Below are 112,827 nucleotides of genomic sequence, written 5' to 3' on the forward strand. Positions count from 1 at the left end.
CGGCGTATGGCGAGAGCGGCAAAATTGTATTACGTTTAAAGAACATCGCCTGAAGAGGTCGTTTGCCATGAACAACTTACGTTATTTCGATTTCGGCTCCTCTCGTTCTTTCCTGCTTTTAATTGCCCGCATTGCTATTGTGGTCCTGTTTATTATTTTCGGTTATCCCAAGCTGACGGGGTTTAGCGGCACCGTTCAGTATATGACGTCGCTCGGCGCCCCCATGCCCATGCTGGCCGCCATTGTTGCGGTGGTGATGGAAGTCCCCGCCGCGATTCTGATTGTGCTGGGCTTTTTCACCCGCCCCCTCGCGGTGATCTTTGTCTTCTATACGCTGGGAACGGCGGTGATTGGTCACCACTACTGGGATATGACGGGCGATGCGGTTCTGCCAAATATGATTAACTTCTACAAAAATGTAAGTATCGCTGGCGGCTTTATTTTGCTGGCGATTACCGGGCCGGGGGCCATCTCCCTCGACCGACGTTAGCCCATAAAAAAAGGCCGTATGAGCGGCCTTTTTCAGTTCTGCGACGCAGAGAATTATGCGTACACCGGGAAGCGTGCGCAGATGTCCAGAACTTTACCTTTAACGCGCTCGATAACCGCGTCGTCATTGATGTTGTCCAGAACGTCACACATCCAGCCCGCCAGCTCTTTCACTTCCGCTTCTTTAAAGCCACGGCGAGTTACGGCCGGAGAACCGATACGGATACCGGAAGTCACGAACGGGCTCTTCGGATCGTTTGGCACGCTGTTTTTGTTGACGGTAATGTTGGCGCGACCGAGGGCTGCGTCAGCTTCTTTACCGGTCAGGTTCTTATCAACCAGGTCCAGCAGGAACAGGTGGTTTTCAGTCCCGCCAGAGACCACTTTGTAGCCACGGTTCAGGAACACTTCCACCATCGCTTTGGCGTTTTTAGCAACCTGCTGCTGATAAACCTTGAACTCTGGCTCCATCGCTTCTTTCAGCGCGACGGCTTTCGCGGCAATAACGTGCATCAGCGGGCCGCCCTGGGCGCTTGGGAACACGGCGGAGTTCAGCTTTTTGTACAGCTCTTCGTCACCGCCTTTCGCCAGGATCAGACCACCGCGTGGACCCGCCAGGGTTTTGTGGGTAGTGGTGGTCACAACGTGCGCATGTGGAACCGGGTTCGGGTAAACGCCTGCCGCAATCAGACCGGCAACGTGCGCCATGTCGACGAACAGGTACGCACCGATGCTGTCAGCGATTTCACGCATTTTTGCCCAGTCAACGATGCCGGAGTAAGCAGAGAAGCCACCGATGATCATCTTCGGCTTGTGCTCTTTGGCCTGCTTCGCCATGTCTTCATAGTCAATTTTACCGGACTCATCAATACCGTAAGGGATGATGTTGTACAGTTTGCCAGAGAAGTTAACCGGGGAGCCGTGAGTCAGGTGGCCGCCCTGCGCCAGGTTCATACCCAGAACAGTATCGCCCGGCTGCAACAGCGCGGTGTAAACAGCGAAGTTAGCCTGAGAGCCAGAGTGCGGCTGGACGTTCGCGTAGTCAGCGCCAAAGAGTTCTTTCGCACGGTCAATCGCCAGCTGCTCAACGATATCAACGTATTCGCAACCGCCGTAGTAGCGCTTGCCCGGATAACCTTCAGCATATTTGTTGGTCAGCTGAGAACCCTGCGCCTGCATTACGCGCGGGCTGGTGTAGTTTTCGGAGGCGATCAGTTCGATGTGCTCTTCCTGACGTACTTTTTCCTGCTCCATAGCCTGCCACAGTTCGGCATCATAATCGGCAATGTTCATTTCACGCTTTAACATCCGCATCTCCTGACTCAGCTAACAAGTAAATTTTTGGCCTGAAAAGGCAGTCCTGTTGGACGACGGGCAACAGTATAACTGAATAGTTCTGCGATAACAGGTCTTGACAAACGATTTTACGCAAACGTTTACCTCCACGCCACGCAAGGGTTTGAGCAATAAAGCTCTCGCCATTTTCAACGGATTTCTTTTCAGCTTTGTGATGCATATTTTTCACGATGCAAAGAACCATTTACATTGCAGGGGTATTTTTATAAGATGCATATAAAATACATCATTAAAGTAACATCAGAAGGAAGCTGCTATGCTCGACGCCCAAACCATCGCTACCGTGAAAGCCACAATCCCCCTGCTGGTTGAAACGGGTCCTAAACTGACCGCCCATTTCTACGATCGCATGTTCGCGCATAACCCGGAGCTCAAAGAGATTTTCAACATGAGCAACCAGCGTAACGGCGATCAGCGCGAAGCGCTGTTTAACGCTATTGCCGCCTATGCCAGCAACATCGAAAACCTGGCGGCTCTGCTGCCTGCGGTGGAAAAAATCGCCCAGAAGCACACCAGCTTCCAGATCAAACCTGAGCAGTACAACATCGTCGGCAGTCATCTGCTGGCAACCCTGGACGAAATGTTCAGCCCGGGACAGGAAGTACTGGATGCCTGGGGTAAGGCCTATGGCGTACTGGCAAACGTATTCATCAACCGTGAAGCGCAGATCTACAGCGAAAACGCCAGCAAGAATGGCGGCTGGGAAGGCACGCGCGCCTTCCGCATCGTTGAGAAAACCCCGCGCAGCGCACTGATCACCAGCTTTGAGTTTGAGCCAGTGGACGGTCAGCCGGTTGCCGATTACCAGCCGGGCCAGTATCTGGGCGTCTGGCTGAAGCCTGAAGGCTTCCCGCACCAGGAGATTCGCCAGTACTCCCTGACCCGCAAGCCAGACGGCAAAGGCTATCGCATTGCGGTTAAACGTGAGGAAGGCGGTCAGGTATCCAACTGGCTGCATAACGAAGCCAGCGTGGGCGACGTGGTCCATCTGGCGGCACCGGCGGGCGATTTCTTTATGGCCGTTGATACGAATACCCCGGTGACGCTGATCTCCGCAGGCGTGGGTCAGACGCCTATGCTGGCGATGCTGGATACGCTGGCGAAAGCAAACCACAGCGCGCAGGTTAACTGGTTCCACGCGGCGGAGAACGGTGATGTGCACGCCTTTGCGGATGAAGTCAAAGCGCTCGGAGCGACCCTGCCGCGTTTCACCGCGCATACCTGGTATCGCCTGCCGACGGAGGCAGACCGCGCAGCGGCTCGTTTCGACAGCGAAGGCCTGATGAATTTAGGGCAGCATGAAGGGGCGTTCAGCGCACCGGGGATGCAGTTCTACGTTTGTGGGCCAGTAGCGTTTATGCAGTATGCCGCGAAGCAGCTGGTAGACCTGGGCGTGAATAAAGACAACATTCATTACGAATGTTTCGGCCCGCATAAAGTGCTGTAATCGCCCGGCGGCGCTGCGCTTGCACGGGCCTACGAAGGGTTTTTTAGGCCGGGTACGCGCAGCGCCACCCGGCAAGAATGTTAAATCGCCGCGTCGTCTTCTTCGCCGGTACGGATACGGATCACGCGCGCCACGTCAAAGACGAAGATTTTCCCGTCGCCAATTTTACCGGTCTGCGCCGTGCGGATGATGGTATCCACACAGGTATCGACGATATCATCGCTCACCACGATCTCGATTTTCACTTTCGGCAGAAAGTCCACCATGTACTCTGCGCCACGGTATAGCTCGGTGTGGCCCTTCTGACGACCAAAACCTTTCACTTCAGTTACGGTCATCCCGGTGATGCCTACTTCTGCCAGCGCTTCACGTACATCATCCAGTTTGAAAGGTTTAATAATCGCATCAATCTTTTTCATGGTGGGTCCTTAAACTCTTGCCAGTAAGCAGCCTCGTAATCGGTTGCTCACAGTATCATATTCAGGCGAATTTTGCGGTATTACTCTTTAAAATCGTTCGCTTCCAGCTCGTGACGTGAGAGCAATTTATAAAACTCGGTACGGTTACGCCCGGCCATGCGCGCCGCGTGGGTCACGTTGCCTTTGGTGATTTGCAGCAGCTTACGCAGATAGTTCAGCTCGAACTGGTTTCGCGCTTCCGCAAACGTCGGTAAGGCCGTGTTTTCCCCCTCGAGCGCCTGCTCCACCAGCGCATCGCTGATCACCGGTGATGAAGTCAGCGCCACGCACTGCTCAATCACGTTCACCAGCTGGCGTACGTTGCCCGGCCAGCTTGCGGTCATCAGGCGTTTCATCGCATCGGTGGAGAACGCGCGCACGAATGGTTTGTGGCGGTCAGCGGCCTGGCGCAAAAGGTGATTTGCCAGCAGCGGGATATCTTCCGCACGCTCGGCCAGCGCCGGGATTTTCAGGTTGACGACATTCAGTCGATAGTAAAGATCTTCACGGAACTCGTTGCGCGCCATCACCTTGGGTAAATCGCGATGGGTAGCGGAAATAATACGCACGTTGATATCGATATCGCGGTTGCTGCCAAGCGGACGCACTTTTCGCTCCTGCAACACGCGCAGCAGTTTGACCTGCAACGGCGCGGGCATATCGCCAATTTCATCAAGAAACAGCGTGCCCCCCTCAGCCGCCTGGAACAGCCCTTCACGGCTGCTCACCGCGCCGGTAAAGGCGCCGCGGGCATGGCCGAAGAGCTCAGACTCAAGCAGCTGTTCCGGCAGCGCGCCACAGTTGATGGCAATAAAGGCATTTTTACTGCGCGGGCTGGCGTTGTGGATAGCCTGGGCCAGGATCTCTTTCCCGGTCCCGCTCTGGCCGTTGATCAGCACGCTAACGTCGGATTGCGCCACCATCCGCGCCTGTTCCAGCAGGCGCAGCATCACAGGGCTACGCGTCACGATGGATTCACGCCAGGCGTCGTCGCCGGATGGCGCCGCATGCTCAAGGGCGCTGTCGATTGCTTTATAGAGGGCGTCTTTATCCACTGGTTTGGTGAGGAAGCTGAATACCCCCTGCTGCGTCGCGGCCACCGCATCAGGAATAGAGCCGTGAGCGGTGAGGATAATCACCGGCATCCCGGGCTGCTGCTTCTGGATCTCCGTGAACAGTTGCAGGCCATCCATTTCATCCATGCGCAAATCACTGATCACCAGATCGATTTTCTCGCGGCTGAGCACTTTCAGCCCCTCCTGCCCGCTTTCAGCGGTGACCACGCTGTAGCCTTCGCTGACCAGACGCATTCCCAGCAGCTTTAACAGCCCGGGATCGTCATCCACCAGTAACAGATGGGCAGGTTTACGGCTTGTCATGGCTTCACATCCTCTTGTTTCGGCGTCTCACTGTCTGGCGTCGTGGCAGAGTTGCCTTTCGACCCATCGGGCAGATAGCTGCCTGCCGGCTTACGCGTCGAGAGCTGTCTTTCGATATCGGTCAGATTTTCGAGCTTGCGGGTGGTGGTTTCCAGCTGCTCGCGCAGCGACTCCTGCTGCTGGCGAAGCGCATCAAGCTCGCTGTCGCTCGACTGCTGCAATTTGCTGTAGCGGAAACGCTCTTCAGACAGTTGTAATTGCAGGGTTTGTCCATCCCGCCAGAGCTGATAGACCGGGCGCACCTGCGGGGGAATATTGATCACGTAAGTATCCAGCCGCGTCACGTTGGCGCGGCGTTCGACAGGCGTGATTCTGGCATCCGCCATCACGATCCCACGTTTAAACGCGTCCTGCCAGGTATCGTCCACCAGCATCGCCGCCTGGGCACGGGCCTCGGCGGGCGCCAGCCGCTGGGCGCAGTCTATTCCGCGCAGCCAGAACAGCGGATTGGATTCAACATCACGCCCCGACAGGTTCCAGATATCATCGCAACGTGTTGAAAGGAAATCGGCCAGCTGTTTTTGCGGCCATTTATCTTCCTGTTTGTGGCTAATTGCACTTTTCGGCGCATGGGTTACACAGCCGGCCAGCAGTAAGCAGGGCAGGCTCAGGCGCACATTTTTGCTGGAAAACACCGCGCGCAGTGCGCGGTAAAAGACGTGTGACATACTCACCAGGTTGTTATTCATTTCATTGATTTTTCCGGCTCAAGAGGCAGTTCGATACGAAAACAGACATCGGCGCGTTCATCACTGACGATGTTAAGCTCACCCTGCATGCGTCGTATGCAGTCGCGGGCAATACTCAGCCCCAGACCACTTCCTTTTACCGCACCTTTTCGCTGATGACTCCCCTGGAAGAAGGGCTCAAAGATCATCGTTTTTTCATCATCCGGAATCGGGCTTCCCGTATTCGCTACGTCAATAAATACCCGCGAACCGTTGTTATTGCTTCTGATATAAATGGTACCGGATTCAGTACCATAGTGCACCGCATTGGAATAAAGATTATCCAGTACGCTCATTAACAGCATCGGCTCTGCCAGGCAGGAAGGCGCATTGAGATCCACCTGGGTATGCATCATTTTAGCTCTTGCTGGCAGGCTATGGGCGGAGATCACCATGTCCACCAACGGTTCAATCTCAACGCTTTCAAGCACCACAGCACCATCCGCCAGCTTGCGGTTATAGTCCAGCAGTTGTTCAATAAGTTTTTGTAAATTGCGGCTACTGGCATCCAGAATCGCCACGATCTCTTTTTGCTCAGGGGTTAACGGCCCCGCTACTTCGTCTGCCAGCAGCTCCGTGCCTTCACGCATACTGGCCAGCGGTGTTTTGAGTTCGTGTGAGATATGGCGCAGGAACTGATGACGCTGCGATTCCAGCCACGCCAGGCGTTCAGAAAGCCAGATGATACGCTGACCGACCGAGCGCAGCTCGCGCGGGCCTTTAAAAACAACCGTATCCCCGAGAGATTTGCCCTCCCCCAGGCGGTTAATCATCCGCTGGATCCCCTTTACGGGGCCGATAATCATGCGGGTAAAGAGCAGTACCAGCCCAAGGCTGACGAGGAACAGCACCAGCGCCTGCCAGCCGAAGAACTGGCCGCGCTCGGCAATCTCCTGCTGGAGTTGCTGGCCACGGGAAAAGATAACCGTACGGGTGGACTGCACCATCTCAGTATTGGCGTTCGCGAAGGCTTCAAGTCGGGCGGCGGCGGCGGCATCAGGACCGCTGTTTTTGCACTGGAGCTGCGCCAGATCGTTCAGATCCTGACGCAGCGCCTGATAGAGTTTGTCATCCGGCAAGACCCCGGCATGGGCATCCAGCATTTCGCTGTAGCGTTTACGCTGGTTCTGATAGACCCTCTCCAGCGTGCGGTCGTCCAGCACGCAATACTGGCGATAGCTACGCTCCATCTCCAGCGCGGCGTTGGTCATTGCCTCGCTACGGCGGGCATCAATAAGCGTGGTGCGGTTAGTCAGGGCCGCCTGGGCACTTAACGCATTCAGACTTTGCCATGCCTGCCACGCCAGAACCAGTAAAGGTAGCAGGATCAGCAGGAAGGCCATCATAACGAGCTGTCGCAGGGAGCGAGGGAAAGCGGGCCAGCGTTTCAACACATTACTCTCATCATCCGGGTTTGAGGAGAGCGTAACTGAGTCTGCCCTTCAGATACAACAAAGCCGGGTAAAAACCCGGCTTTGTCATGGAATAAGGCGGTGCCTAACTCGACGTTTCGCCCTGGCCTGATAAAGCATTGCAATAATCAGTAGTTGGACGGCAGGCACCTTTTTGTGCGTCATTCGAAGTTTATGTAGCACGTCCCGAAGGGGCTGACATAAGAAGGTGAATGAGCCACTGGTTACTATTATGCAACGTGCGTGCCAGATTGCAAAAATTGATACTATCCTTATGATTAATAATAGTTTTATTATTAAAATGCATTGATTGTCAGGTGAATGATTTCCAGGCTAAGTGTCGCTATTAAGCAACACCTTAATGGGAACCCGTCCTGACATATATAAATCAATAAGTTAAGTGTCTCTTATTGGAGACACTTAACCCAGAGGATTGTCGCGATTTTGCGACAGGTACTAAAAAGCCCGGTGGCGCTCGCGCTTACCGGGCCTACAGTCATGGCGTTGAAACTTAACCCAGTTGTTTACGCGCGTTGCGGAAAATGCGCATCCACGGGCTGTCCTCGCCCCAGTTTTCCGGGTGCCAGGAGTTGCTAACGGTACGGAAGACACGTTCCGGGTGCGGCATCATGATCGTCACCCGACCGCTTTCGCTGGTGACGGCGGTAATGCCATTTGCCGAACCGTTCGGGTTAGCCGGATAGGTTTCGGTGACCTTGCCGAAGTTATCAACAAAGCGCAGCGCTACCAGTCCTTTGCTTTCAAGCTGAGCCAGGTGCGCCGCATCACGCACTTCAACCTGACCTTCACCGTGCGAAACCGCGATTGGCATCTGTGAACCGACCATTCCCTGCAACAGCAGAGACGGGCTTTGGGTCACTTCTACCAGGCTGAAGCGCGCTTCGAAGCGGTCAGACTGGTTACGCACAAAGCGCGGCCAGGCTTCGCTGCCCGGGATCAGCTCGCGCAGGTTAGACATCATCTGACAGCCGTTACACACGCCCAGCGCCAGCGTCTGCGGACGGTGGAAGAAGGTTTCGAACTCGTCACGCACGCGGCTGTTGAACAGAATAGACTTCGCCCAGCCTTCGCCCGCGCCCAGCACGTCACCGTAGGAGAACCCCCCGCAGGCGACCAGCGCCTGGAAATCATCGAGCCCGGTACGCCCGGCCAGCAGGTCGCTCATGTGGACGTCGATGGCGTCAAAGCCCGCCCGGTGGAAGGCCGCCGCCATCTCAACGTGGGAGTTAACACCCTGCTCGCGCAGCACGGCTACTTTCGGACGCGCACCGGTCGCAATGTACGGCGCGGCAATGTCTTCGTTAATGTCGAAGCTGAGCTTCACGTTCAGGCCAGGATCGTTGTCGTTCGCCTTCGCGTTGTGTTCCTGATCGGCGCATTCCGGATTGTCACGCAGGCGCTGCATCTGCCAGGTGGTTTCCGCCCACCACATACGCAGCGTGGTGCGGCTTTCGCTGAACACCGCGTGGCCGTCGGCTTCAATCACGAAGCGGTCGCCCTGCACCGCTTTACCGAGATAGTGTACGCAGTCTGCCAGACCGTGCTGCGCCAGAATCGCTTCCACCGCGTCGCGATCTGCGGCGCGTACCTGAATGACCGCGCCAAGCTCTTCGTTAAACAGCGCCGCCAGGCGGTCTTCGCCAAGCGTGGCAATGTTTGCTTCAACGCCGCAGTGACCGGTGAAGGCCATCTCTGCCAGCGTCACCAGCAGGCCACCATCGGAACGGTCGTGGTAGGCCAGCAGCTTACGCTGCGCCACCAGCGCCTGAATTGCGTCGTAGAAGCCTTTCAGCTGGGCGACGTCGCGCACGTCGGCTGGCTTATCGCCGAGCTGGCGGTAAACCTGCGCCAGCGCGGTGGCGCCCAGTGCGTTATGGCCTTTGCCGAGGTCAATCAACAGCAGGGCGTTATCTTCAGTGGAAAGCTGCGGCGTAACGGTATGACGCACGTCTTCCACGCGCGCAAACGCGGTGATCACCAGCGACAGCGGAGAGGTCATCTCGCGCTGCTCGTTACCTTCCTGCCAGCGGGTTTTCATCGACATGGAGTCTTTACCCACCGGAATGGTCAGGCCGAGCGCAGGACACAGCTCTTCACCCACCGCTTTCACCGCTTCGTACAGGCCGGCATCTTCGCCCGGGTGACCGGCAGCGGCCATCCAGTTCGCGGAAAGTTTGATGCGTTTGATATCGCCAATCTGCGTCGCGGCGATGTTGGTCAGCGCTTCACCGACCGCCAGACGGGCAGAAGCGGCGAAGTCCAGCAGCGCCACTGGCGTGCGTTCGCCCAGCGCCATCGCTTCGCCGTAGTAGCTGTCGAGGCTCGCGGTGGTCACGGCGCAGTTAGCGACCGGGATCTGCCACGGGCCGACCATCTGATCGCGCGACACCATACCGGTCACGGTACGGTCGCCGATGGTCACCAGGAAGGTTTTCTCTGCCACGGCAGGCAGGTGCAGCACGCGGTTAACCGCTTCTGCCACGGTGATGCCCTGGCGATCCAGCGCTTTGCCCGCCGCTTTGCGAGTCTGCACGTCGCGGGTCATCTTCGGCGTTTTGCCGAGCAGCACGTCCAGCGGCAGATCGATCGGCTGGTTGTCAAAGTGGGTGTCGCTTAAGGAAAGGTGCTGCTCTTCGGTCGCTTCACCGATGACCGCATACGGCGCGCGCTCGCGGCGGCACAGCTCGTCAAACAGCGGCAGCTGATCGGCGGCAACCGCCAGCACGTAGCGCTCCTGGGATTCGTTACACCAGATTTCCAGCGGGCTCATGCCCGGCTCATCGCTCAGGATATCGCGCAGGTTGAAGCGTCCGCCGCGACCGCCGTCGCTCACCAGCTCAGGCATAGCGTTAGAGAGTCCGCCCGCGCCCACGTCGTGGATGAACAGAATCGGGTTGGCGTCGCCGAGCTGCCAGCAGCGGTCGATCACTTCCTGACAACGGCGCTCCATTTCCGGGTTGTCGCGCTGCACGGACGCGAAGTCGAGATCCGCATCAGACTGGCCGGAAGCCATAGACGAGGCTGCCCCGCCGCCCAGACCGATGTTCATTGCCGGGCCGCCGAGCACGATCAGCTTCGCGCCGACGACGATCTCGCCTTTCTGCACGTGATCGGCGCGAATGTTGCCAATCCCGCCCGCCAGCATGATCGGTTTGTGGTAGCCGCGCAGCTCTTCGCCGTTGTGGCTGTCCACTTTCTCTTCGTAGGTACGGAAGTAACCGTTCAGCGCCGGACGACCAAATTCGTTGTTGAACGCCGCGCCGCCCAGCGGGCCTTCGGTCATGATATCCAGCGCGGTGACAATGCGCTCTGGCTTGCCGAAATCTTCTTCCCACGGCTGTTCAAAACCCGGGATACGCAGGTTGGAAACGGAGAAACCGACCAGACCCGCTTTGGGTTTCGCGCCGCGACCGGTCGCACCTTCGTCACGGATCTCACCGCCGGAGCCGGTCGCTGCACCCGGCCACGGAGAAATCGCCGTCGGGTGGTTGTGGGTTTCCACTTTCATCAGGATATGCGCAGGCTCCTGATGGAAGTCATAGCGCCCTGCTTCGCGGTCGGCGAAGAAGCGGCCCACCTCGGAACCTTCCATCACCGCGGCGTTGTCTTTATAGGCAGACAGCACGTGGTCAGGGGTTTGCTCCATGGTGTTTTTGATCATTTTGAACAGCGACTTCGGCTGCTGTTCGCCGTCGATAATCCAGTCGGCGTTGAAAATCTTGTGGCGGCAGTGCTCGGAGTTGGCCTGCGCGAACATATACAGTTCGATGTCGTTCGGGTTGCGATTCAGCTTAACGAATGCATCCTGAAGGTAGTCGATTTCATCTTCTGCGAGCGCCAGACCAAGACGCAGGTTTGCGTCGATCAGCGCCTGACGCCCCTGCCCCAGCAGATCCACGCTCTGTACCGGCGCAGGCTGATGGTGGGAGAACAGTTTCTGCGCATCATCCAGAGAATCAAACACGCTCTCCATCATGCGGTCGTGCAGCTCTGCGGCAACCACCTGCCACTGCGCGTCGCTCAGGGTTGACGCTTCCACATAGTACGCCACACCGCGCTCCAGACGGTTAATCTGGCTCAGGCCGCAGTTGTGAGCGATGTCGGTGGCTTTGGAAGACCAGGGGGAGATGGTGCCAGGGCGTGGCGTGGCGAGGATTAATTTGCCGGTCGGCGTATGGCTGCTCAGGCTTGGGCCATATTTAAGCAGGCGTTCCAGCTGTACGCGCTCCTCTGCATTCAGGGGGGCGTTCAGGTCAGCAAAATGGACATACTCAGCGTAAATATTGCTTACCGGAAGGTCGGCCGCCTGAAAACGTGCCAGCAGTTTGTTAATACGGAAGGCAGACAGTGCAGGCGAACCACGCAGAATTTCCATCATAAGTCTCTCGTCTTCGAAGCGCCGGGGCGCTTACAGTGTGCGCAAGGGGGGAAAACGGGCGTCATTATAGAGAATCCTGAGCGCCGACGAAACCGTTTGCGTCGAAATAAAATCATCCTTTATGTTTAACAATAGATGTGACCTGTCTCTCTAATTGGTTGCCAACTGGCGCTACTTTGCGCAAAATGCCGCTCAATCAATGGCAAACTCTATTCTTAACATGACTACAGCACACTGAGGCAACCGGCGTCGCAGAGAATTAACTAATTGAAAAAATTAAAGATTAATTATCTGCTCATCGGCATTGTTACGTTGCTGCTGGCAGTGGCCCTCTGGCCGTCTATCCCCTGGTTCGGCAAGGCCGAAAACCGTATCGCCGCCATTCAGGAGCGGGGGGAGTTGCGCGTCAGTACCCTCTCCTCCCCGCTTATTTACGACGATATCAACGGTAAAACTATCGGTCTTGATTACGAACTGGCACAGCTGTTTGCGGACTATCTGGGCGTGAAGCTGAAAGTTACCGTGCGGCAGAACATCAACCAGCTGTTTGATGATTTGGACCATGACCGTGCCGATATTCTCGCCGCAGGTCTGGTGTACAACAGCGAACGCAGCAAAAACTATCAGCCGGGCCCGACCTATTACTCCGTGTCGCAGCAGGTGGTTTATCGTGTGGGTAGCCTGCGCCCGCGCTCACTGGCCGACATCACCGACCAGCAATTGACCATTGCGCCAGGCCATGTGGTGATTGACGATCTGCGGGCGTTGAAAGAGAAAAAATACCCGAACCTCAGCTGGACGGTCGATCCTAAACTCGGCACGACCGAATTACTGGAGCAGGTAAAAGATAAAAAGCTGGCCTATACCATTGCTGATTCGGTGGCGATCAGCCTTTTCCAGCGCGTTCATCCTGAAATTGCCGTGGCGCTGGATGTGACCGACGAACAGCCGGTGACCTGGTTTACCCAGCTGGACGACGATCAAACCGTCTCTGCGGCTATGCTCGATTTCTTTAATTCCATCAATGAAGACGGCACCCTGGCGCGCCTGGAAGAGAAATATCTCGGTCACGGAGACGATTTTGATTACGTTGACACCCGCACCTTCCTGCGCGCGGTGGACAGCGTGCTGCCGGATCTGCAACCGCTGTTTGAGAAGTACGCCCAGGAGATTGACTGGAAGCTGCTGGCGGCGATTTCCTACCAGGAATCGCACTGGGATGCTCAGGCCACCTCCCCCACGGGCGTGCGCGGGTTGATGATGCTGACCAAAAATACCGCCCAGAGCCTCGGCATCAGCGACCGGACCGATGCGGAACAGAGCATCAGCGGCGGCGCGCAGTATTTACAGGATATGATGGCGAAAGTGCCGGAGACGGTCCCGGAAGGGGAGCGTATCTGGTTTGCGCTGGCCGCCTATAACATGGGTTATGCGCACATGCTCGACGCGCGGGCGCTGACGGCGAAAACCAAAGGTAACCCGGACAGCTGGTCAGATGTAAAACAGCGCCTGCCGCTGCTTAGCCAGAAACAGTGGTACCAGAAGCTGACGTACGGCTATGCGCGCGGGCATGAAGCGTATGCCTACGTGGAAAATATTCGTAAGTACCAGATAAGCCTGGTGGGATATCTGCTGGAGAAAGAAAAAGAGGCGGCCGAGGCGCAACAGCTGGCTGAAAGCTATCCGGTGGTCGCACCGGACGAGCTTAATCATCCTGCGGTTTCAATTCTGCCTTTTGTTGCTTTTTCTGCTGCCGACGCATTCGAAAAAAGTCACTTAACAGACCCGAACATTCTGGTGCAAGTACCCCGCCGATAGTTTTCACCTGGTGGTTCATCCCCGGATGCCCAAGTACGTCCATCAGTGAACCAGCAGCGCCCGTCTTTTCATCCCGCGCGCCAAACACCAGCGTACCGATTCGGCTGTGCACCATCGCCCCGGAGCACATTACGCACGGCTCAAGGGTGACATACAGGGTGGTATCAAGCAGACGATAGTTTTGCAGCACCAGTCCGCCCTGACGCAGCGCCATAATTTCAGCATGCGCGGTAGGATCGTGACGGCCAATCGGACGGTTCCACCCTTCCCCAATCACCTGGTTGTTATGAACCAGCACCGCGCCCACGGGCACTTCGCCCTCGTCCCAGGCGCGTTGAGCCAGCGCCAGCGCGTGACGCATCCAGTATTCATGATTGTGTTCAGGGTTGGACAAGGGTTGATACTCCAGTCGAAAAGCGGGCGGCATTATACACAGCCCTTATAGATAAGACTATTCGAGTTGCTGAAGTTCACCGAGGGGAGTAACGCGCCAGCGATGCTGGCAAAAATAGAGCAGCGGGTTGTCCTGCTTGCTGTCGCTGTAGCCGCTGTACAGACGCAGCGGCGTACCGATACGTTTCTCCAGCTGTACCACTTTTTCATGTCCGAGGCAGCGCATAGTCAGCACCCAGCCGCCGTAGCCGCGCGCGATCTGTGTCGCAATAAGATTCACGCGCGGCAGCCAGGGCGTATCAAAATAGACCTTCTCCACCAGCGTCTGCGGGGAGCCGGTAATCAGCCAGATATCAGCATCGTTGGCGTCGAGATAGCTGGTCAGGCGCGCCTGTACCACGGGAAACGCGGCGACGTGCCCGCGAAACCAGTGCGCAAAATCCTGTTCGAGCTGCTTAAGGCGCGCTTCGCTATGACCAAACGTGCATCCCCAGAGCAGCAGGCTCATCGGCCAGCGCGCTGCTCGGCCTTTCACCAGCAGCGCGATGCCAATAACGGGTAACAGGGGTAATACCAGCAACGCGTTAAGGGGCTGGCGCCGCAGCAGGTAGCGCATAAAGGTGCCGAACATATCCTGCTGATGCAGCGTTCCATCCAGATCAAAAAAGACAACGCGACGCTCGTGACTGGCCAAACCTTACTCCTCTGGGTCGTTGAATCCTAACAGCCAGGTAAACAGGAACCCGGCGATCACCGCTACCAGATAGCCTAACAGATAGAGCATGACTTTTCCGGTCACGATGGTTAATGCCAGCGGTAAACCGGAGATCCCGAAGGTAATGACGGTCGCCACTTTCCAGTAGCTGATTAACGCCCCGCCCACCGCGCCACCGAGACAGGCGGCCAGGAACGGCTTACCCAGCGGCAAGGTCACGCCGAAAATCAGCGGCTCGCCGATACCGAGTAACCCGACCGGCAGCGCCCCTTTTATGACCTTTTTCAGACGCGCGTTGCGGGTTTTCATCAGCACCGCGATGGCCGCGCCGACCTGCCCAACACCCGCCATCGACAGGATCGGCAGCAGTGCGTTATAGCCGTGCGCCTGTACCAGTTCGACGTGGATCGGCACCAGCCCCTGATGCAGACCGGTCAGGACTAACGGCAGGAAGGTCCCGGACAGCACGGCCCCCACCAGCAGCCCGCCGCGATCGATCGCCAGAGACGCGCCGTGAGCGATGGCTTCAGAGATCACGCCGCCTAACGGTTGCAGCGCCACAATCGCCACGCTCCCGGTAATCAATGTGGTCAGCAGCGGGTTGAGGATCAGTTCAATCGAGCCGGGCAGCACCGCGCGCAGCTTTTTCTCGATCCAGCACATCAGAATGACCACCAGCAGCACGGCAATCACCCCACCGCGGCCAGGCTGAAGCGCCTCGCCAAACAGCGTAATCTGCGCCAGCTGCGGGCTGGAGAGGATACCCGCCATTACGCCGCCCATCGCCAGCGAGCCGCCGAACACTTTGGCCGTGTTCACCCCCACCAGAATGTTCATGATGGCAAACACCGCGCTGCCGAAAATCGCCAGAATACCCAGCAGGTTCGGATACTGGGTGGCAAAATTCCCGACAATATCCGGACGCTTGAGGATATTGATAATCCCGGTGATCAGCCCCGACGCGATAAACGCCGGGATCAGAGGAATAAAGACGTTTGCCAGCTGGCGCAGCGCATCGCTCATGGGGGCTTTGTATTTGGCTTTCGCCTGCGCTTTGGTGCGTTCCGCGTCGTCAAAGGTGGGAGCCGTTTCACCGCCCGTCATCAGGGCGCGCATGGCATCAACCACCTGCGCCGCTTTGCCCGGACCGACAATCAGCTGGTGCTGTTGCCCCTGTTTAACGTACCCGCTCACGCCGGGGAGCTGCTTCAGGCGCGTTAAATCAAGCTTTTCGTCGTTGTGCACCTCGACGCGTACACGCGTCATGCAGTTTTCCAGACGCTGAATATTTTTTTCCCCACCGATCCCAAGCAGGATGTCGCTGGCGAGCGCTGCTGTTTTGTCCATACACGCCTCTTATTGGTGTTCTAATGCCGCCCGTAAAAACCCGTGATGGGCTTCGAGCCTGGCTCTGGCCGCGGCTGCATCCAGCCCGGTTAATATCATCAGAATGGCGGGTTTAACGTCGTAATCGGTCTGTTTGAGTACCGCTTCCGCCTCTTCCCGACCTGCCCCTGTCGCCTCCATCACCATGCGGCAGGCTCTGTCCACCAGCTTGACGTTGGTGGCCTGCATATCCACCATCAGGTTTTGGTAGACCTTGCCAAATTTCACCATCGCGCCGGTGGAGATCATATTGAGCACCAGCTTCTGCGCGGTTCCCGATTTCAGGCGCGTGGAGCCGGTGAGCGCTTCCGGCCCGACGACCGGAGAGATGGCAATGGCGGCCACCTGTGCAATCGGCGAACCCGGGTTACAGGAGATGGCCACCGTGGTACATCCCGTCTGTCTGGCGTATTCCAGCCCACCAATGACGTACGGCGTACGACCAGAAGCCGCCAGCCCGACGACCAGATCCTGCGCGGTCAGGTTCAGCGCCCTGAGATCGTCTTCCCCAAGCTGTTTATTGTCTTCTGCCCCTTCCACCGCTTTCAGCAGCGCGCCGGGGCCACCGGCAATCAGGCCAACGACCAGACCGTGCGGAACGCCAAAGGTCGGCGGACATTCTGAGGCATCCAGCACACCGAGGCGCCCACTGGTACCCGCCCCCATGTAAATAATGCGTCCTCCTGCTTTCAGAGCGTCGGCAGCGGCGTCTACGGCTTTCGCCACCTCGGGCAATGTCTCTTTGACTGCCAGCGCGACGAGGGTATCCTGTTGATTAAAGCGGTTTACCAGCTCCAGCGTGGACAGTGCATCAAGATCCATGGTTTGCGGGTTACGCGTTTCAGAAACAAGAGAGCCTAGATTCATGTTATTTACCTCTGGAATTTTTAATTCATAATAAACGCACTATAATGGAATATAAAATTCATTCAGGCGAGCAAAATTCGTATTTGCGCGGGTAATCACATTTTCGCCAGGAGACCGTATGAACTGTTTAATTCGTATTCGCCAGCGCTACGCAGGGTTTGCCCAGAGTGACAAAAAGCTGGCGGATTATTTGCTTTCCCAGCCCGATCGCGCGCGACACCTCAGCTCCCAGCAGCTGGCAGGCGAAGCCGGGGTGAGCCAGTCGAGTGTGGTGAAATTTGCCCAAAAGATAGGCTATAAAGGCTTTCCGGCGCTAAAACTGGCGATCAGTGAAGCACTGGTAAGCAACCCTAATCCGCAGTCAATGCCGGTGCATAACCAGATCCGCGGCGACGATCCGATGCGTCTGGTCGGCGAAAAGCTGATCAAAGAGAACGTGGCGGCAATGCATGCCTCGCTGGATGTGAACACGGAAGAGAAGCTGCTGGAAAGCGTAGCCATGCTTCGCGACGCGCGGCGTATTGTGTTGACCGGGATCGGCGCCTCCGGACTGGTTGCGCGTAACTTTGGCTGGAAGCTGACAAAAATCGGCTATAACGCCATCGTTGAACAGGATATGCACGCGCTGCTGGCGACCGTGCAGGCCATGGATCCTGACGATTTACTGCTGGCCATCTCCTATTCCGGCGAGCGTCGTGAAATTAATATGGCTACCGACGAAGCCCTGCGCGTAGGAGGAAAAATTCTGGCGATTACTGGCTTCAGCCCGAATGCGCTCCAGCAACGGGCCACCCGCTGTCTGTATACCATTGCCGAGGAACAGGCCACTCGCAGTGCGGCGATTTCGTCGACGAGTGCGCAGATGATGCTGACGGACCTGCTGTTTATGGCGCTGGTTCAGCAGGATCTGGAGCGTGCGCCAGAGCGTATTCGTCACAGCGAAGAGCTGGTAAAAAAACTGGTCTGAACAACGAATGAGCGTATAATGCCCGCCCTGTTTGTGATGTTTCTGAGAATTTCCTGATGGCGCTGTTAATCACCAAAAAATGCATCAACTGCGATATGTGCGAACCCGAATGCCCGAACGAGGCGATTTCGATGGGCGACAGCATTTATGAGATTAACAGCGACCGCTGCACCGAATGCATCGGCCACTATGAGACGCCGACCTGCCAGAAGGTGTGCCCCATTCCCAATACGATCTTAAAAGATCCGGCACACGTCGAGAACGAAGAACAGCTGTGGGATAAGTTTGTCCTGATGCACCATGCGGACAAAATTTAACTTTCGATAATCACCGTCGCACAGGCGTAGTGGCGTTCATCGGCAAGCGTTACGTGCATGTGCGCCACGCCCAGCTTTTCCGCCAGCTTAAGCGCCTCGCCCCATAAACGCAGACGTGGCTTACCCAGCTCATCGTTAAACACTTCAAACTGGTTAAACGCCAGGCCGTTACGAATGCCCGTGCCGAACGCTTTCGCCGCCGCCTCTTTTACCGCGAAACGCTTTGCCAGAAAGCGCACCGGCTGTTGATGCGTCTCCCAGATAGCCCATTCGTTATCGCTCAGCACGCGTCTTGCGAGGCGATCGCCGCTCCGGGCGATCACCGCTTCAATGCGGGCTATTTCAACGATGTCGGTGCCTAAGCCCAGAATAGCCATTACTGACGCGCTTCCAGCATCAGGCGCTTCATCTCGGAAACCGCTTCTTTCAGACCGCTCATCACCGCGCGGCCAATGATGGCGTGGCCGATGTTCAGCTCGTGCATTTCCGGCAGGGCAGCGATGGCTTTTACGTTGTGATAGGTCAGGCCGTGACCGGCGTTAACCTTCAGTCCCAGGCTCGCGGCGTAGGTTGCCGCTTTGGCGATTCGCTCCAGCTCTTTCGCCTGCGCTGCATCGTTTTCGGCATCGGCATAGCAGCCGGTGTGAATTTCAATATACGGCGCACCCACGTCGGCAGCGGCTTTAATTTGGGTGAAATCGGCGTCGATAAACAGAGAAACCAGGATACCGGCATCCGCCAGGCGTTTGCAGGCATCGCGCATTTTGTCGAGCTGCCCGGCCACATCCAGACCGCCTTCGGTGGTCACTTCCTGACGCTTTTCCGGCACCAGGCAGCAGAAATGCGGTTTGGTCTCGCAGGCAATCGCCAGCATCTCTTCGGTGACCGCCATCTCCAGATTCATGCGGGTGTCCAGCGTCTGACGCAGGATGCGCACGTCCCGGTCGGTGATGTGGCGACGATCTTCACGCAGGTGAACGGTAATGCCGTCGGCGCCAGCCTGCTCAGCGATAAACGCCGCCTGAACCGGATCGGGATACGCGGTACCGCGTGCATTACGTAACGTGGCGATGTGATCGATATTGATGCCTAACAGTAATTCAGCCATGACAATCCTCGGTATTTTTGTTCATTTACCTTCTCCCTCTCCCTCCGGGAGAGGGCTGGGGTGAGGGGTAAAACATTAGCGTTTCGGCATAAACTGCCTGAATAATTCGCGGCTTTTTAAAGGTTTGCCCCCAAGATACGGCTTGAGCGCAATTCGGGTAAAGCGTTTTGCCGCACGCAGAGTGTCGGCGTCCGGGAACTCGCGTTCATACAGTGCTCTGAGCTGGCGCCCGGTAAAGGTGCTGTTATCGACGACGACACTGGCAATAAAGCCCTTTTCCTCACGATAGCGATAGGTCATGGTGTCTTCTACCTCGTCTCCGCTTCCCGCACAGTGCAGAAAATCAACGCCGTAACCAAGGTGTCCGAGCAGCGCCAGTTCGAAACGACGCAGCACAGGCTCAGGGGTGCCGGTTGCGCCAGCAAGTGCCTGAATACAGTGCAGGTAATCAAAGAAAAGTTCAGAGAAGCGGGTCTCATGTTCAAGAACCCGTGAGATGAGTTCGTTAACATACAAACCGCTGTAGAGCGTGATACCAGAAAGAGGAAGCGCCAGGGAGACGGCTTCAGCACTGCGCAGGGTTTTGACTTCCCCTCGCCCGCCAAAGCGGACCAGCAGCGGGGTGAAAGGCTGCAAGGCACCTTTCAGATTAGAACGTCTGGAACGTGCGCCTTTGGCAACAAGGCGCACGCGACCGGACTCTTCCGTGAAGACGTCCAGCATCAGGCTGGTTTCGCTCCAGGGACGACTATGCAGGACAAAGGCGCGCTGCCATCCATCCATATGCTCGTCGTCTTAGGTTACTGATCTTCGCCGTAACCGAGGCTGCGCAGCGCACGCTCATCATCGGCCCAGCCAGATTTCACTTTCACCCACAGTTCCAGGTGAACCGGTGCTTCAAACATGTCCTGCATGTCTTTACGGGCTTCGATTCCGATAGTTTTGATCTTGGCGCCTTTATTGCCGATCACCATCTTCTTCTGCCCTTCACGCTCAACGAGGATCAGACCGTTAATATCGTAGCCGCCACGCTCGTTGCTCTGGAAACGCTCGATCTCCACCGTCACAGAGTACGGCAGTTCAGCGCCCAGGAAACGCATCAGCTTCTCACGGATGATTTCAGACGCCATAAAACGCTGAGAGCGATCGGTGATGTAGTCTTCCGGGAAGTGATGAGTCGCTTCCGGCAGATGCTTGCGCACGATACCCGCGATGGTATCAACGTTCAGACCCGTTTCCGCAGACAGCGGGACGATGTCCAGGAAGTTCATCTGGCTGCCCAGCCATTGCAGGTGCGGCAGCAGATCGGCTTTTTCCTGCACGTTGTCCACTTTATTGACTGCGAGGATCACCGGCGTTTTGCCGTCGCGCAGCTTGTTCAGGACCATTTCGTCGTCCGGCGTCCAGCGGGTGCCTTCCACAACGAAAATCACCAGCTCTACGTCGCCAATGGAGCTGCTCGCCGCCTTGTTCATCAGACGGTTGATGGCGCGCTTCTCTTCCATGTGCAGGCCCGGTGTATCGACGTAGATCGCCTGATACGCGCCTTCAGTATGGATACCGACGATGCGGTGACGCGTGGTCTGCGCCTTACGCGAGGTGATAGAAATCTTCTGCCCAAGCAGATTATTCAGCAGGGTGGATTTGCCAACGTTCGGACGTCCGACGATGGCAATAAATCCGCAATAGGTTTTGTCGATGCTCATTCCAGCTCCAGCATTTTTAACGCCTGTTCGGCGGCAGCCTGTTCAGCCTTACGACGGCTTGAACCCGTGCCGACCACCGGTTCACTCAGGCCACTGACCTGGCAATGGATGGTAAATTCCTGATCGTGGGCTTCGCCACGCACCTGCACCACCAGATAGGATGGCAGCGGCAGATGACGACCCTGCAAATATTCTTGCAGACGCGTTTTAGGATCTTTTTGTTTATCGCCCGGGCTGATTTCGTCCAGGCGGGTCTGATACCAGTTAAGGATCAGCTTTTCTACGGTCTGGATATCGCTGTCCAGGAACACGCCACCGATCAATGCCTCGACCGTATCGGCAAGGATGGATTCACGACGGAAACCACCACTTTTCAGCTCACCTGGCCCCAGACGCAGGCATTCACCCAGCTCAAACTCGCGTGCGATTTCAGCGAGGGTATTGCCGCGCACCAGCGTGGCGCGCATGCGGCTCATATCACCTTCGTCCACACGCGGAAAACGATGATAAAGCGCATTTGCAATCACAAAACTTAAAATAGAGTCGCCTAAAAACTCGAGACGCTCATTATGTTTGCTGCTGGCACTGCGATGGGTTAATGCCTGTTGCAACAACTCCTGATGATGAAAAGTGTAGCCCAGCTTCCGTTGAAGCCGATTAATTACGATGGGGTTCATGCGATACCAATAAATGAATGCGTCAAAAATGCAGCACACGAAACCGACCTGAGAAAACCAACGCGGTTTCGTGTGCCGTGGCACCCTTGCAGGGCCAACCTTAAACTTCGGGGGAATATTCTATACACAACGACAGGGGATGTCGTTAGTTCAAAGAGATTTATCGCTGAAATAATTCACGTAGCGGCGAATAAAAGCCGCTACGTGTTATTTTTGGCGAAAATTAATGAATTCCGCCAATACGATTCAGGCGAACGCCGGTCGGCCACTCGCCTTCCTGCTTCTCAAAACTCATCCAGATAGCGGTTGCTTTACCGACCAGATTCGCTTCCGGCACAAAGCCCCAGTAACGGCTGTCCGCAGAGTTATCGCGGTTGTCACCCATCATGAAGTAGTGTCCCGGCGGCACAATCCAGGTCGCCAGTTGTTGGCCTGGCTGCTGGTAGTACATTGCCAGCTGATCCTGTGCGATGGGCACGGTCAGAATGCGGTGAGTAACATCGCCCAGCGTCTCTTTGCGTTCAACCAGACGAATGCCATTCTCTTTGGTTTCACCTTTTGGCACCTGGAAGAATCCGCTGGTCGCTTCACCGCCGTTACGGCGGGCGAAGGTCTGCACAAAATCAGCTGGCTCAACGTTGGAGTAAGTGACTGGCAGCGCATTTTCACATGCGGTGCCAGAGCTACAGCCTGGCTGAATGGTCACCTCTTTTGCCACCGGATCGTAGGTCACTTTATCGCCCGGCAGACCTACCGCGCGTTTAATATAATCCAGCCGCGGATCTTCCGGATATTTAAACACCACGATGTCGCCACGTTTCGGATGACCCGTTTCGATCAGCGTTTTCTGATAGATCGGATCTTTGATGCCATAGGCAAACTTCTCAACCAGAATGAAATCACCGATCAGCAGCGTTGGCATCATCGATCCTGACGGGATCTGGAACGGTTCATAGATAAATGAACGCACCACCAGCACAATCGCCAGCACCGGGAATACCGATGCCCCTGTTTCCAGCCAGCCCGGTTTTGGGCCGACTTTTTTCAGGGTTTTCGCGTCCAGCGCATCGCCCGTGGCTGCCTGCGCGGCAGCCTGACGTTCACGGCGTTTTGGGGCGAAGATAAACTTATCGAGGCACCACAACAGACCTGTCACCAGGGTAGCGATGACCAGGATCAGGGCAAACATGTTCGCCATGCCAACTCCTTAAGGTTATTTACCGTTACCGTCTTTACCAACATGAAGGATGGCAAGGAATGCTTCCTGCGGCAGCTCAACGTTACCGACCTGCTTCATACGCTTCTTACCTTCTTTCTGCTTCTGCAACAGCTTTTTCTTACGGCTGACGTCGCCGCCGTAGCACTTAGCCAGAACGTTTTTACGCAGCTGCTTCACGGTTGAACGGGCAATGATGTGGTTACCAATGGCCGCCTGAATCGCAATGTCAAACTGCTGACGCGGGATCAGATCTTTCATCTTCTCAACCAGCTCACGACCACGGTACGGTGCGTTATCGTTGTGGGTGATCAGCGCCAGCGCATCCACACGCTCGCCGTTGATCAGCACGTCCACACGAACCATGTTCGAGGCCTGGAAGCGTTTGAAGTTGTAGTCCAGCGACGCATAGCCACGGGAGGTAGACTTCAGACGGTCGAAGAAGTCGAGCACCACTTCTGCCATCGGAATTTCATAGGTCAGCGCCACCTGGTTACCGTGGTAAACCATGTTGGTCTGCACGCCACGCTTCTCAATACACAGGGTGATCACGTTACCGAGGAACTCCTGCGGCAGCAGCATGTGACACTCTGCGATAGGCTCGCGCAGTTCCTGAATATTATTCAGCGGTGGGAGCTTGGACGGGCTGTCGACGTAGATCACCTCTTTCGAGGTGGTTTCTACTTCGTAGACAACCGTCGGGGCGGTGGTGATCAGATCCAGATCGTATTCACGCTCCAGACGTTCCTGAATGATCTCCATGTGCAGCAGACCGAGGAAGCCACAGCGGAAGCCAAAGCCCAGCGCCGTTGAGCTTTCTGGCTCGTAGAACAGGGAGGCATCGTTGAGGCTCAGCTTTCCGAGCGCATCGCGGAAGTTTTCGTAATCGTCAGAGCTGACCGGGAACAGACCCGCATAAACCTGCGGTTTCACCTTTTTGAAGCCTGGCAGCGCTTTATCTGCCGGGTTACGTGCGCCGGTCAGGGTATCGCCTACTGGCGCGCCGAGGATGTCTTTAATTGCACAGACCAGCCAACCCACTTCGCCGCATTTCAGTTCGGTACGGTCAACCTGTTTGGGCGTGAAGATGCCCAGACGGTCAGCGTTGTAGACCTGGCCGGTGCTCATGACCTTGATTTTGTCGCCTTTACGCATGGTGCCGTTTTTAATACGCACCAGCGAGACAACGCCGAGGTAGTTATCAAACCAGGAGTCGATGATCAGCGCCTGTAGCGGCGCATCAGGGTCGCCTTCCGGCGGCGGAATATCACGCACCAGACGTTCCAGTACGTCCGGAACACCGACACCGGTTTTCGCCGAGCAGCGCACTGCATCGGTCGCATCAATACCGACGATGTCTTCAATCTCTTCCGCTACGCGCTCAGGATCGGCGGCTGGCAGGTCGATTTTATTCAGAACCGGCACCACTTCAAGATCCATTTCCATGGCGGTGTAGCAGTTTGCCAGCGTCTGGGCCTCTACGCCCTGCCCGGCATCCACCACCAGCAGCGCGCCTTCGCAGGCCGCCAGCGAGCGTGACACTTCATAAGAGAAGTCAACGTGCCCTGGGGTGTCGATAAAGTTCAGCTGATAGGTTTCACCATCGGAAGCTTTATAGTCGAGCGTCACGCTCTGCGCTTTGATGGTAATACCGCGTTCGCGTTCCAGGTCCATGGAGTCCAGAACCTGGGCTGCCATTTCACGATCAGACAGGCCACCGCAAATCTGGATAATACGGTCAGACAGCGTCGACTTACCGTGGTCAATGTGAGCAATGATGGAGAAATTTCTTATGTTCTTCATATATATGGATTTATTTACTCGCTATGCGGATTAAATCTTCTTGATGGACACAGCGGTGGACACTCCACAGTAACTACCCCATCAACGACTGGCATGCATATTACACTGTAGCGCCCAAATCGTCAGCATACGATCTCCTGTTCATTGAGTGATAACGAGTGCCTACAGTTAAGCAATGTAAATTAAATTGTTGGGCAGTCATCATCACCCAGCGCGCGGTTGATGAAGAACGTCACTCTGCCAAGCACCTCCCCCTTCCAGAGCAGCACCTTCGCTCGCTTCGCCATCATCTGTCATGAGTGACAGCCCCATCAGATTGGCAAACTGTGTGTGGCAGTCGCACAGAATCAACAACACATCACTTGGCGTCTTCTTCATTACAGGTTCGATTACCGCAAAGCCTTTATCAGTTTCGAAGCTCGCTCTGCAACTCTTACTATCGCCCCATCACCGGCCATTCGCCGCCCGTTTTGCATAAGACGGGCGGCAGTTTACTTTACTCGTTCTATTAAGGATATTGCGTGTTTTACTCAGCTTTTTTTATCTTCTTTTTCTGCCTCGTAAATTGCTCCTATACTTCAATTTTCACTCATTGTTCCGTACACAGCCAATAGAGCAGTCAAGTAATTCTATTTTGTAAACAAGCTTGGTAACCTGAGTCTGTCGCTGACCCAGTAAGTTTTAAGCCTATTTTCAAGAATCACTGAGGGGAGGTACTAGTTGAGATACCGAGTAGTTTATAAATTACGTTTTGAGTTAGCTTTTAGCTTTCACAACCGAAAACTCGCAAATCCATTTCAACACACTTATATACTTCCGCTTGTAAAGTATTGGACCAGACGTTGACATTCTCAATAACAATCAAGAGATTCTTGCTTCAACGGAAGTTGAATTAACCTTCCTCCACAAGCATAAACGACATGCCCTGCCGCTTAAAATTCATCACATAGTACAACATCATCACGGAAAAAACCGTTACAAGAGTTTACTTTCTCGGCGAATAATTTCACCACCCAGCCACTCTTGTTTGTATATCAACTGCCTGACAAATTCGTATCTCATACTCAGAGTCTTATCGTTCTTGGCAGATACAGAATCCATCAAGTTCACAACCTCAACAACTGCGTGATTTTTACAAATTGCCGTGGTTGCTTTATGGATATTATCAAGTCTTATCCTTGCTGCCTTTGATCTTACTCTATCAATTTTACCTTTGGTTTTTAGCCAATTTTTGCTGTATTTCTTTCTTCTCGCCAGTGTTTTATTGAGACGGATTAACTTTTTCCTTTCTTCCGCTTGGTAAGTGTTATCACCGCCAACCCCAGATGACAGATGAACGCTATTCACATTATTAAGTACAATTGTAGTTTTGATATCAGAGGGGTGTATTGGATCAGGAACTGTTTGATCTGTATTAAAACTGATATACCATTTCCCCTGATTAAGGGAAATAGTTGCATTTTTTAAATCACCAATGATTTCACGGCTCTTGCGATACTTTACCCAGCCGACTTTAGGGAGAGATACCAGTTTTTTTTCTTGATCTACTCTAACCCTTTGGCATGGTATACGGAAAGAATCATGCCGACCTTTCTTTTTAAACTTTGGATATTGTGATTTGCCGGTGAAAAAGTTTCTGAATGCTCTGTCTAAATCTCTTAACGATTGCTGTAAACACTGAGATGGAGCTTCTTTCAACCAAGAAAGGCTCTCTTCATTCTTCCATTGCACTAATTCAGAAGCCAGCTGATTGTAGCCTATGAATTTTTTACCCGAACGGTAACTCTCGTTAAGAAGAGCAAGGCCTTTGTTGTAAACAAAACGACAGGAACCAGCAAAGGCCAAAAAGTCAGATAACTGACCTTTGTTTGGTTCAAGCAAAAATTTGAATGCCTGTTTTTTAATCACAACTGGACCTGTATAAACGGAGCGGAACTGGTGAAATGCTAAATCATCGTGCGAGCTTTGATTAAAGGATTTGACTACTTTTAACGACCTTATTCAGCCAATAAAAAAGCCCCACATATATGGGGCTTTGACACTTAATATGAAATTAGCCTTGCAGCAGAGACAGAACCTGCTGAGGAACCTGGTTAGCTTTGGACAGCACGGAGTTACCAGCCTGCTGAATGATCTGCGCTTTGGACATATTCGACACTTCAGTCGCATAGTCGGCATCCTGAATACGGGACTGCGCTTCAGACAGGTTAGTGGTGGTGTTATTAAGGTTAGTTACTGCTGAGTTTAACTGATTCTGAACAGCACCTAAAGATGAACGGAACTTATCTACCATAGCGATTGCATCATCAAGCGCAGCCAATGGTTTGGCATTATCTGCAACGGTTTTGACTGTATTGGTTGGATCAGAAAGGTCCTTACCTCTCAGCTCAGACGCCTTATAAGTTTTACCGTCAGAGGTAACCAGTTCAGTTTTACCATCGGATCCACCAAGAGTGATAGCTGCGCCAGTTACAGTTGCACCTGAAGCATCGGTGTAGTTAATAGTTTTAGCATCTGCAACAGCTGCTGGATTGGTACCATCATAGTCTGTCGCATAGATTTCACCTTTTGCGTTTTGCAGACCGTAACCAGCGCTAGTTACGTTCCCTTTTGCATCTGTGGAGGAAAGTTTTACTAATTTCAGATCCGTGGTATCAACACCTGCGGTAGCAAGAGTCGCTTTTGCAGCAGTAACATCAGCAGCAGGGCCAGGGGTTGTAACAGTAGTCGCTGTCTGAACTTTTGCCGTACCGTCATTGGCCCCGAGATCTTTTGAGCCAACAGGTGTAGGTGTTTTAGCGCCCAGCGAAGCGGTACCATCTGGATTGACATTAATCTTATAGCTAGTGTTTTCGCTCGTAGTGTCAGAGTCAGTTACACTTGCATAGTAAGATCCATCAGTCTCATCAAGGAAAATATTGCCAAGAGTTGCACCAGTATCTAATGAAGTAAGAGCTACGGTACTGATAGCAGTAGCACTGTCAGCATAAGTTTTAGTAGAGGTTGCAGCGCCGGTGACAGCCGTTGTGGAAATTGTAGCTTTTGATGAAACATCAAAACCAGTCAACCCTAATGTTGCCGAGTCGATTTTCTTCAAATCAATGGTGATAGTTTGGCCATCATTCGCACCAACTTGGATATTCATTTTGCCATCTTTAGCCAGCACATTAACGCCGTTAAACTGTGTCTGGTTAGATACGCGGTCAATTTCTGACAGACGGGATTTGATTTCGTCTTGAATTGAAGACAGATCAGAAGCAGAGTTCGTGCCGGTAGATGCCTGTACAGTCAATTCTCGTACACGCTGCAAATTGTTGTTAATTTCTGACAGCGCGCCTTCTGTAGTCTGTGCTACAGAAATACCATCGTTAGCATTACGAGCAGCCTGAGTCAGACCTTTGATGTTAGAGGTGAAGCGGTTAGCAATAGCTTGGCCCGCTGCATCATCTTTTGCGCTGTTAATGCGTAGACCAGATGACAAACGCTCGATAGAAGAAGAAAGAGCTGACTGGTTCTTGTTGATGTTGTTCTGAGTGATCAGCGAGAGGCTGTTGGTATTGATGACTTGTGCCATGATAGTAATTCCTATTTGACTGAACTTAAATTAAGTTTACGGCTTCCACCATTTGGCTCCTGCGCCGCTATGTTCACTATCGGCAAAGTATTCTGGACCTTTAGAAGAAAAAGTGAAAACCGTCCCCATCTGCTTTCAGGCCCCAAGCGAAACAGAACTGTATGCTTGTGATAAGTTCGTCTTAACGCCCTTCAACCCACCATAATAAAGCCATATAATTCAATAAGTTGTGCATCGTAAATAAACTATCTCGTTTGACAAACTGGCTCCCTCTTATAAACCTCTAATCTCGGTAATGGTGCCAACTTACTGATTTAGTGTATGATGGTGTTTTTGAGGTGCTCCAGTGGCTTCTGTTTCTATCAGCTGTCCCTCCTGTTCAGCTACTGAAGGCGTGGTGCGTAACGGTAAAAGTACTGCCGGACATCAGCGCTATCTCTGCTCTCACTGCCGTAAAACATGGCAGCTACAGTTCACTTACACCGCTTCTCAACCCGGTACGCATCAGAAAATCATTGATATGGCCATGAATGGCGTCGGATGTCGCGCCAGTGCACGCATTATGGGCGTTGGCCTCAACACGATTTTACGTCACTTAAAAAACTCAGACCGCAGTCGGTAACCTCACGCATACAACCGGGCAGTGACGTCATTGTTTGCGCGGAAATGGACGAACAGTGGGGTTATGTCGGCGCTAAATCACGCCAGCGCTGGTTGTTTTACGCGTATGACAGGATACGGAGGACGGTTGTGGCGCACGTATTCGGTGAACGCACGTTGTCCACGCTGGAGCGTCTTCTGGGCCTGCTGTCGGCCTTTGAGGTCGTGGTATGGATGACGGATGGCTGGCCGCTTTATGAATCACGCCTGAAGGGAGAACTGCACGTTATCAGCAAGCGATATACGCAGCGCATTGAGCGGCATAACCTGAATCTGAGGCAACATCTGGCAAGGCTGGGCAGGAAGTCACTGTCGTTCTCAAAATCGGTGGAGCTGCATGACAAAGTCATCGGGCATTATCTGAACATAAAACACTATCAGTAAGTTGGAGTCATTACCCTAATCTCTTCATTTCTCAGCACTCAACAAGCGAGCATAACCCGATGCTCCGATGGTAAGACCTATCCAAGGCGCAAATGCTTAGCTATCTCATCGGATGGCACCTTGTTTTATCTGTCTTTTTTAGTAGGTGTATGTAAGATGGTTTTACATTACAGTCATTCTCTGTCTAATACATGATCAGGAGATTTGTTCAGTGAATGTTTCTGCCCGTTTTGTTATACTATTAAATCTTGCATGCGCTGCTTTATTATTTACTCTACTCAATGCCAGGTTTGATTTATTCTGATCAGGATCTCATTTTACTTACTCGAAATCCCTCCTAAGATTCATGCATGTACATATCTTACATCCAATCGAGTAGTAAATCGAAAATCATCAGGGAGAATAATGACTTGATAAAGGACGTGATCATTGACCATCGTCCTAACTTTCCATAAACAGGTGGGTATTTAGTGTATGAACCCTCGTCCAACTAGTTCCTTCCGATTACCCTTAAAGCACTTTTCATGGTGATGTTTTTCCTTGTTACATATTTGGATGCTTGTTTTAAGGCATTATTCATTGCTATTACAGTCACAGGCCTAGCTAACCCTTTAACTCGATTTGATCTACTCTGGAAAACATAAATATCAGAAGGATTGCAATCCTTTCTGTACGCAATTAACTTAGAAAGCAATAAATTTAATCTAATTGTTCGTGGCTCAAATTTTGGAGTTCCAGCCAAGTGCAGCATGTCATCTTCGATATCGGAATATCTAATAGTAATCACCCTGCTGCCTTCAGCACGGAGAGAAAACAATGTTAACCATAAGTCTGCCCATGTTGATGAGATTTTAGACAATTCAAAGTGAATAGCCCTAAACTCTTCAGGTGTAATAGAATCTGTTTTTGCCATGAATACCCCCAATGCTCAACCCAACCGCTTACCAAAATTTCAACAACTTTATTACATTATTTCAATACTTTATTACGAAAATTGGATTAAATGTTCAATATTTTTTTCCTCTACCCCTACCGCGCCGGAAATTTTTTATACAAGGTGCACACCGCAACGTCGTAAATAATCGCCACCTGCTTTCTGTCCATTCCGTTTGCGATCAGCCTGCCAGCCTGCGCCCATTGCTCAGGGGTTAACTTCGGCCTTCTGCCGCCTATGCGCCCTTTCTCCCGGGCTGCCGCCAGTCCTGCCCGGGTGCGTTCCACGATTAACTCCCTCTCCATCTCGGCCAGGGCTGACATGAAGTGGAATATGAAACGCCCCATTGGGCTGGAAGTGTCGATGCTGTCCGTAAGGCTTTTGAAGTGGATGCCGCGCTGCCGGAGTTCGTCGACCAGCATAAATCCGTAATTCGCACTATCTCCTCCTGAGGCCGCATTAGAACCGTTCCGATGGCGAACAGAAATATAGCTCCGCCATACATTATCATCAGTTATTCGGGCAGAACCTATTGTGGAAGGGTTGGTTGAAATATCATTAAACCAGCCAGTAGAAGATAAGGTTCCATCGATGTTGACACCAATTGCGGCCCCCCTGTTGCTACCCGTAGCTGGTTTGCATCGAAGGTGGCAAGCTGCCACATCTGCGCGAGGACTTCATCGGCACCGCCAAGCGTGCGCGCAATGGAGGCTTTCTGCTGTTGTGCAATAGCCTGGGCAACTGAAGTTTTCTGAAGGAGTTGATAACCAATTTGTTCAGCGGATTTTTTGCTGTAACCCGCCCTGATAGCTGCTTGTGTGGCGTTACCATCCTTTAGGTATTCCGCAACAAATAAGCGTTGCTGAGCAGTAAGTCCATCATCATCCATCAGCTCATTTGCGCTTTGTTCTTTCTGCGCAATGCGCACTTTTTTCTGCGCAGATTTTTGCGCAGTTTGCGCAGAAGTTTTTTTGATATATCGACGGGCGGTAGCGTAGTTCAGTCCCTGCGCTTCACACCATTCCTTTGGTGATACGCCGGTTGCGGCATGTTCGGACAGGAACCGTTGCTGAAGTGACCTGCTCCCCGTTGATTAGTACACCCCGATGTTAGTAATGTCTTCATAAGCCACATGAGGACATCCCCATGAAGAAGCGTTTTTCCGACGAACAGATCATCAGTATTCTCCGCGAAGCCGAAGCTGGGGTACCCGCCCGTGAACTCTGCCGCAAGCATGCCATTTCCGATGCCACGTTTTACATCTGGCGTAAGAAGTATGGCGGTATGGAGGTGCCTGAAGTTAAGCGCCTGAAGTCGCTTGAGGAAGAGAACGCCAGACTCAAGAAGCTGCTTGCCGAAGCCATGCTGGATAAAGAGGCGCTTCAGGTGGCTCTTGGGCGAAAGTACTGACGACAGACCAGAAGCGGGAAGCCGTGATGTTGATGTGTGATGCGACCGGTCTGTCGCAACGTCGTGCCTGCAGGCTTACAGGTTTATCCCTGTCGACCTGCCGCTATGAGGCTCACCGTCCGGCTGCTGATGCGCATTTATCAGGGCGCATCACTGAGCTGGCACTGGAGCGCAGGCGTTTTGGCTACCGTCGTATTTGGCAGTTGCTGCGCCGTGAAGGGCTTCATGTTAATCATAAGCGCGTGTACCGGCTTTATCACCTCAGTGGCCTGGGCGTAAAACGCAGAAGACGTCGTAAAGGGCTGGCAACAGAACGTCTGCCGCTGCTCCGTCCGGCGGCGCCCAATCTGACCTGGTCGATGGATTTCGTCATGGACGCACTTTCCACCGGTCGCAGGATCAAGTGTCTTACCTGCGTCGATGATTTCACAAAGGAATGCCTGACGGTCACTGTTGCCTTTGGGATTTCAGGCGTTCAGGTCACGCGTATTCTGGACAGCATTGCACTGTTTCGAGGCTATCCGGCGACGATAAGAACTGACCAGGGGCCGGAGTTCACTTGCCGTGCACTGGATCAATGGGCCTTTGAGCATGGTGTTGAGTTGCGCTTAATCCAGCCGGGCAAGCCAACGCAGAACGGATTTATTGAGAGCTTTAACGGACGATTTCGCGATGAATGTTTGAATGAGCACTGGTTCAGCGATATCGTTCATGCCAGGAAAATTATTAATGACTGGCGGCAGGATTATAACGAATGCCGCCCGCACTCCACGCTGAATTATCAGACACCGTCTGAATTTGCAGCGGGCTGGAGAAAGGGTCATTCTGAGAATGAAGATTCCGACGTTACTAACTGAGTGTTGTATCTAATCGTGGGGGCAGGTCAGAAGCTCTCCCCAGTCCGGTTTTGCCATTATTCACTCCAATAAAAAAAGCCACCAGCGAGTGCCAGTGGCTTGAATGTGGTAATCAGAAATGGGTTCGAACCGTTGGGACAAACAATATTAAGCGCTCACCCGCTGGATTAAAGTAGCATCACGCTTCGTCTGGCCGATATGAACTCCTGTATCACTCTACTGACGTATAGAACCAAGCATGACCCATCCTACTGCTACGCGCCAGTCTCGCTGCTTTCAACCAATCAGAGCATCATAAGCCTCGATAATTTCTTTCCTGCTCACGTATCTGTCGGCTGCCACCAATATGGCTCCACTTTCGCCTTTCAGAAAAGTTGAAAAAAAAATCACCACATCCAAACACCTCACCTCATTATTAGCATACAGATAAAGAATCTTGCTCCGATAACTTCGAATTTTCAGCAACTTAGCAGGATCATCATCAGCAAAAATCAATAACTGTGCCATAAAATCTCCTTCTACACATAATTCCTTACAAGAGAAGATTGTTAGTCCCATGAACATTCAATCACATTGACGAATCTTTTGCCTGTGATATACGTTACCTTTAATAGCCCAAAAGTCTTTTTTAACTCATACACCTGAATTCAATTCTGAAAGAAGTGAAAATGGCAGCAAACAAATCACCAGGAGTTTAAGTTTATTTAATTAGTTATAGTGCAGAATGCTTAACCCTGTATATAGAGTTCGCTTCTTCGCACTTTTCTTTCAAGTATATGAACCGGGTGGATACTTCACTGTTTGAGCAGTTCGTCACAATGCAGTAACCCTCTACCCACGCCTTTTCATCCTTTTCGGCAAACAAACTTTCGAAAATGGCAACCCAAGTGCTGTTAGGCATGCGTTCCAGTTCAAAATACTTCATTGTCCCTCCCTCACGAAGGGTTCTGTACTCATCCAATCCTAAGATTTTCATACTGCATCTCACGGTCTTTTTAATGTTATGATTTCTAGCATCATATCCAGGCTTTTCCTACCCCAAAATCCATGGGACTCTGCATTTTATCATCATTAGCAACCAGCAGATGAGCTTTGTAATAGATGAAGAATGCGCATAAGAAAGCCATAGCTATTCATGTGACATGCCTGTCCTCAGTATTGGATTTAGGTTACCTTCTGGATAAAAACTTACCCATCAACATTAAAAATACAACGATTCCAACAGGCACTCCAACAATAGGTGTAGCGAACGCGCTTACTCCCACGGCGGCAACCATACCTCCCAAAGTACTAAACATGATGGGTATGATTAACATAATGATAGCCTGGGGTATTCCTGCCTTCCAGAGGAGTAACACCATAATGACAACAAAGAACACCATGAGAAAAGGCATTGTTTGCCCCCTTAATTAAACACACTCTCTATATAACGACCATTTGGAAAATTTATTTAGTTATCTTTCAATTAAGGCCTACTTGCAGTTCGCCTGCCACGCTTTGTTATGCGCCAGGATGTCGCGCTTCGTCTGCCTGTCCAGTACATCCCAGTCGTGCGCTGTGCAGTAGATGGGTTTAACCCAGTCGCAAGACGTATCGGCTACCTCAACCCTTACGGGTCCAGTTGTCCCGCAGCTCGCGATCAACATCGTCGTCAGACATATGGTTAACAGTCTGCTGTACATTGCTGGCCTCTTTCGTTGCTTCTACCCGGCGTTCGGCTGCTGCGACCGTTGCCGCTGCGTTATCTTCGGTGCGCTGCTGGTCGGCTTTCACTTCAGCTTTGCTGGTGCCGCGAATATGGCCCAGGCCAAAAGCGCCGGCGATAGCGGAAATAACCAATGCGACCAGCCCAATTATCGTTTCGATCCCCACATTCACCTCACACCAGAACGAATTTCGCCAGGTTAAATAGTGCGCGGCGTTTATCCAACCCGTTTCTGCCCCCATTGATAAGAAGCGTCACGCGTTCCACGTCGCCGGAATGAAGAAGGCAACCGCGGGAGGCATAGAACCATGCAGCAGAGCGCGCGGCGTATTCATCCTGTTCAAGCAGCTCCGGATGGGTAACAAGGTCCAGTTTCAACGCGTGACCACAACTGCGATAGTTACTCAGGCCGGTAACCTGTTTCAGCCCGCGACCGCGGTATTTCCATCCATCACCGGCAGCCTGATTGCCCAGGTGTTCTTTTCCCCACTCACCGCCGTAAACCAGATTAGCGATCGCTTTCTGATTAGCCGAGTGCTCTGCCGTTCTGCCTAGTGCGGCGGCCTGCTGTGGAGTGATGCGGCGGCTGCCGAACGTCGGCACTAAGTTTTCTGCCGCATAATTAAGATTTTCCACCACACGGGTAAATCTGGAGCTTTCATGCCCCATCTGGGCAATAAACATGGCCTGGTCAAGCGGTGCGGTGATGCCGTATTCCTTCATGGCGGCGTCGATATGCGGAAACCAGCGCGCAGCTAATCCGGCGCTGATACCAGCCGCCTTCTGAAATTGTGATTGGTTCATTAGTGCCTCAGATGATCAACCAGACGTGCAACGTTGCCTTTGACGGCCACCAGCACGGAAAGGAATATGATATTGGCCGCAATGGTGGCCCATGATGAATGCGGGTAGATCCCACACAGGTACGCCAGCGGTACAGCGCTGTAAGTGACGGTAATCAGCCAGGCTAAACGCGAAATCCATGGCCGATGCCGCGAATCACCACGGCGGTAAAACATCAGAGTAATTACAACTCCGGCGCAGAGCAGCGCGTTGATAGTTGCTGTTGGGTCATTTAGTACCACCTGAACCTCCCCGGCGCGTTATCAGCGCCACCAGCGAGCCGATGTCCTGCTTGTTCAGGAACGTAAGGATTTGAACGGCTAATGCAGAAGCTATTACGGCACCAATAGCATCCAGAGGCTTCTCGGTGTACCCCGTCCAGGATGTGAGTTTTGACCCCAACAACCCCGAACAAAGAATGCCGACGATATACGACACGAAGAAGTAGGCCAGGCGACGTAACACACTCAGGTCAGCTGCTGTCGCTATGTAGAATACTGCGCCTGCAAATGCTCCAAAAACAACACCGTAATCAGTTCCGGTCAATAGACCGTAAACACTTGCTCCAGTCAAAGCTAAACCGGCCAGCCCTGTGCCGGAAAATGGATCGGACATAGGTCTCCCCTCATATAGCTGTGTATCCTCTCAGTAATGAGGGGAATAAAAAAAGCCCGCACGGGAGCGGGCAACGAATGCAGATATTTATTTTTTTCAATTTCAGAACGAAGATTATCGGCAGTCTTGGGAAATACTTTAGACAATAAAAACCCGGCGCGGTGGCCGCGTTGATGATCACTTGTTTACTTTTTCCAATGCAGATTCGTAAGCGTCTTTCTCATCAAATAGAGTCGTTACCGCTAAAACCTTACCAATCTGCTGCTTGAGCGCCTTGACGCCAACCTCAGATAGGAACTGGTGGATCTTGTCTCCGGGTTTTCCGAATTCATCTTTGCTACTTTTAGCAAGGTCAAGAATCTTACCTTCGCTTTTGGCCAAGGGCTTGTAAATTTGCTCAATAGTCAATTTTTTGAATAAGAATGGACGCCCTCGTCCTGGCTTGTTTAATTGATAAATTTTGTACCAAGCCTCATAAAGTTCGTTGGGAAACTCTTTCTCATACTGCCTAGCTTCTTCCCTAACAAATGCTTTGAAGAGATCAATTACTTGCTGTACTTCAGGTTTGAATCCAGCTACAGCGTAAGCAACGTTAGTAATACCAACCTTTGCCGCCGAGTTAACTAAGTCTTGAGCTTGCATAGCTGCATTTAGTCTAGATGCTGGAAGATCGCCACTATCTTTAGCTGCCGTAAGGGCTTTGCAAATATCAATTACTACTGAAATATCATATCCATGTCCGCCAGTAAAAGAACCGAGTACTGCGCCATCGTTCTCCCATTGAAAAATATAAGGATTTTCCATTTTCTCAAGCAAAACTGCGTCTACGTAATCTTGCATATATTGAGCGTTAAGAACTCGGTCGATATCTTTTACTCGCTCCCCTAGACCAATGAGTTTTGCCAGCCCGGTTTTAGTTACCACAGCCGTTTTAGATTCATTGTCTAAAACATAACACTCAGTATCAATGCCAAACTCTTCCATAAAGCTTCCCTTGTGGGTTGCTTTCAACGGCTTGTCTTTCCATCTTGCTGCCGCTGCTTTTTTGGCAATGTCAGAACGCTGCTCTTTAGTAAGAGACTTCGCCCTAGCAATCCCGCCCTTAGCTTTACCCTTTGGATCTTTCTTATCGTCTGACATATGCAAGCATTTTTCACTATTTTATGCTTGCATAGTCAAGAGCATATAAAAGGCCGCTGGATGGTAGCCTTCAGTAAACTAATGTTGTTGTGCTTAATTGTACGCCATCGAGGATTCGAACCCCGAACCACGGAGATAGAAGCTCCGTGCTCTTTCCAGTTGAGCTAATGGCGGAAAAAAAAGACCAGCATTGGGTTGCTGGTCATGGGTCATGCAGTTGTCTCTGCGAAGCGGGTGTATCCCCCACCCAGTGTTATCAGTATCGAGAGCATTATCAAATGCCATAAAAACTATAGCACTGATGAAAAAATACACTCTGTCAAAGGCCATCAGAAATGACCTTTTGCTCATAACGGGAAGCCAGCTCTCCCGAATGCTTAGTGTCACGCCTAAGCAGGGCATGAAAGCAGGCTTTCCGTTGTGTTTAAAACGAAAAAACCCCGCGGTATTAACCGCAGGGCTTTAAGGATTTCTTGCTGGTCGGAACGAATGAACGGATTCCCAGCGTTAGAGTTGATGCTAGCCGAAAATTCCGCAGACCTCAACACCTTTTTTCTCTGACAATTGAGCTTTATAGAAAATCAGCCTACATCGTAACTGACTTTAAGGCGCTGTCTGCATAACCTTCTTGCCTGTGGCATTCTTCCACCAGCAATTCAAACAGCGGTTGCAGCTGACCGTAAGCGGTGGTTTTTTTTACATCCCATACGGTGCGGACGCCCTCCAGCACATTGGAAAATTTTAGCCGGGCGTAACCTCTCCCCGTGCAACGGTCACACACCTTCATGACCGGCACGCCCTGTTCCTCTGTCTTTTTCTTATCCAGCACCCTCCCTTTCCCGTGGCAGCGACACGCATTGCTGATAACGCCTTTGCCGTTACACGCTTTGCACAGAACGCGCGCGCTCTCCCGAACTGATTTCCACTCCTCCCAGTATGAGGGGTAAACACCCTTTGTAACTTTTGCCCATTTTGGCGGCTTGCCGTCAGGGTATTGGATTTTGTTGGTGAATACCTCGACTTCGGTAAAACCGCTACCATCGCAGCAGTCACATCTGCGAACGCTTGCCGCACTACGGGCGTAATCCTGGTATGCAAAAGCACACATAATTTCGAGAACGCGCTGCCGGACTTTTTCATCGAGTTCTGTAACTGATTTAAAGCGTCGGCATAGGTCCAACGATGCTCCATAAAGCGCCTCCATTGCCCGGTCAGGGCTGCTGATACCAATTTTTGCAAGGTATAAATCGAATCCAAACCCACACTTGGCGTTAACCATTCCAAGCGCGGTCATAACATCAGTTCCGGTAAGATTGTCGGTGGCAGTCGCCCTCGAGGAGTCACTGAACATCGGTGATTTTGGCGCGAAATATTTAGCTATTGATTCGAGGTTCATTATGCGGCTCCTGCTGAATGATAGATTCGAACAAAATTACGAAGGATGCGGTAGTCCACCAGCACTGATCCCCGGTACTCGCTGTTTAATTGATTTGGTCATATCCAGCCCTCAGTGAATGAAAAATGAGATTACAGCATGAAAATATTATTTTCAATCATGTATGAAAAAAATCTTTGCAATGCACTATGAAAGGCTACCTTGTAGAATGAATGCCATGAAAAAAGCACCTCATGAAGCGTTCGCCTACCGACTTCAGCTCATCAAAGATGAATTCGGCTGGAACATGTCTGATATAGCCAGGAGAGCCATGGTTACTCCCCAGGCAGTTCAGCAATGGGCTAAAGGTGAGTCAGCGCCTCGAGGTGTAAGGTTGAAACGCCTTGCAGCTGCCACAGGTAAACCAGAGCACTGGTTTTTTATGCCGCCTGATGCAGGTGATGATGACCTGAGCATGCATAAACCTCCACGGCAACTGGATGAAAAAGAAATCGCTTTGCTCTCATTATTCAACCAGATGCCTGAAGCTGAAAAGCTTCGCCTCATCGTTCACGCAAAAGCTACTCTTAAAGAGTTAGATCTCCTCAAGGATGACGTTACCAACATCATCCAAAGCTTTCAGAAGTAAAAATCACATCTTTTTTTTCATTGCATCCAATAGTTTGGATGCATTGACACACCCTTAATTGAAAATTTATATTTCATTCCGCTTGCTAGATGTAAATAATATTTGTATTGTTATCTCCATCGATAACAAGCGCATCGTTGTCAGGTAATAAACGTTCCGCTGGCCGGCGACAAGGCAAAGAGGATGAGATGATTGATTTTGCACGCAAACCAGCACAGCAGCAGGCCGTTCGCCTCAACTGGATTACAGTCAGAATCCGCCAGCTTTGTTACTTACTGGCTCAAAAGGGTACTCCGTAATGAACACTTTATTTGCACTGGTTCTGACTGTTATCTCCCTCAACGGTGAATCGCAGGATGTAGTAATCGATGTATATGACAACCAGCAACAGTGCCAGGCAGCTGCTATCGAGCAAAACGTGAATGGTGAGTGCTGGCCTGTAGAGGGAATTATTCGTAACGGCGAGATCCCGGCAAGCCTGTAAGGAGCGGAAATGAAGAAAGAATGCGGATACTGCCGCAAGCCTTTTGAAGCGGGGAAAGAAGTTAAACGCACCTTGCTTTATTTTTGTGGCAATAATCTTGCCCGTAAAGAAAAAGAGTATTGCTCAAAACAGTGTGCTGAAAAAGACCAGATGGCACACGAAGCGTAATTAGCAGCCCTGTAATTTGAAAAAAATTCGCCATTTATTTGGCGTGGATTCTTACACCCTGAATAAACCAAAAGGAACATTCTATGGAAATCGTAAAAGTCGAATTAAATCTGAAAGCAATTAACAAAAGCATCGCTTTATTCAACTGCGACAAGAAAGTATCTGGCCTGATTCATACCACTGAAAACGGCGAAACCACCATCGTACTTGATGGGGGTTATGTTCTTGACTCGTTCGACTGTCCGCACTGCGCTATCGAGGCTATCAGCCTGCTGGCCGTGAAAATTAAAGATGGTGAAAAGAGCGGGCACGGCAGCTATCGCCAGCACAAGCGCAACTTCATGGAGCGTGCATTCATCACTGTCCATTAAAAAGCCCACCGAAGTGGGCCTGCCTGTCCGGTCTCACCGACCAAAGCGAACCGGACATCCCCAGGTAAATACGAGGTGTCTTTCAGGCACCTCCAGTCTACACGATAAGAGGATTATGTGTCATGACTAACACGAACCCTGTATTTCTTGTTCGAAGAGCAAAAAAACAATCTGGTCAGCCTGATGCAGTTTTATGGTGCAGCGAGGACTTTGAAACCGCTAATGCCACCCTGGATTATTTACTGCTTAAGTCCGGTCGCAAATTTAAAGACTATTACAAAGCGGTCGCAACTAATTTCCCTGTTGTAAACGAACTTCCACCGGAAGGCGAAATCAGTTTTACCTTCTGTGATTATTATCAGCTCGATAAAGGCAAAATGAACTGGGAGCAGATCCCTGGGGTTTCTCTGCCCGAGCATCCTGCAACACAAAAAGCGGAAATGGCCGAAGCCACGGTCGTTAATGGCGTTGACACGTCTACTGGTGAAATCGTCGACGAACAGGCTTTTAACGAGGCTGATGCAGTTCCTCCGACCAATTCTGATCTGAAGATTGACGAAGGCGACGACGAAAACACGCGCTACCCGATCGTGCAAATGTCGTTCCGCAAGCAGCTGTTGTCGCAGCTTACGTCGGATGAACTTCGCTATCACCTCACGCAGGCGGAGTATCAGGAAATAAGCACGCTGGAAATGGACACTGATAACGGATACGTCCAGAACCTGCTGCTGGCAGCCGCAAGCGTAGAAAAGATCCAGACTCTGGATATGCCATTTCTGTGGAAATACACCAGAGCCGTCAGAGACGTTTTTGATATGGAGAAACGTCACGAACTCTCTCTGATTTTGAAGTTTACGCAAGTATGGGCAGAAACATCACACCTCGATCGTGGAATTTTGACAAAAGAATGGGCCAAAGGTAACCGCATCAGCGCCGTGCAGCGTACTGACTCCGGTACTAATGCCGACGGGGGCTATAAAACGGACCGCGGCGAAGGGGCGCACCATACGCTTGATTCTCTTGATCTTGAAATTGCCTGCGCCCTGCTACCCATGGATTTCAACCCACACGAAATACCAGGCAGCGTGCTGCGCCGCGCGAAGGAGATCGTCGCTAAAAAAGAGGAACCGTGGAAATCGTGGAGCAACATCCTGCGTAATCAACCGGGGGTGCTGGCAGTGAACCGCACAGCAATCTTCAATCTCGTGCGTATCGCTCCTGAGAACATCCACAAGACCCCTGCTACTCATCTGGAATTTGTTAATCGAACAATGACCACAAATTTCAACTCCACGACCGAGTTAATGCCGCTGCCTTCTGCCGCCCCAGTTATTTCACGTGAAGACGTGGACAAGCAGCTGGCAGCCGAACGTGGAGAATTTGTCGAGGGTATTAGCGACCCAACAGATCCGAAATGGGAAATAACCCACCGTATGACCACCACTACTCACGAAGAGAATTTACAACGGATTCGTGAAGAAGGTGCGCGCCGCGCTGAGGAAATGAAAGAGCAGCCGGAAATCACAAGTATGGGCAACGGCATGTTTTCCATTGAAGGCCTGCTCAACCAGAGCGCCTCAAATGAAGCAGAAAAAACGGAAGTGGAGACCACCAGCAATGTGCAGGTTCAAGAGAATAACAGTAATGAAGAACTGACTTGTGATGCGCTGTCACCGGGCAAAGTCGTATTGCAGCCAGGTGAAAGCAGTGCTGACACTGGTGAGGAACCAGCTACCGTAGAGCCGTCTGCCGCTGAGATTCTGGCCACCAGCGCGCCGAGTCTCGCCAGCCAGGACAGGGATGATGCAACCCAAATTCCTGATTCAGTAGACCAGAACGAACCAGAATCGGCACAAAACGAACCAGAAGTGCATCAGGAAGAACCAGCTGTTGAATATCCTGCTTATTTCGAGCCAGGCCGCTATGAAGGTCTTCCGAACGAGGTTTATCACGCCGCTAACGGCATCAGCTCTACCCAGGTAAAAGATGCGCGCGTGTCGCTGATGTACTTCAATGCGCGCCACGTTGAAAAAACCATCGTCAAAGAGCGCTCCGCAGTTCTGGACATGGGCAACTTAGTGCATGCGCTGGCGTTGCAGCCTGAACAGCTGGATGCAGAGTTCAGCATTGAACCGGTTAACCCATGGGTCTATGTGATCAAGTTTAAGCGTATCGAAGGAGATGGCCATGCGACTGATTAACCGAGGTAACCAGCAATCCCCGTTAGCGCGTCAGGCATGCGACATCGCGCTGGCAGCCCACCAGCAAAGATACGGCGACTATGGGCGCAGCAAGATGAAAGAGACGTATACGGTGAAGGTTGAAGGCGTGAAGGTCTGGGTGGAGGTGGTGAACCGCAAGGCGAGCTATGTGGCCACGGCAATGACAGGCATGCGCCGCTTGCGTGCCCTTCCCGGCCAGGCGTCCTGATAAAGAATTATCAAACGGCCCCGGTTGGGGCCCTTGGAGAACGAAGATGAGCAAAGCAACGAATAAATTTGAGCTGATGAGCACTAAAGACATCTGCGGGCAGCTGTGTATTTCCTCACGTACGCTCGAACGCTACAGGAAAAGAGCCCCAAACGAGAACCCTTTCCCTGAGCCAGATTGCGCTTACATGGGTGGACCCAATAAATGGCTCAGAACCAAAGTCACCGCCTGGCAGATTAAAGAGATGTCACGATCAACCCGTAAGCCGATGTCTCACCTGAACCTAACCCGTGATGATAAAGGCCGTCTCACCCGACCTGACGCGGCGTGAACTCCAGAATGTCGGGCTCGACGATGCTCATAAGTCGGGCCCACCACTTACCATATGCCACTCTCATTTCCTCAACATAGGTGTGCTTGTCGTACACTGACCACACACCAGGCAGTTTGTGGCCAAGCATTATTTCGGCGATATGCGGCTCGGTTAGCTCTGAGAAATTCGTTCGCGCAGTCCTGCGCAGATCATGAATAGTAAAGTGTGGGACCTGCTCGTTATAGGCCTTGAGCATGAACTTAACCAGGTTACTGCTGATGCTCATATGGAAGCCTTCACTCATCGGCTTGTCTTCATATTTTGAAAAAACAAAGCGTCCTGGCGCCAGCTCAATGGCCCGTTTTATCAGCGGGAGCATTTCCGGGATGATAGGTCGAATTATCGGTTTCTTTGTCTTCCGCCCTGTCTTGTGGTTTTCCCATGGAACAGTCCAGATCCCTTCTTCAAAATCAAAGTGTGCGACTTCAGCCTGCCGGAGTTCGCCAACCCTGCACGCCCATATCAGAGACAATTTATAGAGGATCTTGTTTCGCTCAATGAGGCGGGAATCCTCAATGGCTCGCCAGACAATCGCCAGTTCTTTACGGTCCAGGGTTCGCTCACCCATTTGTTTCTGGATGCCGAAATCACGCCCAGACATTTCTGACAGCGGGTTAACTTCCAGCAGTTGCCGTTTCACTGCCCAGGAATAACACTGTCGGCCGTTGCTGATCACGCGCCGGGTGATCTCGCTGTAACCCTGGGCCAATCTGTCCAGGACAGTGAGCCAGTTGTGTAGCGTGAGCTGATGCGCAGGGTATTTCCCGAGCTTGGGGAAAACGTGCAGTTCAAACGAGCGGAGGACCTGCCCGGCTGATTCTTTCTGAATGCAGACCATTGAGTGCCATTCACGGAACAGCTCTTCGAAGGTGTACTGGCTGTTAATCTTGGCTTTATCGAGGCTTTGCCTGATCCGAGGGTTTTCGCCACGGGCAAGAATAGCTGCCCACTTTGCGACTTCATCGCGCGCGGCTTTTAATCCGAACTCCGGATAGCTGCCGATCGTCATCTTGTCCTGTTTGCCCAGGAAGCGGAATCGGTAGAAAAAAGTAACGGCCCCCTTTTTGGAGATGCGTACCCACAGACCATCACGGTCTGCCTTTTCTTCAACTTTGTCTCGTTCGCGCCCAAGGCACGACTTTAGATAACTATCTGAAATAGCCATGATTTGTCCCTGCGTGTGTCCATCAGAACGGGAGGTTATGTGTCCATCATAGAATATGGACGCACTGGTGGACACAAAAACCATGACTTATGATGTCGTAGGTTGACTGTACATGCAAACAGTATAATTTTTGGAAAGGCTGATTTGATGGGGATCTTGAGGCGTTTTTGTCGGAGGTTTGCGGAGGCTGGCGGGGTATCAATTATCGATGTGAGCAATGATCGAAAAGTTACGTATGTTCTTCATATAGTTAAATAATTATGCCTTACGAATTCCTGGAGGCCGCTGTTCTTAGCCTGACGTTTTTCAGTGCGAAAACGCAGCATTCTACACTACATCCTCGTCAGCTGGAAATGCACTTAGAGCCAGGTATAGCGCGAAGAGACGGCGTTTTCTTTATTGCGATGTAAATAATAATAAAGCCCGGCAGATTACCGGGCCTCAGAAGAGAGCGTCTCAACACGAAGTTGGTCGGGTGCCAGTGCAACGCTGAGGATAACGGGCTGCCACGCTTCCCGGGCGGCAAGCCTTGGGGAAACGCCTTTAGCAAGCCAGAACCCGCCCACGCCGCCCAAAGCGGCCCCGCACATGGCGGCCAAATCTGTGCCGAACAGCATCTGGAAAACCCCGCCCATCACGAACAGACCTGCCAGCGGAGAAAGGTAAACCAGCATGGCGGAAGTGAGCAGGCTACCTTCAGCGATGCCCAGCTCCACTTTTTGCCCTGCCACCAGCGGCTGATCGCTCGGCACAGCAATAGTGTGCGACGTTTGCGGCCCCAGCTTATTCAACACGCGGCTGCCGCAACCGGCTCGCGAAGCGCAGCTGCTGCATGATGCTTTAACGTCACAGCTGACAAGCGCTACGCCATCCTGCCAGGATACGACCGTGGCCCACTCTTTAATCATTGCGCAGCCCTGAATTTAATGCTGTCTGAAATACGTTTTGCCGTTGGCGGCGGTAATTCACCGACAATGGTAATTTCCGCATTATCGCGCACCGTCGTGCTGACCGTCCGGCGACCGGTACGGAGCATCTGTTCGGAACTGTTCGCCGTAGCGCGATTGATATTCACCGAGAAGCTAAACAGCCCATCGGAATAGAGTCGCGACTCAACCGGTGTTTCGATGGTTGGGAGCTGGCGACGGCTGCTGGAAACTTCGCTGAACCCTTGCGGGATCCAGGATGGTACCCAGTTAAAATTGACAGAATCGCCGGCAGGCACGGAAAGCAAAGGAGGCAGGCTGGCTTTGGCCAGATTCTGCATGCTGTTGCCAACCTGACTGTTCACATCGAAGGAGATCACGCGGAACTGCTCCAGCGTCTCACCGTCGCGATCGAGCAGATCAACGCGCATCGGCAGCTTCGTCTCTGCGTCAATCCAGACGATATAGCTGTAACGTGTCCCATCCCGCGCGACAACGCGGATCACTTCGCACAGCCTGTCGGCAATACGCGTTCGCCCCACCGAGATAAAATCATAGTAGGGGGCGAGACGTTTAAAATCGGTGTAAATGAGCGACGGCAGGGAGTCAACGATGTAGTCACCATTGAGCGTAAACGGCTCAAGGCCAGGCTCGAAATAGCTGATTTCGTTCCCACGCTGGACCACTTCCCGACGCGGGCCATCCATCTGTAAAAGCTGGGCGAGCGGCTGGTTATCAAGGCGGGCGTGGCGATAGCGTAACGATTCGACACCCTGCTTATTGATGCTGATAAATGCCAACTCGTAATTGAGTGACTGGCTGGCCAGATTCATTTGCTGCAACAACGCCCCGGATGAAACATCAGCCGAGGCGTTAGCAGAGAAGAACAGGCTACCCGCCATCAAAGACATGGCGAACCAAAGTTGCTTCATTACTGCGATTGCGTTCCTAAAGTTTGGTTTCCTGGCACCTGCACAGCAGCCTGCTGGGTTTGGGCCTGCTCAAACTGAAGCTGCTCGGAGTGCAGACGGCGCTGCAACTCGTAATCCTGCAACATCGCATTAATGCGACGGCGCTGCTCCTGTACCTGCTGTTGCTGTCCGCCGCTTGCGGAGGCATCTGCCGGTACGCCCAGGCTAACCGGGCTGGCTTTACCCATCATCGGCAGCGTATTGAACACTGGCGCTTCAGGCTGCTGATTGGCTTCAGACTGAGTATTATAGTGCTGGACCCCAACGATAACTGCAAGCGATACGCACGCAGCGACCCCCATTTGGGTGAGCTGGCTGGCCCATGGACGCACCTTGTGCCAGAACGGCATTTTCTGCCATTGGTGAGGTGCAGGCTGCGCTTCAGGAATCAGCGGCGTGGTCTGATGAACAGGTTCGTTCTCAATGGCCGCCATAACGCGTGCTGAGATATCGAAATGGAGAACCTCGCTGGTATCACCGCGCAGAGAGTCGCGGATAAGATGATAGCTCTCCCAGGTCTGTTGCATTTCGGGAGAATGAGACAACTCATCGAGCAGCTCATTATCCAGCGTTTCACCATCCATTAAAGCGGAAAGTTTTTCTTTCTGCATGCCTAATACCTTTTCCAGTATCCCGCTATCGTCAACGCCTGATAAGCGGTTGAACTTTATTATCAATGGCTTCTCGCGCACGGAAAATTCGTGAACGAACCGTGCCGACCGGACAATCCATGATGGCGGCTATCTCTTCATAGCTTAGGCCATCCAGCTCCCGTAACGTAATTGCCATGCGTAAATCTTCCGGGAGCGACTCGATCGTGCGAAAAACGATTTGTCTCAGTTCTTCTGACAACATTAAGTTCTCAGGGTTCGAAATTTCTTTCAGCGCGCCGCCACTTTCGAAGTTTTCTGCGTCGATAGCGTCAACGTCACTTGAAGGCGGACGACGGCCCTGAGCAACCAAATAATTCTTAGCCGTATTGACTGCAATACGATACAGCCAGGTATAAAAAGCACTATCCCCCCGGAATGAATCCAGCGCGCGATAGGCCTTAATAAAAGACTCTTGCACCACATCAGGAACATCGCCTGACGGTACATAGCGGGAAACCAGACTCGCTACCTTATGCTGGTAGCGCACCACCAGTAGGTTAAAAGCTTTCTGATCTCCCTTCTGGACCCGTTCAACCAGGACCTGGTCCGTTAACTGCTCGCTCATCCGAGGTAATGTCTCCCCAAACCAAATTCCACGCGTTATCGAAACGCCACTCTAACAACATTGCACTTTGAGCAAGCACCGAATTAGAGTGTCTGTTCTTCAATAAGTTCCGTAACGCCTTTGTTTTTGTTCATCGCGCCGCAGACCGTTCATTTTCTCTCATTATAAGTCTGTTCACGATACGCACCCGCTTTCTGACAAGAATCATCAACTTTATCGTCAGAAGAGTAACGCAACACAGGCTTTATTTCACCACAAAATCTGAAGCTAACGATCTGCTTCGCAAAATATTTCCGGCCATTTAGCGCAAATTTAACTTCTGGCCTTCCGTTTAGTCATTGCAACACACAACAAAAAAAACGTGCGATATCTCGCATCACAATGCTATTCTCCCCACACCATGTTTAGTAAATTAAACAAACATCATGAACACGACGCCTGAACTTCATTGTGATGTACTGATCATCGGCAGCGGTGCTGCCGGCCTATCCCTCGCACTGCGCCTGGCGGAACATCAGAACGTAATCGTGCTGAGTAAAGGGCCGATGAGCGAAGGTTCCACCTTCTATGCACAAGGCGGTATTGCCGCCGTGTTTGATGAAACGGATAGTATAGCCTCGCACGTAGAAGACACCCTGATTGCCGGCGCCGGGATCGTGGATGAGCATGCGGCAGAGTTTGTCGCCAGCAATGCCCGCCACTGCGTGCAATGGCTTATCGATCAGGGCGTGCTGTTTGATACGCATGTTCAGCCTAATGGTGAAGAGAGCTATCACCTGACCCGTGAAGGCGGGCACAGCCACCGCCGTATTCTGCACGCTGCTGATGCAACCGGAAAAGCGGTTGAAACCACGCTGGTCAGCAAAGCCCTCAGCCATCCTAATATTCGGGTGCTGGAGCGCAGCAATGCCGTCGACCTGATTATTTCCGATAAGATTGGCCTGCCCGGCACGCGCCGTGTTGTCGGCGCATGGGTGTGGAATCGGAATAAAGAGAAGGTGGAAACCTGCCAGGCAAAAGCCGTTGTGCTGGCGACTGGCGGCGCCTCCAAGGTTTACCAGTACACGACAAACCCGGATATCGCCTCCGGAGACGGTATCGCCATGGCCTGGCGCGCAGGCTGCCGCGTGGCGAATATGGAGTTTAATCAGTTCCATCCTACCGCCCTTTTCCACCCGCAGGCACGTAACTTCCTGTTAACTGAAGCGTTGCGCGGCGAAGGCGCGTATCTGAAGCGTCCGGACGGTTCCCGGTTTATGCCGGACTTCGACCCCCGAGGTGAACTTGCCCCGCGGGATATCGTGGCCCGCGCCATTGACCACGAGATGAAGCGGCTTGGCGTCGACTGTATGTATCTGGACATTAGCCATAAACCGGAAGACTTTATTCGCCAGCACTTCCCGATGATTTATGAAAAGCTGCTGAGTCTGGGTATTGATTTAACCCGCGATCCGGTGCCGATTGTACCTGCCGCACACTATACCTGTGGCGGGGTGATGGTTGACGATCATGGTCGTACCGACGTGGATGGTTTGTATGCGATCGGCGAGGTCAGCTACACCGGCCTGCATGGTGCGAATCGCATGGCCTCAAACTCGCTGCTGGAGTGTCTGGTGTACGGGTGGTCGGCTGCGGAAGATATTACCAAACGCATGCCCTATGCACGTCCGACAACACACTTGCCGGCATGGGATGAAAGTCGGGTAGAAAACCCGGACGAACTGGTGGTTATCCAGCATAACTGGCACGAGCTGCGGCTTTTCATGTGGGATTATGTCGGGATTGTACGCACAACGAAGCGTCTGGAACGCGCGTTACGCCGCATCATGATGTTGCAGCAGGAAATTGATGAATATTACGCCAACTTCCGCGTTTCTAATAATCTGCTGGAGCTGCGCAACCTTGTGCAGGTTGCCGAGCTGATTGTGCGCTGTGCGATGATGCGCAAAGAGAGCCGTGGCCTGCATTATACGCTGGACTATCCCGAACCGCTTGAAATGTCCGGCCCGTCGGTGTTGACGCCGCAGGTTCACATAAACAGATAAAAGGCCTGGGACAGGGCAGTGTAATCTTCGGAATAACGCTGGTCTGGCCCACGAATGACCATCCTGTCGATAAAGCATTCCCCCTCTTTCGGCGAGAGCGCCAGCAGCACGCGGTGCGGTAAGCGTCCTTCCGTATCCGAAATATCGGTACGAAGACGCAGATTCCAGCCGATCCCCCGTGCGATCTCAATGAAGGTATTACCCGTGCTTTCAGGCAAGACCACGCAGAAAAATCCCTCTTCCGAGATGAGCTCCGCCGCACTGGTCAGTAGCGCCTTGTGATCGAGCGAGCCGGTGTAACGTGCCTGCTCGCGTTCCGGCGTTCCACATTCCACGCCTGGCGTGAAATAGGGCGGATTGCTGACAATCAAATCGTAACGCGCGGTTTGCTCCGGCGCCCAGGTCAGGACATCGGCGCATTCTACCCTGATGCGATCTGCCCACGGAGAGTCGGCAGCGTTTTCACTTGCCTGCCGAGCCGCCTGAGGATCAAGCTCAACGGCGTCGATCGTGACGTGTTCTTCCGTTCGCTGCGCGAGCATCAGCGCCTGAAGTCCGCTGCCCGTACCAATATCCAGAATGCGTTTTACACCTGCGACAGGCGCCCATGCACCCAGTAAAATACCGTCTGTGCCGACTTTCATCGCACAACGATCGTGCGCCACAAAAAACTGTTTAAACGTAAAACCATCGCGGCGCAACTGCGCTTTGAGTTGAGACATGTCAGGGCAACCTTCTGAGTGAAACTGGAGTAGCATAGGGGAAAGCGAAGTGGTCGAAAAGCGATATCCATACAAACAGATGAAGATTACAGCCGTAACGTCTATAATCAGCGCCCCACACAGAGGTAGAACATGACTGTAACGACTTTTTCCGAACTTGAACTCGATGAAAGCCTGCTCAATGCCCTTGAGAGCAAAGGCTTTACACGCCCGACCGCCATTCAGGCCGCGGCCATTCCGCCTGCGCTTGAGGGCCGCGATGTGCTCGGTTCTGCGCCAACCGGCACGGGGAAGACAGCAGCCTACTTGCTGCCTGTGTTGCAGCATTTGCTCGACTTTCCGCGTAAAAAATCAGGCCCGCCGCGCATTTTGATCCTGACCCCGACCCGTGAACTGGCGATGCAGGTTGCCGAACACGCGCGTGAGCTGGCGGCGAACACCCATCTGGATATCGCGACCATCACCGGCGGCGTAGCGTATATGAACCACGCCGAAGTGTTCAGCGAAAACCAGGATATCGTTGTCGCGACGACGGGCCGTCTGCTGCAATACATAAAAGAAGAGAACTTCGACTGCCGCGCGGTGGAAACGCTGATTCTCGATGAAGCTGACCGCATGCTGGACATGGGCTTTGCCCAGGATATCGAACACATCGCGGGTGAAACGCGCTGGCGTAATCAGACAATGCTGTTCTCGGCAACCCTTGAAGGGGATGCCATTAAAGATTTCGCCGAACGTCTGCTGGAAGATCCGGTGGAAGTGTCCGCTACGCCATCGACCCGTGAGCGTAAGAAGATCCACCAGTGGTACTACCGCGCAGATAACCTTGAGCATAAGGTTGAGTTGTTGAAACACCTGCTGAAGCAGGAAGAGGCAACCCGTACCATCGTCTTCGTACGCAAACGTGAGCGCGTGCATGAGCTGGCAGAAATGCTGCGCAACGCCGGCATTAACAACTGCTATCTCGAAGGTGAAATGGCGCAGGTTAAGCGAACCGAAGGGATTAAGCGCCTGACCGATGGCCGCGTGAATGTGCTGGTTGCCACCGATGTTGCCGCGCGTGGGATCGACATCCCGGACGTGAGCCACGTAATCAACTTTGATATGCCGCGCAGCGGTGATACTTACCTGCACCGTATTGGTCGTACCGGCCGTGCGGGCCGCAAAGGTATTGCTATCTCTCTGGTAGAAGCGCACGACCATTTGCTGCTACAGAAAATTGGCCGCTACGTTGAGGAGCCGCTGAAAGCTCGCGTGATTGACGGGCTTCGTCCGACCACACGTGCGCCGAGTGAAAAAATGACGGGTAAACCGTCCAAGAAAGCGCTCGCGAAACGTGCTGAGAGAAAAGAGAAAGAAAAAGAGAAGCCGCGCGTTAAACAGCGCCACCGCGATACCAAAAATATTGGTAAGCGCCGTAAGCCAAGTTCTGCTGCGCCAGAGACAAAAACGGAAGAGTAAAAAAAGCCGGGATATTCCCGGCTTTTTTATTCCACCCCCGAAGCTGAAACCTTACAGGCTTTCAGTAAAGGTACGCGCGATAACGTCGCGCTGCTGTTCCGGGGTCAGAGAGTTGAAACGCACCGCATAGCCAGACACACGGATGGTCAGCTGCGGGTATTTTTCCGGGTGCTCAACGGCATCCATCAGCGTTTCGCGACGCAGGACGTTAACGTTCAGGTGCTGACCGCCTTCCACGCGTACTTCTGGTTGCACTTGCATTGGAATTTCACGGTATTCAATTTCGCCCAGTTTGCTCACCGGAACGATTTCGTCTTCCGCAAAACCTGCTTTCGCTACTACACAGCGCGCTTCGTTTTTCTCGCTGTCCAGCAGCCAGAAAGAGTTCAGCAGATCGTCATTTGCAGCTTTAGTAATCTGGATACCTGTAATCATGTGTTGCCTCCCTTAGGCTACATTAACTGATGCTGGCCTTTTGCGGCCAATTGGTAAAACCATTGTTTGTTGTGTGTATATATAACATTCAGACCCGGGTGATTTATTGATTTAAATCAACAAAACCACCAACCACACAAAGAGTGTGGTCTGTATTTTTTGTTTTAGATCAATTTTAAAGATTTACCAATTCAACTTATCTGCCTGGTTTTCAACATAAATTGAGACACTTAGCCTGCTTTTCCGCGGGTAATTTTGCTCATTGGGGTTTAGCAGGTAAGCTAGACACAGAATGAGATTCGCAGGAGAGCGAGATGACAACACCTTTAACCTGGCATGACGTGCTGGCAGAAGAGAAGCAGCAGCCCTATTTTATTAACACCCTCAGTACCGTTGCGGCTGAACGGCAGGCCGGCCAGACAATTTATCCGCCGCAGAAAGATGTGTTTAACGCCTTCCGCTACACCGAACTGAGTGATGTAAAGGTGGTTATCCTGGGGCAGGATCCGTACCACGGCCCCGGGCAGGCTCACGGACTGGCATTTTCCGTGCGTCCGGGCGTGGCCATCCCCCCTTCTCTGCTGAATATGTATAAAGAGCTGGAAGGAACGATTCCTGGTTTCACCCGCCCTAATCACGGTTATCTGGAAAGCTGGGCGCGCCAGGGCGTGCTGTTGCTGAATACCGTATTAACCGTCCGGGCGGGTCAGGCACACTCCCACGCCAGTCTGGGATGGGAAACCTTTACCGATAAGGTTATCAGCCTGATCAATGAGCATCGTGAAGGCGTCGTGTTTTTACTCTGGGGTTCGCATGCCCAAAAGAAAGGGGCGATTATCGATCGTCAGCGTCACCACGTGCTGAAGGCACCGCACCCGTCGCCGCTGTCTGCGCATCGCGGTTTCTTTGGCAGTAATCATTTTGTTCTGACGAATGAGTGGCTGGAAAAGCGTGGCGAAAAGCCGATTGACTGGATGCCTGTGTTACCCGCAGAGAGCGAGTAGGGTTTGAATGTGCCGGGTCAGGCCCGGCACATAAAAGGCTTATGCCTTGTTCTGACGCCACCATTCCGCCAGCAGCACGCCGGTCGCAACGGATACGTTCAGGCTTTCAACGTTGCCTGTGCCGTCGATAGAGACGCTCAGGTCAGCGCTGGAGAGTGCCGCATCAGACAGACCATCACGCTCCTGACCTAACACCAGCACCATTTTGCGCGGCAGCGTCGCTTTAAACAGCGGCGTAGCGGCACGGCTTGAGGTGGTGACAATGGTGTAGCCCGCTTTACGGAATTGCTCCAGGGCTTCCAGCACGCTGTCGCCGGTGATCGGCTGAACATGCTCTGCACCGCCTTCCGCGGTACGAATCGCCGCACCGGATTCCAGCAGCGCGGCATCCTGCAACAGAACGCCTTTCACGCCAAAGTGCGCGCAGCTACGCATCATAGCGCCCAGGTTATGCGGGTTACCCACATCTTCCAGCGCCAGCACGCAGTCATCGGCATCCGCCTGGCTGACCCACTGCTGCACGGTAGTGCCGTTACGTTTTTTGATCAGGAAGCAGACGCCGCCGTGGTGTTCAGTCCCGGACGCTTTTGTCAGCTCGGCATCGTCAACCACGTGATAGGCTTTGCGGTTCGCCGCCATCCAGCGCAGCGCTTCTTTGAAACGCGGGGTCACGCTCTGAATAAACCATGCACGAACGATACACTCCGGGCGGCTCTGGAACAGGGCCTGACAGGCGTTCTCACCGTAGACACGGGTCTCTTCCGCACGCTGACGACGCAGCACTTCCGGATCGATAAAGCTTTTTCCGCTGATACCGCCGTGATCGGCTTTTTCGGTCGCCTCTTCACCGGGCGCGCGAGAAACGGTACGCCATGGCGATCCACCGTCACGGACAACATCATCGCGTTTGCGATCGTCACGCTTACGGTCATCACGTTTGCGGTCATCGCCGCGGTTATTTCTGTCATCGCGGGCGGGGCGACGGCCACCGTCTGCACGAGAAGACGCCGGACGCCCGCCACCTTTTCCGGTACGCGGATTTTGGGTGCGTTTATCAGAGTCATCATCACTGCGGACATACATCACTTTGACCTTGCCGCTTTTGTTTTTCATTTCGTCGTTCATGCTTTTCTCCACCAGCGCTGCGCGAAGCGCGCAGATTACCCGATGTGCAAGCTCATAGCCATAATTTCGTACAAAAGCCTGTGACTATTGTTCCCATTGAATAAAACGCATTGTCGTTTCATACAAGCTCACTGATAATATGTAACATATCAGAAACATTATCGGCGTTCTGCCGTTGTTCCACGGCTCTATCAGAGGTTAGTTATGAATACCGTATGTGCCAACTGTCAGGCTGTAAACCGCATTCCGGACGACCGGGTGGATGACGGTGCGAAATGCGGGCGTTGTGGCCACGAATTATTTGATGGCGATGTCATTAACGCGACGGGTGCTACGCTGGACAAACTCCTCAAGGACGATCTGCCTGTTGTGGTCGATTTCTGGGCACCGTGGTGCGGCCCCTGCCGTAACTTTGCGCCCATCTTCGAAGACGTGGCTGAAGAGCGCAGCGGGAAAATGCGTTTTGTCAAAGTGAATACCGAAGCGGAACGTGAACTCAGCGCCCGTTTTCGCATTCGCAGCATTCCAACCATTATGATTTTCAAAAATGGTGAAGTGATCGATATGCTCAATGGTGCAGTACCGAAAGCGCCTTTCGACAGCTGGTTAAACGAATCCCTGTAACATTCGCGGGGCATAGCTTGTGCCCCGTTCGCTCCTCTGCGAAAATGAGGTTTTTCCTGCCTTTTCGCCCATGACTGATAACGCTGTACTTCAATTACGCGCCGAGCGCCTTGCGCGCGCCACCCGCCCTTTTCTGGCCCGAGGCAATCGTATTCGCCGCTGCCAGCGCTGCCTTTTACCGCTGAAAGTGTGTCTGTGCGAAACGCTTGCACCGAGCGAGGCGAAAAGCCGCTTTTGTCTGGTCATGTTCGATACCGAACCGATGAAGCCCAGCAACACGGGGCGTTTGATCGCCGATATTCTGCCCAACACCGCAGCGTTTCAGTGGTCGCGCACTGAGCCACCTCAGGCTCTGCTCGACCTGGTGGCAAGCCCGGACTATCAGCCTATGGTCGTTTTCCCGGCATCATATGCAGGCGAACAACGTCAGGTGCTTACGGCGCCACCATCCGGTAAGCCGCCGCTGTTTATTATGCTCGACGGCACCTGGACCGAAGCGAGAAAGATGTTTCGCAAAAGCCCTTACCTTGATGCGCTGCCGGTGATTTCCGTCGATCTGTCGCGCGTTTCGGCCTATCGCTTGCGTGAAGCGCATGCCGACGGTCAATATTGCACCGCTGAAGTCGCTATTGCGCTACTGGATCTGGCGGGCGATACCCAGGCGGCCGGCGCGCTGGGCTCCCACTTCTCCTGCTTCCGTGAACGTTATCTTGCGGGAAAAACCGTTCATAAGGGTAGCGTCACAGCAACAGAGACAGAAAGCGTTTAAAATCATCAGGTCGCTTGCATTCACGGGAGGCCTGCATGAGCCAGAGAGGGTTAGAAGCGCTACTCCGTCCGAAATCCATTGCCGTTATTGGCGCCTCGATGAAACCGGACCGCGCAGGGTATCTGATGATGCGTAACCTGTTGGCTGGCGGGTTTAACGGCCCGGTCATGCCCGTTACGCCCGCTTATAAAGCGGTACAGGGAGTACTGGCGTGGCCGGATGTGCAGAGCCTGCCTTTCGTTCCCGACCTCGCCGTGCTCTGTACACATGCGAAACGAAACCTCGAACTGCTTGAGTCGCTCGGTCAGAAAGGCTGTAAAACCTGCATTATTCTTTCCTCGCCTCCTGAACAGCAGCCCGAACTGCTGGCCTGCGCCAGCCGCTACCAGATGCGCATTCTTGGTCCAAACAGCCTCGGCCTACTTGCGCCCTGGCAAGGGCTGAATGCCAGTTTTTCCCCGGTTCCGATCCGTAAAGGCAAACTGGCCTTTATTTCGCAGTCGGCTGCGGTATCCAATACCATCCTCGACTGGGCGCAGCAGCGTGAGATGGGCTTTTCCTACTTCATCGCTTTGGGCGACAGCCTGGACATTGACGTCGATGAGCTGCTGGATTTCCTGACGCGTGACAGCAAAACCAGCGCTATCCTGCTCTACCTTGAACACCTGAGCGACGCCCGTCGTTTTGTGTCGGCGTCGCGTAGCGCATCGCGTAATAAACCGATACTGGTCATCAAAAGCGGGCGCAGCCCCGCGGCTCAGCGCCTGCTACATTCCCGTTCCGGGATGGATCCCGCATGGGATGCAGCGATCCAGCGCGCCGGTTTACTGCGGGTACAGGATACGCACGAGCTTTTTTCCGCCGTCGAAACGTTAAGCCACATGCGCCCCCTGCGCGGTGAAAAACTGATGATTGTCAGCAACGGTGCCGCTCCCGCCGCCCTGGCGCTGGACGAGCTCTGGCTACGCAACGGCAAGCTGGCCACGCTGGGTGAAGAGACGCTACAGCGCCTGCGGGACGCGTTACCGGGAAGCGTTGTTCCCGATAATCCCCTCGATTTGCGCGATGATGCCAGCAGCGATCGTTACATTAAGGCGATCACGATTTTGCTCGATAGCCAGGACTTTGATGCGCTGATGATTATCCATTCGCCCAGCGCGGTTGCGCCAGGCAGCGAAAGTGCGCGTGCGCTGATTGAGGCAGTCCGAAACCATCCCCGCGGCAAATACGTTACCCTGCTGACCAACTGGTGCGGCGAGTTCTCCTCCCAGGAGGCACGGCGTCTGTTTAGTGAAGCCGGGTTGCCAACCTACCGTACCCCGGAGGGCACCATTACCGCGTTTATGCATATGGTTGAATACCGCCGCAACCAGAAGCAGCTGCGTGAAACGCCTGCCCTGCCGGGCAATCTCACCGCAAATTCGGTGGATGTGCACAGGCTTTTGCAGCAGGCCATCGAAGAGGGCGCCACTTCTCTTGATACACATGAGGTACAACCCATTCTTGGCAGCTATGGGATGCAAACCCTGCCCACCTGGATTGCCGGCGACAGCGCTGAGGCGGTACATATCGCTGAGCAGATTGGTTATCCGGTCGCGCTGAAGCTGCGCTCTCCCGATATTCCGCACAAATCGGATGTGCAGGGCGTCATGCTGTATCTGCGCACCGCGACAGAAGTACAACAGGCCGCGGATGCCATTATCGATCGCGTAAAAATGACGTGGCCACAGGCCCGGATCCACGGCCTGCTGGTGCAGAGCATGGCCAACCGTGCAGGTGCGCAGGAGCTACGCGTGGTTGTCGAACACGATCCGGTTTTTGGTCCGCTCATTATGCTGGGTGAAGGCGGCGTTGAGTGGCGGCCAGAAGAACAGGCGGTTGTCGCGCTTCCTCCTCTAAACATGAACCTGGCGCGTTATTTGATTATTCAGGCCATCAAAAGCAAAAAAATCCGCGGGAGAAGCGCTCTGCGGCCGCTTGATATCGCCGGGTTAAGCCAGTTTCTGGTGAAGGTCTCCAACCTCATTGTTGACTGTGCGGAGATCCAGCGCCTGGATATCCACCCCCTTCTTGCCTCCGGAAATGAATTTACCGCGCTGGACGTGACGCTGGATATTGCGCCCTTTATCGGTGATCGGGAAAGCCGTCTCGCCATTCGTCCTTATCCTCTTCATCTGGAAGAGTGGGTGGAGATGAAAAATGGGGAACGGGCGCTGTTTCGCCCTATCCTGCCGGAAGACGAGCCGCTGCTGCGGGCGTTCATCTCGCAGGTGACGAAGGAAGATTTGTACTATCGCTATTTCAGCGAAATCAATGAATTTACCCACGATGATTTAGCCAATATGACCCAGATCGACTACGATCGAGAAATGGCGATTGTGGCGGTCCGCCGTTCCGGAGCGGGAGAGGAGATCCTCGGCGTGACGCGTGCCATTTCCGACCCGGATAACGTGGATGCCGAGTTTGCCGTACTGGTGCGTTCCGATCTTAAGGGTTTGGGGTTGGGCAGACGGCTGCTCGAAAAACTCATTGGTTATACGCGCGATCACGGATTGTCACGCCTGAATGGCATTACTATGCCAAACAATCGGGGTATGGTGACCCTGGCGCGGAAGCTCGGTTTTGACGTTGATATCCAGCTGGATGAAGGCATTGTCTCTCTGTCCCTCAGCCTGATTTCGACGGATAAACAAGAGTAAGCTGCTGGAAATGTTACCCACTTTTCGCGGCACTGGGGTATCATTGTCCGCTTATGTTGTTTGCCTGGTACAGACAACCCTTCAATGAACAGAGAAGAAACGCACTGTGATGTTGTCAAAATTTAAGCGTAATAAACATCAACAACACCTTGCTCAACTACCGAAGATTTCTCAGTCAGTTGATGATGTAGAGTTCTTTTATGCTCCCGCTCATTTCCGGGAGACGCTTCTTGAAAAGATTGCCAGCGCTACGCGACGTATTTGTATTGTGGCGCTCTATCTTGAACAAGATGAAGGTGGGCGTGCGATCCTTAACGCGCTCTATGAAGCGAAACGTCAGCGTCCGGAACTGGATGTTCGCGTGCTGGTTGACTGGCACCGTGCTCAGCGCGGCCGTATTGGAGCGGCTGCCTCGAATACCAATGCTGACTGGTATTGCCGCACGGCCCAGGAAAATCCGGGTATTGATATCCCGGTGTATGGCGTACCGGTGAATACCCGTGAAGCGCTTGGCGTTCTTCATTTTAAAGGATTTATCATTGATGACAGCGTCCTTTATAGCGGTGCCAGCCTGAATGATGTGTATCTCCATCAGCTCGATAAATACCGCTACGATCGCTACCATCTGATCCGCAATCCGCAGATGGCCGACATCATGTTCAACTGGGTTGATAAAAACCTGGTTCATGGCCGGGGTGTGCACCGTCTTGACGATCCTCATCGTCCGAAAAGCCCGGAAATCAAAAACGACGTTCGCTCCTTCCGCCAGGAACTGCGCGATGCGGTTTATCGTTTTCAGGGGGATGCCAGTAATGAAGAACTGTCCGTTACGCCTCTGGTAGGCCTGGGAAAATCCAGCCTGCTGAACAAGACCATCTTCCATTTGATGCCGTGCGCGGAGCATAAGCTCACCATCTGTACCCCGTACTTCAACCTTCCCGCCGTTCTGGTGCGTAATATCATTCAGCTGCTGCGTGATGGTAAAAAGGTGGAAATTATTGTCGGGGATAAAACGGCAAATGACTTTTTCATTCCGGAAGATCAACCTTTCAAGATCATCGGCGCACTGCCTTATCTCTATGAGATTAACCTGCGCCGCTTCCTGAGCCGTTTACAGTACTATGTGAACACAGACCAGCTGGTTGTGCGTCTCTGGAAAGATGAAGACAACAGCTATCACCTCAAAGGAATGTGGGTGGATGATGAGTGGATGCTGCTGACCGGTAATAATCTCAACCCACGCGCCTGGCGTCTGGATCTGGAAAACGCAATCCTTATTCACGATCCTCAGCATGCGTTAGCCGCGAAACGCGATCGTGAGCTGGAGCTTATACGCACGCATACCACAGTGGTTCGTCATTATCGCGATCTGCAAAGCATCGCTGATTATCCGGTGAAAGTTCGCAAGCTGATTCGCCGTCTACGTCGGATCCGTATCGACCGCCTCATCAGCCGCATTCTGTAATACACGAGCCCTGTCATCGACGGGGCTTTTTTATGGAGTCTGTTAATGCGTACGCCTTTCCTGATAATCCCTCTTTTCCTGACCGGTTGCAGCCATATGGCTAATGATAACTGGTCGGGTCAGGATAAAGCTCAACACTTTCTGGCGTCTGCAATGTTGTCCGCTGCGGGTAATGAATATGCGCTGCACCAGGGTTATAGCCGGGATCGAAGTGCCACAATGGGGCTGATGTTCTCCATCAGCCTGGGGGCATCAAAAGAACTTTGGGATAGCCGCCCCTCGGGAAGCGGCTGGAGCTGGAAAGATTTTGCCTGGGACGTAGCCGGGGCAACAACCGGCTACGCCGTCTGGCAGATGGCGCATTATTAAAGGCGGATCCCTTTTCCTTTACGATGCAGCATCAGGGAGACAATAAACGCCAGCGCCCCCATGATGGTGACATACCAGAAAAAGGTCGATTCACTGCCCCATGACTTAAGGGATAGCGCGACATACTCTGCCGAACCGCCGAACAGGGCGTTAGCGACCGCATAAGAGAGGCCTACGCCCAGCGCCCTCACCTGTGCGGGAAACATTTCCGCTTTCAAAATGCCACTGATTGCCGTGTAAAAACTAATAATAATAAGCGCCACCATAATCAAAGCGAAAGCGGCATAGGGAGAGGTTGTATGCTGTAGCGCCGTCAAAAGCGGAACAGTCCCCAGGGTGAGCATGCCACCAAAGATCAGCATGGAGGTGCGGCGACCTATTTTGTCCGACAGCGCGCCAACAATCGGCTGTATGAGCATAAAGACCAGTAACGCCACCGTCATGACGACGCTCGCAACGTTAGCATGCATGCCCGTGGTGTTGACCAGATATTTTTGCATATAGGTGGTGAAGGTATAGAAGCTTAGCGAGCCTGCGGCGGTAAAGCCTAATACCATCAAAAACGCTTTGCGGTTTCGCCACAGCCCTTTCATCGAACCGGCTTCTTTCAGCGCCCTGACCTCCTGCTGGGAGGTTTCATCAAGCTGACGGCGTAACCACAGCGCCACAACCGCCAGGGCAGCCCCCAGGGCAAACGGGATGCGCCAGCCCCAGGCGCGTAAATCTTCATCGCTAAGGATTTGTTGAAGGATCACCACAACCAGTAACGCCAGCAGCTGACCGCCAATGAGGGTTACATACTGGAATGATGCATAGAAACCTTTGCGCCCTTCAACAGCTACTTCGCTCATGTATGTCGCGCTGGTGCCGTATTCGCCACCCACTGACAGCCCCTGGAACAGGCGTGCCAGCAGCAACAACGCCGGTGCCCATGTTCCGATAGTGTCATATCCGGGCAGGCAGGCAATCACCAGCGAGCCGACGCACATCATGCATACGGAGATGAGCATGGATGTCTTGCGCCCTTTCCTGTCCGCGATCCTGCCGAACAGCCATCCGCCAATGGGACGCATCAGGAACCCGGCGGCAAAAACGCCTGCGGTTTGCAGAAGCTGCGTTGTAGTGTTCCCTGACGGGAAGAAGATATGTGCAAAGTAGAGTGAACAAAATGAATAGACGTAAAAATCAAACCACTCTACAAGGTTCCCCGATGAAGCTCCAACGATTGCCCAAACCCGACGGCGAGTATCCTTGCCTGCTAAACTTGTGTTATCCGTATCTGCACTGGCTACGGTTTCTGTCATTTTAAAATCCCCTGTCTCACATTGCGGGCCATTGCCCACAAACAGTAAAACCGGATTTAAAACGAATCGTTAGGTAAATAAAATGTTTCCAATATGTTTCATTGGATTTTGTGAACTCGATCAGGTATCGAATTATTAGCGGACGTAGTAATTATCCCCACGCTTGCTGGTGAGCCTTTTTTCGCTGCAAATAATCTTCATCAGCACGAATTTTATCCCACCACGTTTTGAACACCGCAGCGGCTTCTGCTTTTACTGGATCGTGATCGAGGGGTTTGACCTGGCGCTTCTCATCATACTTTTTACCGCCTTTATGATTGGCGTATCGCCGGGCACGGGTGTATCCCATCTGTATGAATTTACGCGCCATATCCATGCCGACAAAATCGTTTTTCCTGCGGTATTCTTCAAAAAGGGCGTAGATCTCTTCTGCCGAACGCGCTGCGACTTCAGCATTTTTATAACGCCAGTGCGGCAGGATTTCGCTTTTATAAGGCTCGACCATCAATACGCCCTGCTCACCCCGGCCCACCTGATACCGTTCGGGATGTTCGCGAAAATTAATATTGGCAAAATCTTGTTGATAATCAAAGGGACGAGTCAAAGCGGCACCATTGTTAAAATTGTTTTAACAATTGTAGGCCGGATAAGGGGAAGCCGCCATCCGGCATGTTTTCCACGTACAAAGCAAAAAACCCCGCACCTTACGGTACGGGGTTCTTCTTGATTGATGCCTGGCAGTTCCCTACTCTCACATGGGGAGACCCCACACTACCATCGGCGCTACGGCGTTTCACTTCTAAGTTCGGCATGGGGTCAGGTGGGACCACCGCGCTAAAGCCGCCAGGCAAATTCTGTTTAATCTGTATCAGGCTGAAAATCGTGTCTGTCTCTTCGCCAAAACAGCTTCGGCGTTGTAAGGTTAAGCCTCACGGTTCATTAGTATCGGTTAGCTCAACGCATCGCTGCGCTTACACACCCGACCTATCAACGTCATCGTCTTTAACGTTCCTTCAGGAGACTTAAAGTCTCAGGGAGAACTCATCTCGGGGCAAGTTTCGTGCTTAGATGCTTTCAGCACTTATCTCTTCCGCATTTAGCTACCGGGCAGTGCCATTGGCATGACAACCCGAACACCAGTGATGCGTCCACTCCGGTCCTCTCGTACTAGGAGCAGCCCCCCTCAATTCTCCAGCGCCCACGGCAGATAGGGACCGAACTGTCTCACGACGTTCTAAACCCAGCTCGCGTACCACTTTAAATGGCGAACAGCCATACCCTTGGGACCTACTTCAGCCCCAGGATGTGATGAGCCGACATCGAGGTGCCAAACACCGCCGTCGATATGAACTCTTGGGCGGTATCAGCCTGTTATCCCCGGAGTACCTTTTATCCGTTGAGCGATGGCCCTTCCATTCAGAACCACCGGATCACTATGACCTGCTTTCGCACCTGCTCGCGCCGTCACGCTCGCAGTCAAGCTGGCTTATGCCATTGCACTAACCTCCTGATGTCCGACCAGGATTAGCCAACCTTCGTGCTCCTCCGTTACTCTTTGGGAGGAGACCGCCCCAGTCAAACTACCCACCAGACACTGTCCGCAACCCGGGTAACGGGTCTACGTTAGAACACCAGCCATTAAAGGGTGGTATTTCAAGGTTGGCTCCACGCAGACTGGCGTCCACGCTTCAAAGCCTCCCACCTATCCTACACATCAAGGACCAGTGTTCAGTGTCAAGCTATAGTAAAGGTTCACGGGGTCTTTCCGTCTTGCCGCGGGTACACTGCATCTTCACAGCGAGTTCAATTTCACTGAGTCTCGGGTGGAGACAGCCTGGCCATCATTACGCCATTCGTGCAGGTCGGAACTTACCCGACAAGGAATTTCGCTACCTTAGGACCGTTATAGTTACGGCCGCCGTTTACCGGGGCTTCGATCAAGAGCTTCGCGTTGCCGCTAACCCCATCAATTAACCTTCCGGCACCGGGCAGGCGTCACACCGTATACGTCCACTTTCGTGTTTGCACAGTGCTGTGTTTTTAATAAACAGTTGCAGCCAGCTGGTATCTTCGACTGATTTCAGCTCCGCCCGCAGGGGCTTCACCTACACATCAGCGTGCCTTCTCCCGAAGTTACGGCACCATTTTGCCTAGTTCCTTCACCCGAGTTCTCTCAAGCGCCTTGGTATTCTCTACCTGACCACCTGTGTCGGTTTGGGGTACGATTTCGTGTTACCTGATGCTTAGAGGCTTTTCCTGGAAGCAGGGCATTTATCACTTCAGCACCGTAGTGCCTCGTCATCACACCTCAGCGTTAATAAGGTACCGGATTTACCTGGAACCTCCGCCTACATGCTTAAACCGGGACAACCGTCGCCCGGCTGACATAGCCTTCTCCGTCCCCCCTTCGCAGTAACACCAAGTACAGGAATATTAACCTGTTTCCCATCGACTACGCCTTTCGGCCTCGCCTTAGGGGTCGACTCACCCTGCCCCGATTAACGTTGGACAGGAACCCTTGGTCTTCCGGCGAGCGGGCTTTTCACCCGCTTTATCGTTACTTATGTCAGCATTCGCACTTCTGATACCTCCAGCATGCCTCACAGCACACCTTCAACGGCTTACAGAACGCTCCCCTACCCAACAACGCATAAGCGTCGCTGCCGCAGCTTCGGTGCATGGTTTAGCCCCGTTACATCTTCCGCGCAGGCCGACTCGACCAGTGAGCTATTACGCTTTCTTTAAATGATGGCTGCTTCTAAGCCAACATCCTGGCTGTCTGTGCCTTCCCACATCGTTTCCCACTTAACCATGACTTTGGGACCTTAGCTGGCGGTCTGGGTTGTTTCCCTCTTCACGACGGACGTTAGCACCCGCCGTGTGTCTCCCGTGATAACATTCTTCGGTATTCGTAGTTTGCATCGGGTTGGTAAGCCGGGATGGCCCCCTAGCCGAAACAGTGCTCTACCCCCGAAGATGAGTTCACGAGGCGCTACCTAAATAGCTTTCGGGGAGAACCAGCTATCTCCCGGTTTGATTGGCCTTTCACCCCCAGCCACAGGTCATCCGCTAATTTTTCAACATTAGTCGGTTCGGTCCTCCAGTTAGTGTTACCCAACCTTCAACCTGCCCATGGCTAGATCACCGGGTTTCGGGTCTATACCCTGCAACTTAACGCCCAGTTAAGACTCGGTTTCCCTTCGGCTCCCCTATACGGTTAACCTTGCTACAGAATATAAGTCGCTGACCCATTATACAAAAGGTACGCAGTCACCCCATAAAGAGGCTCCCACTGCTTGTACGTACACGGTTTCAGGTTCTTTTTCACTCCCCTCGCCGGGGTTCTTTTCGCCTTTCCCTCACGGTACTGGTTCACTATCGGTCAGTCAGGAGTATTTAGCCTTGGAGGATGGTCCCCCCATATTCAGACAGGATACCACGTGTCCCGCCCTACTCTTCGAGTTCACAGCATGTGTGCTTTCGTGTACGGGACTATCACCCTGTACCGTCGGACTTTCCAGACCGTTCCACTAACACACAAGCTGATTCAGACTCCGGGCTGCTCCCCGTTCGCTCGCCGCTACTGGGGGAATCTCGGTTGATTTCTTTTCCTCGGGGTACTTAGATGTTTCAGTTCCCCCGGTTCGCCTCGTTAACCTATGTATTCAGTTAACGATAGTGCAACGGATTGCACTGGGTTTCCCCATTCGGACATCGCCGGGTCAAGGGTTCATATCACCTCGCCGGCGCTTTTCGCAGATTAGCACGTCCTTCATCGCCTCTGACTGCCAGGGCATCCACCGTGTACGCTTAGTCGCTTAACCTCACAACCCGAAGATGTTTCTTTCGATTCACCATCGACTTGCGAAAATTTGAGAGACTCGAACACACATGAGCTGTGTGTCGTTTCAATTTTCAGCTTGATCCAGATTTTTAAAGAGCAAATATCTCAAACATGACTCGCAAGTCAGTTTTGAGATATTAAGGCAGGTGACTTTCACTCACGAACCAGCAAGTGGCGTCCCCTAGGGGATTCGAACCCCTGTTACCGCCGTGAAAGGGCGGTGTCCTGGGCCTCTAGACGAAGGGGACGTACAGTCTCAATCGCAAGACGCCTTGCTATTTACTTTTCATCAGACAATCTGTGTGAGCACTGCAAAGGCAGGTTCTTTAAGGTAAGGAGGTGATCCAACCGCAGGTTCCCCTACGGTTACCTTGTTACGACTTCACCCCAGTCATGAATCACAAAGTGGTAAGCGCCCTCCCGAAGGTTAAGCTACCTACTTCTTTTGCAACCCACTCCCATGGTGTGACGGGCGGTGTGTACAAGGCCCGGGAACGTATTCACCGTGGCATTCTGATCCACGATTACTAGCGATTCCGACTTCATGGAGTCGAGTTGCAGACTCCAATCCGGACTACGACGCACTTTATGAGGTCCGCTTGCTCTCGCGAGGTCGCTTCTCTTTGTATGCGCCATTGTAGCACGTGTGTAGCCCTACTCGTAAGGGCCATGATGACTTGACGTCATCCCCACCTTCCTCCAGTTTATCACTGGCAGTCTCCTTTGAGTTCCCGGCCTAACCGCTGGCAACAAAGGATAAGGGTTGCGCTCGTTGCGGGACTTAACCCAACATTTCACAACACGAGCTGACGACAGCCATGCAGCACCTGTCTCAGAGTTCCCGAAGGCACCAAAGCATCTCTGCTAAGTTCTCTGGATGTCAAGAGTAGGTAAGGTTCTTCGCGTTGCATCGAATTAAACCACATGCTCCACCGCTTGTGCGGGCCCCCGTCAATTCATTTGAGTTTTAACCTTGCGGCCGTACTCCCCAGGCGGTCGACTTAACGCGTTAGCTCCGGAAGCCACGCCTCAAGGGCACAACCTCCAAGTCGACATCGTTTACGGCGTGGACTACCAGGGTATCTAATCCTGTTTGCTCCCCACGCTTTCGCACCTGAGCGTCAGTCTTTGTCCAGGGGGCCGCCTTCGCCACCGGTATTCCTCCAGATCTCTACGCATTTCACCGCTACACCTGGAATTCTACCCCCCTCTACAAGACTCTAGCCTGCCAGTTTCGAATGCAGTTCCCAGGTTGAGCCCGGGGATTTCACATCCGACTTGACAGACCGCCTGCGTGCGCTTTACGCCCAGTAATTCCGATTAACGCTTGCACCCTCCGTATTACCGCGGCTGCTGGCACGGAGTTAGCCGGTGCTTCTTCTGCGGGTAACGTCAATTGCTGAGGTTATTAACCTCAACACCTTCCTCCCCGCTGAAAGTACTTTACAACCCGAAGGCCTTCTTCATACACGCGGCATGGCTGCATCAGGCTTGCGCCCATTGTGCAATATTCCCCACTGCTGCCTCCCGTAGGAGTCTGGACCGTGTCTCAGTTCCAGTGTGGCTGGTCATCCTCTCAGACCAGCTAGGGATCGTCGCCTAGGTGAGCCGTTACCCCACCTACTAGCTAATCCCATCTGGGCACATCCGATGGCAAGAGGCCCGAAGGTCCCCCTCTTTGGTCTTGCGACGTTATGCGGTATTAGCTACCGTTTCCAGTAGTTATCCCCCTCCATCAGGCAGTTTCCCAGACATTACTCACCCGTCCGCCACTCGTCAGCGAAGCAGCAAGCTGCTTCCTGTTACCGTTCGACTTGCATGTGTTAGGCCTGCCGCCAGCGTTCAATCTGAGCCATGATCAAACTCTTCAATTTAAAAGTTTGATGCTCAATGAATTAAACTTCGTAATGAATTACGTGTTCACTCGTTGAGACTTGGTATTCATTTAGTGTCCGAAGACATTAAGAATCCATGTCACTTTGAGTGCCCACACAGATTGTCTGATAAATTGTTAAAGAGCAGTGCCGCTTCGTTTTCGCTGCGGCGCGGGGTGTGCATATTACGCTTTCCCGCCTCAGAGTCAAGCGTTTGTTTTGCTTTTCTCTGCTGACCCGGCGGCTTGCGTGCCGTTGTTCCGTGTCAGTGGAGGCGCATTATAGGGAGTAATTCCGAACCTGCAAGGATAAAGTGAAAATTATTTACTGACCGCTCATTTTCCAGGCAAATCACATCCCAGACCTCAATTTTCGCCTGGTTTTTAAACAAAAACGAGCCGCAAGCGGCCCGTTTTTGCGTTTTGTGACTTACTGCACTGCCACAATGCGATCGTCGTTGGCTTCCAGACGAATAACTTTGCCCGGAACCAGCTCCCCAGAGAGGATTTGCTGTGCCAGCGGGTTTTCGATCTGCTGCTGGATAGCACGTTTTAACGGACGCGCACCATAAACAGGATCGTAACCATTCTCGCTCAGCAGCTTCAGCGCATCGTCGGAAATGTGGATTTCATACCCACGCTCTTCCAGACGTTTGTACAGACGCTGCAACTGGATCTGCGCAATCGACGCGATGTGTTTCTCGCCCAGCGGATGGAACACGACCACTTCATCAATACGGTTGATGAACTCCGGACGGAAGTTTTGGCTGACCACACCCAGCACAAGATCTTTCATATGGCTGTAATCCAGCTCACCGAAGCGTTCCTGAATCAAATCGGAACCCAGGTTCGAGGTCATGATCACCACCGTGTTACGGAAGTCGACCGTTCTTCCCTGCCCGTCCGTCAGACGCCCATCATCCAGCACCTGCAACAGAATGTTAAACACGTCAGGATGAGCCTTTTCCACTTCATCCAGCAGGATGACGGAATAAGGACGACGACGAACCGCTTCCGTCAGGTAACCGCCCTCTTCATAACCGACATATCCCGGAGGCGCACCGACCAGACGCGAGACGGAGTGTTTCTCCATAAACTCGGACATATCGATACGCACCATCGCGTCATCGCTGTCGAACATAAAGTTAGCCAGCGCTTTACACAGCTCGGTTTTACCGACACCGGTTGGCCCCAGGAAAAGGAACGAGCCGATTGGACGATTCGGATCGGACAGCCCCGCACGGCTACGACGAATGGCGTTAGATACCGCTTCGACCGCTTCGTTCTGTCCAATGACGCGCTGATGCAGATCCTGCTCCATACGCAGCAGTTTCTCACGTTCGCTTTCCATCATGCGAGCCACAGGAATACCCGTCCAGCGCGCCAGCACTTCGGCAATCTCGGCATCCGTCACTTTATTACGCAACAGACGCATGGTTTTGCCTTCCGACTGCGTGGCGATCTCAAGCTGTTTTTCCAGCTCAGGGATCTTGCCGTACTGTAGCTCGGACATCCGCGCCAGATCTCCTACGCGACGGGCCTGCTCAATGGCAATTTTCGCCTGCTCCAGCTCCGCCTTGATTGTCTGGGTGCCAGAGAGTGAGGCTTTCTCAGCTTTCCACTCTTCTTCCAGCTCAGAATACTGACGCTCTTTCTCGTCCAGTTCTTCGTTAAGCATATCGAGGCGTTTCTTACTCGCTTCGTCAGACTCTTTGTTCAGCGCCTGCTGTTCCAGCTTGAGCTGGATAATGCGGCGATCGAGTCGGTCCAGCTCTTCCGGTTTCGAGTCAATCTGCATACGGATGCTGGACGCCGCTTCATCGATAAGGTCGATGGCTTTATCCGGCAACTGACGGTCGGCAATGTAACGATGCGAAAGCGTCGCCGCCGCAACGATGGCCGGGTCAGTGATCTGCACGTGATGGTGCAGCTCATAACGCTCTTTCAGTCCTCGCAAAATGGCGATGGTATCTTCAACGCTTGGTTCAGCGACAAACACCTTCTGGAAGCGACGCTCCAGCGCGGCATCTTTTTCAATGTACTGACGATACTCGTCCAGCGTAGTGGCGCCGACGCAGTGAAGTTCACCACGCGCCAGCGCAGGTTTCAGCATGTTCCCGGCATCCATTGCGCCGTCAGCTTTACCCGCCCCCACCATGGTGTGCAGTTCGTCGATAAACAGGATGACGTTACCTTCCTGTTTCGCCAGATCGTTCAGCACGCCTTTCAGACGCTCTTCAAATTCACCGCGGTATTTCGCCCCGGCCACCAGCGCGCCCATATCCAGCGCCAGTACGCGACGGCCTTTCAGCCCTTCGGGCACTTCGCCATTAACGATACGCTGCGCCAGCCCTTCAACGATGGCGGTTTTACCGACGCCAGGCTCACCAATCAGCACCGGGTTGTTTTTGGTACGACGTTGCAGTACCTGGATAGTCCGACGAATTTCTTCGTCACGGCCGATTACCGGGTCAAGTTTGCCCTGCTCGGCACGTTCGGTCAGGTCGACCGTAAATTTCTTCAAAGCCTGACGTTGGTCTTCGGCTCCCTGGTCGTTCACGCTTTCACCTCCGCGCATTTTCTCAATCGCCTGGGTCACATTAGCGGTGGTTGCACCGGCGGATTTCAGCAGGTCGGTTAAGGTACCGCGTGATTCAAGCGCCGCCAGAACAAACAGCTCTGACGAAATAAAGTTGTCCCCACGTTTTTGCGCCAGCTTGTCGCAAAGGTTCAGCACGCGCACCAGATCCTGCGACGGCTGCACGTCGCCGCCGGTACCTTCTACCTGCGGTAAACGGCTCAGCGCCTGATCGATGGCGGTGCGTAACTGGCCGGCATTAATGCCAGCGGACGTTAATAAAGGACGTACCGATCCCCCTTCCTGATTCAGCAAGGCGCTCATTAAATGAAGAGGTTCGATAAATTGGTTGTCGTGCCCCAGTGCGAGGGACTGGGCATCGGCGAGAGCAAGCTGGAATTTATTAGTAAGACGATCCAGACGCATAACTCCTCCCATAACAGGTCAAATTTGCTACTGGAGATTAAATGAGGTCATCCCTCAATTATTCAAGGTTAATAACCTGAATTATGTGAAAAGAAAACGGCGCGTACCGGATCGTCTTGATTCTTTAGGTTATATCAGCCAAATGAAACTTGCCATACGACCTGTCGTCTTGTCGCGGCGATAGGAGAAAAAATCACCCTTTTCGGTGAAGGTACAGCGATCTCCGCCGAAGATTTGGGTCACGCCGACGTTATTCAGGCGCTGGCGGGCAAGCTGATAAATATCGGCCAGATATTTATCTCCGGAAGCCACAAACGCTTCGACCGCTTGCGGATCTTTTTCCATAAAGGCATCCCGCACTTCGGGCCCTACCTCAAACGCCTGCGGGCCAATCGCCGGGCCAAGCCAGGCGATGAGATTTGCAGAATCGTCATGGAAGCAGGCAACGGTCTCTTCCAGCACGCCTTCGCACAGGCCTCGCCATCCGGCGTGGGCAGCAGCCACTTCAGTCCCTGCCTGATTGCAGAACAACACCGGCAGGCAATCAGCAGTCATCACCGCGCAAACCGTTCCCGGCGTATTGCTGTACGAAGCATCGGCGCGCTTAGACGCATAGGGCTCCCCCGTCAGCTTCAGCACCGCTTTACCATGCACCTGCTCAAGCCAGACCGGTTTTGAAGGAAGGTTTCCCGCAGCAAAGAGGCGTTTACGGTTCTCTTCAACGTGCTCCAGGTTATCACCACAGTGCGCACCGAGGTTCAGTGACTCCCACGCGCCCTGGCTCACGCCACCGATACGGGTTGAACTACAGGCGGCCACGCCTTCAGGCAGTGGCCATTCCGGGACAATCAGTTTGGTCATAACCAGTCCACGTGATCCTTATGTTCTTCGAAATCTGCGCGCATCGCGTCGATAAGTTCCACCATATCCTGTGGGATCGGCGCATGCCATTCCATCTGAATTCCGGTGATTGGGTGGTAAAGACGTAGCATCGTCGCATGCAGCGCCTGGCGATCGAATTTACGCAGCACGGAGATGAATTCATCCGATGCGCCCTTTGGTGGACGCGGACGACCGCCGTAAACAGGGTCCCCCACCAGCGGATGGGTAATATGCGCCATGTGCACGCGGATCTGGTGAGTACGCCCGGTTTCCAGACGCAGACGCAGGCGCGTATGAATACGGAAATGTTCCATGATGCGGTAGTGGGTTACCGCCGGTTTGCCCATCGGGTGTACAGACATATGCGTACGCTTGGTTGGGTGACGGCTGATAGGCTCTTCCACCGTGCCGCCAGAGGTCATATGACCAATCGCCACCGCTTCATACTCACGGGTGATTTCGCGCAGTTGCAACGATTCCACCAGGCGAGTCTGGGCGGGAACCGTCTTCGCCACCACCATCAGACCCGTGGTGTCTTTATCCAGACGGTGAACGATACCGGCACGCGGTACATCGGCAATCGGCGGATAATAATGAAGGAGAGCGTTAAGTACCGTACCGTCAGGATTGCCCGCGCCCGGGTGAACAACAAAGTCGCGCGGCTTGTTGATGACCAGAATGTCGTCATCTTCGTAGACGATATCCAGCGGGATATCCTGCGGCTCGAAGCGGACTTCCTCTTCGATTTCAGCATTGATGGCGACAGCTTCCCCACCAAACACTTTCTCTTTTGGTTTGTCCCAGATCTTGCCGTTTACCAGCACGCGCTGGTCAAGGATCCATTCTTTTATGCGTGAACGCGAATAATCAGGGAACAATTCGGCCAAAGCCTGATCTAAGCGTTGACCGAGCTGATTTTCGGAGACTGTTGCGGTGAGTTCTACTCGTTGTGCCATAAACTGCTTCTTCGTTTAACGTTGGGTTTTACGGCTTTGCCGTTTAATATAGTGTGCTATTGTAGCTGGTCTTAATCGGGAGCAGGAACTGAGTTTCTCCCGGACAAACATTTGAGGAAAGTCAAAACGTCATGACGCGCATGAAATATCTGGTGGCAGCGGCCACGTTGAGCCTGGCTTTGGTGGGCTGCTCCGGTTCGAATGAACAGGTCCCTGACAATCCGCCGAATGAAATCTATGCGACTGCACAACAAAAGTTGCAGGACGGTAACTGGAAACAGGCGATAACGCAACTGGAAGCGTTGGATAATCGCTATCCGTTTGGCCCGTATTCGCAGCAGGTACAGTTAGATCTTATCTACGCCTACTACAAAAATGCCGATCTGCCGCTGGCTCAGGCAACCATCGATCGTTTCATGCGTCTGAACCCTACCCATCCTAACATCGATTACGTGATGTACATGCGCGGCCTGACTAACATGGCGCTGGATGATAGTGCATTGCAGGGCTTCTTCGGGGTGGATCGTTCCGACCGTGACCCGCAACATGCGCGTGATGCTTTCAATGACTTCTCCAAACTGGTGCGTAGCTACCCGAACAGCCAGTACATTACCGATGCCACTAAGCGTCTGGTATTCCTGAAAGATCGTCTGGCGAAATATGAGTACTCCGTTGCGGAATACTACACCCGCCGTGGCGCATGGGTTGCCGTGGTTAACCGTGTAGAAGGCATGCTGCGTGATTATCCGGATACCCAGGCCACGCGTGATGGCCTGAAGCTGATGGAAAATGCGTATCGCCAGATGCAGATGACGGCTCAGGCTGACAAAGTGGCGAAAATCATCGCCGCGAACAGCAGCAACACCTGATACCGCTACAACGCATAACGGCAGCCCGCGGGCTGCCGTTTTTTTATTCTTTCACACTTACGCTGAAGCGGTTTAGCTTCAACACATCCATTCAACTATGACCGCAATTGTTGGCTTCGACAAGGTAAATCTCACCTCTTCCTGCCCTGCCTCACAAAAAAGATTCCCTGACAAAAACCGACAAAATAACGTGATCTAAATCACACATTTTGACATTAGGTCGGGTATGCTGGAATCACCAAGACGGAAAGACAAGAGGTAAAATTTATGACAATGAACATTACCAGTAAACAAATGGAAATTACTCCGGCAATCCGCCAGCACGTCGCAGACCGTCTCGCCAAACTGGATAAATGGCAAACACATTTGATTAATCCACATATCATCCTGTCCAAGGAGCCGCAGGGTTTCATCGCTGATGCAACTATCAATACTCCAAACGGCCATCTGGTCGCCAGCGCAAAACACGAGGATATGTACACCGCAATTAACGATTTGATCAACAAGCTGGAACGGCAGCTCAATAAAGTGCAACACAAAGGTGAAGCACGTCGCGCCGCAACCTCGGTGAAAGACGCCAGCTTCGCGGAAGAAGTTGAAGAAGAGTAATCCTCTAAAATTGAGTGTACCGACAACGCGCCTTCGGGCGCGTTTTTTATTGACAGGATCAAAACAGTGCAGGTACTTTAACCTATCAATTTCAGGATGACCTTATGAAACAGACGCCGTTTTTCTTCGCATTCTTTTTTACCTTCCCCTGACCGGGAGGCGTTTCGTCGTGTGATAAAGAATGCGAAGACGAACAACAAGGCCTCCCACACCGGGAGGCCTTTTTTATTGATAACGATAAAATGAGACAGACAACACTATGACACCGGAAAACCCGCTCCTGGATTTACGCGTAAAAATCAGTGCACTCGACGAAAAATTACTGGCCCTGCTGGCAGAACGCCGCGCGCTCGCCGTTGAAGTGGGCAAAGCCAAGCTCGAGTCCCATCGGCCGGTGCGCGATATCGATCGCGAACGTGATTTACTGGAACGGTTGATTCAACTCGGCAAAGCGCATCATCTGGATGCGCACTACATCACCCGCCTGTTCCAGCTCATCATCGAAGACTCCGTTCTGACGCAACAAGCCCTGCTCCAGCAGCATCTGAACAAAACCAACCCGCACTCTGCTCGTATCGCTTTCCTCGGCCCGAAAGGGTCCTATTCTCACCTGGCAGCTCGCCAGTACGCAGCCCGCCATTTCGAAGAGTTTATTGAGAGCGGCTGCGCGAAATTTGCAGACATTTTCAACCAGGTCGAAACCGGCCAGGCAGATTACGCCGTAGTGCCTATTGAGAACACCAGTTCCGGTGCCATCAATGATGTTTACGATCTGCTCCAGCACACCAGCCTGTCGTTAGTCGGCGAGTTGACTATCCCTATCGATCACTGCGTGCTGGTCTCTGGCTCAACCGATCTGAGTCAGATCGAAACGGTGTACAGCCACCCGCAGCCGTTCCAGCAGTGCAGCCAGTTCCTGAACCGTTATCCGCACTGGAAAATTGAATACACCGAAAGCACCTCGGCGGCGATGGAAAAAGTGGCGCAGGCAAACTCTTCTGCCGTCGCGGCTCTCGGTAGCGAAGCGGGCGGCGCGCTGTATGGCTTACAGGTGCTGGAACGCAATCTGGCCAACCAGACGCAGAATATCACCCGTTTCGTGGTTCTGGCCCGCAAGGCCATCAACGTGTCGGACCAGGTCCCGGCGAAAACCACCCTGCTGATGGCGACCGGCCAGCAGGCGGGTGCGCTGGTTGAAGCGCTGCTGGTGCTGCGTAATCACAACCTGATCATGACGAAGCTGGAATCCCGCCCAATACATGGCAACCCGTGGGAAGAAATGTTTTATCTCGACGTTCAGGCCAACCTGGAGTCTGCGTCCATGCAGAAAGCCCTGCGCGAACTGGGCGAGATCACACGCTCCATGAAAGTGCTGGGCTGCTATCCGAGCGAAAACGTGGTCCCGGTCGATCCGGCTTAACGTTCGATAAAGCGGCTTTTCTTCATCCCTGCCACATTTACAGGCAGGGTGAAGATGGCACCGGAAAGCGGATATTTCGCCAGCTCCTCCGCCTCCATATTTTCCCGCGTGGTGGTGATAAACAGCGTTTTCATATCGTCGCCGCCAAAGCAGACCATTGTCGGGCAGCGTACCGGCAGCCGATACTCTTCCAGCTGTTCGCCTTGCGGTGAAAACCGTGCGATACGCCAGCCGTCAAACAGTGCGCTCCAGTAGCAGCCTTCCTCATCCATTGCCGCACCGTCGGGTATACCTTCTCCCTCGCTAAACCGGCGAAACTCTTCGCGCTTACCGGGTTCTCCCTGCTCATCAAGCGGCGTACGGTAGATCACGCCGTTCGGCGTATCAGAAGTAAACATCCACCGTTTATCAGGACTAAACGCTAAACCGTTATGCCCGTGAATATCGCACTGGATCACTTGCGGCGTCAGGTCGTTGTCGATACGCATCAGCATGGCGCCGTTATAATCTCCCGGCCCCCAGAACGTGCCCGCATAAAACCGTCCCTGATGATCGGTACCGCCATCGTTAAAGCGTGCAAGCTGCGGGTTGGACGGGTTATCGCAAACCTTACGCTGGAGCAGGCCGTGTTTATCGGTCAGCCAGATGGCGTTTCGCATCGCGACGATAAATCCGCCGCGTTCACGCAGGGCAAAACACCCAACTTCTTCATGGAATGAGAGCACCGAGTGTTCCGCGGTGGGCAGATGGTACCGATGGATCTCCCCTTCCAGGATATCCGCCCAGTAGAGCGCCTTCTCGTCTGCACTCCATGTCGGGCATTCGGGCAGATGCCCGGTATAGTTCAACAGCAGCTGCGGTTCAGCCATGACAGTTCCCCAAAATGAAAAAAGCCAGCAATGCTGGCTTTCAGTATATACATCATCGCATTACTGGCGACTGTCATTTGCCTGGCGCAACAGCGTGCGGCTTTCACTCTGGAATCGCGTGGCGTAATCACCGAACCAGTGCTCCACTTTACGGAAACTGTCGATAAAGGCTTGTTTATCGCCGTGTTCCAGCAAGGTGATCGCTTCGCCAAAACGCTGATAATAGCGCTTGATCAGCGCCAGATTATTTTCAGACGACATGATGATGTCGGCGTAAAGCTGCGGATCCTGGGCAAACAGTCGCCCGACCATCGCCAGCTCCAGACGATAGATTGGCGAGGAAAGCGCCAGCAATTGTTCAAGCTGAACGTTCTCTTCCGCCAGGTGCAGCCCATAGGCGAAGGTTGCAAAGTGGCGCAGCGCCTGAATAAACGCCATGTTCTGGTCATGCTCTACCGCGCTAATGCGGTGCAAACGTGCTCCCCAGACCTGGATCTGTTCCAGGAACCACTGGTAGGCTTCCGGCTGCCGTCCGTCACAGTAAACCACTACCTGCTTCGCCAGGCTTCCGCTGTCCGGGCCAAACATCGGGTGTAACCCAAGCACGGGGCCAGTGTGCGCCGCCAGCATTGCCTGTAGCGGACCATTTTTAACGGAGGCCAGGTCCACCAGTATGCAATCTTCCGGCAGCGGAGGAAGTTTCGCGATTATTTGCTCCGTCACATGGATCGGCACGCTGACGATAACCATTCCGGCGTCTTTCATCAGCTCCGGCGCGTGCGACCAGTCCTCTTTCTCCAGAATGCGCACCTGATAGCCAGAAAGCGTCAGCATTTTCTCAAACAGACGCCCCATCTGCCCGCCACCACCGACGATAACCACCGGGCGCAGCGACGGACAGAGGGTTTTGAAGCCCTTGTCGTTTTCGCTGGAATAGGACTCGCGCATCACGCGACGCAGAACGTCCTCAATCAAATCAGGTGATACGCCCAGGGCCTGCGCCTCTTTACGGCGGGAGGCGAGCATAGAGGCCTCGCGCTCCGGAACGTAAATCGGCAGGCCGTATTTACTTTTAACCTCGCCGACCTCAGCAACCAGTGCCATGCGGCGCGCCAGAAGATCCAGCAACGCCTTATCCACTTCATCAATTTGATCGCGTAATGCGGTCAATTCAGCAACCATAACTACCCTCTTATGCCAGACGCGTCGCCAGCTGGCCGTTCAAATCTTTGTGGATCTCACGCAGCAGCGCATCGGTGGTTTCCCAGCTAATGCAGGCATCGGTGACCGAGACGCCGGGCTTCATCGCGCTACGCGGCTGTTCCGATGACTGATTGCCTTCATGAATATTACTTTCAATCATCAGGCCGATAATTGAACGGTTGCCATCTTTAATCTGAGCAATCACAGATTCTGCAACCGCAGGCTGGCGACGGTAATCTTTATTCGAATTACCATGACTGCAATCTACCATCAGCGCCGGACGCAGTCCCGCCTGTTCCATCTCTTTTTCACACTGCGCGACATCCGCCGGGCTGTAGTTTGGCGCTTTACCACCGCGCAGGATCACATGCCCGTCCGGGTTGCCCTGCGTTTGCAGCAGGCATACCTGGCCCGCCTGGTTGATCCCGACAAAACGATGGGGCATGGCGGCGGCGCGCATGGCGTTAATCGCCGTGGCCAGGCTGCCGTCGGTACCGTTTTTAAAACCAACCGGCATAGACAGGCCAGACGCCATCTCGCGGTGGGTTTGTGACTCGGTGGTGCGCGCCCCAATCGCAGACCAGCTAAACAGATCGCCCAGGTACTGCGGGCTGTTCGGATCCAGCGCTTCGGTAGCCAGCGGCAGCCCCATGCTCACCAGTTCCACCAGCAGGCGACGCGCAATTTTCAGTCCTGCTTCCACATCAAACGAGCCATCCATGTGCGGATCGTTGATCAACCCTTTCCAGCCAACGGTCGTACGTGGCTTCTCAAAATAGACGCGCATCACCAGATAGAGGCTATCGCTGACCTCCTCCGCTAATGCTTTAAATCGACGAGCGTACTCAATGGCGGTTTCAGGATCGTGAATAGAGCAAGGACCACATACCACCAGCAGGCGCGGATCGCGGCCAGCGATAATGTCAGAAATGGTCTGGCGCGAGTGCTCAATCTGAGCTTCCTGCGCGACGCTCAGCGGGAATTCCGCCTTCAGTTGATCCGGGGTGATTAACACCTGTTCGTCAGTGATATGTACGTTGTTCAGCGCGTCTTTTTGCATGATTGCGATCCTGTCAAACTCGTTTGCGATAGTGGTTTTCCTCGAAGAGGTGACACAACGATATCACATTAAGTAAAGATTTCAATCCAAAATACGTACACATTACTTTACACCAACCCTTTAATTGCAAAAATAATGGCCTAAAATCGTAAAGTTAAAATTACACACGCACGCCTGTAAGCCAGGCTATGCTCACAAAAAGGAGAATAGCCATGCGTTCAATTGCTTTTATGTTGTTGTCGCTGATTTTGTCGGGTTGCCAGATCAATCCTTATACTTTTCAGCCTGACTGGACCAGACCGGACTGGTTCACGGCCGGTAAAGAAGACGCTATGAATGGTGTTCCGGTTAAAGATAACCAGGCTCTGGCCGATAGTTTTAATGACCCTCAGGTTGATCGAGCGGAATATCTTCGTGGCTACGCTGACGGACAGAAAAAAATATGCGAAGAGGGCTTTATTCACGCCTGGGGATTAGCGGGCAAATCATTTCCTGCCAGCTGCGATGCAACTGAAAATGCAGTAAAACTGCATGAATCTTGGCAACAAGGATTGGATGAAAGTATGCGTTCCAGCAGGCTTAATTGAGCCTGCCTTAATTCCTCTGAATATAGCTCACTGTAAGATTTAGCTTAGGTCAAAACAGGGATATTTCTGACATAATGACGGCTTTGATAAACAATGGTATTCTGCCGACAATTCTTAAGGACATCTATTTCCGGGGCGGTTTGGCGGATTCTGATGAGAAATGCAATCTTGATCGCTTTGCTCCGACTCCCCCTGGCGCTAATACTGTTCATTTTAGTAGCCCCTGCAACGGCAGGCTCGTTCACGGAAACGGATAAATCAGTACGTTCGATTGTTTCTGGCATTGTGAGCTACACCCGATGGCCAGCACTGTCCGGCCAGCCTAAGCTCTGTATTTATGCCTCTTCCCATTACAGACAGGCGCTCAGCAGTGAAGATGAACACAACCCGTTGCCCTATAGTCCTGTCATTGTGCATAGCGATCGGGAAGCACTCGCAGCAAGGTGTGATGCCCTCTATTTCGGGAGCGAGTCGCCGGCAAAACAACAGGAAATAATAAATCAATATCAGGGCCAGGCGTTGCTATTAATGTCAGAACAAAATCCTGAATGCGTTATTGGCAGCGCATTTTGTCTGATAATAGAGCACAACCTCGTCAGGTTTTCCGTAAATCTGGATGCGCTGGCGCGCAGTGGCGTAAGAGTCAATCCGGATGTATTAATGCTCGCACGGAATAAGAAGCATGAATAAGGAAGTCGCACCAACACCGCGTCCGACGTTTAAAAGAACGTTGCGACGAATCAGCATGATAAGCGTCATTATAACGATGACGTTTATATGGTTGCTGCTGTGTTTCGCTTCCGTGGTGACATTAAAGCAATACGCGCAAAAAAACCTCGAACTTACCGGCGCCACCATGAGCCACAGCCTTGAAGCCTCTCTGGTGTTCAACGATGCCGTGGCGGCAAATGAAACGCTGGCGACCCTCGGCAAGCAGGGGCAGTTCGCCGTGGCGGAAGTGCTTAACGCACATCATAAACGGTTTGCCTGGTGGTCATGGAACCCGGCGGATAATACCGACACGCTGGGCGCGCTGGTCAACCGGTGGTTGTTCCCTGTTCCTGTCGCACAGCCCATCATACATAATGGCAATGTGATTGGCGAAATTCGTCTGACCGCGCGAGACAGCCTGATTAGCCACTTTATCTGGCTCTCATTTGCGGTCCTCACCGGCTGCATTCTTTTTGCCTCTGCCGTCGCATTGACCATCACCCGCTCGCTACATCATGGCATGGTTGTTGAAATGCAAAACATCACTGACGTTGTGCATGACGTTCGCACTAACCGCAACTTCTCTCGCCGGGTAACGGAAGGCCGCATTGAAGAGTTCCACCAGTTTGGTGAAGACTTCAACAGCCTGCTGGATGAAATGGAAGAGTGGCAGCTCAAGCTACAGGCGAAAAACGCTCAACTGTTGCGTACCGCCATGCACGATCCGCTCACGGGGCTTGCAAACCGCGCCGCGTTTCGCAACAACATTGCGGCATTAATGAACGACGCTTCAGCAAAAACTAATTCTGCCCTGCTCTTCCTGGACGGTGATAACTTCAAGGTTATCAATGACACCTGGGGTCATGCCGCAGGTGACTGCGTACTGATCGAAGCCGCCAAAAGGATGGTCGAGTTTGGCGAAAAACGTCATCAGTCTTACCGTCTTGGCGGCGATGAATTTGCCATGATCCTTTACGGCGTCCACACCGCACGTGAGGTCGAATTTATTTGCGCTGCGCTGTCGCAGCAATTTATCCGTCCGTTTGATCTGCATAACGGGCACACAGCATCAATGTCCCTCAGCATTGGCTTTGCTCTGGCGTGGGAAAATGCCTCCGTTGAAGCATTACTGGAGCAAGCCGATCGCAATATGTATCTGGTCAAAAACCAGCGTTCGAAAACAATATCCTGAAAGGAAGACGATATGTTAAAGCGATACTTTGCGCCGTTAATACTGGCATCACTGGTAATGTCCGGATGCCAGTCATCCCCTGAAGGGAAATTCACGCCAGAGCAAATTGCGGCCATGAAATCCTACGGCTTTAACGAACTGAATGGCGACTGGTCTCTGGGCCTGTCGGATAAGATCCTGTTTGATAAAAATGACGCCAGGCTGCGCCCGGAAAGTGAAACGCAGATCCAGACTATGGCCTCACGCCTGGCGGCAACCGGACTGAACCACGCCAGGATGGATGGTCATACGGATAACTATGGCGAAGAGAGCTACAACGAAGCGCTTTCGTTAAAACGTGCCAATGTTGTGGCGGATGCCTGGGCGAAGGGCGCGAACATCCCGCGCAGCAATCTCACTACGCGGGGCTTAGGCAAAAAATACCCTGTCAGCAGCAACCGCACTGCGCAGGGGCGCGCTGAAAACCGCCGGGTTGCGGTAGTCATCAGCACGCCTTAAGGCTATTTAACGGATGTTCCGGCGAGCGACACGCCTGAAACCGCTCGCCAGCGCAGCCAGTCAATTACAATAAAGACCGCCAGACTGACGCCCATTACCGGCAACGCCAGCCCCAGCAGGAGGCTTATCAGGAACGTCACTCCCCTTCCCCACAGCGGCAATGCCAGCCAGCTTTGGCAGAGCGTCTGTACCGGGTTCGCGGCTGACGTTGCAGGGCGACGCATCCACCACATCCGGTATCCCCAGATAATTAACACACACAGCGCAACGCCAAACGCGATGAGCAGCAGCTGATTTGCCAGACCAAACAGGATCCCCATATGGAAATCCACGCCCCAGCGGGTGAGTTTAGCCATCAGCGGGAAATCCCCGAAGCGAGAGCTGTCCAGCACCTTCAGTGAGTGGGGTTCCACGGCAACGGAATCAACCTGCGTTGGCCAGCGGCGATCGATTTCCGTCACTGTCCAGGCCTGGTCGACCCTGCTTGCCGGACGGATCTCAACGTTGTTCGCATCAATCCCTGACTGGCGGGCGACCTGCAATACGTTGTCAAAAAGCGACAGTTTGACTGGCATTTCAGGCATCGTCATTCCCCCGTGATGACCACGATGTTCGGCGTGTTCATCCCTCATTTCCGGCGCACCGGAAAGGGTGGTGTTTACCTGCGGCGTCAGCCAGTTCATCTCTGCACGCAGCTTATCGACGTTGCCACCGGCCCATTGTGACCAGGTTAACCCGGTGACTGAGAACAGCAGCATTCCCGCCAGTAACGTCCAGCCTAAGATCACATGCAGGCGACGACGATTCTGGAAACGATTGTTAATACGGCGCTTCGGTCGGGTGTAGAACCACAGCGCGATCCCGCCCAGGGCAGCAACCCACATCCACGAGGCGGCTAACTCGCTATAGAGGCGCCCGATGTTGCCCAGCATCAGCGAGGTATGCAGATAATCGATAGTCTGACGCAGCGGTAAAATCCCGCTGGTGCCGTACACGGTCATATCCCCTCGAAACTCAAGGCTGGTGGGATCAATAAAAATAGCCCGATGCTCGGAGGGACCCAGCGCCGGGTCGGCAAACATCACGCGGGTCGTTTCGCCCTCTTCCAGCCCCGGACGAACAGCATGTAAACGCAGCGCTGAACCCACGGCCTTTTCCGCCACGGCAATTTGTTCAGCAAGAGGCTGCGCCTCACCCACGGCCTCCGTGTGGAGTGCATGATGGTACAGCGCATGTTCAAGCTGCGGCGTGGCGACGTACAGCGTTCCGGTCAGCGCTGCGAAGAAGATAAACGGACCGACAAACAGCCCGATATAGAAATGGAGGCGACGCAGCAGGTTTCCCCATGCCGCGCGCGGAGTGCAGGTAGTCATACTTTTCCTTTTTAAGGCAAAAAGTGAGTGATTTTGTTTTAAAGGGAGAAAGCAGACCGACGCGGCGGCGCGCGGGTATCGGGGTAAAGCCAGGGGAAAAAGTGCCAGTGGCTGACCGCCTGACGAGGCGGCTTCACGCGCAGCCGCTGCAACACCACGCTGAGCAGAACGATAAGCGCCAGCATCACGCCCGGAACATGCGCTAACAGCACGCAGTAGCCGCACGCCTCCGCATGGTCAACTGGCATAGAATGCGGCATATCACCATGATGCTCGTCCATCGACATCATGCTCATGTCGTGGTGCATGCCCGGCATGGCGCTCATGGGATCTTTTTGCAGCGAGACGGAGATCAGCGGCGCCACGACGATCAGCAGGATCGCAAACAGCGCGGTCAATGCCGCTGCGCGTTTCCAGCTATGCTGATGCAGTACGTTATCCACTTACCCTCCGCCCAAGAGGCGAACATTGTAAATGATTTATGACGGAAGGGTTAACGCGAGAGGTGCGATGGGATAAAAAAAGGGCCAGCCTTTCGGCCAGCCCTTTCTAACAGGATGTCGCTTAAGCGAATCTTAGTTCAGACGCTCTTTAATACGAGCAGACTTACCAGTACGCTCACGCAGGTAGTACAGTTTAGCTTTACGTACAGCACCACGACGTTTAACAGCAATGCTGTCAACTACCGGAGAGTGAGTCTGGAAGACACGCTCAACGCCTTCGCCGTTGGAAATTTTACGAACAGTGAATGCAGAGTGCAGACCGCGGTTACGAATAGCGATAACCACGCCCTCGAATGCCTGCAGACGTTTTTTGGAACCTTCAACAACCCATACTTTCACTTCCACGGTGTCACCTGGACGGAAGGAAGGTACGTCCTGCTTCATCTGCTCTTGTTCAAGTTGCTTAATAATGTTGCTCATAATTTAATCTCTTATCCTGGGTAAACTGATATTCGGGTGCGTATTACGCATTCCCATCATGTTCATGCTACTGGTGCGCGTGTTCAGTTTTGAACTCGGCCAGCAACTTTGCTTGCTCTTCAGTCAGAGCCAGGTTTTCCAGAAGTTCAGGTCTTCTAAGCCAGGTTCGGCCCAGCGACTGCTTCAAACGCCAGCGACGTATCTCGGCATGGTTTCCAGACAGTAATACTGCCGGGACTTCCATCCCTTCTAACACTTCAGGACGAGTATAGTGTGGACAGTCCAGCAATCCATCGGCAAACGAATCTTCCGTTGCCGAAGCTTCATGGCCCAGTACACCCGGAATGAACCGGGCAACGGAGTCAATCAGCGTCATTGCTGGTAACTCACCACCGCTGAGAACGTAATCGCCGATAGACCATTCTTCGTCAATCTCGGTTTGAATTACGCGCTCATCTATCCCTTCGTAGCGACCACAGACCAGAATCAGCTTTTGATTCGTCGCCAGTTCGCTCACGCCCGCTTGATCAAGCTTGCGTCCCTGAGGTGACAGATAAATCACCTTCGCGCCTTCACCTGCCGCGGCTTTTGCTGTGTGAATGGCGTCCCGTAAGGGTTGCACCATCATCAACATCCCCGGTCCGCCGCCGTAAGGACGATCGTCCACGGTACGGTGCCGGTCGTGCGTGAAGTCACGAGGACTCCAGCTCTGGATGCTCAGCAGGCCATTCTTTACTGCCCGGCCAGTTACCCCGTAATCGGTAATCGCGCGGAACATTTCAGGAAACAGGCTAATTATGCCAATCCACATAGCGCCGTCTTTTACCGTTTATCCGGAGAATTTAAAAACCAGGATCCCAATCTACTTCAATGGTTTGAGTAGTGAGATCGACTTTCTTGATAACCTGTCCATCGAGGAACGGAACCAACCGCTCCTTGATGCCAAATGCATCTTTCAGGTTTGCCTTAATGACGAGAACGTCATTTGACCCGGTTTCCATCATGTCGATGACTTTCCCCAGGCTGTAGCCTTCAGTGGTCACTACCTGGCAACCCATAAGGTCTTTCCAGTAGTAGTCACCCTCTTCCAGCTGTGGCAACTGCGACGAATCCACAACAATTTCACAATTAGTCAGCGCATTCGCGGCATCACGATCGTCAATGCCTTTCAGCTTGATGATGATGTCCTGATTGTGGTGACGCCAGCTTTCCAGCTCGACCTCTTCCCACTTACCGGCTTTCTGGATAAACCAGGGCTGGTAATTAAAAATGCTATCAGCGTCTTCAGTGGAGGAAAACACTCTGAGCCAACCACGGATACCGTAGCAAGAACCCATTTTTCCCAATACGATCGGTTCAACAGGTGCTTTATTGCTCATCATGACCACCGTGACAGATTAAGCTGCTTTGTTTGCTGCTTTGATCAGCGTAGCAACGCGATCGGAAACAGTAGCGCCCTGGCCAACCCAGTGAGCGATACGATCCAGATCCAGACGGGTTTCTTCTTCTGCGCCAGCGGCCAGTGGGTTGAAGAAACCAACGCGCTCGATGAAGCGACCGTTGCGTGCATTACGGCTGTCAGTCACAACAACCTGGTAGAACGGACGCTTTTTAGCGCCGTGACGAGCTAAACGAATAGTTACCATAACATCCTCTTGTGTGAATAAAACAACCGGGCCCCATCGAGGAACGGAGCCCGGGTGTCATATTAAAAGCCCGAAAATTTTACTCATTTTCGGGCAAAAAGCAATCTCAAAAGCGATTAACGCCCAGGAAAACCGGGAGGCATCATGCCTTTCATGCCGCGCATCATCTTCGCCATGCCGCCTTTCTTCATTTTCTTCATCATGCGCTGCATGTCGTCGAACTGTTTCAGAAGGCGGTTAACGTCCTGCACCTGCATGCCGCAACCAGCTGCGATACGGCGTTTACGGGAACCTTTGATGATTTCTGGCTTCGCGCGCTCTTTCAGCGTCATCGAGTTGATGATGGCCTCCATACGCACCAGCACTTTGTCATCCATCTGGGATTTGACGTTGTCCGGGATCTGGCCCATGCCTGGCAGTTTGCCCATCAGGCTTGCCATGCCGCCCATGTTTTTCATCTGACGCAGCTGCTCAAGGAAGTCGGTCAGATCGAAACCGTCGCCCTTTTTCAGCTTGCTGGCGAGTTTTTCCGCCTGCGCGCGGTCAACCTTGCTTTCAATATCTTCGATCAGCGACAGCACGTCGCCCATGCCGAGGATACGGGAGGCAATACGATCCGGATGGAACGGCTCCAGCGCTTCGGTTTTCTCGCCCACGCCGAGGAACTTGATTGGCTTACCGGTGATATGACGAATAGAGAGCGCCGCACCGCCGCGGGCATCGCCGTCGACTTTGGTCAGCACCACGCCGGTTAACGGCAGGGCTTCGTTAAACGCTTTTGCGGTGTTCGCCGCATCCTGACCGGTCATGGCGTCAACAACAAACAGGGTCTCTACCGGATTGATAGAGGCATGCACCTGCTTGATTTCGTCCATCATCGCTTCGTCAACGTGCAGACGACCGGCGGTATCCACCAGCAGCACGTCGTAGAATTTCAGCTTCGCCTCTTTCAGCGCCGCGTTAACGATATCGACAGGCTTCTGCGCCACGTCGGACGGGAAGAAGTCTACGCCAACCTGCTCGGCCAACGTTTCCAGCTGTTTGATCGCCGCCGGGCGATACACGTCCGCCGACACCACCAGCACCTTTTTCTTGTGCTTTTCGCGCAGGAATTTCCCCAGCTTACCGACGCTGGTGGTTTTACCCGCACCTTGCAGACCCGCCATCAGCACGACGGCCGGCGGCTGAGCCGCCAGGTTTAGCACCTGGTTCTCTTCGCCCATCGCCGAAACCAGCTCGTTACGGACGATTTTGACGAACTCCTGACCCGGAGTCAGGCTCTTGTTCACTTCATGGCCAACCGCTTTCTCTTTCACGCGGTTGATAAAATCACGCACGACCGGCAACGCGACGTCTGCTTCCAGCAGCGCCATGCGCACTTCGCGCAGCGTTTCCTTGATGTTCTCTTCGGTGAGGCGTCCACGGCCGCTGATGTTGCGCAGCGTGCGCGACAAACGATCGGTTAAATTATCAAACATTGTCTCTCGCCTGGGGTAGAAACGTTAGGTCGCCTGGGCGACACATACACAGAATTTTGCCGGAGTATAACATGAAGGCGCCTTTGTTGTTATGCAACGGTTGGAGCAGGCGTCACGTAACGTTATACTGCTTCTCTTTCTTATTAAGACAACTGTCGACGCCTATATGCCTGTTTTCGCACTGATCGCCCTTGTTGCCTACTCTGTCAGCCTCGCGCTGATCATTCCTGGCCTGCTGCAAAAAAACAGCGGCTGGCGGCGCATGGCTATTCTTTCGGCAGTGATCGCACTGATTAGCCACGCGTTTGCGCTGGAATCACGGATCATTCCCGGCGACGGCAGCGTGCAAAATCTGAGCGTACTGAACGTCGGCTCGCTGGTCAGCCTGATGATCTGTACGGTCATGACCATTGTCGCGTCTAAAAACCGTGGCTGGCTGCTGCTGCCGATAGTCTACGCCTTTGCGCTGATCAACCTGGCGTTAGCCACGTTCATGCCCAATGAGTTTATTACTCACCTGGAAGCCACGCCGGGGATGCTGGTGCATATTGGTCTGTCGCTGTTCTCCTACGCGACGTTGATCATCGCCGCCCTTTACGCCATGCAGCTCGCCTGGATTGACTACCAGCTGAAAAATAAAAAGCTGGCGTTTAACCACGAAATGCCGCCGCTGATGGTGATTGAGCGTAAGATGTTCCACATCACCCAGGTCGGTGTGGTTCTGCTGACGCTGACGCTGTGCACGGGCTTGTTTTATATGAAGAACCTGTTCAGCGTGGAGAATATCGATAAAGCGGTCCTCTCCATCATCGCGTGGTTTGTCTATATTGTCCTGTTATGGGGCCATTATCATGAAGGCTGGCGCGGTCGTCGCGTGGTCTGGTTCAACGTAGCGGGTGCGGGCATTCTCACGCTTGCCTATTTTGGTAGCCGCTTCATACAGCAATTTGCTGGCTAAGTAACAAAAGGAGTTCCCCCTGGAACACATCTCTACCACCACGCTGATCGTCATTCTGGTCATCATGGTGGTCATCTCCGCTTATTTCTCTGGCTCTGAAACCGGCATGATGACGCTGAACCGCTACCGGTTACGTCATCGCGCCAAGCAGGGTAACCGTGCCGCGCGTCGTGTCGAAAAGCTTCTGCGTAAGCCGGACCGGCTGATTAGCCTGGTGCTTATCGGTAACAACCTGGTCAATATTCTCGCTTCTGCGTTGGGCACCATCGTCGGGATGCGTCTGTACGGCAACGCAGGCGTGGCGATTGCCACAGGTGTGCTCACGTTTGTGGTGCTGGTGTTTGCGGAAGTGCTGCCCAAAACCATCGCCGCGCTTTACCCGGAAAAAGTCGCCTACCCGAGCAGCTTCCTGTTAGCACCGCTGCTTATTCTGATGATGCCGCTGGTCTGGCTGCTGAATATGGTGACACGGGTGCTGATGCGCATGGTGGGTATAAAGGCAGACGTCACCATTAGTAGCGCGCTCAGCAAAGACGAACTGCGTACCATCGTGAATGAATCCCGCTCGCAGATCTCCCGCCGCAATCAGGACATGCTCCTGTCGGTGCTGGATCTGGAAAAGGTCAGCGTTGACGACATCATGGTGCCGCGCAATGAAATCGTCGGGATTGATATCAACGACGACTGGAAGGCCATTGTCCGCCAGCTGACACACTCCCCGCACGGGCGTATCGTCCTCTATCGCGATTCCCTCGACGATGCCATCAGCATGCTGCGCGTGCGCGAGGCCTATCGTCTGATGACTGAGAAAAACGAGTTCACCAAAGAGGTAATGCTGCGCGCCGCCGACGAAATTTACTACGTGCCGGAAGGCACCCCACTCAGCACGCAGCTGGTGAAGTTCCAGCGAAACAAGAAGAAAGTCGGCCTGGTGGTGGATGAATACGGCGACATACAGGGGCTGGTGACGGTCGAAGATATTCTGGAAGAGATTGTCGGGGACTTTACCACGTCGATGTCGCCTTCCCTTGCGGAAGAGGTCACCCCGCAAAACGACGGGTCAGTGCTTATCGACGGCAGCGCCAACATTCGTGAAATCAATAAAGCGTTCAACTGGCATTTGCCGGAAGACGAAGCGCGGACGATGAACGGTATGATCCTGGAAGCGCTGGAAGAGATCCCGGCGGCAGGCACGCGCGTGCGCATTGAACAGTATGATATTGATATTCTGGACGTTCAGGACAACATGATTAAGCAGGTGAAGGTCCTGCCCGTTAAGCCTCTACGCGAAAGTATTGCCGAATAAAATGTAGGCCGGGTAAGGCGAACGCCGCCACCCGGCACTACAGGCAGCACGTTACGCTTTCGCTTTCGCCACGGTCACCATCGCAGCGCGAATAGTACGACCGTTCAGGGTATACCCTTTCTGCATCACGCCCAGCACGTTACCCGCGGCAACGTCTTCGGATTCCACCATCGCAATGGCCTGGTGAACGTTTGGATCCAGCGGTACATCCGTATCGGCAATCACTTCAACACCGAACTTACGCACCACATCCAGCATGGATTTCAGCGTCAGCTCAATGCCTTCAATCATCGCCGCGTTATCCGGGTTGGCTTTATCCGCCACTTCCAGCGCGCGATCCAGGCTGTCGATCACCGGAAGCAGTTCGTTGACGAATTTCTCCAGCGCAAATTTGTGCGCCTTTTCAACGTCCAGCTCGGTACGACGGCGCAGGTTTTCCATTTCCGCTTTGATACGCAGTACGCCATCGCGTTCGCGATTCTGCGCTTCTACCAACTGAGCTTCCAGGTTGGCAATTTTTTCATCGCGCGGGTCCACCTGCTCAGCAGACGTGTCTGGCTCTACTGCCTCAACTTCATCGTGCTGTTCCGTGATAATTTCTTCAGGGGCTTGCCCCTCAGGCGTTTTCTGTTCTTTACTACTCATGAATTTCTCCGCGTTTTTCTGCATTCATCTCGCTAACTTCGCTTATTATGGGGATCAGTTTCCTGGATTCAAGGGAACAAGGCAGATTGTCATCATTCATCAGGCACAAGGACCTCCAGAAAATGAATAATCATTTCAGGTGTATTGGGATCGTCGGCCATCCGCGTCACCCTACCGCATTGACGACACATGAAATGTTGTATCGCTGGCTGTGTGGTAAAGGCTATGAAGTGATGGTCGAGCAGCAGATCGCCCAGGAGTTGCAGCTTAAAAGCGTCAGAACCGGCACGCTGGCGGAAATTGGCCAGCAGGCGGATCTCGCCGTGGTGGTCGGTGGCGACGGCAATATGCTGGGCGCGGCGCGAACGCTGGCTCGCTATGATATTAAGGTTATTGGTATTAACCGTGGCAATCTCGGTTTCCTGACCGACCTCGACCCGGACAATGCGCAGCAGCAGCTGGCGGACGTGCTGGAAGGCCACTATATCAGTGAAAAACGGTTTTTACTGGAAGCCCAGGTGTGTCAGCAGGACTGCCAGAAGCGCATCAGCACCGCCATTAACGAGGTGGTTCTCCATCCCGGTAAAGTGGCGCACATGATCGAGTTCGAAGTCTATATCGACGAAATATTCGCTTTCTCGCAGCGTTCTGACGGGCTGATTATTTCAACCCCGACGGGGTCAACTGCCTACTCGCTTTCAGCCGGAGGCCCAATCCTGACGCCATCGCTGGATGCCATAACCCTGGTGCCGATGTTCCCGCATACGCTCTCGGCGCGTCCGCTGGTGATCAACGGCGACAGCACCATCCGCCTGCGTTTTTCCCATCGCCGTAACGACCTGGAGATCAGCTGCGACAGTCAGATTGCGCTCCCCATTCAGGAAGGTGAAGATGTCCTCATTCGCCGCTGCGATTACCATCTGAACCTGATTCACCCGAAAGATTACAGCTATTTCAACACATTAAGCTCCAAGCTCGGCTGGTCAAAAAAATTGTTCTGATTTTGCATCCAGCACTTTACTGTATATAAAACCAGTTTATACTGTATACAAACACAGTTATGGTTTTTCATACAGGAAAACAATTATGCTGGCACAACTGACCATCAGCAACTTTGCCATTGTTCGTGAGCTTGAGATCGACTTCCATAGCGGAATGACGGCGATTACCGGTGAAACCGGTGCAGGTAAATCCATTGCCATTGATGCCCTCGGCTTGTGCCTCGGCGGTCGTGCTGAGGGGGATATGGTGCGCACAGGCGCCGCCCGTGCCGATCTCTGCGCCCGCTTCTCGTTGAAAGACACACCTGCCGCCCTGCGCTGGCTGGAAGCGAACCAGCTCGAAGACGGACGTGAGTGTTTACTTCGCCGCGTCATCAGCAGCGATGGCCGCTCCCGCGGTTTTATCAATGGTACAGCGGTTCCCCTTTCCCAGCTTCGCGAGCTGGGCCAGCTGCTCATCCAGATCCATGGTCAGCATGCGCACCAGCAGTTAATCAAACCCGAACAGCAGAAAGCCCTGCTTGATGGCTACGCAGGTGAGTACGCGCTTACTCAACTCATGGCGGAGCACTATCGTCAGTGGCATCAAAGCTGCCGCGAACTTGCGCAGCATCAGCAGCAAAGCCAGGAGCGTACCGCGCGCGCCGAGCTGCTGGAATATCAGCTGAAAGAGCTGAACGAATTTAACCCGCAGGCGGGTGAATTTGAGCAAATCGACGAAGAGTACAAGCGTCTGGCCAACAGCGGTCAGCTGCTTTCCACCAGCCAGACTGCCCTTAACATGCTGGCGGATGGCGAAGACGTGAATTTGCAGAGCCAGCTGTATAACGTGCGTCAGCTTGTGACCGAACTGACCGGCATGGACAATAAGCTTTCTGGCGTACTGGAAATGCTGGAAGAGGCCGCGATTCAGATTTCAGAAGCCGGGGATGAACTGCGCCACTACTGTGAACGTCTGGATCTCGACCCGAACCGTCTGTTCGAACTTGAGCAACGCATCTCCCGTCAGATTTCACTGGCGCGTAAGCATCACGTAACCCCGGAAGAGCTGCCGAATTACTATCAGTCTCTGCTGGAGGAACAGCAGCAGCTGGACGATCAGGCCGATTCCCTTGAAACCTTGTCTCTGGCGGTCAATCTGCATCATCAGCAGGCGCTGGAAACGGCGAAACGGCTGCATGACGTGCGGCAACACTATGCGCTGGAGCTTAGCCAGCACATTACCGACAGTATGCATACGCTGGCGATGCCGCATGGGGTGTTCACCATAGATGTTCGCTTTGAAGAGAATCACCTGACGGCGGAAGGCGCAGACCGCGTAGAATTCCGCGTCACCACCAACCCGGGCCAGCCTTTGCAGGCGATTTCGAAAGTGGCTTCCGGCGGTGAACTGTCGCGTATCGCCCTGGCCATTCAGGTGATTACCGCCCGTAAAATGGAAACCCCGGCGTTGATTTTCGATGAAGTGGATGTGGGGATCAGCGGCCCGACCGCGGCCGTTGTCGGCAAACTGCTGCGTCAGTTGGGTGAATCGACACAGGTCATGTGTGTGACTCACCTGCCGCAGGTCGCCGGTTGTGGTCATCACCACTTTATCGTCAGCAAGGAAACCGATGGCGAAATGACGGAAACGCACATGAAGCCGCTGGATAAACGCTCACGCTTGCAGGAGCTGGCACGCCTGCTCGGCGGCAGTGAAGTCACCCGCAATACGCTTGCGAATGCGAAAGAACTGCTGGCGGCATAAACTTTTTCGGGATCTCAGGGTCATACAGAACAACAAAAACGCCGCCAGACCGGTTTCAAAGTGGGGCAAGGTCTATTATCATCGGCATATTACATATGAGCCGCGTACTGCTCGGGCCCGAAAAGGAATCAAATCACTATGCGCTGTAAAACGCTGACCGCTGCCGCAGCGGTTCTTCTGATGTTGACCGCAGGCTGTTCCACTCTGGAGAAAGTGGTTTACCGTCCTGACATCAACCAGGGGAACTACCTTACCCCTAACGATGTGTCCAAAATCCGCGTGGGTATGACACAACAGCAGGTCGCTTATGCCCTGGGAACCCCGATGATGTCCGATCCGTTCGGCACAAACACCTGGTTCTATGTATTCCGCCAGCAGCCTGGTCATGAAGATGTGACCCAGCAAACCCTGACGCTGACCTTCAGCAGTGCCGGCGTGCTGACCAACATCGACAACAAGCCTGCCCTGACCAAATAATCAGGCGTCAGCAACGCAAAAAGGTGCTCAATGAGCACCTTTTTTGTATCTGAATTCTTACGCAGAATCGTAGCCCCGGTAAGCGAAGGGTATGAACCGGAAACATGGGTAACACTTTAGACCGGATACATGGGTAACAGTTATAACTGGCATAGAAGAGGAGACTCGCTATGCCCTGGACTGAGACCCGACCTATGCAACGCCTTGATTTTATCCGTGCCTGCCATGCAGGTACGGATTCTTTTTCAGCCCTCTGCCGTCTCTTCGGCATCAGCCGAAAAACCGGTTACAAATGGCTTCATCGTTTTGACCCCTCTGACCTGTCATCTCTCTCTGACCGGTCGCGTGCTCCGCACTCCCACTCCCGTACAGTTCCTGATGATATCGCCGGGCAGCTTACGGCCCTGAGGCAGAAACACCCTGACTGGGGCCCCAAAAAACTGCGGATGTGGCTGCTCAATCATCACGTCGATTTTACCGTCCCCGCTGCCAGCACTATCGGCGATATCCTCAAGCGTGAAGGCCTGGTTCCGGATAAAAAGCGAAAACGCAGAACCCCGGGCAATCGCCAGCCCCTGACCATCATCAGTGAGAACAATCAGGTCTGGAGCGCTGATTTTAAAGGCAAGTTCAGGCTGCTGAGCCGGAAATACTGTCATCCCTTCACCCTGACCGACAATCACAGCCGGTATCTTCTGAGCTGCCGGGGAACGGACCGGGAGAGCGAGCCCTTCGTCAGGCAGTGCCTGACGGATGCGTTCCTGGAGTACGGTCTGCCGGAAGTCCTGAGAACGGATAATGGACAGCCTTTCGCAGGAACAGGTATCGCCGGGTTAAGTCGCCTTGCAGTCTGGCTGATAAAGCTGGGCATCAGACCGGAACGTATCAGAAAGGGGCATCCGGAAGAAAACGGCCGTCATGAGAGAATGCACCGTTCGCTGAAAAGTGCAGTAAAACAGGGCAACACCTTTATGACGATGGAAGAACAACAGCGGTGGTTCAGTGACTACCGGGAAGAGTTTAACTACGAAAGGCCGCATGAAGCCCTGGCGGGTGCAACGCCCGGAACGGTATGGCAGCCCTCAGGCCGACACTGGGATGGCAGGGTTCCTGAATATGCTTATCCGGAAGGAGGTACGGTCTACAGGGTGAAATCAAGGGGGACACTCTATATGGGGAAAAAGGGGACGGTGTTCCTGAGTGAAGCGCTGACTGATGAGTACATCATGCTGGAAGAACAGGATGATGGCCTTGAGGCCATCATCTTTAACGGAATAACGCTTGCGTACTACGACCGAAAAACCCAGAGTGTGCTCCGGATAGACTGAAAAGTGTTACCTATGTTCCCGGTCTGATCTGTCACCTATGTATCCGGTCATACAGAAGCGCCACCGGGGGAGAAAGCGCTACTTACCCGATTTCTCCGCTCGCTGACGGCGCAGCTCTTTCGGGTCAGCAATCAGCGGGCGATAAATCTCAACCCGATCGCCATCCTTCAGCGCATCAGCAAGCTTAACCGGACGGCTATAAATGCCGACTTTATTCTTCGCCAGGTCAATATCACGGCGAAGTTCAAGGATGCCGGAGGTCCGGATAGCCGCCTCAACGGTGGCGCCCTCTTCAAGCATTACGCGCTGCAAATACTGCTTCTCTGGCAGCGCATACACCACCTCAACAGCAATCTTATGCGACACTGTAAACCTCTTTGGCGCGCGTGGTGAACGCCTGAACCATATTCGAGGCCAGCTCTTTAAAGATACGGCCAAACGCCAGTTCGATCAGCTTATTGGTAAATTCAAAATCCAGATGAAACTCAATGCGGCAGGCGTCAGCGCTCAGCGGCGTAAACTTCCACCCCCCCATCAGTTTTTTAAACGGACCATCCACCAGATGCATCAAAATACTCTGATTGCTCGTCAGGGTATTGCGCGTGGTGAACGTTTTGCTGATCCCCGCTTTGGAGACATCCACGGCCGCAGTCATCTGCGTCGGGCCGGATTCCAGCACCCGGCTACCGGTGCATCCCGGAATAAATTCCGGATAGGACTGAACGTCGTTCACTAACTGATACATTTGTTCCGCGCTGTAGGGAACAAGCGCGGTACGGCTAATCTGAGGCATAGCATTTTCCATGGTCACACAACAGACAAATAATAACATTTATCACCTGTTAAAAAAACGCTAAGCCTTATCTCGTGCTAAGATAGCGCGTTAGACCTCACAGGACGCAATGAGGTGACTTTTTAAAATCAGATTACCGACGGCTTTACGACACTTATGACGAAGAAAAAAGCACATAAACCTGGTTCGGCGACCATTGCGCTTAACAAGCGTGCTCGCCACGAGTATTTCATCGAAGAAGAATTCGAGGCCGGCCTTGCGTTGCAGGGCTGGGAAGTAAAATCGCTGCGTGCCGGGAAAGCCAATATCGGCGACAGCTACGTGATCCTGAAAGACGGTGAGGCCTTCCTGTTCGGCGCGAACTTTACGCCGCTGACCGTCGCCTCTTCACATTACGTCTGCGATCCTACCCGCACCCGTAAGCTGCTGCTGAACAAGCGCGAACTGGAATCCCTCTACGGACGCATCAACCGCGAAGGCTTCACCGTGGTGGCGCTCTCTTTGTACTGGAAAAATGCCTGGTGCAAAGTGAAAATCGGCGTGGCGAAAGGTAAGAAACAGCACGACAAACGTACTGACCTGAAAGCACGCGAGTGGCAGCTCGACAAAGCACGTATCATGAAAAACGCAGGACGTTGATTCTGCGCACTTATTGTACTATTCAATAAGTTAGCGTTTCGGGCTGGTGTCGAGGAAGTAAAATCTGGTATACTGAGTTCAACACTATTGGGGCTGATTCTGGATTCGACGGGATTTGCGAAACCCAAGGTGCATGCCGAGGGGCGGTTTGCCTCGTTAAAAGCCGCAAAAAAATAGTCGCAAACGACGAAAACTACGCTTTAGCAGCTTAATAACCTGCTAAGAGCCCTCTCTCCCTAGCTTCCGCTCTTAAGACGGGGATCAAAGAGAGGTCAAACCCAAAAGAGATCGCGTGGAAACCCTGCCTGGGGTTGAAGCGTTAAAACTAATCAGGCTAGTTCGTCAGTGGCGTGTTTGTCCGCAGCTGGCGTGCGAATGTAAAGACAAACTAAGCATGTAGTACCGAGGATGTAGAAATTTCGGACGCGGGTTCAACTCCCGCCAGCTCCACCAAATAAAACAAGGGGTTACGTGAAAACGTAGCCCCTTTTTCTTTTCCAATGGCGGCAAAATGGCGACAGGCTCTTGGACTGGCGACAAAAAAAATCCCGCTTTGAAAGCGGGTTCTTTTTAAAAATTCATGTGCCCTTGCCCATCTTTTCCCGGATGTGGGGGCGCAGAAGAAATCACATTAGGCTTAATGATATGCCTAACAAATGTTTCATGCGTGACAAAAGTACAACCGCAGTTGATATTTTGGCACTGGTTGTAACGTTCTTTGGTTGTTGCTGATACCTGAAAACTGCTTCTTGTGTGGGCTGCCTGGCCGCACTCTGGACAATTCATCATTCCGGTTATCCCACCACTTTTGCCAAAATCACAATAATGATACACCATTATTCAATTTTGAGAACCTATTACTCCATTTCGAGATCATCAATCTTAACTTCAAGCTCCAGAGCCGTAGTGAAACCATTATCTGCACTGACACTATGCGTAAGCGTGGTAATGGTCCATTCGGCATCATCAATGGGCTGTTTAAAGCCGCTCACCTTCACCGGCATTTCGGTATACAGATCAGCCCTTCCCTCTGCGAGCTGCAGTGAAAATGTTGCTACCCCGCGCTGCAGGCGCTCCCACTGCATCTTTGCCGCTCGCTCTGCATTGCTGCGGTTTGCATAAGTTCTGTTGAGTACCAGCACGTTTTCATCCGTTCCAACCAGGTAATCTCCCTGTTTTGCTTCCGGCTCCTTTGCCGTAGTGGTTTTCTTTCGACGGCGCTTAACCTTTGCTGTCTCTTTTTTCTTTGGCTCACGGGTATGCAGCCAGCTGGCAATCACCCCCGTATAGGCATCGCGGTCGGCCAGGGTAAAACGATGACCATCACCGGCCTGGCGGGTGATGGTGATAACCGGCAGCGGCTTACCGCTTGCCGTTCTGCCCTGCCCCTGGCGGATAAACAACAGATTGCCGTCCTTAACTGAGGCTATCGCTCCATACTGCAGCGCCAGCTTCATCAGGAAACTCGCATCGCTCTCGTTGGTCTGGTCAAGATGCTCCACAGGTTTGTCCATCAGGTCCTGGCCCAGCGCCATCTTTAATTTATTCCTGGCGGCGATTTCCTTCACGACCTCGCCCACCGTTGTCTGGTGCCAGGACTTTTCACGCCGCGTGTTAAGGGTTTCACGGAAATCTGCGCTACGCGCGCGAATTGTGAGACGGTCAGGCGCGCCGCTGTGCTCAATCTCATCGACAGTAAACGCCCCTTTCGGAAAAAGCGGCTGACCTTTCCACCCCAGCGCAAACTGAATAATGGCCCCCCGACGCGGCAGAACGATTAGCCCGTCCGAGTCGTCCAGTTCCAGATCAAGCTGGTCCGCTTCAAAGCCCCGGTTATCCGTCAGCGTCAGACTCATCAGGCGCGCATCCAGAACGGTAGTCACATCTTTACCTTCAATGATGATACTGAAACCGGGAGTTTTGCTGTTCAGGTTCAGGAGATCAGAGCTGAAATTCACTGCAGTAACCCTCCAACCGTATTTTTCATATTGCCTATCGCAGAGGTGGCAGATTCCTGCAAATTACTGAGCTGGTCGCTGAGGCTGCCGAACATATCAGACAGCGACTCATCCACCCGTTTCAGGCTCAGCGAAAATTCGATGCGCCGGGGCATACCGCTCTCAAAAAATTCTGTTTTTGTCTGGCTCAGACTCTCGATCACAAACATGCCGTAAATCGTCCCGCTCCCCTCAATCAGAGGCCAGGCTTTTCCCAGCTCCGCCATCTGCTCCAGCGCCAGCAAAGACAACCTGCCGCCGGTAATCTCCGGCAGCAGGACACCGGACAGAGTAAGCGTATCGTTATCCGGTCCAAGAAACTGCGTTGACGGGCGCCGGTTAACCCGGCTGTTGGCTGCGTGCCGCCAGCTGCGCTGATACTGCAGCTCCTGATAGGGCACTGTTCGCAGCATGAATACGTACAACCCCAGCACCATCATCATTATTCGTAACCCCCTCGATCACTGAAATTACTGCGTGTTTTTGCCCTGGCCCTGCGCTCACGCTCATCAAGCTGCCGGGCCACCTCGCGGGCGATATCCTGCGCGCTTTGCCCTGGCTGCGCGACAATATGAATTGGCGCGCTTATCTCGTACTTAATTACCTGCGGCTGTCTCTCTTCCTTCGGCGACGGCGCCGGTTGCGTCCTGACAGGCACACTGTACGGATGAAGTGGTGCGGCTTCTGCCGGGGCAGCCGCAAGGCCCATTACGCCAGCGACCACGGAAGCGAACACCTTCTGGCGCATAGCCATCGGGTCAGCCCTGTTATCCGTGATTTCCATAATGGCCGGTGCTGGCATGACGGCAGCAGCGATATCAGCCAGCTCCGCAGCACGATCCCGACCAGGAAGTTTTACCGGGGCGTTAACAATCTCAGGAGGCAGTATTAACCTGCTTTCAGGCCGTTGCTCCGGGCTGGCTGTTACATCACGAACGGGGCTTACTGTTGCCGCCAGTTTCACCAGTTCAGTAGTGCGATTGATTACCGGAATATTTGCCGGACCGTTCACACTATCAGGCGGCAGAACTATCCCGCGTTCAGGACGTTGTTTAGCGCTGGCCGGTTCCGTCCGGGAAGGATTGAGCGTTGCCGCCACCCTCGCCAGATCAGCAGTCCGTTTCCTGCCGGTGACATTGGCGGGTCCGTTAACAATCTCTGGGCCATTCTCGCCCACGATGCCGAACTGGCCGCGCGGAATGGTACCGCCGCTGTCGTACATTCCAGCAAAACCCATCGTCGGGAATCCGCCAGGCGGCAGCACCACTTTACCGTCTCTGTTGACCGTAGCTGGCTGCTGCCGCGTGACCTGTTCAGGAAGCTTCGCTTTGGCCGCCTCCTTGCTGACAATGCCGAGTTTTTCAAGCAGCCAGGACACGCCCGATTTAAGCGAATCCAGCGGGTGCATGACCATGTTCAGCCCTGCCGCCAGCGCTTCGCCAAACTGCCGCCCCATCGACGCCGCGCTTTGCAGTTCTGCAGAGGTGGATTTAACCGGCGTCAGCAGATCAGTAAACCAGCCCCACAACGCCTGGACCTTGTCACCTATCCACTGGAAAACAGGCTGCAGTGGCTCAAACGCCGCACTGATAGGCGCAGCTGCAGCTTTGAATCCTTCAACCACTCCACCTAAAAATGCGCTTATCGGCTGCCAGTATTTCCAGACAACCAGCGCCACGCCAGCCAGCGCCGCCACGACCAGACCTATCGGACTAAGCAGGGCGCCCAGCAATCCAGAAATCCCGTACAGCGCAACGCGAAGGAGAGCCAGCGGGCCGGACGCCAGAAAACGAAGCACGCCACCGGCTGCGGATAATCCCCCGCGCAACGCGGCCAGCGGATTCATTACCATGCCGATAATGTTGCGAATACCAGACATTCCGCCGCGAAGGACAGCAAGCGGCGCACCGGCCAGCGCTTTCAGCGCATTGCCAGCCAGCCCGGCAGAACGGCGCAGGGAGTTAAGGGGAGACGTCAGCAATCCGGCGCTGCTGCCGGATGCCGCCAGGCCTCGGCGCAACAGGGAAAGCGGCGCATTTGCCAGCCAGGACAGCGCACCTCCGGTGCGGGTCACTGCAGACATAACCGATGGGAGTGTTTTTACACCCAGCACGGACAGGCCTAAACGGATCACCGCCAGCGGCCCCAGCACGGCAGCCACGGCCACCGCCAGCGTGCCGAGTACAACGGTTATCGCAGCAGTGGCAGCCGCCACTTTCATCAGCGTGCCCGCCAGCTGCGGGTTAGCCTCAACCCATCGACGCAGTGCCCCGGTAACGCTTTTGACGTACCCCATGATATCCATCAGCGGCTGGCGCAGGGTTTCACCCAGGCTACTGAAAGCGTTCTGCGCGCCCGTTTTAACAAGCAACCACTGCGCGGAAAGTGAATCCTTATTGATATCGGATTCTTTCTGCATGGAGCCGTTAGCCTCAGTGCCTGAGGTAAGTTTCAGCTGTCGCTGCAGCTCCGGCAGGTTATTTGCCAGCTTCGCCGCATCGTCGCCAAACTCCTTGCCAAATATCATCGTCATGGCGGACAGGCGTTTGTCCTGCGGCAGTTTGTTGACCTTCTCCAGCACGCGCTGAATGGTCCCCATTGCGTCCTTTGTCATCTGCTTTTCAATCTCTTCTGGATTGAGTTTCAGCAGATCCATACCTTCCATGAACCGCTTGCTCTGCATGGTTGCAATCGACAGTTCGCGCACCATCGCATTTGATGCGCTGGCGGCAATTTCAGGCGCGGCGCCCAGAGACAGGAAGGTGGAACCCAGCGCGGCCGCCTTGCGGAAATCAAGCCGGTCAGCCACGCCGCCCATGCGCTGCAGCACATTGATGATATCGCCGCCCTTAGACATGGCGTTATCGTCCAGGTAGTTCAGGGCATCGCCAAGCTGTTCAATATTGCGGGTCGGCACTTTATAGAGCTGCGCGATTTTCCCCAGCCCCTCCGCCAGCTCATCAGCGGGCAGCTCGAATGCCGTTGCGGCCTTTGCAGCAGTGGATGCAAAGGCCAGCAGGTCACGCTTCTGGTCTTCGTAAGAATCGTTCTGGTTTGTCACGCCCATGCGGGCGCCACCTTCAACCAGCGCGGCATAGTCGATGGCGCCATTCTCCATCGGCAGCTGTTCACTGGCGGCCTTGATGGCATCCTGCATGTCATAAAACTGTTTTGTGCGGTTGCCGCTGTCGTCCCGCAGCCCGTTAACCTGCTTTGCCACGCCTTTCATCGCATCTTCCATGCTGGCATAGCTTTTAACGGCAGCCATCACCGGCGCGCCCATCGCCAGCCCGGCGGCAGTAGTCGTTGCTCCGGCGCCCGCAATACGATCCCGCACCTCAAGGCGCCGCGAATACTGATCGCGGACGGCGTTCATACGGGCCTGCTGCTCGCCCAGGCGTTTAAGGGATTTCTGCTGTCGGTCCAGCGCCTGCCGGGTTTCGTCGGCATTCTGCCGCAGCTCCCGCTGCGCACTGCTCAGCTTTTTGGTGTCCAGCCCGGCCTCATTGAGCGCAAGACGCTGACGCTGCACCGACTGACGCAGGCCGTTGTATTTGCTCTGCAGCTCGTTAACGCGGTTTTTTGCCTGCTCCAGCAGACGCGCCTGCGCCGCCGTCGGCCGGTTAGTGGCCGAGAACTGCGTGGCAAGCTTCGCCGCTTCTTCGCGTGCGGCTTTAAGACTGTTGCCGGTGACGGCCAGCTGCGCGCTTGCCTTGCGGAAGCCGTCAATACGGCCCGCCTGGGCGTCCAGTTCTTTTAATCTTGCGCGGCTTTGCTGAATGGCGGTAGCCAGCTCTTTAGAACTGGCCTGCGCTGATCGGAATGGGCGGGTGAGTTTATCAACCGCATTTAGAATTACCTGCAAACGCAGGTTAGTGTCACTCATCGCTGGCCCCGCTTCTCTGAATCGCTTTATGCCGCCACTCCAGCACTTCGGTCAGCGGCATAACGTCAGTGACGGACGGCGGCCAGTGAAAAATGGTGGCAATATCAGCCACCAGGTCTTCTAACGTCAGGCTGTCGGCAAACCGGCAAGCACCGATTTCTTCAACAAAAAAGTGACCACCTCAATCGACAGCGCGGTGAGATCGGCCGGGTCCATTTCAGCCATTTCCTGAGCGGTCAGCGCGGGTGTGGAGATACGGGGAATAATCGTCATCATCGCGCCGACGTCCATATCCATGATCGCCTGCAGACGGGTGCCACGCAGCGCGCCGGACTGCGGCTTGCGCAGTACAATTTCGGCAATTTCGGTTTTACCGCGTTTGATTGGGGTGTCCAGCTGTACGGTTTTTTCAGTCAGTTGTTCGCTCATTGTCATTTCCTGTTAATAAGGTACTGGCGCGGCTGCCCGCGCCTTTAAAGTAGATCAGAGGCCCAGGGCGTTGCGGTGTTCTTCCATCAGGTCCACGCCATCAACGATTTCAATCATGTTGATCACATCAACCTCATAGAGCACCTCGCCGTTAATGGTCAGCTTCGCGTAGCTGTTGGTGCTGCTGACTTTTGTGGTGTTGCTCTCGCCGGTTTTCCATTCGCCGGAATCGACTTCTTTATGTCTCCCGCGCACAACCAGCTCAACGGCCTGCACTTCGCCGGTATCATCACGCTGAATGGAGCCGGTGAAACGCAGCTGGATGCCGTCAACGGTGGCTTTACCCATCTGCTTGAATAACAGCAGTTCGGTGCCACCGATTGAAAATTCCGTGTCCAGCGCGCCATCATCAAGCCCCAGATCAACATCAGCCGAACCGGGCATACCGCCGCCGCGATACTTTTCAAACTTGCGGCCGAATTTAGGCAGGGTCAGGGACTCAACAATCCCCTGATAGTTATTCCCGTCGTTAAACAGGTTCAGGTGTTTTAACTTGCGTGGTAAAGCCATTTTGTCCCCTTACGCGCTGACCTGGCTGGAGAAATCCAGCAGATACTGATCGGTGATGCGCTGGCGCAGCATCAGGTTTTCCAGAGGCGGTACCGGCGTATAGTCGTAATCGATAGTGAGCTTCCCGGCTTTCAGGGAATCTTTATCGTTTACGGACTCATCCAGCCAGCAGTCTGCGCCGATGATGTAGCCCTGCGTTTTCAGGTTGCGCAGTTTGGCGCGAATACCTTCGATAATGTCGCGGGCCAGCGACGGGTTAAGCACGCCATCCACCGCCCACATGTGCGCTTCTGCGATGGTGTCAGCCAGTACCTGCGCGGTGCGGGTGTAGTTTTCAAAGGCAAACAGAGGATCGTCACTGAGGCAGCGGGAACCCCAGAAGCGGAAACCGTCTTTGCGGATCAGCGTGGTGACATCGTTCTGGTTCAGCAGCCCCGCATCAGTTGCAGGGTCCTGCAAATCCCAGAACACATCAGCAGAAATACCGGTGACGCCGTTCACGCCCACGTTGGACAGGGATTTGTGCCAGCCGGTCTGTTCGTCAATTTTGGCACGCAGGCCAAGCGCACGGGCTGAGGCGTAAGCCGTTGCGTCAGCGTTCAGCACGGTGTCAAAACTGATGAAATCTGGCCAGATCAGCATCCCCTCGCGCTGGCTGAAATTAGCGCGGTAGGCAATGGCCTCCTCTACCGTTTTGCAGCCGTAGGCTGACAGATAGGCGAAGCCGCGCAGACTCTGCGCCACGCTCAGCAGCTCAGTGGCAACTGCCTGCGTGTCATGCCCCGGCACGCCAAGAATGCGCGGCTTAACGCCGAGCTGGGACTGCGCAGATAACAGCGCTTTCATCCCCGTTTTTTTACCGTCAGCTGTCACGCCGCCGATAATGTTGGAGGTTGTTTCCGCTTCGGTTTCACCCTGTGCAACGCGCACAACGACGGTCACGGGTTTAGCCTGGTCGGCAATTGCATCCAGCGAGCGGGCCAGCGTGCCGGACTCGCCTGCTTTACCGCTGGCGGTCAGCACGTCGGTAAGCAGGACCGGTTTATTGAGGGGGAACACGGACGCATCTGCATCATCGCCGGTACAGACCATACCGACAATTGCCGTGCTTACTGTTGAAATGGGGCGGGTGCCATCGTTGACCTCAACGACGCGCACACCGTGGTGATAATCCTGAGCCATACGGCGAACCCTCCGGTGTTTAGGTTTCGCCCTATGGTGAATTGAATGGGCCGCGCAGACAGCTACGCGGCATTGTTCCCTTAATCACACAATACGCCCGCGCGGATATCTGCGTTTTCTTTTTCCAGGCGTTCGCATGAGATATCAAAATACTGCTGGCTCATTTCAATCCCGGTAAATTTATATCCCTTCCTCAGCGCGGCAACGCCAGTTGATGCACTCCCCATAAATGGATCAAGAATATGGCCGCCAGGGGGAACTGGAGCAACCAGGCTCTCCATAAGCTCAATCGGTTTGCCGGTCATATGGAGTTTTTGAGACGGAATAACCCGACGAGTCACCATACCCGGCCAGGGTCCACCATGCAGACTTTTAGGCAATGGTCCGTTACTTCCCCAAACCACGTATTCGCACTGATGACGAAAATAACCGGTATGAGGCGCACGGGTTGAAAGCGTTTTATCCCACGGAATCAGCCCCCGCCACACAAAACCGCCAGCCTGGAAAACGTCAGTAAGCGTTGGAAGCTGCCGCCAGTCAGTGAAAACCATGGCATAGCCGCCTGACTTAACCAGGCGGTTAACCTGACTCATCCACTGCGTCATCCAGAACGCCCAGGAGCGCACGTCTCTGTTATCGCCGAAAAACTCATGGTAGTTGTTATTGCCTACATACTTCCCGGAGGGTTTGGCCTGCCGATCACTGCGCGTCATACCACCGCTGGAATAAGGCGGATCAGTAATTACTGCATCAAATACGCCAGTTAGTTCGCGCAAAATTTCCAGGCTGTCACCACAGTAAATAGTTGCCGCCCCAATAACTGCTTTTTGCATAGCCTTGCCTCTCTTATGTGCCTGATTTCAGGTTACATAAATGAGAAAGCATGTTTCATTTATACAGGAGTGTCTGAGCGTTCAGACAATTCAGTTAAGCCCGACGCGGGGAATCTTTTGTAAATGGTAGATATGCCAACATCAAAAATTATCGACACGCGTTTTCGCGTTTCTCCGGCAGCCAGCAACCGGCCAATTTGCGCCCACTCATCCTCTGATAGCTTTGGCCGTCGGCCACCAATCCGCCCTTGCGCACGCGCTACAGCCAGCCCGGCACGGGTTCGCTCTACGATCAGCTCTCGCTCCATTTCTGCCAGGGCACCCATAACATGGAAAAAGAAACGCCCCATCGGAGTTGATGTATCAATGCTGTCTGTCAGGCTGCGGAAATTTACTCCCCTCCCTCGCAGGTCTTCGATCAGAGTAACAAGATGCCGCATACTCCTGCCCAACCTGTCCAGCTTCCAGACTACCAGCGTGTCCCCTTCGGAGAGTGTGCGCAGGACCTTCTTTAGCCCCGGACGATCAGAGGTTTTACCGCTCATTTTATCCTCAAATATCAGCTCACATCCTGCGCACTCCAGCGCATTTCGTTGTAACGCTGTGTTTTGGTCATTTGTTGACACCCTTACGTAACCGATTTGCATGATTTTTCGCCCATAAAAAAGTGGTGAATGATGCCACCATTTTATCGAGCATGGTCATTTCTGACGGTACTGCAGAGAATGGCCAACACGGACAATCATGACCGTGGTGGATAAAAAACCTTCGTTTGGGGGAAGCGGCAAAACTTGCAGCGGCAACGGGATCGCTCACGGGTAATGGGTGGACCAAAATTCCCTTAACTGCTGAGCGGGAATTGATAATTCAATGGGGAAGCGTTTCAAATGGTGGAAGCGGTGCGAGCGGAAATGCACAGTTACCGATTGCATTCCCGAGAGCTTTTCTTGCTGGAGCATTCGGGCCGCTGGATACAATCAACGGAGGCTTTTCTGCATCATTCGCCACTCGCTCACTAACAGAATTCACAGCTGTATTTCGTGATGTTTCTAATGCGCCTTACCCACATATTCCTATCAGGCTGCAGTCATCAAGCTATATAGCGATAGGATTTTAAAACGTTCGTTTGGGGGAAGCGGCAACGCTGCCAGCTGTTAGCGGTGTTATTGGCTATAACGGATGGGCCAAAATCCCGATGAGTGGTAACAAAAATTTAATTCTTCAATGGGGGCAAGGTAGTGTTAATACAGCAGGTAGTGGAGAGGTCTACACATCTTCGCTTCCTGTAGCGTTCCCATCCGTGTTTGCACAAGTATATGTTACGCATAATAATCCTGAGGATGCTGGCGTTGGGTTTGGTTCTGCAGCGCCTGCAACCCTTTCAACTTTTACTACAAGAGCGGTTAAGTTATCTCAGGCTGGAGCCGTTCTAAATGCGTTAAATGCAAACGTGTCATTCCGGTTTATAGCCATTGGCTATTAAGCAAATAACGTTCGTTTGGGAGAAGCGGCAAAAAGGACGGTTGGAAGTGGCGCCAATCAACTACCTGACATGGCTTATTTCGCTAGCAGCATTTCAGGCAATGGCTATGCAAAATTACCTAGTGGTTTAATTATTCAGTGGGGAAGTTTTGCAGTTACTACAACTAACGGTGTTGTAAACAGTTTGTCGGTTACTTTACCTGTTGTCTTTCCAGCCTCGATTCTGATGGTTAATGCAATGTTCAGTACGCAAGACCCCTCGACTCGTTTTGTTGGCTTTGATACGGCAAAATCCTCTCGCGGGGTGATAAATTTCACTTACGTAACGCCCACTACTAATACGATTTACTGGATTGTTTTAGGTTATTAAAAAATAAAGCCCTTGCGGGCTTTATTTCACTCAGGCCAATTCTTGACTATGTAACCGTTGTTTACTGCCTCAATAAGAATCCATTGGGGTATCGCAGGAAGTTCAACATTAGGCCAGCCCTCGCTCTCAGGCCAAAGTTTAAACTTTTGCCTTACGTCCAAAAGCTCCGCCTGCTGTTCTGCGGTCAATGGAATATTGTTAATAGTGAAATCAGAAACAAGCATCCGATCTGTACTGACGATGAATTCATCCCGCAAAGCACGGGCGCGTGCCTGGATTTGTTCTGGGCTTTCTTCCACAACGGGAATATCAATCCAGATCGGAAAACCATCAGCTCCAATGCCACGCAACTTCCCTTCTGGTGGCGTCGCGGAAAATTCGCTGAAAACACTATCCTCCACTTCGATTAAATCATTAGGAAGACTACCTGCATTTACATAAGACTCCTTTAAAGATACTGGGTAAAAAGCATTATTTGCAGGGCTAAACCAATAGTTCATAACGCACTCCTTAGTTTGAGTCTCAGATCGTAAGTGCGGTTTCGTAAAATAATTATCTAGCTACTTTGTGTGAGTAATAACACAATATTTTGAGGTCAGTAGCCAATAGCGAACCAGTAAACGCTACGCTCAAAAGGTTGCTGCACGCCGTTCACTGTTCTGGCGCACAAGGCAAACGCGCTGGTTTTATCCCTGATAAATCCATTAGTCATAGTTACCATGCTCACATCAGCGGAATCAGTTGTATGTGCCATAGCGGCCAGGCATAAACCACCTACGGGAAATGCTATTGGGAATTTAAAAGAATAATTACTAGCACCGGTTAAAAGCCCCCACTGTAACAGCATTTTTTTGCCACCAGAAACGGGAATATATAGCCAGCCATTAGCACCGTTCTGTGCGGTGGCCGCCTCCATTTTTGCCGCTTCTCCCAAACGAAGGTATTCGATAATCCCATCTGCGGTTTTTCCAGACAAAGTTGTCAGCGTGCTATCCAGCGGCTGCTTGCCTGCCAGCGCATTTGTCATGGTGGTTGCAAAGTTAGGATCGTTTCCTAACGCTGCCGCCAGCTCGTTCAGGGTATCAAGCGCCGCAGGTGATGAGCCAACAAGCGCAGCCAGAGCTGATTTTACGAAAGCAGTAGTGGCTATTTGCGTATTGTTGACAGTCTGCGCAGCCGTGGGGGCTGTCGGCGTTCCGGTCAGGGCCGGGCTTGCCAGTGGGGCTTTGAGTGCAAGCGCGTTATTAATGGTGGTGCTGAAATTAGGATCGTTGTTGATAGCCGCAGCAATTTCTTTCAGCGTGTCCAGCGTAGCCGGGGCACCATTCACCAGGGCGATCAGAGCCGCCTGCACAAACGCAGTTGTGGCAAGCTGAGTGGTATTGTTACCTGCAGCTGCAGTCGGTGCTTTTGGGGTGCCGGTAAACGTCGGGCTGGCTTTTGGCGCATATTGCGTATGTGGATCAGCTGCTGCAAGATGCGCCGCCATCAGCTCATCTACATACACCTTTAGTTCCAGCACCTTGTCATCCACATATTTTCGGGTAGCCAGCACTACGGACGGATCAATTTTCAGCGTAATGTTATCGGTGCTGCTGGTAATCAGTACCATGCGCACTGTCTGCGTGCGGCCGCTTCCCTCTGCCAGCTGCGGCTTATAGCTCTCCGGGCAGTTCCCCACGGCGATCAGCGCGCCCGTTTCATCAAACAGCCCAACCTCACGAATCCACCAACCGCCCTCCGTTTCAGGAATCACCTGCTCAGCAATAATCTGGCTGCTGTTCTGCGGATCGATGTAAAGCATGTTCAGGTCAGCGCGCCGCTTTTCGGAAACCAGCTTCGTCTGTTGTGCGCTGGGAGTTGGAAGCACGCCGTCGCCATCCCCCACCGCCATCTGGGTAATTTTCAGCGGCACACCGAGCGCGGCAGCGCTTGCCAGTTTCGCCGCGCCAATATCCGTCAGCAGGGTATAAAATTTTGCGCTCATGGGTTCACTCTCATTGTGTCGATAACATGGACGGCGCCGCCCTCGTAGGCAGTGCCACCGGAAATGATGGTTTCGTTGATATACGGGTAAATCGTGATTTCTTCGCCGGTGTAAGTGGCAGCTCCCACAAAATATGGCCCGCTCGTCTGCAGATTTATGGACATGCCGATCAGATGCCGGCTGCAGGGTTTGGCGTCACCAATCAGGCGCTCCAGCTCCAGATAGGTTTCCTCTGTTATGCCCTGGTCCTGCACCCCAATATCCAGGCGAAACGTGCCCGGCGCCTCGCCGGTCTGCCACCATTCAATGATGCGGATCAGAAAGCCGAACGGCTCCACCACACGCCGCACCGCGCTTGTTGTTCCCTTGTGCTGATGGATATAGAACGCATCCTGCACCACACGGCGCTTCACGCTCTCCGCCCATCCTTCGTCCCAGCGATCAACCGAAAAGGCCCACGCCAGATACGGCAGAAACTTGACCGGGCATGTTGCCGGGTTCCATAAATCCCGCAGCGGCACCTGCAGATCGGAAATTCCGCTGCAGGTCTGAGCAAGTCGGCGCTCAAGCGCCGATGAACCAGGAGGAAGCAGACTATTCATCCGTTCCCCCGTTGGTTACGCTCCATTCCGTACATGAAGCGGCTTGTGTCTTATCTAGCACCACATCAGCGAGCGGCGAGGCCAGTTCAACACGCTGCACACCTTCAACATGCAGCGCGGCATAAATAGCACTGCGGCGAATATCACGCCCCAGCCTCGTCTGGCTGGCTATATATTTCTGCAGGCTGGCTTTTGCCGCCTCCATCACCGGCTCAGCTTCTGGCCCCGGGTAAAGAAAGATCGTCGCATCCACGCTGTACGGAATAATTTCAGCGCTGCGCACCGTCAGACGGTCAGCAACCGGCCGCACGTTCTCACTGTTAAGCGCCTGTTCAACCACTGCCAGCAGATCCGCCGCTGCCGTTCCGTCGCCCTCACGGCTCAGCACGGTAAGCACCACCTCCGCCGGTGCCGGGCTGGTTGCGCTGGCGTCAGCCACTCGCCCGTCAGCGCTTTTAGCGTGAAACTCATAGGCCGCCGTCGGCCCCGCCACGGACAGCCCCTCAAATGCAGCAGGAACACGCAGGCGCAGCGCCTCATCACTTTCCATTACCGCTGCGACCGGCGGCACCGCGTCGTTATCCGCAGGTGTAACCGTCAGCCGCTTCACGTTGTAGTTGGCCGCCATCTGATCGAGATCGCCGCCAATTGCATAAGCCACCATGACCGCCTGCGCCGCCTCGTTAATGCGCTGGCGCAGGAGGATTTCACGATACGCATTTTCCTGCAGGAGCTTGGTCACGGGTTCAGACTCCAGCTCAAGCGTGCGCCTTACCGCGTCCTGCTCGTCTGCCGGATAAAGGGCCATAAACGCGGCTTTCCGTTCGTTTAGCAGCGTTTCAAAATTCGGCACATCCACTATCTGCGGGGCGGGCAGCTGGGAAAGGTCAATGACTGCCATTGTCTGCTCCTGTTGATACCGAAAGTGAAACCGGCGCGCCGTTATCACGCTGCCCGGTAAGCTCAACCACCATCGAACCATCAAAACTGCTGTCTATGGTGATGGAATCCAGGGTAAGCCGTGGCTCCCAGCGACTCAGAGCCACATAGACCGCAGACATTACCTGCAGGCGCAGCGCCGGGTTCTGCGGCTGGTCTATCAGTTCAGACAGAAGCGAGCCGTATTCCCTCCGGGCAATGCGGCTCCCCTGCGGGGTCAGCAGAATATCCCGGACCGACTGGCGTAGGTGGTCCGTGTCGGTAATGGTCCTGCCGTTGCCCTGACTCATGCCGATATAAAGCGTCATACCGGGCCTCCTGATGTATCGCCGCCGGACTTAACGCCGGTATGACCGTGTTTATCGACTACGATCCCGTTAGAACTCATGGCGCCGCCGCTCTGGGTGACGCCACCATTGATCACCACCTCGCTGTTTATGCGCGTGTTGCTTGCTTCCACCACGAATTCCCCCGTTTTCAGGGTTATGTTATCTGCAGCCTCGATCACCATGGATTTGATGCCCCGCACATGCCAGCGGCCGGTCGCTGGTTCATATTCAAACCAGCCACCGTCCGGGTATTCCGTTACGCAGCCGTCCACAGAGTCCGACGGCGGGGCGAACTGGTTGGAATAGATCGCAGGTAAGGCAAAAGCGGTTTCCAGATTGCCGCCCATACTCAGCACCACCACCTGCTCATCCGGCGACGGGCACCACCATGTACGGGCACCACCTGCGCGCAGTGTCAGCCAGTTAATCCAGTTGGTTTCAAGCTCGCCCACTTTCACCCGGCATAGCCAGTTTTCCCGGTCCACTTCGGTTACGGTGCCGGTGCGGATCAGGTTGGTGATAAGGCGCATGATTTCGGTTAGTTGTGCGTTCATAACGAAAGGTTGCCATCAGAGGGAAAAGGGAGGCAGCGTTGGGTTTTGTGCCGTCCGTGACACAAATTTCACTCCGACAGCCAGCGCAAAAGCGTGTCACGGGTGATGGTTTCCACCTCATCATTCACGCCCAAAAGACGGCGTGCCGGGTACCGGGCCTCCGGGCCGTTGCGTCTGACTCGATCACGCAGACCATAATGGTGAACACGGGCGATGCGCTGGACTTTCCCATCAAACTGCACGCTGGCAGAGTCCGCAGTGGCTGCGGTTTTCAGGTATTTAGTGGTGCGCAATTTGGCGAACATCTGGCGCTTGATGCGCCCCTTTTTACTTCTGGCCGTCACCCGGCGCGGCTCAAAGGTGGTGCCGTCTGGATTGCGCTGCAGCCTGATATTTTGCTGTTGCGACCGGCGCAGCTCCTGCGCCAGTTGTCGCATCATACGGTTGCGGGCTGCCGGTTCCAGATTCGCCAGCAGGGCCGCCAGCCAGTCATCCACCCTCTGCAGGTCATCCACGTTTCACCGTCCACATTTCTTCGGGTACGTCGGGTTCCGGCACCGCTTCAACGCTCGATACGGTGCCGTCTGTGCTGACAATCACGCGCTCCGTGAGCTGCAGATTGAGGCTGATATCACACAGATCGTTGCTCAGGATATCGACGTCAAAGGTAAAAAGTTTTTCGCGCAGCTCCGGGTTGTTGATAGCGTCCGGTTGATTGGTCATTAACCAGAGCAATACGGGCGCCATCACTAAATTCTGGTTGCCGCTAAAGTCTTCAATCACCACATTCAGGGTGTAGCGATATTCCCATGACATTGAACGGGCGCCGGTTGCGACCAGCGAACCGTTATCAACAAAAAGGTGCAGTTTGTCCGGGTTGTCACGGACATACGCCACCGATTTATTCAGGGCGTTGCGTAAGGACTGCGGCTTGTTCACTGTCTCGCTCCTGACACGCTATGATCGTGTCCACTTTGTCGGCACATGCTGCCCAGGCGGCCTCAGTCTCATCCAGCACCTGGTTCAAATCCCCATTACTGCGCGGCGCTGACCTGTCCAGGCGGCATTGCGTCACTTTTGGACAACCACTCACGGTAAGCTGCACCTCCTGCGATGGCCGGGCGCTCCCGCAGCCGGATAATGTCAGCAGGCAAAGGAGTGTCAGCCCAGCGCCGTAAATCCTCGTTTTCACGTTTTAGCTCCTCGATCCGGCGCTGGCGACTCCGCAACAGCGCGGAATTCTCCTCCGCTGCAGCATAAAGTTGCATCTGCGCCCGGCTGTTGGTTTCAGTAAGAATGGACAGGCTGATGAGCTGGCTGTTTTTCTTCGCCAGCTCCTGCTTGTTCTTTTTAAGCGCCTCTGCCTGCGTCCCGATGGTGCTAACGGCATTGTTAAGCCGCCATGACTGCCAGCCCAGCAGTGCCAGCACCAGAGCAAGGATCACCGCCAGCGCGCGCGTCATGCCCCTGCCCCTTTAAGGCACCAGGCAAGCTCACGGGCGCGCCGGTTTTCCAGCCCTTTATTCCGTTGACCATTTACATAAACCCAGCGGGGGAGCTGGTTGCACGCCTGCCACCATTGCTGGCGATTGATGTAAGAAACCATTGTTGACCGGCAGATTGCCCCCGTTCCGACATTGAAACCGATACTGATCAGGGCATCGTAAACATGCTGAGGTGGCTTAACCTGCAGGCAGGCTTCAATCCTTTTTTCCGTCAGCAACACGTTATTAATCAGCCCCTGCGCGGCCTGTCGCTCCGTTATGGTTTTGCCCGGCACTACCCCGGACGTATTGCCGATCCCGTCAGTCCAGACCCCGGCGCTGCACTGGTATGGCTGGAGGCGACATCCTTCGAAATCAGCAATCAGTTTCAGCCCCTCGACGGAGGTATGAAGTGACTGAAAACCCGGCAGCGTGGCGGCAATCGCCAGCACCGCGCCGACCAGGCAACGCTTAACGATTGAAGGACTCATATTCCCCCCTGGATATTCTGCCGTCCCGCAGCAGCTGGTAGGCTTTCCAGCGTAAATAACAGGTCACCGCTGCAGTAATAATCCCCAGCGCAAGACCGGTGATGGTCGATACATCTTTAAGAGACAAATCACCGAGCCATGCCAGAAGCAGGGCAACGCAGTAAGTGATAAAGGCGCTGATTCGTTCAAGCGTCATAGTTCAGTCCCATAACTGGACAGTCTGCGCAGTGGTTGACGCCGTAATGTCCGGCAGCTCCACCTGCAGCCCGTGCGGTAAAAAGGGGCCATATTCAGCCAGCCCCGGATTCGCCTGCAGCACCTGTTCAGTGACTCCCTGCGTGCGCCCGTAATGGCGCCAGCAGAGTGCGTCCACCGTGTCATACTGATGCGCACGCACTTTCATCAAATCAGCTCCACCGTCATATGCGGCATATCGCGCAGGCGGGACTCCGCCCAGCGCACATCGCGCCACAGCTCGCCTAAGGTTGTTTCGATATCTTCAGCTTTCTTGCTTCCGTCGCCGGTTGCGTCAAAATCGCGATAGCGCTCAACCAGGTTTGCTTTTGCCCAGCAAAACACCGCACGGCGATACAGCATGAGCCGCTGGCTTTCGCCGTCGATCACATCTGCAGGGACGTCGGCCAGGCTCGCATACCCCTGCGCCCGTTGTTTCTCGCGAAACTCATAAAGATCGGCGTTAACTTCAGCAATCGCTGTCAGCAACGCCAGACGCAGGCGCGGATCGGTGACACTCCCATCCATGCGCATATCACGGCGGAACTCTGAAACCCTGACATCAGGCCAGAAACTGGTGTTTTTAATAACG

At 53.4% G+C, this 112,827-nt stretch carries 116 protein-coding genes, 2 tRNA genes, 3 rRNA genes, 1 other RNA gene, 5 pseudogenes and 1 other annotated feature (1 of these 128 running past the window's edge); of the genes and pseudogenes, 42 read left to right on the plus strand and 85 right to left on the minus strand.

All coding sequences use genetic code 11. The annotated features are described in order from the left end of the window. The first annotated feature begins 67 nt into the window (after positions 1 to 67). Entirely contained in the window at positions 68 to 490 is a 423-nt protein-coding gene (locus ACQG0T_RS16830; RefSeq protein ID WP_015572152.1) for a DoxX family protein, read from the plus strand. A 53-nt stretch (positions 491 to 543) separates the two neighbouring features. On the opposite strand, the gene glyA is transcribed toward ACQG0T_RS16830, so the two are convergent. Then, positions 544 to 1,797 (minus strand): serine hydroxymethyltransferase, encoded by a 1,254-nt coding sequence (gene glyA, locus ACQG0T_RS16835; protein WP_003860678.1) that lies wholly within the window; start codon positions 1,795 to 1,797, stop codon positions 544 to 546. A 304-nt stretch (positions 1,798 to 2,101) separates the two neighbouring features. On the opposite strand from glyA, the gene hmpA reads away from it, so the two are divergent. Next, on the plus strand, positions 2,102 to 3,292 hold the full coding sequence (hmpA, locus tag ACQG0T_RS16840; RefSeq protein ID WP_023295160.1) for an NO-inducible flavohemoprotein: 1,191 nt from the start codon (positions 2,102 to 2,104) through the stop codon (positions 3,290 to 3,292). Between the two features lie 80 nt (positions 3,293 to 3,372). On the opposite strand, the gene glnB is transcribed toward hmpA, so the two are convergent. The 5 genes from glnB to purL all read right to left on the minus strand — a co-directional run bounded on the left by glnB (position 3,373) and on the right by purL (position 11,728). After that, complete coding sequence (gene glnB / locus ACQG0T_RS16845; RefSeq protein ID WP_003860685.1) at positions 3,373 to 3,711, minus strand: nitrogen regulatory protein P-II; 339 nt, start codon at positions 3,709 to 3,711, stop codon at positions 3,373 to 3,375. Positions 3,712 to 3,791: 80 nt separating this feature from the next. Beyond that, positions 3,792 to 5,129, minus strand: coding sequence for a two-component system response regulator GlrR (gene glrR, locus ACQG0T_RS16850; RefSeq protein ID WP_015572150.1), 1,338 nt, complete (start codon positions 5,127 to 5,129; stop codon positions 3,792 to 3,794). Continuing rightward, complete coding sequence (gene qseG, locus ACQG0T_RS16855) at positions 5,126 to 5,878, minus strand: two-component system QseEF-associated lipoprotein QseG (protein ID WP_015572149.1); 753 nt, start codon at positions 5,876 to 5,878, stop codon at positions 5,126 to 5,128. Before qseG ends, glrR begins: the two co-directional genes overlap by 4 nt. Further along, positions 5,875 to 7,308, minus strand: a complete 1,434-nt coding sequence (gene qseE / locus ACQG0T_RS16860; protein ID WP_003860691.1) for a two component system sensor histidine kinase QseE/GlrK — start codon at positions 7,306 to 7,308, stop codon at positions 5,875 to 5,877. Before qseE ends, qseG begins: the two co-directional genes overlap by 4 nt. Before the next feature lie 532 nt (positions 7,309 to 7,840). Next, positions 7,841 to 11,728 carry a phosphoribosylformylglycinamidine synthase gene (purL, locus tag ACQG0T_RS16865; RefSeq protein ID WP_023295163.1) on the minus strand — a complete coding sequence of 1,296 codons (3,888 nt, stop codon included), beginning with the start codon at positions 11,726 to 11,728 and terminating at the stop codon, positions 7,841 to 7,843. Positions 11,729 to 11,995: 267 nt separating this feature from the next. Here purL and mltF point away from each other — a divergent pair, with 267 nt between their 5' ends. Further along, the gene (gene mltF / locus ACQG0T_RS16870) at positions 11,996 to 13,546 is read left to right on the plus strand and encodes a membrane-bound lytic murein transglycosylase MltF (RefSeq protein ID WP_017692908.1); all 1,551 of its coding nucleotides are present in this window, start codon (positions 11,996 to 11,998) and stop codon (positions 13,544 to 13,546) included. Here the strand turns inward: mltF and tadA are convergent. The 4 genes from tadA to murQ are packed head-to-tail and all read right to left on the minus strand — an operon-like array spanning position 13,434 to position 16,907. Then, positions 13,434 to 13,973, minus strand: a complete 540-nt coding sequence (tadA, locus tag ACQG0T_RS16875) for a tRNA adenosine(34) deaminase TadA (RefSeq protein ID WP_023295164.1) — start codon at positions 13,971 to 13,973, stop codon at positions 13,434 to 13,436. The two genes, mltF and tadA, sit on opposite strands and share 113 nt — an antisense overlap. Positions 13,974 to 13,997: 24 nt before the next feature. Beyond that, the gene (gene yfhb / locus ACQG0T_RS16880; protein ID WP_023295165.1) at positions 13,998 to 14,633 is read right to left on the minus strand and encodes a phosphatidylglycerophosphatase C; all 636 of its coding nucleotides are present in this window, start codon (positions 14,631 to 14,633) and stop codon (positions 13,998 to 14,000) included. Positions 14,634 to 14,636: 3 nt separating this feature from the next. Beyond that, positions 14,637 to 16,001: a PTS transporter subunit EIIC gene (locus ACQG0T_RS16885; protein WP_023295166.1), complete on the minus strand. Its 1,365-nt coding sequence runs from the start codon at positions 15,999 to 16,001 to the stop codon at positions 14,637 to 14,639. 9 nt (positions 16,002 to 16,010) lie between these two features. Continuing rightward, the gene (gene murQ / locus ACQG0T_RS16890) at positions 16,011 to 16,907 is read right to left on the minus strand and encodes an N-acetylmuramic acid 6-phosphate etherase (protein WP_023295167.1); all 897 of its coding nucleotides are present in this window, start codon (positions 16,905 to 16,907) and stop codon (positions 16,011 to 16,013) included. A gap of 118 nt (positions 16,908 to 17,025) precedes the next feature. Here murQ and ACQG0T_RS16895 point away from each other — a divergent pair, with 118 nt between their 5' ends. Beyond that, entirely contained in the window at positions 17,026 to 17,874 is an 849-nt protein-coding gene (locus tag ACQG0T_RS16895) for a MurR/RpiR family transcriptional regulator (RefSeq protein ID WP_023295168.1), read from the plus strand. A 56-nt stretch (positions 17,875 to 17,930) separates the two neighbouring features. Then, the gene (locus ACQG0T_RS16900; protein WP_003860704.1) at positions 17,931 to 18,191 is read left to right on the plus strand and encodes a YfhL family 4Fe-4S dicluster ferredoxin; all 261 of its coding nucleotides are present in this window, start codon (positions 17,931 to 17,933) and stop codon (positions 18,189 to 18,191) included. On the opposite strand, the gene acpS is transcribed toward ACQG0T_RS16900, so the two are convergent. The 9 genes from acpS to ACQG0T_RS16945 all read right to left on the minus strand — a co-directional run bounded on the left by acpS (position 18,188) and on the right by ACQG0T_RS16945 (position 28,275). Next, complete coding sequence (gene acpS / locus ACQG0T_RS16905; RefSeq protein ID WP_023295169.1) at positions 18,188 to 18,568, minus strand: holo-ACP synthase; 381 nt, start codon at positions 18,566 to 18,568, stop codon at positions 18,188 to 18,190. The genes ACQG0T_RS16900 and acpS overlap by 4 nt on opposite strands. Then, on the minus strand, positions 18,568 to 19,299 hold the full coding sequence (pdxJ, locus tag ACQG0T_RS16910) for a pyridoxine 5'-phosphate synthase (protein ID WP_271040390.1): 732 nt from the start codon (positions 19,297 to 19,299) through the stop codon (positions 18,568 to 18,570). The genes acpS and pdxJ overlap by 1 nt, the downstream gene beginning before the upstream one ends. 75 nt (positions 19,300 to 19,374) lie before the next feature. Next, positions 19,375 to 20,082, minus strand: coding sequence for a DNA repair protein RecO (recO, locus tag ACQG0T_RS16915; RefSeq protein WP_015572142.1), 708 nt, complete (start codon positions 20,080 to 20,082; stop codon positions 19,375 to 19,377). Between the two features lie 17 nt (positions 20,083 to 20,099). Beyond that, the gene (gene era, locus ACQG0T_RS16920) at positions 20,100 to 21,005 is read right to left on the minus strand and encodes a GTPase Era (RefSeq protein WP_003860709.1); all 906 of its coding nucleotides are present in this window, start codon (positions 21,003 to 21,005) and stop codon (positions 20,100 to 20,102) included. Then, the gene (gene rnc / locus ACQG0T_RS16925) at positions 21,002 to 21,682 is read right to left on the minus strand and encodes a ribonuclease III (RefSeq protein ID WP_003860711.1); all 681 of its coding nucleotides are present in this window, start codon (positions 21,680 to 21,682) and stop codon (positions 21,002 to 21,004) included. Before rnc ends, era begins: the two co-directional genes overlap by 4 nt. Positions 21,683 to 21,905: 223 nt before the next feature. Continuing rightward, the gene (lepB, locus tag ACQG0T_RS16930; protein WP_006811565.1) at positions 21,906 to 22,880 is read right to left on the minus strand and encodes a signal peptidase I; all 975 of its coding nucleotides are present in this window, start codon (positions 22,878 to 22,880) and stop codon (positions 21,906 to 21,908) included. Positions 22,881 to 22,895: 15 nt separating this feature from the next. Beyond that, positions 22,896 to 24,701: a translation elongation factor 4 gene (gene lepA / locus ACQG0T_RS16935; RefSeq protein ID WP_003860714.1), complete on the minus strand. Its 1,806-nt coding sequence runs from the start codon at positions 24,699 to 24,701 to the stop codon at positions 22,896 to 22,898. A 975-nt stretch (positions 24,702 to 25,676) separates the two neighbouring features. Then, complete coding sequence (locus ACQG0T_RS16940; protein WP_048240400.1) at positions 25,677 to 26,609, minus strand: RNA-guided endonuclease InsQ/TnpB family protein; 933 nt, start codon at positions 26,607 to 26,609, stop codon at positions 25,677 to 25,679. Between the two features lie 145 nt (positions 26,610 to 26,754). Then, on the minus strand, positions 26,755 to 28,275 hold the full coding sequence (locus tag ACQG0T_RS16945) for a flagellin (protein ID WP_271040391.1): 1,521 nt from the start codon (positions 28,273 to 28,275) through the stop codon (positions 26,755 to 26,757). A gap of 346 nt (positions 28,276 to 28,621) precedes the next feature. Between ACQG0T_RS16945 and ACQG0T_RS16950 the strand changes: the two genes are divergently transcribed. Continuing rightward, positions 28,622 to 29,319 (plus strand): IS1 family transposase gene (locus ACQG0T_RS16950; RefSeq protein WP_223433957.1). Its coding sequence is split into 2 segments (ribosomal slippage): positions 28,622 to 28,871 and positions 28,871 to 29,319, totalling 699 coding nucleotides; the frame shifts between segments, so codons are not numbered across the junction. Between the two features lie 490 nt (positions 29,320 to 29,809). Here ACQG0T_RS16950 and ACQG0T_RS16955 read toward each other — a convergent pair. The 3 genes and pseudogenes from ACQG0T_RS16955 to ACQG0T_RS16965 all read right to left on the minus strand — a co-directional run. Continuing rightward, on the minus strand, positions 29,810 to 30,232 hold the full coding sequence (locus ACQG0T_RS16955) for a hypothetical protein (protein ID WP_006811569.1): 423 nt from the start codon (positions 30,230 to 30,232) through the stop codon (positions 29,810 to 29,812). A gap of 116 nt (positions 30,233 to 30,348) precedes the next feature. Next, positions 30,349 to 30,675, minus strand: a pseudogene (locus tag ACQG0T_RS16960) (recombinase family protein); the annotation flags it as partial. A 206-nt stretch (positions 30,676 to 30,881) separates the two neighbouring features. Next, a pseudogene (locus ACQG0T_RS16965) lies at positions 30,882 to 31,313 on the minus strand (terminase small subunit); the annotation flags it as partial. Positions 31,314 to 31,399: 86 nt separating this feature from the next. On the opposite strand from ACQG0T_RS16965, the gene ACQG0T_RS16970 reads away from it, so the two are divergent. Continuing rightward, a protein-coding gene (locus tag ACQG0T_RS16970; RefSeq protein ID WP_096147877.1) for an IS3-like element ISSen4 family transposase occupies positions 31,400 to 32,520 on the plus strand; the annotation gives its coding sequence in 2 pieces (ribosomal slippage) (positions 31,400 to 31,658 and positions 31,658 to 32,520; 1,122 coding nt in all). 276 nt (positions 32,521 to 32,796) lie between these two features. Here ACQG0T_RS16970 and ACQG0T_RS16975 read toward each other — a convergent pair. The 9 genes and pseudogenes from ACQG0T_RS16975 to ACQG0T_RS17015 all read right to left on the minus strand — a co-directional run. Further along, positions 32,797 to 33,027: a hypothetical protein gene (locus ACQG0T_RS16975; protein ID WP_126340212.1), complete on the minus strand. Its 231-nt coding sequence runs from the start codon at positions 33,025 to 33,027 to the stop codon at positions 32,797 to 32,799. Positions 33,028 to 34,122: 1,095 nt separating this feature from the next. Continuing rightward, on the minus strand, positions 34,123 to 34,392 hold the full coding sequence (locus ACQG0T_RS16980; RefSeq protein ID WP_032637826.1) for a hypothetical protein: 270 nt from the start codon (positions 34,390 to 34,392) through the stop codon (positions 34,123 to 34,125). A gap of 7 nt (positions 34,393 to 34,399) precedes the next feature. Beyond that, positions 34,400 to 35,029: a glycoside hydrolase family 19 protein gene (locus tag ACQG0T_RS16985; protein WP_271040392.1), complete on the minus strand. Its 630-nt coding sequence runs from the start codon at positions 35,027 to 35,029 to the stop codon at positions 34,400 to 34,402. Beyond that, on the minus strand, positions 35,029 to 35,310 hold the full coding sequence (locus ACQG0T_RS16990; protein WP_022651286.1) for a phage holin family protein: 282 nt from the start codon (positions 35,308 to 35,310) through the stop codon (positions 35,029 to 35,031). Before ACQG0T_RS16990 ends, ACQG0T_RS16985 begins: the two co-directional genes overlap by 1 nt. Further along, positions 35,297 to 35,683, minus strand: a complete 387-nt coding sequence (locus tag ACQG0T_RS16995; protein ID WP_015570936.1) for a phage holin family protein — start codon at positions 35,681 to 35,683, stop codon at positions 35,297 to 35,299. The genes ACQG0T_RS16990 and ACQG0T_RS16995 overlap by 14 nt, the downstream gene beginning before the upstream one ends. A 177-nt stretch (positions 35,684 to 35,860) precedes the next feature. After that, a complete protein-coding gene (locus tag ACQG0T_RS17000) occupies positions 35,861 to 36,823 on the minus strand; it encodes a P63C domain-containing protein (protein ID WP_015570937.1) in 963 nt (320 codons plus the stop codon). A 100-nt stretch (positions 36,824 to 36,923) separates the two neighbouring features. Further along, positions 36,924 to 36,997, minus strand: a tRNA-Arg gene (locus ACQG0T_RS17005). 412 nt (positions 36,998 to 37,409) lie between these two features. Next, positions 37,410 to 38,219, minus strand: a complete 810-nt coding sequence (locus ACQG0T_RS17010) for an antitermination protein (RefSeq protein WP_126340210.1) — start codon at positions 38,217 to 38,219, stop codon at positions 37,410 to 37,412. Next, positions 38,219 to 38,293: pseudogene (locus ACQG0T_RS17015) on the minus strand (YlcG family protein); the annotation flags it as partial. The pseudogene ACQG0T_RS17015 and the gene ACQG0T_RS17010, both read right to left, overlap by 1 nt. 143 nt (positions 38,294 to 38,436) lie before the next feature. Between ACQG0T_RS17015 and ACQG0T_RS17020 the strand changes: the two are divergent. The 8 genes and pseudogenes from ACQG0T_RS17020 (at position 38,437) to xis (ending at position 42,631) form a co-directional block, all read left to right on the plus strand. Further along, positions 38,437 to 38,847, plus strand: coding sequence for a helix-turn-helix domain-containing protein (locus ACQG0T_RS17020; RefSeq protein ID WP_271040394.1), 411 nt, complete (start codon positions 38,437 to 38,439; stop codon positions 38,845 to 38,847). Positions 38,848 to 38,905: 58 nt separating this feature from the next. Then, a pseudogene (locus ACQG0T_RS17025) lies at positions 38,906 to 39,146 on the plus strand (hypothetical protein). Then, positions 39,146 to 39,331 carry a YebW family protein gene (locus ACQG0T_RS17030; RefSeq protein ID WP_022651662.1) on the plus strand — a complete coding sequence of 62 codons (186 nt, stop codon included), beginning with the start codon at positions 39,146 to 39,148 and terminating at the stop codon, positions 39,329 to 39,331. The pseudogene ACQG0T_RS17025 and the gene ACQG0T_RS17030 overlap by 1 nt, the downstream one beginning before the upstream one ends. A 9-nt stretch (positions 39,332 to 39,340) precedes the next feature. Continuing rightward, positions 39,341 to 39,499, plus strand: coding sequence for a YdaE family protein (locus tag ACQG0T_RS17035; RefSeq protein WP_032654607.1), 159 nt, complete (start codon positions 39,341 to 39,343; stop codon positions 39,497 to 39,499). 83 nt (positions 39,500 to 39,582) lie between these two features. Then, positions 39,583 to 39,870, plus strand: a complete 288-nt coding sequence (locus tag ACQG0T_RS17040) for a hypothetical protein (RefSeq protein WP_032659821.1) — start codon at positions 39,583 to 39,585, stop codon at positions 39,868 to 39,870. A 122-nt stretch (positions 39,871 to 39,992) separates the two neighbouring features. Then, positions 39,993 to 42,014 (plus strand): annotated as a pseudogene (locus ACQG0T_RS17045) (RecE family exodeoxyribonuclease); the annotation flags it as partial. 43 nt (positions 42,015 to 42,057) lie between these two features. Next, positions 42,058 to 42,300, plus strand: coding sequence for a DUF4060 family protein (locus ACQG0T_RS17050; protein ID WP_017692869.1), 243 nt, complete (start codon positions 42,058 to 42,060; stop codon positions 42,298 to 42,300). 76 nt (positions 42,301 to 42,376) lie between these two features. Further along, complete coding sequence (xis, locus tag ACQG0T_RS17055; protein WP_229692509.1) at positions 42,377 to 42,631, plus strand: excisionase Xis; 255 nt, start codon at positions 42,377 to 42,379, stop codon at positions 42,629 to 42,631. Here xis and ACQG0T_RS17060 read toward each other — a convergent pair. The 5 genes from ACQG0T_RS17060 to rpoE form a co-directional block, all read right to left on the minus strand. Beyond that, on the minus strand, positions 42,609 to 43,838 hold the full coding sequence (locus ACQG0T_RS17060) for a tyrosine-type recombinase/integrase (RefSeq protein WP_006811608.1): 1,230 nt from the start codon (positions 43,836 to 43,838) through the stop codon (positions 42,609 to 42,611). The two genes, xis and ACQG0T_RS17060, sit on opposite strands and share 23 nt — an antisense overlap. 431 nt (positions 43,839 to 44,269) lie before the next feature. Further along, entirely contained in the window at positions 44,270 to 44,746 is a 477-nt protein-coding gene (gene rseC, locus ACQG0T_RS17065; RefSeq protein WP_006811609.1) for a SoxR-reducing system protein RseC, read from the minus strand. Further along, entirely contained in the window at positions 44,743 to 45,696 is a 954-nt protein-coding gene (gene rseB / locus ACQG0T_RS17070; RefSeq protein WP_003860717.1) for a sigma-E factor regulatory protein RseB, read from the minus strand. The genes rseC and rseB overlap by 4 nt, the downstream gene beginning before the upstream one ends. After that, entirely contained in the window at positions 45,696 to 46,346 is a 651-nt protein-coding gene (gene rseA, locus ACQG0T_RS17075; protein ID WP_015572138.1) for an anti-sigma-E factor RseA, read from the minus strand. Before rseA ends, rseB begins: the two co-directional genes overlap by 1 nt. 31 nt (positions 46,347 to 46,377) lie before the next feature. Further along, positions 46,378 to 46,953: an RNA polymerase sigma factor RpoE gene (rpoE, locus tag ACQG0T_RS17080; RefSeq protein WP_006176728.1), complete on the minus strand. Its 576-nt coding sequence runs from the start codon at positions 46,951 to 46,953 to the stop codon at positions 46,378 to 46,380. Between the two features lie 425 nt (positions 46,954 to 47,378). On the opposite strand from rpoE, the gene nadB reads away from it, so the two are divergent. Further along, complete coding sequence (nadB, locus tag ACQG0T_RS17085; protein WP_017692868.1) at positions 47,379 to 48,998, plus strand: L-aspartate oxidase; 1,620 nt, start codon at positions 47,379 to 47,381, stop codon at positions 48,996 to 48,998. Here the strand turns inward: nadB and trmN are convergent. Continuing rightward, positions 48,983 to 49,720, minus strand: a complete 738-nt coding sequence (gene trmN, locus ACQG0T_RS17090; RefSeq protein ID WP_252051252.1) for a tRNA(1)(Val) (adenine(37)-N(6))-methyltransferase TrmN — start codon at positions 49,718 to 49,720, stop codon at positions 48,983 to 48,985. The genes nadB and trmN overlap by 16 nt on opposite strands. 132 nt (positions 49,721 to 49,852) lie before the next feature. Here trmN and srmB point away from each other — a divergent pair, with 132 nt between their 5' ends. Further along, positions 49,853 to 51,181, plus strand: coding sequence for an ATP-dependent RNA helicase SrmB (srmB, locus tag ACQG0T_RS17095; RefSeq protein WP_017383554.1), 1,329 nt, complete (start codon positions 49,853 to 49,855; stop codon positions 51,179 to 51,181). 51 nt (positions 51,182 to 51,232) lie between these two features. On the opposite strand, the gene grcA is transcribed toward srmB, so the two are convergent. Beyond that, positions 51,233 to 51,616 (minus strand): autonomous glycyl radical cofactor GrcA, encoded by a 384-nt coding sequence (gene grcA, locus ACQG0T_RS17100; protein ID WP_003860727.1) that lies wholly within the window; start codon positions 51,614 to 51,616, stop codon positions 51,233 to 51,235. 314 nt (positions 51,617 to 51,930) lie between these two features. Here grcA and ung point away from each other — a divergent pair, with 314 nt between their 5' ends. Beyond that, a complete protein-coding gene (gene ung / locus ACQG0T_RS17105) occupies positions 51,931 to 52,620 on the plus strand; it encodes a uracil-DNA glycosylase (RefSeq protein WP_003860729.1) in 690 nt (229 codons plus the stop codon). A gap of 39 nt (positions 52,621 to 52,659) precedes the next feature. On the opposite strand, the gene ACQG0T_RS17110 is transcribed toward ung, so the two are convergent. Then, positions 52,660 to 53,745: a tRNA/rRNA methyltransferase gene (locus tag ACQG0T_RS17110; protein WP_017383555.1), complete on the minus strand. Its 1,086-nt coding sequence runs from the start codon at positions 53,743 to 53,745 to the stop codon at positions 52,660 to 52,662. Between the two features lie 204 nt (positions 53,746 to 53,949). Between ACQG0T_RS17110 and trxC the strand changes: the two genes are divergently transcribed. From trxC to ACQG0T_RS17135, 5 genes are all read left to right on the plus strand, one after another. Next, entirely contained in the window at positions 53,950 to 54,369 is a 420-nt protein-coding gene (gene trxC / locus ACQG0T_RS17115) for a thioredoxin TrxC (protein ID WP_015572133.1), read from the plus strand. 70 nt (positions 54,370 to 54,439) lie between these two features. After that, positions 54,440 to 55,138 (plus strand): tRNA-uridine aminocarboxypropyltransferase, encoded by a 699-nt coding sequence (tapT, locus tag ACQG0T_RS17120; protein WP_015572132.1) that lies wholly within the window; start codon positions 54,440 to 54,442, stop codon positions 55,136 to 55,138. A 35-nt stretch (positions 55,139 to 55,173) separates the two neighbouring features. Further along, positions 55,174 to 57,837, plus strand: a complete 2,664-nt coding sequence (locus ACQG0T_RS17125; protein WP_252051254.1) for a bifunctional acetate--CoA ligase family protein/GNAT family N-acetyltransferase — start codon at positions 55,174 to 55,176, stop codon at positions 57,835 to 57,837. A 109-nt stretch (positions 57,838 to 57,946) separates the two neighbouring features. Then, positions 57,947 to 59,302 carry a CDP-diacylglycerol--serine O-phosphatidyltransferase gene (gene pssA / locus ACQG0T_RS17130; protein WP_026094276.1) on the plus strand — a complete coding sequence of 452 codons (1,356 nt, stop codon included), beginning with the start codon at positions 57,947 to 57,949 and terminating at the stop codon, positions 59,300 to 59,302. Positions 59,303 to 59,347: 45 nt separating this feature from the next. Further along, complete coding sequence (locus tag ACQG0T_RS17135; RefSeq protein ID WP_003860739.1) at positions 59,348 to 59,671, plus strand: YfiM family lipoprotein; 324 nt, start codon at positions 59,348 to 59,350, stop codon at positions 59,669 to 59,671. Here the strand turns inward: ACQG0T_RS17135 and ACQG0T_RS17140 are convergent. From ACQG0T_RS17140 to rluD, 9 genes are all read right to left on the minus strand, one after another. Next, complete coding sequence (locus ACQG0T_RS17140; protein WP_017383558.1) at positions 59,668 to 60,975, minus strand: MFS family transporter; 1,308 nt, start codon at positions 60,973 to 60,975, stop codon at positions 59,668 to 59,670. The two genes, ACQG0T_RS17135 and ACQG0T_RS17140, sit on opposite strands and share 4 nt — an antisense overlap. 151 nt (positions 60,976 to 61,126) lie before the next feature. After that, positions 61,127 to 61,579: a DUF4385 domain-containing protein gene (locus ACQG0T_RS17145; RefSeq protein WP_032619240.1), complete on the minus strand. Its 453-nt coding sequence runs from the start codon at positions 61,577 to 61,579 to the stop codon at positions 61,127 to 61,129. 128 nt (positions 61,580 to 61,707) lie between these two features. Beyond that, a 5S ribosomal RNA gene (gene rrf / locus ACQG0T_RS17150) occupies positions 61,708 to 61,823 on the minus strand. A gap of 70 nt (positions 61,824 to 61,893) precedes the next feature. After that, positions 61,894 to 64,799: ribosomal RNA gene (locus ACQG0T_RS17155) — 23S ribosomal RNA — on the minus strand. 192 nt (positions 64,800 to 64,991) lie between these two features. Then, positions 64,992 to 65,067: transfer RNA gene (locus ACQG0T_RS17160), tRNA-Glu, on the minus strand. 84 nt (positions 65,068 to 65,151) lie between these two features. Continuing rightward, positions 65,152 to 66,693, minus strand: a 16S ribosomal RNA gene (locus ACQG0T_RS17165). The 16S, 23S and 5S rRNA genes sit together here with 1 tRNA gene alongside, the layout of an rRNA operon. 429 nt (positions 66,694 to 67,122) lie before the next feature. Further along, a complete protein-coding gene (clpB, locus tag ACQG0T_RS17170) occupies positions 67,123 to 69,696 on the minus strand; it encodes an ATP-dependent chaperone ClpB (RefSeq protein ID WP_017692862.1) in 2,574 nt (857 codons plus the stop codon). A gap of 129 nt (positions 69,697 to 69,825) precedes the next feature. Further along, positions 69,826 to 70,557, minus strand: a complete 732-nt coding sequence (yfiH, locus tag ACQG0T_RS17175) for a purine nucleoside phosphorylase YfiH (RefSeq protein WP_023304261.1) — start codon at positions 70,555 to 70,557, stop codon at positions 69,826 to 69,828. After that, positions 70,554 to 71,534, minus strand: a complete 981-nt coding sequence (gene rluD / locus ACQG0T_RS17180) for a 23S rRNA pseudouridine(1911/1915/1917) synthase RluD (RefSeq protein ID WP_017383977.1) — start codon at positions 71,532 to 71,534, stop codon at positions 70,554 to 70,556. Before rluD ends, yfiH begins: the two co-directional genes overlap by 4 nt. A gap of 131 nt (positions 71,535 to 71,665) precedes the next feature. On the opposite strand from rluD, the gene bamD reads away from it, so the two are divergent. From bamD to pheA, 4 genes are all read left to right on the plus strand, one after another. Then, positions 71,666 to 72,403, plus strand: a complete 738-nt coding sequence (gene bamD, locus ACQG0T_RS17185) for an outer membrane protein assembly factor BamD (protein ID WP_003863164.1) — start codon at positions 71,666 to 71,668, stop codon at positions 72,401 to 72,403. Between the two features lie 267 nt (positions 72,404 to 72,670). Then, entirely contained in the window at positions 72,671 to 73,012 is a 342-nt protein-coding gene (gene raiA / locus ACQG0T_RS17190; protein ID WP_003863162.1) for a ribosome-associated translation inhibitor RaiA, read from the plus strand. Positions 73,013 to 73,115: 103 nt separating this feature from the next. Beyond that, positions 73,116 to 73,241 (plus strand) — a sequence feature (Phe leader region). Further along, positions 73,117 to 73,164 (plus strand): pheA operon leader peptide PheL, encoded by a 48-nt coding sequence (pheL, locus tag ACQG0T_RS17195; protein ID WP_100229775.1) that lies wholly within the window; start codon positions 73,117 to 73,119, stop codon positions 73,162 to 73,164. (Overlaps the previous feature by 48 nt.) Positions 73,242 to 73,271: 30 nt before the next feature. Then, entirely contained in the window at positions 73,272 to 74,432 is a 1,161-nt protein-coding gene (gene pheA / locus ACQG0T_RS17200) for a bifunctional chorismate mutase/prephenate dehydratase (RefSeq protein ID WP_015571567.1), read from the plus strand. Here pheA and ACQG0T_RS17205 read toward each other — a convergent pair. Genes ACQG0T_RS17205 through aroF form a run of 3 tightly spaced genes read right to left on the minus strand, consistent with a single transcriptional unit; the run spans position 74,429 to position 77,564 of the window. Beyond that, on the minus strand, positions 74,429 to 75,301 hold the full coding sequence (locus ACQG0T_RS17205) for an SMP-30/gluconolactonase/LRE family protein (protein ID WP_017383978.1): 873 nt from the start codon (positions 75,299 to 75,301) through the stop codon (positions 74,429 to 74,431). The two genes, pheA and ACQG0T_RS17205, sit on opposite strands and share 4 nt — an antisense overlap. A gap of 60 nt (positions 75,302 to 75,361) precedes the next feature. Beyond that, positions 75,362 to 76,483 (minus strand): bifunctional chorismate mutase/prephenate dehydrogenase, encoded by a 1,122-nt coding sequence (tyrA, locus tag ACQG0T_RS17210; protein ID WP_006811631.1) that lies wholly within the window; start codon positions 76,481 to 76,483, stop codon positions 75,362 to 75,364. A gap of 10 nt (positions 76,484 to 76,493) precedes the next feature. Further along, a complete protein-coding gene (aroF, locus tag ACQG0T_RS17215; RefSeq protein ID WP_006811632.1) occupies positions 76,494 to 77,564 on the minus strand; it encodes a 3-deoxy-7-phosphoheptulonate synthase AroF in 1,071 nt (356 codons plus the stop codon). Positions 77,565 to 77,776: 212 nt separating this feature from the next. On the opposite strand from aroF, the gene ACQG0T_RS17220 reads away from it, so the two are divergent. The 4 genes from ACQG0T_RS17220 (at position 77,777) to ACQG0T_RS17235 (ending at position 80,552) form a co-directional block, all read left to right on the plus strand. Continuing rightward, positions 77,777 to 78,151 (plus strand): DUF2799 domain-containing protein, encoded by a 375-nt coding sequence (locus ACQG0T_RS17220; RefSeq protein WP_032649145.1) that lies wholly within the window; start codon positions 77,777 to 77,779, stop codon positions 78,149 to 78,151. A gap of 153 nt (positions 78,152 to 78,304) precedes the next feature. Then, positions 78,305 to 78,841 carry a YfiR family protein gene (locus ACQG0T_RS17225; RefSeq protein WP_032619208.1) on the plus strand — a complete coding sequence of 179 codons (537 nt, stop codon included), beginning with the start codon at positions 78,305 to 78,307 and terminating at the stop codon, positions 78,839 to 78,841. Then, positions 78,834 to 80,054, plus strand: a complete 1,221-nt coding sequence (gene dgcN / locus ACQG0T_RS17230) for a diguanylate cyclase DgcN (protein WP_017692859.1) — start codon at positions 78,834 to 78,836, stop codon at positions 80,052 to 80,054. Before ACQG0T_RS17225 ends, dgcN begins: the two co-directional genes overlap by 8 nt. A gap of 12 nt (positions 80,055 to 80,066) precedes the next feature. Then, positions 80,067 to 80,552: an OmpA family protein gene (locus tag ACQG0T_RS17235; RefSeq protein ID WP_017382956.1), complete on the plus strand. Its 486-nt coding sequence runs from the start codon at positions 80,067 to 80,069 to the stop codon at positions 80,550 to 80,552. A gap of 2 nt (positions 80,553 to 80,554) precedes the next feature. Here ACQG0T_RS17235 and ACQG0T_RS17240 read toward each other — a convergent pair whose 3' ends face one another. The 7 genes from ACQG0T_RS17240 to ffh form a co-directional block, all read right to left on the minus strand. Further along, positions 80,555 to 81,925 carry a PepSY-associated TM helix domain-containing protein gene (locus ACQG0T_RS17240; RefSeq protein WP_252051888.1) on the minus strand — a complete coding sequence of 457 codons (1,371 nt, stop codon included), beginning with the start codon at positions 81,923 to 81,925 and terminating at the stop codon, positions 80,555 to 80,557. A 38-nt stretch (positions 81,926 to 81,963) separates the two neighbouring features. Beyond that, entirely contained in the window at positions 81,964 to 82,368 is a 405-nt protein-coding gene (locus ACQG0T_RS17245) for a DUF2946 domain-containing protein (RefSeq protein ID WP_017382958.1), read from the minus strand. A gap of 132 nt (positions 82,369 to 82,500) precedes the next feature. Next, a complete protein-coding gene (gene rplS, locus ACQG0T_RS17250) occupies positions 82,501 to 82,848 on the minus strand; it encodes a 50S ribosomal protein L19 (protein ID WP_002914145.1) in 348 nt (115 codons plus the stop codon). 67 nt (positions 82,849 to 82,915) lie between these two features. Beyond that, positions 82,916 to 83,659: a tRNA (guanosine(37)-N1)-methyltransferase TrmD gene (gene trmD, locus ACQG0T_RS17255; protein WP_062938601.1), complete on the minus strand. Its 744-nt coding sequence runs from the start codon at positions 83,657 to 83,659 to the stop codon at positions 82,916 to 82,918. Positions 83,660 to 83,690: 31 nt separating this feature from the next. Then, complete coding sequence (gene rimM / locus ACQG0T_RS17260; RefSeq protein ID WP_015571575.1) at positions 83,691 to 84,230, minus strand: ribosome maturation factor RimM; 540 nt, start codon at positions 84,228 to 84,230, stop codon at positions 83,691 to 83,693. Positions 84,231 to 84,245: 15 nt separating this feature from the next. After that, the gene (gene rpsP, locus ACQG0T_RS17265; RefSeq protein WP_003863133.1) at positions 84,246 to 84,494 is read right to left on the minus strand and encodes a 30S ribosomal protein S16; all 249 of its coding nucleotides are present in this window, start codon (positions 84,492 to 84,494) and stop codon (positions 84,246 to 84,248) included. A 116-nt stretch (positions 84,495 to 84,610) separates the two neighbouring features. Continuing rightward, positions 84,611 to 85,972 (minus strand): signal recognition particle protein, encoded by a 1,362-nt coding sequence (ffh, locus tag ACQG0T_RS17270; RefSeq protein ID WP_003863132.1) that lies wholly within the window; start codon positions 85,970 to 85,972, stop codon positions 84,611 to 84,613. A gap of 166 nt (positions 85,973 to 86,138) precedes the next feature. Between ffh and ACQG0T_RS17275 the strand changes: the two genes are divergently transcribed. Both ACQG0T_RS17275 and ACQG0T_RS17280 read left to right on the plus strand, forming a co-directional pair. Beyond that, positions 86,139 to 86,930: a cytochrome C assembly family protein gene (locus tag ACQG0T_RS17275; protein ID WP_014832951.1), complete on the plus strand. Its 792-nt coding sequence runs from the start codon at positions 86,139 to 86,141 to the stop codon at positions 86,928 to 86,930. 19 nt (positions 86,931 to 86,949) lie between these two features. Then, a complete protein-coding gene (locus tag ACQG0T_RS17280; RefSeq protein ID WP_026094274.1) occupies positions 86,950 to 88,236 on the plus strand; it encodes an HlyC/CorC family transporter in 1,287 nt (428 codons plus the stop codon). A 51-nt stretch (positions 88,237 to 88,287) separates the two neighbouring features. Here the strand turns inward: ACQG0T_RS17280 and grpE are convergent, their stop codons facing one another. Further along, positions 88,288 to 88,881, minus strand: coding sequence for a nucleotide exchange factor GrpE (gene grpE, locus ACQG0T_RS17285; RefSeq protein ID WP_003863126.1), 594 nt, complete (start codon positions 88,879 to 88,881; stop codon positions 88,288 to 88,290). 122 nt (positions 88,882 to 89,003) lie between these two features. Here grpE and nadK point away from each other — a divergent pair, with 122 nt between their 5' ends. The 4 genes from nadK (at position 89,004) to ACQG0T_RS17305 (ending at position 93,434) form a co-directional block, all read left to right on the plus strand. Continuing rightward, positions 89,004 to 89,882, plus strand: coding sequence for an NAD(+) kinase (gene nadK / locus ACQG0T_RS17290; RefSeq protein ID WP_017383004.1), 879 nt, complete (start codon positions 89,004 to 89,006; stop codon positions 89,880 to 89,882). Positions 89,883 to 89,967: 85 nt separating this feature from the next. After that, positions 89,968 to 91,629 carry a DNA repair protein RecN gene (gene recN, locus ACQG0T_RS17295; RefSeq protein WP_015571579.1) on the plus strand — a complete coding sequence of 554 codons (1,662 nt, stop codon included), beginning with the start codon at positions 89,968 to 89,970 and terminating at the stop codon, positions 91,627 to 91,629. Between the two features lie 138 nt (positions 91,630 to 91,767). Next, complete coding sequence (gene bamE / locus ACQG0T_RS17300; RefSeq protein ID WP_003863121.1) at positions 91,768 to 92,106, plus strand: outer membrane protein assembly factor BamE; 339 nt, start codon at positions 91,768 to 91,770, stop codon at positions 92,104 to 92,106. 170 nt (positions 92,107 to 92,276) lie between these two features. Next, the gene (locus ACQG0T_RS17305) at positions 92,277 to 93,434 is read left to right on the plus strand and encodes a DDE-type integrase/transposase/recombinase (protein ID WP_271040396.1); all 1,158 of its coding nucleotides are present in this window, start codon (positions 92,277 to 92,279) and stop codon (positions 93,432 to 93,434) included. A 78-nt stretch (positions 93,435 to 93,512) separates the two neighbouring features. Here ACQG0T_RS17305 and ACQG0T_RS17310 read toward each other — a convergent pair whose 3' ends face one another. After that, positions 93,513 to 93,800, minus strand: a complete 288-nt coding sequence (locus ACQG0T_RS17310) for an RnfH family protein (protein ID WP_271040397.1) — start codon at positions 93,798 to 93,800, stop codon at positions 93,513 to 93,515. Beyond that, a complete protein-coding gene (locus tag ACQG0T_RS17315) occupies positions 93,790 to 94,227 on the minus strand; it encodes a type II toxin-antitoxin system RatA family toxin (RefSeq protein WP_003863117.1) in 438 nt (145 codons plus the stop codon). Before ACQG0T_RS17315 ends, ACQG0T_RS17310 begins: the two co-directional genes overlap by 11 nt. A gap of 156 nt (positions 94,228 to 94,383) precedes the next feature. Between ACQG0T_RS17315 and smpB the strand changes: the two genes are divergently transcribed. Both smpB and ssrA read left to right on the plus strand, forming a co-directional pair. Further along, positions 94,384 to 94,866, plus strand: a complete 483-nt coding sequence (gene smpB, locus ACQG0T_RS17320; RefSeq protein ID WP_003863115.1) for an SsrA-binding protein SmpB — start codon at positions 94,384 to 94,386, stop codon at positions 94,864 to 94,866. 89 nt (positions 94,867 to 94,955) lie between these two features. Then, positions 94,956 to 95,319, plus strand: a transfer-messenger RNA (tmRNA) gene (gene ssrA, locus ACQG0T_RS17325). A 117-nt stretch (positions 95,320 to 95,436) separates the two neighbouring features. Here the strand turns inward: ssrA and ACQG0T_RS17330 are convergent. The 10 genes from ACQG0T_RS17330 to ACQG0T_RS17375 form a co-directional block, all read right to left on the minus strand. Continuing rightward, entirely contained in the window at positions 95,437 to 95,655 is a 219-nt protein-coding gene (locus ACQG0T_RS17330; protein ID WP_045334934.1) for an ogr/Delta-like zinc finger family protein, read from the minus strand. Between the two features lie 68 nt (positions 95,656 to 95,723). Continuing rightward, positions 95,724 to 96,824 (minus strand): phage late control D family protein, encoded by a 1,101-nt coding sequence (locus tag ACQG0T_RS17335; RefSeq protein ID WP_063948451.1) that lies wholly within the window; start codon positions 96,822 to 96,824, stop codon positions 95,724 to 95,726. Then, entirely contained in the window at positions 96,821 to 97,306 is a 486-nt protein-coding gene (locus ACQG0T_RS17340; protein ID WP_014884887.1) for a phage tail protein, read from the minus strand. The genes ACQG0T_RS17335 and ACQG0T_RS17340 overlap by 4 nt, the downstream gene beginning before the upstream one ends. Then, the gene (locus ACQG0T_RS17345; RefSeq protein ID WP_180261214.1) at positions 97,306 to 100,749 is read right to left on the minus strand and encodes a phage tail tape measure protein; all 3,444 of its coding nucleotides are present in this window, start codon (positions 100,747 to 100,749) and stop codon (positions 97,306 to 97,308) included. The genes ACQG0T_RS17340 and ACQG0T_RS17345 overlap by 1 nt, the downstream gene beginning before the upstream one ends. Beyond that, positions 100,742 to 100,861 (minus strand): GpE family phage tail protein, encoded by a 120-nt coding sequence (locus ACQG0T_RS17350; protein WP_007848878.1) that lies wholly within the window; start codon positions 100,859 to 100,861, stop codon positions 100,742 to 100,744. Before ACQG0T_RS17350 ends, ACQG0T_RS17345 begins: the two co-directional genes overlap by 8 nt. A 14-nt stretch (positions 100,862 to 100,875) precedes the next feature. Then, positions 100,876 to 101,178 (minus strand): phage tail assembly protein, encoded by a 303-nt coding sequence (locus ACQG0T_RS17355; RefSeq protein WP_048987598.1) that lies wholly within the window; start codon positions 101,176 to 101,178, stop codon positions 100,876 to 100,878. Positions 101,179 to 101,232: 54 nt separating this feature from the next. Next, positions 101,233 to 101,748, minus strand: a complete 516-nt coding sequence (locus ACQG0T_RS17360) for a phage major tail tube protein (protein ID WP_007848874.1) — start codon at positions 101,746 to 101,748, stop codon at positions 101,233 to 101,235. A 9-nt stretch (positions 101,749 to 101,757) separates the two neighbouring features. Continuing rightward, a complete protein-coding gene (locus tag ACQG0T_RS17365; RefSeq protein ID WP_007848866.1) occupies positions 101,758 to 102,930 on the minus strand; it encodes a phage tail sheath protein in 1,173 nt (390 codons plus the stop codon). An 80-nt stretch (positions 102,931 to 103,010) separates the two neighbouring features. Beyond that, positions 103,011 to 103,763, minus strand: a complete 753-nt coding sequence (locus ACQG0T_RS17370) for a DNA-methyltransferase (protein ID WP_063930727.1) — start codon at positions 103,761 to 103,763, stop codon at positions 103,011 to 103,013. A gap of 59 nt (positions 103,764 to 103,822) precedes the next feature. Then, positions 103,823 to 104,410 (minus strand): recombinase family protein, encoded by a 588-nt coding sequence (locus ACQG0T_RS17375; protein WP_058651076.1) that lies wholly within the window; start codon positions 104,408 to 104,410, stop codon positions 103,823 to 103,825. Between the two features lie 212 nt (positions 104,411 to 104,622). Here ACQG0T_RS17375 and ACQG0T_RS17380 point away from each other — a divergent pair, with 212 nt between their 5' ends. The 3 genes from ACQG0T_RS17380 to ACQG0T_RS17390 all read left to right on the plus strand — a co-directional run bounded on the left by ACQG0T_RS17380 (position 104,623) and on the right by ACQG0T_RS17390 (position 105,615). Beyond that, complete coding sequence (locus ACQG0T_RS17380; protein WP_422393497.1) at positions 104,623 to 104,880, plus strand: gp53-like domain-containing protein; 258 nt, start codon at positions 104,623 to 104,625, stop codon at positions 104,878 to 104,880. Between the two features lie 78 nt (positions 104,881 to 104,958). Next, positions 104,959 to 105,246, plus strand: a complete 288-nt coding sequence (locus ACQG0T_RS17385) for a gp53-like domain-containing protein (RefSeq protein WP_126499356.1) — start codon at positions 104,959 to 104,961, stop codon at positions 105,244 to 105,246. 15 nt (positions 105,247 to 105,261) lie between these two features. After that, a complete protein-coding gene (locus ACQG0T_RS17390; RefSeq protein ID WP_080470253.1) occupies positions 105,262 to 105,615 on the plus strand; it encodes a gp53-like domain-containing protein in 354 nt (117 codons plus the stop codon). A 26-nt stretch (positions 105,616 to 105,641) separates the two neighbouring features. Here the strand turns inward: ACQG0T_RS17390 and ACQG0T_RS17395 are convergent, their stop codons facing one another. From ACQG0T_RS17395 to ACQG0T_RS17460, 14 genes are all read right to left on the minus strand, one after another. Continuing rightward, a complete protein-coding gene (locus ACQG0T_RS17395) occupies positions 105,642 to 106,115 on the minus strand; it encodes a tail fiber assembly protein (protein ID WP_063930728.1) in 474 nt (157 codons plus the stop codon). Between the two features lie 95 nt (positions 106,116 to 106,210). Then, a complete protein-coding gene (locus ACQG0T_RS17400) occupies positions 106,211 to 107,602 on the minus strand; it encodes a phage tail protein (RefSeq protein WP_426723855.1) in 1,392 nt (463 codons plus the stop codon). After that, a complete protein-coding gene (locus ACQG0T_RS17405) occupies positions 107,599 to 108,204 on the minus strand; it encodes a phage tail protein I (RefSeq protein WP_044704139.1) in 606 nt (201 codons plus the stop codon). The genes ACQG0T_RS17400 and ACQG0T_RS17405 overlap by 4 nt, the downstream gene beginning before the upstream one ends. After that, a complete protein-coding gene (locus ACQG0T_RS17410; RefSeq protein WP_063948445.1) occupies positions 108,197 to 109,105 on the minus strand; it encodes a baseplate assembly protein in 909 nt (302 codons plus the stop codon). Before ACQG0T_RS17410 ends, ACQG0T_RS17405 begins: the two co-directional genes overlap by 8 nt. Continuing rightward, positions 109,092 to 109,451, minus strand: coding sequence for a GPW/gp25 family protein (locus tag ACQG0T_RS17415; protein WP_015386368.1), 360 nt, complete (start codon positions 109,449 to 109,451; stop codon positions 109,092 to 109,094). The genes ACQG0T_RS17410 and ACQG0T_RS17415 overlap by 14 nt, the downstream gene beginning before the upstream one ends. Next, entirely contained in the window at positions 109,448 to 110,026 is a 579-nt protein-coding gene (locus ACQG0T_RS17420) for a phage baseplate assembly protein V (RefSeq protein WP_271040424.1), read from the minus strand. Before ACQG0T_RS17420 ends, ACQG0T_RS17415 begins: the two co-directional genes overlap by 4 nt. Positions 110,027 to 110,094: 68 nt before the next feature. Then, a complete protein-coding gene (locus tag ACQG0T_RS17425) occupies positions 110,095 to 110,541 on the minus strand; it encodes a phage virion morphogenesis protein (RefSeq protein ID WP_014884897.1) in 447 nt (148 codons plus the stop codon). Continuing rightward, the gene (locus ACQG0T_RS17430) at positions 110,534 to 110,965 is read right to left on the minus strand and encodes a phage tail protein (RefSeq protein WP_014884898.1); all 432 of its coding nucleotides are present in this window, start codon (positions 110,963 to 110,965) and stop codon (positions 110,534 to 110,536) included. Before ACQG0T_RS17430 ends, ACQG0T_RS17425 begins: the two co-directional genes overlap by 8 nt. Further along, the gene (gene lysC / locus ACQG0T_RS17435; RefSeq protein WP_236248931.1) at positions 110,928 to 111,176 is read right to left on the minus strand and encodes an Rz1-like lysis system protein LysC; all 249 of its coding nucleotides are present in this window, start codon (positions 111,174 to 111,176) and stop codon (positions 110,928 to 110,930) included. The genes ACQG0T_RS17430 and lysC overlap by 38 nt, the downstream gene beginning before the upstream one ends. Further along, positions 111,061 to 111,489, minus strand: a complete 429-nt coding sequence (gene lysB, locus ACQG0T_RS17440) for an Rz-like lysis system protein LysB (RefSeq protein ID WP_063948443.1) — start codon at positions 111,487 to 111,489, stop codon at positions 111,061 to 111,063. The genes lysC and lysB overlap by 116 nt, the downstream gene beginning before the upstream one ends. Next, the gene (locus tag ACQG0T_RS17445) at positions 111,486 to 112,001 is read right to left on the minus strand and encodes a lysozyme (RefSeq protein ID WP_014884901.1); all 516 of its coding nucleotides are present in this window, start codon (positions 111,999 to 112,001) and stop codon (positions 111,486 to 111,488) included. Before ACQG0T_RS17445 ends, lysB begins: the two co-directional genes overlap by 4 nt. Next, positions 111,982 to 112,197: a hypothetical protein gene (locus ACQG0T_RS17450; RefSeq protein ID WP_014884902.1), complete on the minus strand. Its 216-nt coding sequence runs from the start codon at positions 112,195 to 112,197 to the stop codon at positions 111,982 to 111,984. The genes ACQG0T_RS17445 and ACQG0T_RS17450 overlap by 20 nt, the downstream gene beginning before the upstream one ends. Before the next feature lie 3 nt (positions 112,198 to 112,200). Beyond that, positions 112,201 to 112,404: a tail protein X gene (locus ACQG0T_RS17455; RefSeq protein ID WP_000868184.1), complete on the minus strand. Its 204-nt coding sequence runs from the start codon at positions 112,402 to 112,404 to the stop codon at positions 112,201 to 112,203. Then, on the minus strand, positions 112,404 to 112,827 hold the 3' portion of the coding sequence (locus ACQG0T_RS17460) for a head completion/stabilization protein (protein WP_014884903.1). It continues 44 nt past the right edge of the window; 424 of the gene's 468 nt are visible here — the last part of the coding sequence; the start codon falls outside the window, past its right edge; the stop codon is at positions 112,404 to 112,406. Before ACQG0T_RS17460 ends, ACQG0T_RS17455 begins: the two co-directional genes overlap by 1 nt.

Origin of the sequence: Enterobacter cloacae complex sp. 302F9 (genome assembly GCF_050030335.1) — a bacterium.
GTDB classification, from domain to species: Bacteria; Pseudomonadota; Gammaproteobacteria; order Enterobacterales; family Enterobacteriaceae; genus Enterobacter; species Enterobacter hormaechei_C.

Bases quoted from the DNA above. Each gene is read 5' to 3' on its own strand.
- ACQG0T_RS17370 (WP_063930727.1), bottom strand. From the start codon at position 103,763: ATGCAAAAAGCAGTTATTGGGGCGGCAACTATTTACTGTGGTGACAGC.
- murQ (WP_023295167.1), bottom strand. From the start codon at position 16,907: ATGAATCTAGGCTCTCTTGTTTCTGAAACGCGTAACCCGCAAACCATG.
- ACQG0T_RS17060 (WP_006811608.1), bottom strand. From the start codon at position 43,838: ATGGCTATTTCAGATAGTTATCTAAAGTCGTGCCTTGGGCGCGAACGA.
- ACQG0T_RS16945 (WP_271040391.1), bottom strand. From the start codon at position 28,275: ATGGCACAAGTCATCAATACCAACAGCCTCTCGCTGATCACTCAGAAC.
- xis (WP_229692509.1), top strand. From the start codon at position 42,377: ATGAGCACTAAAGACATCTGCGGGCAGCTGTGTATTTCCTCACGTACG.
- ACQG0T_RS17410 (WP_063948445.1), bottom strand. From the start codon at position 109,105: ATGGCAGTCATTGACCTTTCCCAGCTGCCCGCCCCGCAGATAGTGGAT.
- pheA (WP_015571567.1), top strand. From the start codon at position 73,272: ATGACACCGGAAAACCCGCTCCTGGATTTACGCGTAAAAATCAGTGCA.
- ACQG0T_RS17305 (WP_271040396.1), top strand. From the start codon at position 92,277: ATGCCCTGGACTGAGACCCGACCTATGCAACGCCTTGATTTTATCCGT.
- grpE (WP_003863126.1), bottom strand. From the start codon at position 88,881: ATGAGTAGTAAAGAACAGAAAACGCCTGAGGGGCAAGCCCCTGAAGAA.
- ACQG0T_RS17345 (WP_180261214.1), bottom strand. From the start codon at position 100,749: ATGAGTGACACTAACCTGCGTTTGCAGGTAATTCTAAATGCGGTTGAT.
- ACQG0T_RS17050 (WP_017692869.1), top strand. From the start codon at position 42,058: ATGCGACTGATTAACCGAGGTAACCAGCAATCCCCGTTAGCGCGTCAG.
- bamE (WP_003863121.1), top strand. From the start codon at position 91,768: ATGCGCTGTAAAACGCTGACCGCTGCCGCAGCGGTTCTTCTGATGTTG.
- ACQG0T_RS17275 (WP_014832951.1), top strand. From the start codon at position 86,139: ATGCCTGTTTTCGCACTGATCGCCCTTGTTGCCTACTCTGTCAGCCTC.
- ACQG0T_RS17000 (WP_015570937.1), bottom strand. From the start codon at position 36,823: ATGTCAGACGATAAGAAAGATCCAAAGGGTAAAGCTAAGGGCGGGATT.
- rplS (WP_002914145.1), bottom strand. From the start codon at position 82,848: ATGAGCAACATTATTAAGCAACTTGAACAAGAGCAGATGAAGCAGGAC.
- ACQG0T_RS17400 (WP_426723855.1), bottom strand. From the start codon at position 107,602: ATGAGCGCAAAATTTTATACCCTGCTGACGGATATTGGCGCGGCGAAA.
- tyrA (WP_006811631.1), bottom strand. From the start codon at position 76,483: ATGGTTGCTGAATTGACCGCATTACGCGATCAAATTGATGAAGTGGAT.
- tapT (WP_015572132.1), top strand. From the start codon at position 54,440: ATGACTGATAACGCTGTACTTCAATTACGCGCCGAGCGCCTTGCGCGC.
- era (WP_003860709.1), bottom strand. From the start codon at position 21,005: ATGAGCATCGACAAAACCTATTGCGGATTTATTGCCATCGTCGGACGT.
- ACQG0T_RS16975 (WP_126340212.1), bottom strand. From the start codon at position 33,027: ATGGCACAGTTATTGATTTTTGCTGATGATGATCCTGCTAAGTTGCTG.
- srmB (WP_017383554.1), top strand. From the start codon at position 49,853: ATGACTGTAACGACTTTTTCCGAACTTGAACTCGATGAAAGCCTGCTC.
- rseC (WP_006811609.1), bottom strand. From the start codon at position 44,746: ATGATTAAAGAGTGGGCCACGGTCGTATCCTGGCAGGATGGCGTAGCG.
- ACQG0T_RS17240 (WP_252051888.1), bottom strand. From the start codon at position 81,925: ATGACTACCTGCACTCCGCGCGCGGCATGGGGAAACCTGCTGCGTCGC.
- trxC (WP_015572133.1), top strand. From the start codon at position 53,950: ATGAATACCGTATGTGCCAACTGTCAGGCTGTAAACCGCATTCCGGAC.
- rimM (WP_015571575.1), bottom strand. From the start codon at position 84,230: ATGATGAGCAATAAAGCACCTGTTGAACCGATCGTATTGGGAAAAATG.
- yfiH (WP_023304261.1), bottom strand. From the start codon at position 70,557: ATGACCAAACTGATTGTCCCGGAATGGCCACTGCCTGAAGGCGTGGCC.
- raiA (WP_003863162.1), top strand. From the start codon at position 72,671: ATGACAATGAACATTACCAGTAAACAAATGGAAATTACTCCGGCAATC.
- ung (WP_003860729.1), top strand. From the start codon at position 51,931: ATGACAACACCTTTAACCTGGCATGACGTGCTGGCAGAAGAGAAGCAG.
- glnB (WP_003860685.1), bottom strand. From the start codon at position 3,711: ATGAAAAAGATTGATGCGATTATTAAACCTTTCAAACTGGATGATGTA.
- ACQG0T_RS17110 (WP_017383555.1), bottom strand. From the start codon at position 53,745: ATGAACGACGAAATGAAAAACAAAAGCGGCAAGGTCAAAGTGATGTAT.
- ACQG0T_RS17040 (WP_032659821.1), top strand. From the start codon at position 39,583: ATGGAAATCGTAAAAGTCGAATTAAATCTGAAAGCAATTAACAAAAGC.
- dgcN (WP_017692859.1), top strand. From the start codon at position 78,834: ATGAATAAGGAAGTCGCACCAACACCGCGTCCGACGTTTAAAAGAACG.
- ACQG0T_RS17375 (WP_058651076.1), bottom strand. From the start codon at position 104,410: ATGCAAATCGGTTACGTAAGGGTGTCAACAAATGACCAAAACACAGCG.
- smpB (WP_003863115.1), top strand. From the start codon at position 94,384: ATGACGAAGAAAAAAGCACATAAACCTGGTTCGGCGACCATTGCGCTT.
- glyA (WP_003860678.1), bottom strand. From the start codon at position 1,797: ATGTTAAAGCGTGAAATGAACATTGCCGATTATGATGCCGAACTGTGG.
- rpsP (WP_003863133.1), bottom strand. From the start codon at position 84,494: ATGGTAACTATTCGTTTAGCTCGTCACGGCGCTAAAAAGCGTCCGTTC.
- ACQG0T_RS17220 (WP_032649145.1), top strand. From the start codon at position 77,777: ATGCGTTCAATTGCTTTTATGTTGTTGTCGCTGATTTTGTCGGGTTGC.
- qseG (WP_015572149.1), bottom strand. From the start codon at position 5,878: ATGAATAACAACCTGGTGAGTATGTCACACGTCTTTTACCGCGCACTG.
- ACQG0T_RS17010 (WP_126340210.1), bottom strand. From the start codon at position 38,219: ATGAACCTCGAATCAATAGCTAAATATTTCGCGCCAAAATCACCGATG.
- grcA (WP_003860727.1), bottom strand. From the start codon at position 51,616: ATGATTACAGGTATCCAGATTACTAAAGCTGCAAATGACGATCTGCTG.
- rseB (WP_003860717.1), bottom strand. From the start codon at position 45,696: ATGAAGCAACTTTGGTTCGCCATGTCTTTGATGGCGGGTAGCCTGTTC.
- lepA (WP_003860714.1), bottom strand. From the start codon at position 24,701: ATGAAGAACATAAGAAATTTCTCCATCATTGCTCACATTGACCACGGT.
- aroF (WP_006811632.1), bottom strand. From the start codon at position 77,564: ATGCAAAAAGACGCGCTGAACAACGTACATATCACTGACGAACAGGTG.
- tadA (WP_023295164.1), bottom strand. From the start codon at position 13,973: ATGCCGCCCGCTTTTCGACTGGAGTATCAACCCTTGTCCAACCCTGAA.
- glrR (WP_015572150.1), bottom strand. From the start codon at position 5,129: ATGACAAGCCGTAAACCTGCCCATCTGTTACTGGTGGATGACGATCCC.
- recO (WP_015572142.1), bottom strand. From the start codon at position 20,082: ATGGATGGATGGCAGCGCGCCTTTGTCCTGCATAGTCGTCCCTGGAGC.
- ffh (WP_003863132.1), bottom strand. From the start codon at position 85,972: ATGTTTGATAATTTAACCGATCGTTTGTCGCGCACGCTGCGCAACATC.
- rnc (WP_003860711.1), bottom strand. From the start codon at position 21,682: ATGAACCCCATCGTAATTAATCGGCTTCAACGGAAGCTGGGCTACACT.
- nadK (WP_017383004.1), top strand. From the start codon at position 89,004: ATGAATAATCATTTCAGGTGTATTGGGATCGTCGGCCATCCGCGTCAC.
- ACQG0T_RS17385 (WP_126499356.1), top strand. From the start codon at position 104,959: ATGAGTGGTAACAAAAATTTAATTCTTCAATGGGGGCAAGGTAGTGTT.
- ACQG0T_RS16900 (WP_003860704.1), top strand. From the start codon at position 17,931: ATGGCGCTGTTAATCACCAAAAAATGCATCAACTGCGATATGTGCGAA.
- ACQG0T_RS17125 (WP_252051254.1), top strand. From the start codon at position 55,174: ATGAGCCAGAGAGGGTTAGAAGCGCTACTCCGTCCGAAATCCATTGCC.
- ACQG0T_RS17360 (WP_007848874.1), bottom strand. From the start codon at position 101,748: ATGGCTTTACCACGCAAGTTAAAACACCTGAACCTGTTTAACGACGGG.
- ACQG0T_RS17405 (WP_044704139.1), bottom strand. From the start codon at position 108,204: ATGAATAGTCTGCTTCCTCCTGGTTCATCGGCGCTTGAGCGCCGACTT.
- ACQG0T_RS17395 (WP_063930728.1), bottom strand. From the start codon at position 106,115: ATGAACTATTGGTTTAGCCCTGCAAATAATGCTTTTTACCCAGTATCT.
- ACQG0T_RS17455 (WP_000868184.1), bottom strand. From the start codon at position 112,404: ATGAAAGTGCGTGCGCATCAGTATGACACGGTGGACGCACTCTGCTGG.
- ACQG0T_RS17135 (WP_003860739.1), top strand. From the start codon at position 59,348: ATGCGTACGCCTTTCCTGATAATCCCTCTTTTCCTGACCGGTTGCAGC.
- ACQG0T_RS17365 (WP_007848866.1), bottom strand. From the start codon at position 102,930: ATGGCTCAGGATTATCACCACGGTGTGCGCGTCGTTGAGGTCAACGAT.
- ACQG0T_RS17035 (WP_032654607.1), top strand. From the start codon at position 39,341: ATGAAGAAAGAATGCGGATACTGCCGCAAGCCTTTTGAAGCGGGGAAA.
- trmN (WP_252051252.1), bottom strand. From the start codon at position 49,720: ATGTCTCAACTCAAAGCGCAGTTGCGCCGCGATGGTTTTACGTTTAAA.
- lepB (WP_006811565.1), bottom strand. From the start codon at position 22,880: ATGGCGAACATGTTTGCCCTGATCCTGGTCATCGCTACCCTGGTGACA.
- ACQG0T_RS17225 (WP_032619208.1), top strand. From the start codon at position 78,305: ATGAGAAATGCAATCTTGATCGCTTTGCTCCGACTCCCCCTGGCGCTA.
- ACQG0T_RS17415 (WP_015386368.1), bottom strand. From the start codon at position 109,451: ATGACGCTTTATATCGGCATGAGTCAGGGCAACGGCAGGACCATTACC.
- ACQG0T_RS16985 (WP_271040392.1), bottom strand. From the start codon at position 35,029: ATGAACCAATCACAATTTCAGAAGGCGGCTGGTATCAGCGCCGGATTA.
- ACQG0T_RS16885 (WP_023295166.1), bottom strand. From the start codon at position 16,001: ATGGACAAAACAGCAGCGCTCGCCAGCGACATCCTGCTTGGGATCGGT.
- ACQG0T_RS17020 (WP_271040394.1), top strand. From the start codon at position 38,437: ATGAAAAAAGCACCTCATGAAGCGTTCGCCTACCGACTTCAGCTCATC.
- acpS (WP_023295169.1), bottom strand. From the start codon at position 18,568: ATGGCTATTCTGGGCTTAGGCACCGACATCGTTGAAATAGCCCGCATT.
- rpoE (WP_006176728.1), bottom strand. From the start codon at position 46,953: ATGAGCGAGCAGTTAACGGACCAGGTCCTGGTTGAACGGGTCCAGAAG.
- nadB (WP_017692868.1), top strand. From the start codon at position 47,379: ATGAACACGACGCCTGAACTTCATTGTGATGTACTGATCATCGGCAGC.
- ACQG0T_RS17450 (WP_014884902.1), bottom strand. From the start codon at position 112,197: ATGACGCTTGAACGAATCAGCGCCTTTATCACTTACTGCGTTGCCCTG.
- rluD (WP_017383977.1), bottom strand. From the start codon at position 71,534: ATGGCACAACGAGTAGAACTCACCGCAACAGTCTCCGAAAATCAGCTC.
- pdxJ (WP_271040390.1), bottom strand. From the start codon at position 19,299: ATGGCTGAATTACTGTTAGGCATCAATATCGATCACATCGCCACGTTA.
- ACQG0T_RS17340 (WP_014884887.1), bottom strand. From the start codon at position 97,306: ATGATGATGGTGCTGGGGTTGTACGTATTCATGCTGCGAACAGTGCCC.
- recN (WP_015571579.1), top strand. From the start codon at position 89,968: ATGCTGGCACAACTGACCATCAGCAACTTTGCCATTGTTCGTGAGCTT.
- ACQG0T_RS17315 (WP_003863117.1), bottom strand. From the start codon at position 94,227: ATGCCTCAGATTAGCCGTACCGCGCTTGTTCCCTACAGCGCGGAACAA.
- ACQG0T_RS16895 (WP_023295168.1), top strand. From the start codon at position 17,026: ATGAACTGTTTAATTCGTATTCGCCAGCGCTACGCAGGGTTTGCCCAG.
- ACQG0T_RS16830 (WP_015572152.1), top strand. From the start codon at position 68: ATGAACAACTTACGTTATTTCGATTTCGGCTCCTCTCGTTCTTTCCTG.
- rseA (WP_015572138.1), bottom strand. From the start codon at position 46,346: ATGCAGAAAGAAAAACTTTCCGCTTTAATGGATGGTGAAACGCTGGAT.
- purL (WP_023295163.1), bottom strand. From the start codon at position 11,728: ATGATGGAAATTCTGCGTGGTTCGCCTGCACTGTCTGCCTTCCGTATT.
- trmD (WP_062938601.1), bottom strand. From the start codon at position 83,659: ATGTGGATTGGCATAATTAGCCTGTTTCCTGAAATGTTCCGCGCGATT.
- lysB (WP_063948443.1), bottom strand. From the start codon at position 111,489: ATGACGCGCGCGCTGGCGGTGATCCTTGCTCTGGTGCTGGCACTGCTG.
- ACQG0T_RS16955 (WP_006811569.1), bottom strand. From the start codon at position 30,232: ATGGCAAAAACAGATTCTATTACACCTGAAGAGTTTAGGGCTATTCAC.
- pssA (WP_026094276.1), top strand. From the start codon at position 57,947: ATGTTGTCAAAATTTAAGCGTAATAAACATCAACAACACCTTGCTCAA.
- ACQG0T_RS17420 (WP_271040424.1), bottom strand. From the start codon at position 110,026: ATGAACGCACAACTAACCGAAATCATGCGCCTTATCACCAACCTGATC.
- ACQG0T_RS17330 (WP_045334934.1), bottom strand. From the start codon at position 95,655: ATGATGAATTGTCCAGAGTGCGGCCAGGCAGCCCACACAAGAAGCAGT.
- ACQG0T_RS17355 (WP_048987598.1), bottom strand. From the start codon at position 101,178: ATGAGCGAACAACTGACTGAAAAAACCGTACAGCTGGACACCCCAATC.
- hmpA (WP_023295160.1), top strand. From the start codon at position 2,102: ATGCTCGACGCCCAAACCATCGCTACCGTGAAAGCCACAATCCCCCTG.
- ACQG0T_RS17030 (WP_022651662.1), top strand. From the start codon at position 39,146: ATGAACACTTTATTTGCACTGGTTCTGACTGTTATCTCCCTCAACGGT.
- clpB (WP_017692862.1), bottom strand. From the start codon at position 69,696: ATGCGTCTGGATCGTCTTACTAATAAATTCCAGCTTGCTCTCGCCGAT.
- ACQG0T_RS17445 (WP_014884901.1), bottom strand. From the start codon at position 112,001: ATGAGTCCTTCAATCGTTAAGCGTTGCCTGGTCGGCGCGGTGCTGGCG.
- ACQG0T_RS17140 (WP_017383558.1), bottom strand. From the start codon at position 60,975: ATGACAGAAACCGTAGCCAGTGCAGATACGGATAACACAAGTTTAGCA.
- ACQG0T_RS16995 (WP_015570936.1), bottom strand. From the start codon at position 35,683: ATGTCCGATCCATTTTCCGGCACAGGGCTGGCCGGTTTAGCTTTGACT.
- ACQG0T_RS17205 (WP_017383978.1), bottom strand. From the start codon at position 75,301: ATGGCTGAACCGCAGCTGCTGTTGAACTATACCGGGCATCTGCCCGAA.
- ACQG0T_RS17235 (WP_017382956.1), top strand. From the start codon at position 80,067: ATGTTAAAGCGATACTTTGCGCCGTTAATACTGGCATCACTGGTAATG.
- bamD (WP_003863164.1), top strand. From the start codon at position 71,666: ATGACGCGCATGAAATATCTGGTGGCAGCGGCCACGTTGAGCCTGGCT.